Origin of the sequence: Paenibacillus sp. SSG-1 (assembly GCF_002224835.1) — a bacterium.
Lineage (GTDB): Bacteria > Bacillota > Bacilli > Paenibacillales > Paenibacillaceae > Paenibacillus_AQ > Paenibacillus_AQ favisporus.
The window spans coordinates 2,150,926-2,266,268 of the sequence record NZ_MBRK01000001.1 but is presented as its reverse complement, the minus strand read 5'-3'; the positions used below and the strand labels follow the sequence as shown (position 1 = coordinate 2,266,268).

Genomic DNA, 115,343 nt, shown 5'->3' with positions numbered 1-115,343 from the left:
TACCCGTATGGCCGTTTTCCGGCAAAATGACCGTTGATCCATACCTCGCTGTTATGATGAACCCCATCAAACTGAATATAGACGCGCTCATTGTCGGATGACGACTTGATATGGAAGTGCTTTCTGTACCATCCCACGTTCCATCGCGGCAGGTAAGCCTGCATGCCGCCGAATGCCATGGCGGGATCCACCCGCTGCTCTATGCTCCAGTCATGCGGAACCTGCAGCTTACGCCACTCCTGATCTTTAAAATCCGGCTGTTGGGTGCCTGCGTAATTTCCCAGGGCGAACAACCAGCCCGCATTAAACGAGCTCATCTTCCTGCTGCGTGTTCCCGCTTCCATTGTCAGTTCTGCCATGAGCCTACCTCCTGCTCTCCTCGTAAGAGATATGATAGTTGAATGACTAATAGATGGTTCGGCCGGCTGCATCCGGAATACCGGATTTTCTGTAAAAGTACGTATTTATGACATCCCGCCATTCTTTGGCATGCTCCAATTGAATATGCAGCCGCTCCCAGACATTCCGGTAGCGCCATTCATCGATATGATCTTCCAGCTTGCTCCAACGCCCGATCAGCTGCTCCACACCCTCCACACCGTCGAAATGGGTGTCATAAATATGCTGGATCACCGTCTTGCCGGAATGAAGCACATGGCTGTACGGAACGTGATGGAAGAACAGCAGCAGCTCATCCGGGCAAGATTCCAGCGATTCATACTTTTGTGCATTTTCGGGGAAATACTGGGAGACATAGCCGGTTCCGTCCTTGACCGTCCGGTTTACTCCAATGCCGTGACAATCGGCAAAATGATACGTTCCCCACACCGAATACTCGTACCCGTCGACATTCGGTCCATAGTGATGCCCCGGGTTGACCATCCAGCCGACGCCAAGCGGTGAGGTGTAGCTCTCGTAAACATGCCAGGAATCTGCAAGTATAGGTTCAATTTCTGCGGAAACCAAAGAATCGCCGCCGAATGTAAGATGAATCCATTCGCCCGTGATATCCTTTTCGGTCAGATCCGGATTCCAGGCGAGGCGGCCGTACCCGTAAAGGTTGGCCTGCGCCAGCGTATGCCCGGTCCAATTGTGGTCGTCTCCCACGTTGATGACGGCGGCGATCCCGCAGGCTCGATAAGGATAGATCCCCCCGGAGACCACTTTCTTGACCTCGGTGCCCTGGCCTTGGGCGAACGTATCAAAATCCAGAATTTCTTTCCACTGGGGAACCAGATAGCACAGATGCTTCTGCTGTCCCGTATACTCCTGCGTGATTTGAAACTCCAGCATCTGATTCGTGCCCGGCATGGCTCCAAGGAGCGGGGATACCGCTTCACGGACCTGAAAGTCCATCGGACCGTTTTTGATTTGGAGAATGACGTTAGGTTTGAACTGCCCATCGAGCGGCTTAAAATGGTCGTAAGCTGCGCGTGCCCGGTCCGTTGACCGGTCTCTCCAATCCTGAAGGCAGTTGTACACGAAGCATCTCCAGATGACGAGCCCGCCGAACGGCTCCAGCGCTTCCGCCAGCATGTTCGAACCGTCCGCATGCGTACGGTCATATGTAAACGGGCCCGGACGATGCTCCGAATCCGCTTTTACGACAAATCCGCCGAAATCGGGAATATATTCGTATATTTCCTTTGCTTTTTCCTTCCACCAATCGCCCACCAGGGAATCCAGCGGATCGGCCGTGTCCAGTCCGCCAAGCTCCATCGGGCTTGCATAGTTGACACTGAGAAACAATCGGATGCCGTAACGGCGGAAGATCCCGGCCACATTCGCCACGTCCGGCAGAAACTGCCGTGTAATCAGCTGCGTTTCCGTCCGGTGGACATTGACGTTGTTTATCGCGATGCCGTTGATGCCGATGGATGCCATCAGCCTGGCATAGTCCCGGATACGGGCGTCATCCTCAACAAACCGGTTCTCTTGAAAAAAGATCGATCTGCCGGCATACCCCCGCTCAATGGAACCGTCCATATTGTCCCAATGGTTCATCATGCGCAGCGGATTCCGCGGTCTGTCCGTCACATCCAGTTGCTCCAGTTCCTGTCCGGTCCGCAGAATCCGCAGCAGATGAAATGTGCCGTACAAGAGGCCCCTGTCCGTATTCGCCATCACATACAGCGAACCGCCGCCGTTCTCGGGATGACGCCGGATGGCATACCCTTCTTCCCCCAGATCCTTGATTCGTGCTGCATCCATCCATTCTTCCGGTACACCGATCTTCTCAAGTAAAGCAAGCCGGATCAGGTTCGGCACCTGCCGATCCGGGTCTGACACGATGGCAGGAAGGGTGCCTGTCATTTCACGAATGCCGTGCGTAAGTTCGGCGAGCGCGGAATCGATTACATCCGAATTGCCATATACCGCGATTTGGGTCAGTTCCTTCATCCCGGCGAGTGATTCATTATTCGTATAGCTGAGCCAGCCCTGATCGGCTGACGAGTATGGAAGCCTTGCCTCTTGCGCCATGAGCTTCTCGTCCCTCCCGATGATCTTTATATAAAATAATGCGGATATTTCTCTTTTAAAAAGTCCTGCTCCACGACGACAAGGCGGAGATGCTGCTCCATCACCTTCATCGCGTGTTCTTTATCCTGCTGAATGATCAGCTGGTAGATTTCCTTATGTTGACGAATAATATTTTCCCAGTTGGAGTCTTTGGAGAGCCGGAGCAGCCGCAGCCTGTTAAAATGAATGTTCAGCTGCTGCAGCATTTTCCACGTCCGCTGTTTGCCGGTAGCGTCAAACAGGATTTGATGGTACTCTTCATCCAGCTCAAACAGCCTGTAGAAATTGTTCTGCCCGGCACAAACATCCTGCATGGCAATGTTCGCTTCAATCTTGAACCGGGCGTCTTTATCCAATTGGTCGCAGGCAAGCGCTACGATTTCTTTTTCCAGCTTCTCGCGGATAAACCGGCCTTCCTCGACATGCTTCAGGTTAATGCGGGACACAATGGTGCCGCTCTGCGGGATGATGTCCAGCAGTTCTTCTTCCGCCAGCTTCATAAAAGCTTCCCTGACGGGCGTTCTGCTGACGTTCAGCTCGTCCGCGATTTCCTTCTCCGAAATTTTGGTGCCGGGTTCGAGCTCCAAATGAAGAATTCTTTCCCTTAGCAGGTTATAGGAATAAGCCCTGGTGGAACCCTTGATTTTCTGCTCTGTCGACATTACGGTTACCTCTTTCTCCTTGCTTTCATTTCACAACACGCGAAGGTCGAAATGACTGCCAAACATTCATTTTTTTGTAAATAATTTAGTCGGACAACGCTGCGGACACTTACAGGATTTCAATCATCGAACCGGTTGGAATAAAGTGGACCGGAAGTCCGGGAAATCTGCCGGCAAGCCGTTCGCTGATCAGCTTCATCCCCGGTTCCTCGCTGGCTGCATGACCCAGCATCAGCAGCGCTTTGGCTCGTCCCTGCGCTGATGCATCCCGGACATATTCGTGCGTTTCCCATTCCGGCCCTTCGCCGATGATCATCAAATCCAGACGTTCTTGCTCGAATAACGGGATCGCGTGCTGTCCACCTCCCCTGTACCCGACAGCAACTCCGATTAGCCCGCAGACCGTCTCGGGATCGCCGACGGCACGCAGGTAGGGCAGATTCAGCTTCTGTTTGACATGCTCGGCGATGTCGGATAACCTACGGCTCTGCGGCAGCCGCACAACGGAAGCCGTTCCGAGATCCCGGTGCTCATCATCCTCCCATCCCAATGCTTCGATCAGTCCCGCCGTGATGATATCCGGCCGATAACTGTGCGGGTGATCGTGAAACCGGTAAATGATCATATCATCCGATTCGATCAGCTTCCGCTTTGCCGCATGAACGGGATCCTCCGGAGCGAAGCCCTGCTCTTCCTGATGACTGTAAAAAGCCCCTTCGTGCGTAACCAGCAGGTTCACCCCAAGCCGGATGGCCTCAAGGACAACATCATGGGAAGCGATGAAAGCGACCCCGATTCCGCGGACCTCCGCTTCGGGAGTTCCGGCGATGATCCGGTCGATCCGGGATTCCAAATCCCCGGCGGGTTCCGTTAAATACGTTACAACCTCCTGAGCAGTAACACGCAAAACATTCACTCCTTCGGACCATGGCAGGCATGGATGTTCATGGTGGATGTCATGCTAATACGGCATAACGCCCGTGAGTTGAAAACAGGCTGCCATTTCGCTGGCGAAACGGCAACCCGATTCGTGTAACTTCCGATAAGTTCGTGTTTATGACGACTTATCGAATTACTTCTTCTCTTTATAAGCTTTATACGTCTTGTTGGCAAGCTTAACATAATTATCCAGACCCTGTCCCTTGAGCTCGTTCACGAATGCGTCGAACTGGGACAACGGTCGCTCGCCGAGGATAAATTTAAGCGTGTTTTGATCCGAGTAGTCTTTCAGCGGCGTGCTCAGCAGGGTAGCCTGCTCGCGGTCTTCTACGGAATACGGGATCGGTGGCTCGGCCGGTACGACGGTTTTCGTCTTTTTCATATCTTCCTGGAACTTTTTCTCTTCGTCGCTGAACATCGATTGCAGCAGCTCTGTTGTACCGCCGTAGGCGAACACCCCTCCAGAGAAGCCATAATCGATACGCAGGTCCTTCGTTCCTTTCGGGTTCAGTCCGTTATAGTTGATATCGTCGACCAGCTTCCGGACGCCGTTCTCTTTGGTATACGTTACCCCTTCAACACCCCACTTGGCAAACTCTTCGCCTTCGTCACTGTAGTAGAGCCAGTCAATGAACTGAAGAATCGCCTTAAAGTTTGGGTTTTCCTTGGCTTTGGCCAGAATCATCACGCCATTCTCCAGACGGGAGCCAGACATCAGCTGACCTGCAGGTCCTCCTGGCACCGTAATTTTGGCGATGGAGAATTTGCCCTCTCCGAGCGATTTGTTCATGTCCGTGCGATGCAGCACGACAGTCTGGGAGTTGCCGTTGATCACAAACGATTTACCGGATACGAACTTCTGAGTCGCCTGATCGTCTGTTTGCGTAAAGCTTTCTTTGTCCAGCAGGCCTTCGGATACAAGCTTGTTAAAGTACGTCAGCATATTTTTGTATTCCGGCGTCGTGGACGTGTACACGAACTCGTCCTTGTCCGCTTTGTAAGTGAGTCCGTTGCCGAATCCCCAGCCGGCCTTCGTTCCGAATCCGGTCGCCGCGATGTTCAGCGTACTGTTGAACTGGAACCGGTCGGAGAACGGAATCGAGTCCGGATAAATTTCCTTCAGCTTCTTGAGAGCGGTATACAGCTCATCCCAGGTCGCAGGAATCGGAATGTTGTTCTTCTCAAAAATGTCGGTCCGCACGAGCAGCGTATAATCCGGCCATACCTCTTCATGCAGGCCAGGGAGCACATAGTATTTACCGTCCTCCTGCCGGAGTCCGTCCAGCTCCTTTTCCATGCCCCATTTTTCGACTTTATCCTTAAAATTCGGCATCATATCAATGTAATCGCTTACCGGCAGAATCGCACCGGATGACACAAAGGAAGCCTCTTCCCCGGGATACGTTTTCGGAATGACCAGCGGAGCGTCTCCCGAGCTGATCAGCAGCGAGCGCTTCTGGCTGTAATCGCTCATCGGAACGATCGTTGGCTGAAGCGTGACGCCCGTTCTTTTCGTGATTTCCTGGAACAGCATCCAGTCCTTCTTGTAAGGGTAGGCCGGCTGGTCGCTGAAAAGAATCGGCAGGGAAAACGGCTCGGTTGCCTTGAAAGAAACGTTAACTCCGTAATTTTCCATCGCGCCTTTGGATTGGTCCTTGGCTTCTCCGCCTCCGCCGCTGCTGCCAAGATTGTTGCTGCAGGCAGCCACGGACAGGCTCATTACTGCGGCCATCAGCGTCATTCCCCATTTTTTACGAGAACGCTTGAACATTTGTTTACTCCCCCCATGAATGAATGTCGGAACTGCAAAGAAATGTAAAGCTATGAAATGAATGCGGCGATCCGGACCGGATTTATCCTTTCACGGAACCCAGCATAACACCCGATACAAAGTACTTCTGGACAAAAGGGTAAATCAGCAGAATTGGCAGAATCGTCAGAACCATCGTGACCGATTTGATGTTCGCAGAGATTTGGGTCAGGTTATCCGCTGACGTCGCCCCCGCAGAAGCGCCACCTGTTGCCCCGGCAATGAGGTTCCGCAAGTATACGGTGACCGGGAACAGTTCCTTCTGGTCCATGTACAGGAAAGCGGAAAACCATGAGTTCCAATGTCCCACCGCATAGAACAGCATCATCGTGGCCATGATCGCCTTACTGAGCGGAAGAATAATGCGGAACAGAATCCCGTACGTATTCAAACCGTCGATCGAAGCCGCTTCTTCCAGCTCCTCCGGCATATTCTCGAAAAATGATTTCATGATCAGCATGTTGTAGATGCTGATGGCACCCGGAACGACGATCGCCCAGATCGAATTGGCAAAGCCAAGGCTGTTAATGAGCACATAGTTCGGGATCAGCCCACCGTTAAAGAACATGGTGAACACCGCAAACATCGTCAAAAATTTGCGTCCCATCAGCCTTTTCTTGGACAAGGCGTAGGCAAAGATCGTCGTCATAAACATCGAAATGGCCGTTCCGACCACCGTATACACGACGGTGTTTTTGTAGTTCGTCCAGAACATCGCATCCTTGGCCACCGTCCGGTACGTGTCGATATTGAAGCCTCTCGGAATCAGGTTGACCTTCCCCGCATTGATATAAGCCTCGCTGCTGAAGGACTGGGCGAGCACGTTAATGAAAGGAAATACCGTAATGAAGACAATCAGCAGCAAAATGATCGTGTTGACGACTTTGAACACTTTATAAGAAGCGGAATCTTTCACTTGAGGACCTCCTTACCATAGGCTTCTTTCCGTTACTTTTCTGGAAATCGCATTGACTGAGAACACCAGAATGAGCCCGATGATCGATTCGAACAATCCGATGGCTGTGGCGTAGCTGAAGCTGCTGGATTGAAGACCGACCCGGAACAAATATGTAGAAATGACGTCGGAAGTTTCGTAGATGACCGGATTGTACAGCAGCAGTATTTTTTCAAAACCGATCGCCAGGAAGCTGCCCATGTTCAGGATCAACAGGGTTACGATGGTCGGCAGAATGCCGGGAATCGTTACATGCAGCGTCTGCTTCCAGCGGTTGGCGCCGTCAATTTTGGCTGCTTCGTACAGCGACTCGTCGATCGTCGTCAGTGCGGCCAGATACAGAATCGCTCCCCAACCCATGCCCTGCCACACTTCGGAGGTGACGTATATCGCCCGGAACCACTCGGCCCGCTGCATGAAGTTAATGCCGTCCCCGCCGAAGAAACGAATGAGTGCATTGATGGAGCCGCTCGCCGAAGTCATCTGCAGAATCATGCCGGCCACGATGACAATGGACAGAAAGTGTGGCATGTACGAGGCGGTTTGGACGAATTTCTTGAACTTCTTGTTCTTCACTTCATTAAGCAGTAACGCAAAGATAATCGGAATCGGGAACGTGAACAGCAGGGTCAACGCGCCGAGAATCAGCGTGTTCGTAAATACCTTCCAAAAGGTGGGATCCTGGATAAACATCCGGAAGTAGTGAAGCCCTACCCATTTCTCTCCATAAATGCTCCCGCCGGGAACAAAACGACGGAAAGCGATGACGTTGCCGATCATCGGCCCGTATTTGAAAATGAGCAGGTAAATGACCGGTAATACCAAGAGCGAATACAACTGCCAGTCTTTGCGAAAAAGCCTTCCTACAGAACGTTGCTTCTGTTTTTTGACGGCTCTCTCCTGGGGCAAGACGGGGCTTGCGGCCTTCGTTTCCATTCTTCAGATCACTCCAATCCGCGCAGAACATGTCGCTGTTATTTTTGCACTTCTCGTACCAATCCGTCTGATGTCTCGCGCAACCATTTCACATATGAGCATTCATCCCGGTCCGGGCAAACGGATAAACCGCTTACAATTCGTGTGGCTAAAGTGCGGTCGTCGAACCCTGAAAAAGACCTCCCCTTTCTTAAAGCGCTTACAAATAACCTTCAAAAAATTCACTACATCTGTTCTCCAAAGCTTTTTTGAACCTAGAAAAACAACAGACCGGAATAAAAATGGTGAGGCAGTTCAGAAGAAAATTGGAATACTAGTATAACTAGTATGGTAGTTGAGCTGTTTTTATTGTAATGGACCTTTGCCTGGATTTCAATATTTTTCTTTCGAGAACTTTAAAAAAGTTACGCCCTCCGCGAACAAGCGGAATACGAAAACAGTCATCCCAACCGCAAAAAAGCGCCAGCCGTGACCTATCACAGCTGACGCTTCATATGAAACATTCGCATATCCCTGCTTCACTTCGGCATGATTGCTTGATCGCAAACATGGAATTCCATTCCATATGGAGACTATGGATTTGTTTTCAAATGTCCATAGATTTAAATTTCCAGCACCTCGGCACGCTTTTCTAAATCGATTTGACCAGAATTCAACTCGGCATACATATACTCAGTCAGCAAAAAAGAAATCGTGGATTCCGCCCCCTTGTTCCGGTTCGGCCCGTTCGGCGTCAGTCCGTCGCAGCAGCTGCCGTCTGAAGGATCGGCGAGCGGCCGGCGGCAGTCATTTTCACCGTGGAACCACTCCCGGCAGCGACGGATAAGCTCCTTATATTCCTGACTGCCTTCCACGCGATATGCCTCCCTGGCGGCCAAAGCCAGCTTCATTACTTCGAGCGGCTGCTGATCCCACCGGCTGCGGTGGCCGCGGTCGGCCCAGCCCCGGTTGCCGATCGGCCGGATCCAGCCTTCCTTTGCCGTCATTTGTTCGGCCAGAAAATCCAGGGATTCCTTGGCCACCCGCCGGACGGTTTCGCGTCCCGTGGCTTGATAGGAGGAATAGAGTGCCCATGGAAGTACGCCGTTTCCGTAGGTCATCTGCGGCTCGAACCAGTGCCAGCCCGGCTCAGCCGACGTGGAGTAGAGGTCCATCAATTTTCCCTCTAAACGTTCGATCAGCGTCCACGCCTGAAGCTTCTCGAGCAGCTCCGGCCTTGTCATTTGGAGCGGATAGCATTCCTCCACTGTCCAGAGCCGGGAGTAGGCCGCAAGCGTATACGCCCATCCCCGCGGGAACTGCAGCTGCTGCGCGGCAGCGGCCGACCGGAGCAGGATCGTTTCGGCAGCCCACCTGCTTCCCTCATCCGGCAGCTCTGCCCATGCATTCACCGCAGCCCATACGGCGCGGCCGTGGCAGTCATCCGATGCCGTTTCCGGTTCTGGAGATCGGTCATAAGCAACATTGTTATGGAACGTTCCGTCCTCTTTTTGAAGCCACAGCAGAAATGCCAGGTAGATGTCTGCCAGCTTCAGCCAGCGTTCGCTGGCATCCGGCTCCATGCGCTGAATAACCGAACAAGCCCAAAGGGCACGGGCATTGTCGTCTGTTGTATATCCTTCCTGTCTCCGGGGAACCGAACCTAAGGCATGCTCGAGCAAACCTGTATCATCAGTCATCCTTTCCAAATGTCTAGGACAGATGCGGTAACTGTTCAAGGGTCCCCCTCCCTCAGTTCGCTTTCATGATTTCCGGAAAGGAAGCGGCCAATCCGTTGAACAGCTCCAGATGGAGCTGACCGACCTTGGACCAATGCATGTCCGCTCCAATCCGCCCCATTTCCCGTTCCCATCTTTTCGCCGTTTCCTCTTCGGAAAGAATAGCTCCCATTTGCTCCGACCATCCCTGCGTATCATCAAAAGGAATCAGCAGCTCCGGATAATCCCCCAGCAAGTCCTTGGCATAGGCATACGGCGTCGTCAGAACCGGCCGGCCCAAACCGACCGCATAAGCGAGCGTTCCGCTCGTAATTTGCTGCATGCCCGGATAAGGCGTAACGTACAAGTCGGCGGCTGATAACAGCCCGGCCAGTTCGTTCTCTTCCACGAACCTGTCGATCATGACGACATGGCCATCCACCCCCAGCTCACGGGCGAGTAATTCGAGCTCCTGACGGTACGCTTCGCCTTCCCATTTGCGCACTTCAGGATGCGTCTGCCCCACGATGGCATACAAGGCGTTCGGAACTTTTCGAACGACATCCGGAAGAGCACGAAGGATCAACTCCAATCCTTTCCCCCGGCTGAGAAGGCCAAAGGACATCATGACCTTACGTCCGTCCCAGCCCATGGATTGCCGCGTCCGTTCGCGTAAACCGGCTGCAGGCTCCGGTGTTCCATGAGGCACGCAGCGGATTTTATCCATCGGCACACCCATCGATCGGTGGAGGTAGCCGGCAGCCAGCCGGTTCATAACCAATATCAAATCGCTCCGCTGGGCAATCCGCTTCTGAATGCTTAAATACGGCTCTTCCGGATGTTCAAATACGGTATGAAAGGTAACGGCAAGCGGCTTATCGAGATGATCGACCAAATCAAGCACATACTCGCCGGCCTCCCCGCCGAAAATTCCGAATTCGTGCTGAAGCGAAACGACGGAGACGTCGCTCCGGTTCAACCGCTCGGCAAGCTTTCGGTATGCTTTGCGGTCCTCCTTCTCGACTTCATGGATCATCGGATCCGTGTCTCCCAACAAACTGAACGCCGGCTTGACGGCGTAAACCTCATCTTGGCCCTTCCAGCCTCTGGCTCCGTTCACGCTTTGCCGCAAGTGATGCGTATAGGTGGCAATCCCGCATTTTTGAGGCACATAAGTGCCTATATAAGCGATCCGATTCATACGGTAATCTCCTCCTCCTCTTTGATGCGGTGTGCAAAAGCTTCGTAAAGGATGTGCCGGGATCCGATTTCCGAGCCGAATCCGAATACGCATTGGTACAGCTGTGCACCTTCCCTTACGTGACAGCCGTCCCACAGAATCGTCTCTGATAATCGGGTGTTATTGGCAATCCGGCAGTCGTCCCCGATGACCGTATACGGTCCGATGATGGCTTTATCGCCGATTTGCACGCGGTTCCCGATCACGACCGGCGGGATCAAAAGGGCACCGTCGCCGATCCGGCAGCTGTTCCCTGTCCAGATTCCCGAAGTCTTCTCTTTACCCGGCAGAGGCAGCTTCAATTTGCGATCCAGAAGGTCCCAATCCCCCTGCCGATAACGTTCCCGGGTGCCCATATCGAGCCAATATCCGGTCATCGTGAAGCCATACACGCCTTCCCCTGCTTCAATGAGTAGAGGGAAGGTTTCCCTTTCGATCGATACCTCGCGGCCTGCCGGTATGTAGCTCAAGGCTTCTTTGTTCATGACATAGATTCCGGCATTGATCAGTTTCGAAGGTGCTTCCCCCGATTTCGGTTTTTCCACAAACCGGGCTATGCGGCCTGTTTCCGAGATGTCTACAACGCCAAAAGAACTGGGATCCTCTACCTCGGTCAGCCCGATGGTAACGGTCGCCTGCCGTTCCTGATGATATTGAATGAGCGGTTTAATATTCATATGCTGTACGATATCGGCGTTAAACACCAGGAAGCAGTCGCCAAGCAGCGATTCCGCGTTTTTAATGGCGCCGGCAGTACCCAGCGTCTCGTCCTCTATAACATACTCGATAGAGATCCCCCATTTTTTGCCGTCTCCCAAATGGTTTCGAATCAGGTCCGGGTAATGCTTGAGCGCCAGGACAAATTCCCTCACCCCTTGATCTCTAAGCTGCCTTACCAAGTGTTCGATCCAGGGACGATTTCCTACCGGCGCCATCGGTTTCGGCATTTGTTCAGTTAACGGCCGCAGGCGTGTGCCCAGTCCCCCGGCCAACAGCAACGCTTTCATCGGTTGATCACCCTCCAGTTCGGTTTTCGGTCATAAAAAAAGAAGCCGGCGCATGGCGAACCTTTTCTCGATCATGGCACCATGAGCGTAAAAAATTCATTCATCAACGACTTCTGTTTTGGAGTTGTCTGGTCTTCAGCCCCTATTCGCTAAAGCCCGTCCACTATGACCTTTTGCCCCTCGGCGGGATCAAGTGCCGCATCATCGAACAGAATGGTCATATAAATATAACCCCCTCCCGTTTCTGATTATTAGCACTCACCTAAATAGGCTGCTATTAATACTAATAACGAATTCCTCCCTGGCTTTCAATAGCGATTACACGCGGAAGTGAATGAATATCCGCCATGAAAGCCAATACACGGGATACTTTCGCCAGTTTTTTCAAATTTCCTCATTCATACGCCAGAAATTGTAAACTCGATAGGGAACGAGCATTATGATTCTACGATGGCCCTATTTTTTACGCTCATTGTGTCCTCAAGCCTGCTGAGGACGCTGTCCGTAACCGGAAGTCCCAGCTTCTCCATGGCATACAAGAACGAGCCTACAACGGGAGGAAAATGCGGCTCCATCAAACCGAATGGCCTTCCCGGATCATCTGTGGAGATACGCTTAAGTTTTCCTTGAAAATAAGTGCTGTTCGCCACGCTCCCGATGCACGCAACCCGCAGCGTTTCGGCCTGAAAATGCCGTCCGAGCAAGCGGATGCCGACCACGATCTGGTGAATGGACCGGTCGCAAACCGCTTGGGCTAATGAACTGCCTGCCGCTGCCGCCTCCGTAACAAAAGGAGCAAAGGCTCCAAATACCCGGTCCCTTTCGCGGCGGTCATCATGGAAACCATTCCTGCCCAGGAGTGCAATTTCCCCAAGGTCGGCTGCATTCCAATGCGAGAGCATATCATGAACCAGACGCCCGTCAGTATCGTCCGTATGTCCGGCAATTGCTTCATAAACGGCGTCATAGGCCAGAAACCTGGCTGCGCTTGCGGCATAGTGATGATAGTCGTAATTACGTAAGTATTGCCCTTCTTCATTGATACCGAAAATAATTGAGCCTGTACCGGAAATCACCACGATGCCTGGCTTTGCCATCAACGCACCATAATGGGCGGCGACCGCATCGTTTACGTGCCACTTGGGGCATGTCATTTCCGGTAAATGAGTCAGTTCCTTCACCCATTCAAAATCCTGATCCCGGTCGTAACCGGCGATGCCTGCGGCCATGCCGCAAATTTCCCCGGGAGAACACCCCGCAACGGAAAGAGCTTTGCGGATCGCCGTCTTGACATTATCCGTAGCCTGGTTATCCCGATGCTGCGATGCCGCTTTCTGATCCTCGATGTACGCGGCGATGTTTCCTTCCGGACTTGCGATGATCACTCTGGTATTGGAGCCCCCTCCGTCGATACCCATAATCAGTTTCCTTCCAGCCATATCATCCCCTGCCCCCTTATTTCTACCATCCAATCGCTGACCCAGGAAGAATTCCTGCCTTCATGGAAGTTATTTACTAGTTAGGTGTAATTCGACAAGGTTCTCTACATATCCTCCTCCAAAAACCCCCTCAGAACGACCCAGGATTCCGGAACATTCGGGGGTCCTTGGCCGCTTCCTCCAAAGCATCTTGGTTTGCAGCTGCCTGTTATCCTTCGGAGTGAATGGGAATACTTTGATTCGTACCCCTGTTTATCCAGATCCTTCTCATGTCCATGCCGGGTACGATCAATCGAGTACAGTTCGGGTAAGTATATATGATGCGGTTTATTAGTAAAAGGAGGTTGCACTCATGTTGGAAGAAAACAGACCGATGCCGGCAGAAGAAGGCTTGGATCATAGTTTAGCTTTTCTTAAAGAAGGCTATTTGTACATCACAAACCGAACCCTCGGATTTCAATCGGATGTATTCGAGACGCGTTTGCTTGGCGAACGGGCCATTTGCATGCGCGGGGAAGAAGCCGCCAGGCTGTTTTATGACGAGAACAAATTTATCCGGTTCGGTGCAGCACCCAAACGCGTGATCAAAACGCTGTTCGGTGAAAACGGGGTTCAAACGCTGGACGGCGAAGCCCATCGCCACCGGAAAGCGATGTTCATGTCTCTCATGTCCGACGAAGCGATGCAGCGAATGCGGGGGCTGACCCGAAAATATTGGGAGATTGCAGCGAAAAACTTTGAAACGCGGAAAGAAGTCGAGATTTACGAGGAAGCCAAAGAATTGTTATGCCGGGTTGCCTGCGAATGGGCTGGAGTTCCGCTTGAACCGGAAGAGGTACGAGAGAAGACGAGCTGGATCGGCGCGTTGTTCGAATCTCCCGCCTCCATTGGAATCACTTATATGAAAGGCCGGAACGCCAGAACCAAGGCGGAGTCCTGGATCAGCGGCCTGATTGAGGACGTGCGCGCCAACCGTTTCACAGCGCCGGAACATTCGGCACTGGCCGTCATCTCTTTTCACCGGGATCTGAATGGCCAGCTGCTTGACTTAAAAATTGCCGCCGTGGAAATGCTGAACATTATTCGTCCGATCGTCGCCGTTTCCATTTACATCGCCTTTACCGCACTGGCCGTCATTCAGCAGCCTGAAGAGCGGGAAAAGCTGGCCGGATCGGATGAAGTGCGGCTTGGCCACTTTATCCAGGAGGTCCGCCGCTTCTATCCTTTCTTCCCCGTGACGGCAGCACGGGTGGCAGAGGATTTTGTCTGGAACGGTTATCGGTTTGAGCAAGGGACGTTAACCATGCTGGACCTGTACGGCACCAATCACCACCCGGACTTGTGGGACAAGCCGGAGAAGTTTATGCCGGATCGATTTCAACATTGGAGAGGATCCCCTTTCAGGTTTATTCCTCAAGGCGGAGGAGATCATGATACAGGGCACCGGTGCGCCGGTGAATGGCTAACCCTGGAAATCATGAAGGAGAGCCTCGACTTCTTGGCCAACCGGATGAGCTATGACGTGCCACAGCAGGATTTAAGCTACAGCTTCAGCGATATTCCGTCGCTGCCCCACAGCAACATTGTCATTCAGAACGTCCGAAGTGTTTAGATGAATTTACTTCTGTGACACAGCCCATGCTTTCCCTGAACAGAGAAAAAGCCGCAGCATTGCGGCTTTTTAACTTGCGTCAGAATGATCATTATCGGGGTCCATCGCCCAAGGACCTGGATTCACATGGCAGCCAGACCTCTTTTTTGCGTAATGACTTAGCGCTGTTTCCAATCGATTTTGCCCAGAATGCGCAGCACGCTGCGGACAAGCATTTGGCAGCTGCCCATGATGAACAGCCACACGCCTGCCGTTTGCGTCGACTCCTGAAAAAACAGCATGCTGCCGCTGATGTAGCACAGCGAAATGATGATGTCGCTCGCGATCCGCAGAACCTTGCCGGGTTCATGGACCACAAGCCGGTGGTGCCGGAACTTGACCACCCAATGCCAATGATGTTCATCCGTCTTAAGCTGCTCAAACTCCATGAGATGATGCCGGATAATAAATCAGCTCCTTTCGTAACACAAAGAGGACTGCCTGCACAGGAGCCCGCATCTTTTTATAAGAAAGTGCGTTTTATTTCATTACCCGCCCCATCCTTCATGAATCAATCCCATAAGCCGTTAATAAAACGTACCCACACCGCAGTAATTTTTAGATATAGGCAAATTTTACTCCTAAATGGAAATCTGTTCGGATATGATGAAAGTAATTCTTATGGAAAGGGTGTTTTCTATGAAAAAAATCGCCGTCTTACCTACAAACGGGAGGGCGACTATACTTTAACCCTCCTGCATTACGGGAGGAATCCAATTGAATTCCAGAATCAAAAAATTCATTTCCTACTATAGACCCTACAAGGGACTGTTTGCCGCCGATATGGCATGCGCTTTTATTTTGTCGGCGATTACGCTTGTTCTTCCGCTCGGCGTCCGCTACATTACCTCCGAGCTGCTTGACGCTGCCCATTCTGACTCGCTGTCCCAAATCTATGAGGTCGGTGCAGGGATGCTCGCATTGGTCATTCTCCATATTGCCTGCGAGGTGTTCGTGGATTACAAAGGCCACATGATGGGCGCGATGATGGAAGGCGACATGAGAAGCGAACTGTTCGAGCATCTGCAGAAGCTTTCGTTCCGTTTTTACGACGAACAAAAAACCGGCCAGCTGATGACCCGGACCACAAACGATATTTTATCCCTTGCCGAGCTGTACCATCACGGACCGGAGGACCTGCTCATCTCGATCTTGAAATTTACCGGTGCGTTTATCATTTTGATCGCAATCGACGTTAAGCTGACCTTAATTGTCTTTCTATTTTTGCCGGTGATGGCTGCGTACGCGTTTTATTTTAACCGGGAAATGAATGCGGCCCTGCGAATCAGCCGGGACCGGATCGGGGACATCAACGAGCAGGTGGAAGACTCCCTCGCCGGTATCCGTGTGGTCAAATCGTTTACGAACGAGCACGTGGAGATCCGCAAATTTGCCCGGGCCAATGCCCGCTTTCTCCAGAGCCGGAGCGACGGGTACAAGAGCGAAGCCATTTTCTCCGGCGGAATGATCGGCTTTACACAGCTGATTAACGTGGCCGTTATCGTCTTCGGCGGTGCCGCTATCCTCCACTCGTCGATGCAGCTTCCGGACTTGCTGACCTTCTTTTTATGCATCGGCATTCTGATCGAGCCCATTCAGCGGATGGTGAATTTCGCAAGGCTGTATCAGGAAGGTATGACGGGGTTTGACCGGTTCATGGAGATTATGGAGGTAGAGCCGGATATCTGCGACGCGCCAGGGGCGGCAGAACTCGGCCATGCCGAAGGCAAGGTGGAATTCCGGCAGGTCTCCTTCAAGTATAAAGATGATCACCGGGAAGTGCTGACCGACCTGTCTCTTACCATCGAAGCCGGCGAATACGTAGCCATCGTCGGTCCGTCCGGCGTCGGGAAAACGACGCTGTGCTCCTTGATCCCCCGGTTTTATGAAGTCAGCGGAGGAACCATTCTTTTGGATGGCAAAGACATCCGCGGATTAACTTTGCGGTCCCTCCGGCGGAACATTGGCATCGTCCAGCAGGATATCTATTTATTTGCTGGCACAGTTATGGATAATATCCGTTACGGCAACGTGGAGGCGACCCGCGAGGAAGTTATCGAGGCGGCGAAAAAGGCCCATGCCCATGATTTCATTATGGGGCTGCCGGACGGCTATGATACCGACATCGGCCAGCGCGGAATCAAGTTATCCGGCGGTCAGAAGCAGCGGCTCAGCATTGCACGCGTGTTTCTCAAAAATCCGCCCGTGATCATCTTTGATGAGGCCACCAGTTCGCTTGACAACGACAGCGAGCAGGCGGTACAGTCGTCGCTGGAGAGGCTGTCCGACAACCGTACGACGTTGGTGATCGCCCACCGGCTGTCTACGGTCCGGAATGCACAGCGGATCATCGTGCTGACCGATGACGGAATTGCGGAACAGGGAACGCATGAAGAGCTTTTGGCACTGGGCGGCACCTATGCGCATTTATATAACATGCAGCTTAAGTTGTGACCGGCTGCTCCCCTACAAAAAAACCATCCAGTCCAACAGGGATTTCTCCCTGAGGCTTTGGATGGTTTTTGCTGCTTCAGACTATTCTTCGTAAATTTTGGTGAGCATTTGGCCCAGCTCCTGCAGCGCCTGCTCTTCCTGCTCACCGTCGGCTTCCAGCCGGATTTCATCGCCGGCGGCAATGCCCAGGGTCAACAGCCCGAGGGAGCTTTTGCCGTTGGCTTTTTTCTCGCCTTTGAACAGCGTAACTTTACAAGGAAACGTATTTGCCTTCTCTACGAACAGTTTCGAAGGGCGGGCATGAAAACCTTGCGGGTGGATGACGGTAAAAGTTTGGGATACCATAGCTTATGCTTCACTCCTTAGTTGTTGGTTGACAAAATCAAGCACCTCTTGCTGGGTGCTCATGCCGATCGCCTGCTCGGCCAAACCTGCCCATTCCTCTCTGGACAAGCGGGAAATCAGTTCTCTGGCCGGGAGTACGGACGAGGCGCTCATGCTGAATTCATACAGTCCGAGGCCGAGAAGAAGCGGAATCGCTGCCGAATCTCCGGCCATTTCGCCGCACATGCCGGCCCATTTGCCGTGGCGGTTAGCTGCCTGGATCACAAGCTGCACCAGACGGAGAATCGACGGATGATGAGGCTGATACAGATAAGCGACCGATTCGTTCATCCGGTCCGCCGCCATCGTGTACTGAATCAGGTCGTTCGTGCCTATGCTGAAAAAGTCCACTTCCTTCGCCAACACATCGGCGGCGATCGCTGCAGCGGGAATTTCGATCATAATGCCGACTTCAAGCGTATCGGACACCTTCGTGCCCTCCTGCTCGAGCTTGGCACGTTCTTCCGCCAGAATCCGCTTCGCCTCACGAAGCTCACCCAGGACGGCGATCATCGGGAACATAATGGCTAGCTTGCCGTGCATGCTGGCCCGGAGCAGCGCCCGAAGCTGGGTGCGGAACAAATCCTCCTTATCCAGGCATAAACGGATGGCCCGCTGGCCCAGAAACGGATTCATCTCTTTCGGCAGCTGCAGGTAAGGCAGCTCTTTATCGCCGCCGATATCCAGTGTACGGATGACGACGCGCTTGCCGTTCATTTTCTCCAATACATGCTTGTAGACGGAATACTGCTCTTCTTCGGAAGGGAACGAGCTGCGTCCCATATACAGAAATTCGGTACGGAACAAGCCAATGCCGTCCGCCCCGTTCGCCAGTACCTTCTCCAGATCGTCAATGCCGCCGATATTGCTGGCCAGCTCCACCTGAACGCCGTCAGCGGTGACCGACGGCCGGTCCACATAGCTGCGCATGCGGGTCTTATACTCTTCATATTCTGCCTTACGAGCGGAATATTCGCGGAGCTGCTCCTCCGACGGATTGACGATGACCTGCCCGGCCGTAGCGTCAAGAATGATCATATCCCCCGTCCGAATCGCAGAAGCATCCGCACCGGTCCCGACGACGGCAGCCAGCTCCAGGGAGCGGGCCATGATGGCGGAATGCGACGTCCGGCTTCCGATCTCCGTGACGAAGCCCCGGACGAATTCCAGATTTAACTGGGCCGTATCCGACGGGGTCAAGTCTTTGGCAATCAGAATCGTTTCGGCGCTCAGCTCGGACAGCGCGCTGTGCTCCCGTCCCTCCAGCTTGCTGATGACCCGTCCCGTGATATCCTTAACGTCTGCCGCGCGTTCCCGCAGCATCTCGTTATCCATGGACTGCAGCGCTTCGATGATGCTGGAAGCCACTTCGTACAGGGCATATTCCGCATTGACGCCGTCGCTCTCAATCTGGTCCAGTGTCGTGTCGATCAGGTCCGGGTCGTCCAATAGAAACAGGTGAGCTTCAAAAATCTCGGCCTTCTGCGGTCCAAGCCGCTCCAGCGTCGTTTCCCGGATCCGGTCGATATCAGCCTTGGCCGCATCCACGGCGCTGCGAAGACGCTGTTGCTCAGCAGCAGGATCGTCGACCTTTCTCTGCTGCGGGATGGACTCCTCCGCTTCCAGCCGGTACGCTTTGGCAATGGCGATGCCCGGTGATGCGGGCACGCCGGTCAGCAGTTGGCTCATGGGCCATACCTCCTTATTTTACGTTGGAATTCATCTATCGTGAACATGCTAGTTTCGATCGATTATTGATGATTGTAGGCCTTCAACACTTTCTCGGTCAGCGTATGGTCTGGATCCAGACCGCTTACTTCGGCAAAAGCCTGGCGGACGCCTTGATCCGCGATCATGCCCTGCAGCTTGACAGCCTCCGGATCTTCCGCGAAGTCGAATTTAAGAGCCAGCGCCATAACCTCGGTCAAATGCTCGAAAGCACCGCCCTGCTCCCAGGCACGAAGCGCCGGCCGGACCAAGCGGTCATCCGGGGACAGCTTACGGATCGGCGACCGGCCGACCCGGACAACCTCGTCGCTCAAATACGGATTACGGAAGCGGTCCATGATCGTGCGGATATAGTTCTCATGCTCCGCAGGATCAAAGCCGTAAGCACGCACGAGCATGCTTCCCGTTTCCTGAAGGGCACCGGTAACCAGCCCGGCGACTTCCTCGTCCTTCATCGCTTCCTGGATGGTCGAATACCCTTTCCGGTATCCGGCATAAGCCGCGCTGCAGTGACCGGTATTTACTGTGAAAAGCTTGCGCTCAATATACGGAATCAAGTCGTCAACGTAATGAACGCCTTGGATTTCCTGGGAGCCGGAGAACATTTGGGATCGATTGATCACCCATTCGTAGAACGGCTCCACCGTGACAGCTAGCGGATCCTCATGATGCTGCAGCGGCACGATACGGTCTACCGCAGAATCCGGGAAGGCTGCAAAAGAAGCCGCTTTTTGCTGCTCTTCGAGCGACAAATGGCCCATGACATGTTCTCTCAGCTGGGTGCTGGCGCCGATGGCGTTCTCGCAGGCAATGACATGCAGCGGAGCTGCTCCGCGTTCCATCCGAAGCTTCAAACCAGCTGCAATCCCCGGGGCGATATGTTTCAGAATGTTCACTCCTACAGCCGTCGTAACCATATCGGCGGAAGTCACTGCTTCTGCCACCGCTGCGGGATCCCGGCCGTCAATGGCGTTCACGCCCTCTACCGGGATTTGCTTCCCGCTCTCGTCGGCAATGGTAACCGTGTAAGAACCGCGCTGCTGGATCGTTTGCACCAACGACTCGTTCACATCGGAAAATACGACCTCGTAACCCGACTGCGACAGCAGCAAGCCGATAAATCCCCTTCCGATATTGCCTGCGCCGAAATGTAGGGCCTTCATTCTTCCATCCCTCTTTCAAAGATGCTCAAAATTTCCTCGGCGGTCTTCGCCGTACGGATGCCTTCCATGCTGTCCTCATCCGAGCAAACCATGGCGACGCTGGTCAAAATGTCCATATGCTCACCGTTCTGGGCGGCAATCCCGACGACGAGTACCGCCGGCTCATCCCCGCCAAAATCGACCCCATCCGGAATTTGCAGCACGGCCAATCCGGTCGACTTGATCATTCCTTTGGCTTCGTTGGTCCCATGGGGAATGGCCAGGCCTGCGCCCATATAAGTGGACAAGGCATTTTCGCGTTCAATCATCTTATCGACATATTCCTGTTCCACATGTCCGGCATCAACCAGCATTTGTCCGGCAATGCGAATGGCCTCATACTTGTCGGACACTTTAACGTTCACTCGAATTTGATCTGCGGATAAAATACTCATGATGATCACTCTCTTTCCAATTTGTTTTTTAAGTATGCGCGGAGATGGGCGGACATTAGTTCCCTGATGCGCCCTTCATCCCCCTCCGCAAGGGCTTCAATCATATCCGTGTCCAGCAGTGTTGCGCTGATTTCGCTCAGCACCTCCAGGGTTTCCCGCTCGAGCTGCCGCGGAGCCAGCATCAGTAAAAAGCGCGACAGCTCAACGTCACCTGAGTCATCCAGCCTGAGCCGCTGATCCAGTTCAAAGAGCATCAATGCCGGCCGTTTCACCGCATCGCTGCGCGTATGAAACAGCGCCAGCTCCGTGCCGGGAATCAGCTGGGTCCCGTGCTGTTCCCGCTGCAGCAGCAGAGCTGCGACCGCTTCCGGGTCCAGAATCACGTCCCTGAGCATCGGCGCTGAGCAGGCGATAAGCAGCCATTGATCAAGGCTCGGCTGCCCTTCGATCCGCAGCGGCAGCACGCGAAAAGCTTCCAGGAGCTCAATGCTTTGCTGGAGGGTTTGGTGCAATGAACGCAAGCCGTCAATATCGGCTGTGCCGGCCGCTTCTCGGCGTCCGGCAGGCCAATCTCTCAGCTCAGGTGCCAAATCCTCCAGTAATCCCGGCAGCGGCTCGGCATCCGCTGATAACGCGTCCGGCAGGGGCTTCACGCCGCGGTGCCGGATATAATCCCGGAGCTTCTCCGCTTCAGACGGGGTAAGCAGCGGGCTCAGCTTCAAATATTGTTCCTCCGGCAGCGGCAAATCGACGGTACTGATGATCAAATCATAGTCCGTTCTCGGTATCCTTGCGGCCTCATACCATGAAGCCTGTTCGACGATTTGGAGCTGCGGAAATTCTTTACGCAGCCGAACTGCCAGCATTTTCGAAGAACCGATCCCGCTCGTGCATACGATCACCGCTCGCATATGCTGAGGGATCTGGCCGATCCGCTCCCGCGCGGCTCCAAAATGCATCACCAGAAAAGCGATCTCCTCGTCCGGGATGCGGACAGAAGGAAAAACGGCGTCAGCTGCCTGCCGGACCCGGCCGAACAGCTCGGCATAGTCCTTGCGGATCGTATCCAGCAGAGGATTCCGGATCCGCTGCCCTGCTGTGATTCGTTCCATCGCCGCTTTCAGATGCATGAACAAACCGTCCCGAAGGGAGCGGTCAGCGGTGTAGTCGTTCGCATCCAGTTCCCTCATTTTACGGATGAGCGACCGGACGGTCCCGGCAAGCTCCAAATCGTCCGCCGGCAGCATTCCTGTCGAATGAGCCAGAGCTCTTTCAAGAAGTTCTGCGGTATACCTCACTTCAGCAAGCGGATATTCCATTTTCAGAACTTGACCCAGCTCATCGCATAAAAGTTTGGCAGACTTTAATTTATGGTCTTGAGCCGGCATAGCGGATGGCCGGTCAAACCGCCGCAGATTGATGAGGCGGTCGGCTTCCGCTTCAGTGACCGTGATGCCCTTGCGAATGCGGGCTGCCGCGATGGACAACCGGATCAGCAGATCGGTATAGGCTTCCTCACTGAAGGATTCTTCCTGATGCCGCTCCTCCCACTTCCATAAGGTTTCTTCGATCACCGAAATGCGGTCCGCCCCGGCCATTGAGACGATTCGGGCATCCACAGGATGATGCGGATTCTGCTCCGAGTACCCGATAAGCGACAAGTCATCCAGCCGGAAGCGGACGAGCGTACGAATCGCCTCGCGGATCAGAGGCTCCGAGCCGGTAATTTCCACTCCATAGCCTCGCCGGCGGATCAGCAGCAAGCCTTGTTTGCCGATCCAGTCGGTCAAATCGTCCAGATCTGCTCCTACAGTCGGTACCGTGACCTTCATCTCGTGGGCAAGCGTAAACAGCTTCACCGGTTCCCGCGAACCAAGCAGCCGGGCAAGGAGGTATACCTGCCGCTCATCCGCCGAATATTCGATCTCGGCGGGCATGAGCAGCTCCGAGCGGACTTGTTCCATCTGAGAAGGGTCACCTTCTACACTGAGGCCGGAACCGGCTTTCCGGTGAAGCGTAATCCCGTGCCGATGCAGATAGCTCTCGACCGTGTCCAGCTCCCTGTGCACCGTCCGCGGGCTGACCCGAATGCTGCTGGCGATTTCGGCAACCGTACTCTCCGAAGGGCTGCGCAGCAGCAAATCCAAGATCTGTCTTACACGGTGTGACAATTCCATGCCCCTTAGCCTCCATAACGACCGCAAAAGGCGCTTGGATGCCGGCCCATATGCCCGCATCCATTCGCCTCAAGCGTTTTTATAGTTATTTCAAGCGTTCGACAAGCTCGTCATATTCCGGACTCTTCAGGAAGTTGTCGATGGAAATATGCTCTGCTTGCGGCGCTACGCCGCGAGCACGGTCTGTCAACGTTTTATGCGTGACAACGATATCCGCGTCGGACGGAATGTCGCTGATCGCCGTGTTCGTGACCTCGATCGGCGATCCGGCGGCTTTCATCTTCTTGCGAAGGATGGAAGCGCCCATGGCGCTGGAGCCCATGCCGGCGTCGCAGGCGAAGACGATTTTGTGAACCTCGTCTTTGCTCTTCTGCCCTTCAGCCGTGCTTGCCGCCGAAGGAGCCGTTGCTTCTTTCGCCCCTTCTGCCGCAGCGGCCGCCGCAGCAGCCGGAGTTCCTGCAGCTTTCATGTCTTTCATACGTTTCGTTGCTTCTTCAAGATCGTCCTGGTCTTCTTCCGTCTTCTTGCTGGTTTTCAGCAGAAGCGCAGCCACGACGAAGGATACGATCGCAGCGGTGATGACCCCGCTCAGTACGGGTAGGATTTCTCCCCGCGGCGCCATGGCCAGGTAAGCGATGATGCTGCCCGGAGATGGCGGGCCAACGAGTCCCGCGTTCAGCAGCGAGAACGTAAATGTGCCTGTCACGCCGCCGGCCATTGCCGCCAGAATGAGGCGTGGGTTCATCAGAATGTACGGGAAGTAAATTTCATGAATCCCGCCAAAGAAGTGAATGATCGCCGCACCCGGTGCGGATTGACGGGCGGATCCCCGGCCTACGATCATGTAAGCAAGCAGGATGCCGAGTCCGGGACCCGGGTTCGATTCAAGCATGAACAGGATGGATTTGCCGGCAGTCTGCGCTTGTTCAATCGCGATCGGGCTCAACACCCCGTGATTGATAGCGTTGTTCAGGAACAGCACCTTCGCCGGCTCGATCAAAATGTTGACGAGCGGAATGAGGTGGTGGTGAACCAGAAACTCAACGCCGGAGGAAAGCACGTTGGTGACGGCTTCGATGATGCGTCCCACGATCGAATATGCGATCAGGACGAGTACGCCGCCGATAATGCCGAGCGAGAAGTTGTTGACCAGCATTTCGAAGCCGGACTTGATTTTGCCTTCGACGGCTCTGTCAAACTGTTTGAGCACCCAGGCAGCTCCTGGACCGACGGCCATCGCGCCGAGGAACATCGGAATGTCGGTTCCGATAATGACGCCCATCGTGACCAGGGCGCCGATCACGCCGCCGCGCTGCTTGTGCACCATCGTACCGCCGGTGTATCCGATCAGCAGCGGGAGCAGGTACTTGATCATCGGGTCGACCAGCTTCGCGAGATACTCGTTTGGAATCCAGCCGGTCGGTATGAACAGTGCCGTGATCAAGCCCCACGCGATGAACGCTCCGATGTTCGGCATGACCATGCCGCTCAGGAAGCGCCCGAATTTTTGAACTCCGACCCGGGCGGCACCGGATGCGGAGGAAGATGTGGATTGCGCCATGAGGATAACCTCCTTGTAAACTTTTGTCGAACGGTATTTTGCAATACGTCGTTCGTCCTATATCCATCCTAGCCGACATCAACCTGACACTCAATAAAATGAAAACGCTATATTGTCAGGAGCCCTGATGACAAAACTTTATGAATCCCGCCTAAACCCTTGATGTATCAGGCTTTTGCAGACCCGGTGAGGATGGCGTGCTGGGGAAACATACGGGCTAAGTTCACTCCGTTCAGCTGTGACTGCATTCGTTTAATCTGTAATTTTCCCAGATTAAGTTTTCCTTTCTGGAACCTGATCATGGGTAGCTTTTCCCATTAAGTGGACCTGATTCAGAAATTACCGATTTTTCACAAAATAAGAAAAACGTCTATCGACGTACCTTCACAGAAGACAGACCGCGTCTAAAGGAAGTTTTTCTTGCAATATCAGGAAGCCATGGCTCTGGAGTTTATACATTCTGATATTATAAGAAAAACGTCTATCGACGTACCTTCACAGACGACAGACCGCGTCTAAAGGAAGTTTTTCTTGCAATATCAGGAAGCCATGGCTCTGGAGTTTATACTTTCTGATATTATAAAAAAAACGTCTATCGACATACCTTCACAGAAGACAGACCGCGTCTAAAGGAAGTTTTTCTTGCAATATCAGGGAGCCATGGCTCTGGAGTTTATACTTTCTGATATTATAAAAAAAACGTCTATCGACGTACCTTCACAGAAGACAGACCGCCTCTAAAGGAAGTTTTTCTTGCAATATCGAAACCATGGCTCTGGAGTTTATACTTTCTGATATTAAAAAAAGCGCCCTGGTATAGGGCGCTAGCGTGCGTATGTGTTGGCCATATCCGGCATGAAAGATGTCATCTCCCAAAAAGCCATCCGCCATTGACGTTCAGAATTTCTCCAGTGACATAAGATGCATCCGGCGAAATCAAGTATAAGACCGCGGCAGCTACCTCGTCCGGCGTCCCCGGACGCCCGGCGGGAATATTCGGGATCAGCTGCTGCAGTTTATCCTCACGGTGGCCAAAACCGGTATCCGTAATCAAGCCTGGAGCCACGGCATTCACCGTTATCCCTTTGACGCTCAGCTCTCGGGCTGCAGCGTACGTAAGGCCATGGAGCCCGGATTTCGAGGCGGCGTATGCCAGGGACCCGGGGCCGCTTCCACCTGTAAACGCCCCGATCGAGCTGATATTGACGATCCTGCCGCCCGGACTTGCCAAATATGGCGCTGCGGCAGCCGTCATCAAAAATGCCCCCTTCAAGTTCACGCCAATAATGTCATCCCAGAACCGTTCGGAATCTTCAAGAGGCACTCCGGTAGAAACGGCCTCACCCATGAACCCCGCATTGTTAATCACGATATCTAAACGTCCGTTTTGGTGGACTACCTCCTCGACGGCCCGCTGTACATCTTCACGGCGGCGTACATCCGCTTGTACCCATGAAGCGCCTTCGCCAAGCCGCTTACAAGCTTCCCTCAGGGAAGCTTGGTGTCTCCCAAGGATCATGACACCGATTTCTTCTTGTATGAGTCGTTGAGCAATCGAGAATCCGATTCCACTGCTTCCGCCAGTTACGATCGCTGTACGTTTCATTGGAGTCATCTTGATCACCTTTCCCTTCGCCATGTGTGTGACATTGGATGAATTCTATTGTAATATCAATCCGATCATAAGCGAAATATCGGTTTTATATTTCTGTAATAAGTTTTACTTATTAAAAAAGAGACTTGGAGGATCGTTATGGAACTGCGGCAGCTCAAATATTTCGTCACTTTGGCCGAGGAACTGCACTTCGGACGTGCAGCCGATCGGGTGGGAATCGCCCAGCCTGCACTTAGTCAGCAGATTCGCCAGCTCGAACAGGAGCTAGGCGGGGCCTTGTTTATCCGTACCAAACGAAGTGTTTCGCTGACAGCGGCCGGAAGTTTATTTTATGAGGAAGCCAGAAACTTGCTCCACCACGCGGATCGTGCCGTGGATAAGGTTAGCCGCGCATTTTCGGGGATGATCGGAGAACTTAGGATCGGATTCGTGGAATCCGCAACTTGGGACATTCTTCCTCAGGTCATTTCGGCGTACCGTCAAAAATATCCCGAAGTCCAAATCACACCATGCCATTTACATTCATCTTCCCAAATCGAAGCTCTGTTGGATGGCACGCTTAGCATCGGTATTACAGGCATTCCCGTGAACGAGCCGCTTCTTATGTCCTACTCCATCCGGAGCGAGCCTTTCTGGGTCGCACTCCCTCCCGAACATCCTTTGGGTAACCGCCATACTGTGCATATCGGCGAATTAAGCAGGGAATCGTTTATTACTACCAACCGGGAAGTAGGAAAGGTTTATTACGATACCATGATTCAAGTATGCATGGAGGCAGGGTTCAGTCCAGCCATTGTTCAAACGGCCGACGAAATGCATACGTTGTTGTCGCTCGTTTCATCGGGTCTCGGCATTGCCCTGATTCATGAATCTGCCCGGCATTTGCGCACCGATCTCACATATAAGCCTGTACTTGGAGTTAGCCAATCCGCATACAGGATGTCTTTTGTATGGAAAAAGGACCCCCTCTCTCCTCTTCTCCGAGGCTTCCTGGATACCATGCAAAAGCTCTACCCGCAGCAGGATCACTAATTTGGAAAAAAATAGTTTGCAGCGCTTTACATCGATAACTGTTTTTGTTACAGTTTATTTGAAGATATACAACTAATTCGGGAAAGGAAGTCGGAATAAATGAAAATTGCGATTATCGGTGCTGGAAATATCGGCGGAAATCTCGCCCGCCGCCTGACCAAACTCGGACATGAGGTGTCCATCGCCAATTCGAGAGGCCCACAAACCTTGGCTGCACTTGCCGAAGAAACGGGAGCAGCACCCAAGGAAGTCACGGAAGTGGCGCAGGGCGCAGAAGTGGTCATTGTGACGATTCCACAGAAAAACATTCCTGACCTTCCTGCCGGAATCCTCGACCATACCGCACCGAATGCCGCGATTATCGATACGGGGAACTATTACCCTCGCCAGCGCGACGGTCTCATTGCAGAAATTGAAGCAGGCCTGCCGGAGAGCCGCTGGGTGGAACAGCATCTGAAGCGCCCGGTGAACAAAGCTTTTAACGGCATATCCGCCCAAAATCTGCTGGAACGCGGCCTGCCGAAGGGCAGCCCTGGACGTTTGGCGCTGCCGGTGGCTGGAGACGATCCCGCCTCTAAGCAGGTCGTGCTTGACCTGATTGAAGAACTTGGCTTTGACGCCATCGACGCCGGGGGACTGGATGAGTCCTGGCGCCAGCAGCCGGGTACGCCAAGCTACCGCGAGCACGACGCCGACAGCCTTCGCCAAGCGCTCGCGGAAGCCAGCCCCGAGCGCCCGGCGGAGTTTAGAGCTTGATCGGCATATAAACAGAACAAAAATCCCCTTAGTCTCCACCTAACGGAGACAAGGGGATTTTTTCTTTTATGCTGGTATCGGATTACCTTGCCGAAGACTATACAAACACTTTTTCAAAAGCCGGAAAGCCCGCTTCCCGTCCCGGATAGTTCACTTCGCCCCGCTGATCGTAGCCGAGGCCCCGGTACAGCTTGAGGGCCGGCGCGTTTTTGGCGTATGTATCAAGCCGGATGCTCTTGTATCCATTCTCTTGGGCAAAGTGTTCCGCAAAAGCAACCAGCTTACGAGCGATTCCTTGTCCCTGGGCCATTGGATCCACAGCGATCCGGTGCATCATCAGATGCGGCCCTTCCGTCTCCGTCCAAGGTATCTTGTCATACTGCTCATCTTGATGTTGATCCAGCACCATGATACCAAGAATCCGTCCGTCGCCTTCCGCTGCGAACAGCGTCCCCCGGCTCAGATCTTCCCCGATGACATCCCGGTTCGGATACTCGTCGTCCCATTGGTCGCTGCCGCCTTCTTGCATGACCTGAACGCATCTGGAGATCAATTGCATGATCTCTTCCATCTCATCTCTCCGGCCTGTTCGAATTTGAATATTCAAAGCTTGCACCATCCTCGTCCTTTCGAAAATCTAACCTCAATGCTCATATCCGGCATAATCGATTTCGAGGAACTGGCTCACTTCCTGATCCCAACGGTCCCTCACAAAAGCCACGTGCTGCGGATGAGCGTTATAGGCTTCATAATCTGCCCGGCTGTCAAACTTCATGGAAAAACCAAAGTCATAAGTATTCTTGGGGCTGATTTCCCGGAATACTTGAAATTCCTTTACCGTAGGAATCGAGCTGAGCGCAGCCCTGCCGTCCTCCAGAAATCGCTGTTCAGCGGACGAACCCTTCTCATGCTTGAGCGAAAAGATGACCGAATGGATGATTGCGTCGTCTTTCACGTTAACACTCCTTTTTTCATCGAAATGACAAACGAGTCTTTTACTATTATAAAGGCTAACCAAAGAGATGGACAGCTTCAAAGCATCCCGGTTCATGGGGATTCACAATCTTCACAGAGGTCTGCAGCTGTCGCGCACCGCTAACCGATGACCCAAAATGATATCTTCCGCTGTTCGCTTTTCTCCTGCAATGAACTGAAGCAGCGTTTCGACCGTCACCTCGCCCATTCGCTGAATGGGCTGCTCCATAGACGTGATCCGCGGCCGGACGAGCTCCGTCATCTGGCTTCCGTCAAAGCCGATCACCGAAATATCCTCAGGAACCTTCAGGCCGTGATCGATGATGCAGTTGACCGCCCCGATCGCCATATCGTCGCTGACGGCAAAGACCGCCGTCGGTTTAGTTTTGTAACGAAGGAACTCACCCATCAGTGCATAGCCGCTGTTCACCTTGTAATCGCCGAAACGGACCAGTTCATGGACAAATCTAATTCCATGGTCCGCCAAAGCATTCCGGTACCCGCTGTACCGGTTTTGGCCGGAGGTCATATCCCGCATGTCCCCGCCGATAAAAGCAATCTGCTTATGCCCGAGTCCGATTAAATATGTCGTTGCGTCATAAGCTGCGGCATAATCGTCCACGATGACCGATACGAAGGATTGGTCCATCGGCTTCACGCTGGAGAAGATGACGGGAATTTTTAATTTCTCGATAAAATTCCGGATATCCTCATTGATCTTCTCGTGCATGATAATGATGCCTTCCACGCGCATTTCCTTGAAAATGTTCAGGTATTTGAACTCCTTGTCAATGTCCTCGCTGATATTGCAGACGAGCAGATTATAATGATTGGAAGCAGCGGTCTGCTCGATGGAGCTCAGAATGGTCGAATAAAAGCTGGAGGTCAGATCCGGCACGATGACCCCCAGCAGATTGGTTTTGTTCCTGACCAGGCTTCTGGCAATATGGCTTGGCGCATAACCCAGGTCTTCAATGGCCTGGTTGACGCGGTCCTTCAGTTCTTCCCTGACGTATTTTTCCCCGTTTAAAACACGGGAAACCGTTGTCGTAGAGACACCGGCCCGTTTGGCAACATCCTTGATTTTAACGCTCATACCCATCTCATCCCTAACGCTGATTAATGAACAAGGGTTGAGAGAACGCCGCATAGCCTCCTTCAATATAGGCGCTGACGCGGACATACCCTTCGTCTCCCATACACGAATAAGTCACTTCCGTAATCCGTCCCGTTTCCTCATGCAGCACCCTGCCGTCTTTCCCAAACAAGGTCACGTATTTATACATCCGATCCAGCAGTTTGTTCGACTTCAGGCGGATGCAGATCTGACGATCTTCGGTCTGAATCGATTCAAAACCAAAACCAGTGGAGACATAAAAACTGCCGCTTCGGATCGCGCTGAGAATGGACTGCTGCGAATTTTCTTCGGCAAGCACGATGTTCCAGGCCTGCTTCTCTTGTCCGTACACATGGGAATCGTCGTTTCCGAAGCCCCATACCCGCCGTCCAGCCGAAAGCATCGCATCCCATTTATCAAACGCGATATCGTATTCGATGTTCCCGTCCCCGTTGTAAACCTCGATTCCGGTCACCCGCTCCATTTGCAGCATGTCCTCCAGGTTCCAGTAATTCGAAAAATACCGGTTCGGATGCACGAGAACGCAGATTCCGCCATTATCCAAGGTTACATCAGCAAGCCTTTGGTAATTTCCTATCGAAAACTCACTGCTGTAGCCCTCCATTATGGAACGTGGAGGTGCAACGAGAAGCATGTGAGGCTGGCGGCTGCTGACCTCGATCGCTTCAAAAACCGTGGGGATGCCGCATTCTCCAGCCAAATCAGTCATTTTGTCATGATCCGAAATCGCGATAAAATCATAATCGGCGTACATCCGATATACCGTTTCCAGTGGAAACCAGCCGTCGCTGTTGTTGGTATGATTATGAAAACTCCCGCGAAGCCACGTTCCTCTTTTATCATAAGGGTTTTCGATGCGCATGCCAAATCCTCCCTGGTTAATCATCGTTCTGCAATTATTCCTTAATCGAACCGATCATGACGCCTTGGGCAAAATACTTTTGAATAAACGGATAGATGATGATGATCGGCGCTACGACAATGATAATCGTGGCCATCTTCATGGAATCGCCCGTTACCTGCATTTTCTCCAGCGCGTCATATTGGTTCATGCCTGCGGCGGATTCCAGCTTGCTGCGCATCGCTTCCGCCCGCGTGAGCATCTCTTGCAGCAGTGTCGATAGCGGCCGCAATTTTGCCGAACGGACATAAAAAGCGCCCGTAAACCAGTCGTTCCAGTGACCGACGGCGTTGAACAACGCGATGACAGCGATCACCGGCTTGCTGAGCGGCAGTATGATCCGCATAAAGATGGCGAAGTCATTGTAACCGTCCATCCGCGCAGACTCTTCCAGGCTGGGATGAATTTGCTGAAAGAACGTTCGCATGATGATCAGGTTCCAGGCGCTGTACAAGCTCGGGATAATATATACCCAGATCGTATTGGTCAAATGCAGCGATTTCAGCAGCATATAATACGGGATCATTCCCCCGCTGAACAGCATCGTAAAGAAGATCAGCAGCGTGAAGAAGCGTACTCCGGGCATCGTTCTGCTCTTCAGCGCATAGGCGCCCATCGCGGTCAGAAATACGCTCGCGACCGTGCCGACCACGGTTCGAAACAGCGAGATGCCGAAAGCCGTTACGATATTCGAGGAGGCGAACACCTCCTTGAAATTTTGGATCGACCATACCCGGGGCCAGAAGTAAATCCCGCCGCGCTCCGCATCCTTCCCTGCGTTGAAGGAGAGCGCCAATATGTTCAAAAACGGCAGGACGATGGACAGGCACAGCAGCGTGATCAGCAGGTAGATTACGAAGATATATACTCTTTCACCCAGCGGCGTCCGGTAAAATGGCTTCATCCGCATGATCCTCCCATTTAGAATTTCAAATGCGTTTTAGCGTCGGCATTTTTCTGTTTCAACAGATCAAGGAACGCCTGCAGTCCGGAGGCATCCAGCTGCTTGGAAGCGGAGTCCAGGATCTTCTTCGCCTCATCCAGGTTTTTCGCATAATACGCCCGAATCAGACTGTCGTCATAATTTTCGAACGCCGCCTTCAGCTCGGTTCCCTGATCAAATTCTCCGATGAAAGATAAAGGTGTGTAGCCGTCCACAACATTCGCTTGTTTGCGTTTGTCATCCCAGCCCCAGTAATCGGCGATTTTCAGCGCCCCCGCATTCACTTCCGGAGCAACCGCGTCGCCGTACTCCATTTCCCCGAAGTCGGCCATCCGGTCAATATCCGTCGATCCCAGCAGCTCACCCCAATAGTTGCCGACACCCGCAAAGCCAAGCTTCTTCGCTTCCTCGGGATTGTTTTGCTTCAAATCCAAAATATCTTTGTTGGCCAGAGGGTTCCCCTTGGCATCCAGGGTGTAATCCCTTCCTTCAATCCCGTACTGCCACAGCAGCTTACCTTCCCGGCTTGCCAGGAAGTCCGCCAGCTTCATGATGTCTTCCGGATCTTTGGTCGTTGCCGGAATCGCCCAGGCCGAGTATCCGGATTTATAATCGACCTGCATTTGATACGGACGGTCAACGTAATTGATCGGTCCCAGCGGCAGGTAATGCATATCGCGGTTAAATTCCTGATAATTGTGCATATCTCCGATAATTCCCCACGTTCCATTCAGGGCGCCTTCCGTCGCCCGGCTTTCGTCCATCGTGAAAAATTCGGGATGCAGCAGTTTCTCGCTCAGGAGCTTTTGCACATACTCAACTTTTTTTAATGCATATTCGGTCTGACTTTCATGCAAAATGTTACCTCCTGCATCCTTATTGATCCGCTGGTCGGCGCTGCCCCACTCCAGGTCGTTAAACAAAGCGCCGACCTCCTTGCCTCCCCAGTAAGAAGGACCGATCGGAACGACGTCCTTGCCGTTCTTGTCCTTGAACCCGCCTGCCCTGATCTTTTGCGCCAGCTCATACAGCTTCTGGGTCGTATCAATCGTGCGCGGATCCACGTGCAGAGCGTCGGCAATATCCTTGCGGATATAAGGACCACCGGCATATTTACGCGTCGAGTACCCGCCTTGTCTGGCGATGTTCATATGGACGAAATAGGACGATCCGCCGAACTCCGGCCGGAACATGACCCCATACTTCGTATCAAGCGGTAGGTAGTCGTCCTGCAGATATTTGCTGTAGATCTTCGTGTCCTTCATCAGCGGCGTGAGGTCCGTAAACATTTGCTCTCTGGCCGCTTTCAGCACGACCTGCATTTCGGGCCGGCCGCTGTTGTTAAGATAGAACGTTATAAAATCGGGCAGGTCGTTCGACGCCAGCCCTGCAATGAGTCCGTCGATGGAATGGTCCGCCACCATGATTTCGATTTCCAGGTCAATACCTGTCATCTCTTTCAGCTTGGCCTTGATTTCCGCATTCATATCCTCCGTGTAGTCATCCGTCCCCATAAAGACCAGCCCTTTTACTTTGCGGTCCGCAATCCAGGTCGCAGGGTGATTACCCGTACCCGCATCCTGATTAGCCGCCGTCGGTTCGCTGTTTGGACCGCCTGAATCATTTCCGCTGCACCCAACTAGAAGCATGGAGGCGATCAGCGGCATGGACAACATTTTGAACCACGTTTTCCCTTTCAGCATTTCGGCATCCCTCTTTTCAAATCATTGGTTAATGGCCTTTCCCTGTCTTTACATGGATGCAATCATGGATGTAATCATAGTTGGCAATCATAGATGGCAATCATGGATGTAATCATAGTTGGCAATCATGGATGGCAATCATAGATGGCAATCATAGATGCAAGAATGCTGTTGCAAAGCATATGGTATCGCTACCATACTGACGTGTCAGAAACTCTTCTTGAGATACGGTTGGCAGTAACGACAAGGATCAATCCGATCAAGCCCTGCATTAATCCTACGGCCGTTGCATATCCGTATTGGCCGCCCTGAAGACCGATGCGAATGACATAAGTATCCAAAATTTCAGAGAGCTGCATGTTTCCCGGGGTTCTCAGGAGGTACAGCTGATCGAATCCGGCGGACAAAATATTACCCAGTGATAGAATGAACAAAATGAGAATCGTTGGACGGATGGAAGGGAGTGTGATGTACCAATGCTCCTTCCACTTGTTCGCCCCGTCGATTTTGGCCGCCTCGTACATATCCGGGTTGACGCCGGCGATCGCCGCCAGATAGATAATGGAGTCCCATCCGATGGTCTTCCATAAATGGCTGCCGAACATAATGGAATAGAAATAATTCGGTTCCATCATATAAAAGGTGCTTCCGTCCCCGCCGAAATAAGACACGATCTGGTTGAGCAATCCGTTATCCGGAGCTAGCAGGCGTTGAGCAAGCCCCACGACCACGACCCAGGACAAAAAATGCGGGAGATAGGCGATACTCTGGGCAATGCTGCGAAAATAACGGTTGCGGATCTCGTTGAACATCAAGGCCAGAAGGATCGGAAAAGGCAGGCCGATAAACAGCTTCATGCAGGAGATGATCAAGGTGTTCTTGATGAGCATTGCGCTCTGATAATCATTGAAAAAACGCTCAAAGTACTTCAGACCGACCCACGGGCTTCCGAGGATTCCCGTATTGAACTTGTATTCCTTGAAGGCTAAGATCAGGCCGACCATCGGTATGTAGGAAAATATGATAAAAAAAGCGAGGCAAGGAAGCAGCATGATGTAGAGGTATTTATGCAGAAGAATGTTTTTCCATCGTTTGCCGGGTGTCTTTCCAGGTACAGCTGCTGTTTTCACCTGGGTTTGCATGGACTGGGATCACCTTCTTTTTTGTGGATGATTGCTGATGAACCGAAGCGGTGTCTTGGATGCCGCCCATCACTCTTAACCGATGTCATGATCACTGCATATCTGTTATCCTAAGGCTCAATCCCCCCTTTTTACTATAAGAATGGCTTTTCATCTCGGCTTTAATTGGAATATAGTCTCTCAAGATGAGGAGTAAATCAAAAACGGTTGCACTTTTTGTAAAATATTACATTTCTTCGGCTAAAACCAAGAGCAAATCCAATCACGATACGATTGTTGGCATCGATATCTAAATCGTTATTCAGTGTGTATGGTATCGATACCATATTGAGACTCTTCACTCCTTCTTAAAGCCAAGTAACATAAGCTTGAAGCGAAACGGGCTTTGGACTCTCCCCCTAGGAACAGTGTCGTAACCTGGGACTGGAAATGTGAGGTAAGCGCTTTACCTTGAGGAAATTATAATCTACTCCGGCATGAAAGCGCAATCATTATTTTTGTAATAAAATGTCTATGTTTGTAAAATGGTTGGAACTGCCTCCTTAGTCGGGGAAATGCGATGGGATCATCGCGAGCACAAAGGGGATTCAACAACAAAAAAAGCGCCGTTACACGGCGCTGGTTGTTCCACGGACCACGAGTTCCGGCAGCAGAACCAGGCGCTGCTTGGAGGGCTTGCTTCCGTCGATTTCTCCAGTGATCAGCTGGACGATTTCTTTTCCCATTTGCTGAACGGGCTGGGCCACCGAAGTGAGCGGCGGATCGATAATCGTCGCCAGCACTGTGTTGTCAAAGCCAACGACCGAAACATCCTCAGGTACGCGCAAGCCAAGCTCCCGGGCAGCCTGCACGACTCCGATTGCCAGCAAATCGTTGCATCCGAAGATGGCGCTTGGCGGGTTGGCCCCGCTGAGCAGCTCCTTGGCTGTCGCCTTCCCTCCCTCTACATTGAACGGACTGACCGCCACCAAATTCTCGTCGTAAGGGATTCCTGCTTCTTCAAGCGCTTTCCGGTAACCACGAACCCGTTCCTTCGAGCTCATCACAGCCAAGTCCTCCGCAATCACGGCAATGTTCCGGTGTCCGAGCCCAGTCAAGTGAGACGCAGCCAGATAGCCGCCTAAGTAATCGTCCACGAGCACTGTATCCACTGCAAGCAGCGGCATCTCCCGCGCGATGACGGCAACCGGAAGCTTGTATTTCATCAGCTGCTTCATCATGGCGTCGTTGCGGGCGCCAGTGGCGATGATGATCCCGTCGGCGCTCTTTTGCCGGAGAACGTTGATGTACCTTTCTTCCCGGGTCAAGTCGTTGTCGGTGCTGCAAATGACCAGGCTGTATCCAAGCTCGTGGGCATGATCTTCAATGCTGCGGGCCAGCTCGGCAAAAAACGGGTTCGCGATATCCGGGATCAGGAGCCCGAGCGAATACGTCCTTTTCTTGGTCAATGCGGAGGCGACGACGCTCGGCTGGTAGTCAATCCGTTTCATCACGTCCTGCACATGCTTTCTTGTCTTGTCGCTGATCCGGCCGGTCTGGTTGATGACCTTGGATACCGTGGCAATGGACACGCCGGCTTCCCGGGCGATATCGTATATCGTCGCCACCCTCGTCCCCCCTTCCTTAACGCTGCTCTGTACTCTAAGTATAGGGAAAGTTCCAGTCTGTGGCAATTTGCTCCATGATCAATAGCGGGCCACAACCATTTTCTTTCGGGTGTAGAATTCCACCCCGTCTTTGCCGTTGGCGTGAAGGTCTCCGTAAAAGGATTTTTTGTAGCCGGAGAACGGAAAAAATGCCATGGGTGCCGGTACGCCTACATTGACCCCGAGCATGCCGGCGTCGATCGATTCCCTAAACTCTCGAATCGCTTTGGCGCTGTCCGTGTAGATACAGGCCCCATTGGCAAACTCGGACTTGTTGGCAATCGCTACGGCTTCCTGAAGGCTGTTTACCCGAACGACCTGAAGTACAGGCGCAAAGATTTCGTCCGTCCAAATGTTCATACCGGGAGCGGCGTGGTCAAAGATGGTCGGGCCAAGAAAATAACCTTCTGCGTTGGCCAAGGCATGATCCCTTCCGTCCAATACAAGTTGCGCCCCCTCCTGTACTCCCTTCTCAATATATCCAATGGTCCGGTTCTTATGGGCGTCCCGGATCACGGGTCCCAGAAAGGCATCCGGTTCCATACCGTCGCCTACGGGGAGATTCTTGGCGGCTTCGGCAAGTCCGCTCACCAGCTCATCGGCGATATCGCCGACGGCCACGACGACCGAGCAGGCCATGCAGCGTTCGCCTGCGGAGCCGAAAGCCGCGCTTGTGATCTCTTTGACCGCCAGCTTGAGATCGGCATCCGGCATGACGATGGAATGATTTTTTGCTCCGCCGAGCGCTTGTACCCGTTTACCGTGAGCTGCTGCCGTCTTGTACACGTACTCGGCCACAGGCTGGGATCCGACAAACGAAATCGCCTTGACGTCTTTGTGCTCAAGCAGGCCGTTAACGACGTCGTGCGCACCGTGAACGATGTTGAACACACCATCCGGGAGCCCGGCTTCCTGGAGCAGCTCCGCCAGCCGGTTCGCGAGCAGCGGCGTCCGTTCGGACGGCTTCAGCACGAAGGTGTTGCCGCATACGATCGCTAGCGGGAACATCCAGCTCGGCACCATCATCGGAAAGTTAAACGGCGTGATGCCACCGACGACGCCGATCGGATAACGGTACATGGCCGACTCCAGTCCAGAGGCAATATCAGGCAGGTTGCTGCCCATCAGCAGCGTCGGAGCGCCGGCGGCGAACTCTACACATTCGATACCGCGCAGCACCTCGCCGTATGCTTCCTGGTAGCTCTTGCCGTTTTCCAGCGTAATCATCCGGGCAAGCTCTTCCCAGTGTTCCGTCAAGAGCTGCTGGAACTTGAACATGATCCGTGCCCGGCGCGGCACCGGGGTGCCGCTCCAGGACGGAAACGCCTCCGCCGCCGAGGAAACGGCGCGGTTCAGATCGTCCAGGGTGGATAAGGGAACGCGGGCGATCTCTTCCCCGGTGGCCGGATTATAGACCGGCTCCGATCTTCCTCCGTTCGAAGGAACCCACCGGCCCCCGACGTAGTTGTGAAGCTGCTGCACTTGATCTTGCACTTGATCCGTCATGTAGATACCTCCATCGTTTGGTCAGATTCCTTGCTGCACAAAGCGGTCGATCCGCTCCTGGATTTGCGAGGCTGTCGGCATCGCATCGGAGCAGCTGTGGCTGGAGACCACGATCGATGCTGAGGCACTGCCGAACCGCTGGCACCGGTCGATACTCCATCCCTGCATCAGGCCGTAAATAAAGGCACCAGCAAAGGAGTCCCCTGCGCCAAAGGTTTTCACTACCTGTGCCGGAAAAACGGCACCTATGTGCTTCTGTCCGTCCGCCGAAAATGCCGTCGACCCATCGCCGCCCCGTTTGACGACCACCAGCTTGGCCCGGTGCTTGAACCACTGCTTCGCGGTGGCTTCATCGTCCTGCATAAGCGGGCCGTCCAGCGCTTCGATCAGGTCGAACTCTTCGCGTCCGCCCATAATAATATCCGATTTCTCGGCGGCCAGACGGTAATACGTGCCGATCTCATCGGCCGAGGTCCATGTATACGGACGGTAATCGATATCAAAAACAATGACGACTCCGTGTCTTATGGCCAGTTCCATCGCTTTAAAAGCCGCTTCTCTGGACGGGCTCTTTGCAAGGGCTGTACCTGAAATGAGCAGCGCTCTGGCACTTTGGATATAATCCTCGCTTACGTCGCCAGGCTCCAGTTTGAGGTCCGCTACGTTATCCCGGTACATCAGGATGCTGCAGTCCGTCGGCGACTTGATTTCCGTAAACGTGAGTCCCGTGACGCTGCCCGACCGGTCGACGATAACGTGTGTGGTGTCGATGCCTGCGTCCTGCAGGTACCGGGTGATGAAACGGCCGTGGGCGTCGTCGGACACCCTGCCGATGAAACCGGTACGCAGCCCCAGCTTCGCCATGGCTATCGTAATGTTGGCCGGGGAGCCGCCGACATATTTGGTAAAGGTGACCGTGTCCTCCATCGGGCGATGGATTTCGTTGGCGTTCAGATCGATGCACAGCCGGCCCAGCCCGATAAAGTCCAGGGAACGATGGTCTGGAAATGAAATCGTGGTCAACGCTTTGGCACCTCCTGTCCAGGGGTCATCAGCCATTCATGCTGAGGGTCGTTATGGAACTTCCAGGTGCGCACCGGCCCGGCCATGACGTTGAGGTAATACACGTCGTACCCGGGAGGCGCCGATACCGGATGGTAACCGCGGGGAACGAGGACGGCGTCCCCGCTCTTCACGGCCAGCGTTTCATTCAGCGACAGGTCGTCGGTATATACGCGCTGCAGGGCAAAACCCTGACCCGGGGACACCTTGTGATAATAGGTTTCTTCCAGCAGAGACTCATGCGGGAGATCGAGTTGGTCATGCTTATGCGGCGGATAGCTGGACCAGTGCCCGGCCGGCGTAAAGACTTCCACGACGAGCAGACTTTCCGCTTCCTCCTGCTCCGGCAAAATATTGCGGACGGTCCGCTCCGTATAACCGGAGCCCCGCTGCTCCACCCCGATCTTCTCCGGCGGGATGAGCCTTGCTTCGAGCCGCCCTTGGCCAGGAGCGCTGCACACGGCCACCTCCGTTAAGGTAACGGCTTCCAGCCGGAAACGGTCATGCGCAGGAACGTATACCGCATAAGGGGCAAGCGGCTCAAACACGCTCATCCGGCGGCCGATCCGCTCATAGCTTTGTCCGCCTGCTTCCACATTCGCCAGCCCGCTGAGCAGCACGAGGCAGACTTCACGGTCTCCCGTCTCCTGCTCGATCGTTTGACCGGGTTCCAGCCGGTACGCTTCAAAGCCTACGTACTCCCACCCCGCCGATTCGGGCGTGATGCTGAGCAATCTGCCGTTCTCGTCCGGCTGTCCGCCGGGAACGATAAGCTTGGACATATTCCTTCCTCCTTTCAAGCGTTCAATTCCTGAACAATTTGAGCGAGATATTGCTTGGACTTGCTGGCATATTCGTAAGGATTCGCTTGGCCGGGATCCTGCTCCGCCTCCAGAATCATCCAGTCGTCATAACCATGCCGTACGAAGCTGCGGAAAATCGGCGCAAAGTCGATGCATCCGTCGCCAGGTACGGTAAACACGCCCTGGATTACCGCTTGCTGAAAAGGGATCCCCTCCCTTTTCACCCGCTCCAGCACATCGTTTCGGACATCCTTCAGATGAACGTAGGCAACGCGATCCGCATAGTGTTCATACAGCTCCAGCGGGTCGGATCCGCCGTAATAGGCATGCCCCGTATCCAGCAGCAAATGAACCAGCTCGGGATCCGTCGTCTCCATCAGCCTTTGAATTTCATCCGGCCGTTCGACCACCGTTCCAATGTGATAGTGGTAGACGAGCTTCATCCCGTTTCGTTTGCAGATTTCACCGGCTTGATGCAGCCCCTCGACCATGTAGTTCCATTCCTCGTCCGTCAGGGGATGCACGTCCTGGACGCCTTTCGGTCTTCTCGGGTCGCCGATGATCGAACCCCCAAGCTCGCAGGTGACGACATGGCGGCTGCCCATCGACTTTAAAAATTCAACATGCTGCCGGTACGATTCCAGCTCGGACGCCCTGCGGCGCGGCTCGGAGAACAAGACGCCCTTCCACTGTGAAGCCATCTGGAGTCCATGCTCAGCCAAAGCCTTCTTGAGAACGGCGGCGTCCTTCGGGAATTTTCGGCTGTTTTCCGTTCCGGTGAACCCCAGCTGCGTGAAATCCCGCATCAAGTCGTCGAACGTATAATGGTCGCCCAGTTCAAGCACATCTTCATTAACCCAATTGATTGGTGAAATGCCCAATTTAATCGATCGGATATCCGTCATCTACGTCGTTACCTCCCTTTGGACTTAGATTTTCAGCGCCTGCTGTACATGTTCGTTCATCGTTTCCCTCGCAGCCCGCACCTTATCGCTCGTCGACACTTCCGGAACATCCACCCTCCACCAGGATTCGTATCCGCCCGACTGGGTGCCCGGCAGCACCTTGATTTCGATCAGGGTAGAGCCCTTCTCCTCCCCGGCCTGCCGGAGGGCTTCCTTCAGCTCATCCACACGGGTGGCGGAAAATGCCTTGATTCCCATGCTTCGCGCATGGGCCGCATAGTCGACAGGTACGTAGTCCCCCGTCAGGCGCCCCGTTTCCGGGCTGCGCAGACGGAATTCGTTGCCGAAGCCGTCGCTCCCGTTTTCACGCTGCAGGCTGTGTATGCACTGGTACCCGTGATTGTCCAGCAGGATCACGTTCACCTTTGCGCCTTCCTGAATGCTGGTTAAAATCTCCGAATGAAGCATGAGGTAGCTTCCGTCGCCGACGAGCGCATAAACTTCCTTGTCCGGCTCGGCGAGCTTCACGCCGAAGGCCCCGGCAATTTCGTACCCCATGCAGGAAAAGCCGTATTCCATATGATAGGATTTGGGCGTTTCCGATCTCCACAGCCGGTGTAAATCGCCGGGAAGACTCCCGGACGCCGCAACGATCACTTCGTTTGCCGTGGAACGGTTCAGCTCACCGAGCACGCGGGTTTGCGTCAAGCCTTCTTCCGACTCCAAGCCGTACAGCCTGTCGACCTCCCGGGTCCATTCGGCTTTCAGTTTGGCAAGCTCTGGTTCGTTATGAGCAGACTTGTAGCTCCTTGCCTGAAGTGCGGAAGTCAATTCTTTTAACCCCGCTCCAGCATCTGCCACCACCTGGCACGCATTCAGCTTCGACGCGTCAAAACCGCTCACATTGATATGAATAAATTCTGCTTCAGGACTCGTAAAAGCGGTTTTGGATGCGGTCGGAAAATCACCCAGCCGGGTACCCACGCAAATGACGGCATCCGCTTCTCTGGCAAGCCGGTTCGCGGCAAGGGATCCGGTCGCGCCGATCGCTCCCATATTCAGCGGATGGTCCCATGGGATTGCGCTCTTCCCTGCCTGGGTCTCGGCCACAGGAATGCCGAACGCTTCCGCGAACTGCCGCAGCTCTTCATAGGCCAAGGAATAATGAACGCCGCCGCCGGCGATCAGGATCGGCTTTTGCTTGCGCGAAATCAGCTCCGCAGCCCGCTCGATCGCTGCCTGGCTTGCCGGCTTGCGGTCAAGGTAATGCACTCTTTTGCGGAAAAAATCCTCAGGATAATCGTACGCCTCTGTCTGCACGTCCTGCGGCAGGCAGATGGTGACCGCGCCGGTTTCGGCAGGGTCAGTCAGTACGCGCATCGCCTGGATCATCGAGCTCATCAGCTGTTCGGGACGCGTAATCCGGTCCCAGTACCGGCTGACCGGCTTGAAGGCATCGTTGACGGACACGGTATAATCCATCGGATGCTCCAGCTGCTGCAGGACCGGGTCCGGCTGCCGGCAGGCGAAAATATCGCCTGGAAGCAGCAGCACGGGTATCCGGTTGACCGTCGCCGTCGCGGCGGCCGTGACCATATTCAGCGCCCCCGGGCCAATGGAGGAAGTACAGGCGAAGATTTCCAGCCGGTTCTTCTGCTTCGCGTACGCAACGGCGGCATGCGTCATGCCCTGCTCATTTTTTCCCTGGATGAATCTGAGGCTGCCCGGCTCCCGCTCCAATGCTTCGCCGATGCCCAGTACGTTGCCGTGACCGAAAATACCCATGACTCCCTTAACGAACTTGTGCTCCTTTCCGTCCAGCTGCACATACTGCTGGTCCAGGAAGCGGAGCAAGGCCTGAGCCATCGTTAATCGAAGTACGCCCATTCATAACCATCCCTTCACAGAATATTTCATTAGGTTAATCGCTTACCCTAAAGACAAACAAAAACCTCATGATGTAGACATGGAATACTCGGACAAGCTGACAGGTCTCTTCTCCAGCCATGACTTCCTGGCTGCATCCGCCAGCAGTTCCGCCTCATACCCGTCCTCTCCGCTGACAGGTACGTCCTCATTGTTCAAGATCGCATTGATAAAGCTCTCGATTTCAAGCCGATACGCCGCTTCATAACGCTCCAGGAAAAAATGCTTCGGCTTATCCCGGAACACGCCGCCGGCCGTGCTGATTTCCGCCGAGTTCGGAAAATCGTTCTGCACATTGACCTGGCCCAGCGAGCCGAACACTTCAACGCGCTGATCGTACCCGTAAGCAGCCTGCCTCGAGTTGTCGATGACACCGATCGCGCCGTTCCGGAATCTCAGCATGATGACCGCCGTGTCCACGTCTCCGAGCTCTCCGATGACCGGATCCACCAGGACTGCCCCTTGGACATACACCTCATCCACTTCGCTGCCGCTCAAAAACCGGGCCATGTCAAAATCGTGAATCGCCATGTCCATAAACAGCCCGCCGGATACCTTGATATAGTCATGCGGAGGGGGGCTGGGGTCGCGGGAAGTGATCTTGATCAGATGGGGATCTCCAATCTGGCCGGAGGCGACGATCTCCCTGACTCTGCGGAAATTCGGGTCAAATCTGCGGTTGAAGCCAAGCTGAAATTTGACGCCGCTGTCGGAAGCGGCTTGCAGCGCAAGGCGGGTTCCCCGGACATCGAAGGAAATCGGCTTTTCGCAGAAAATGTGTTTGCCCGCCTTGGCGGAACGCTCGATCATGTCAATATGGGTATTGGTCGACGTACAAATAAAAACGGCATCGATGCCCGGATCACTGATGATCTGTTCCGCATCCTGGGTCAACAAAGGGATCCTCAGCCCATTGGCCCATGCCCTGGCATGATCGATTTGAAGATCTGCAATCGCTTTCACATTAACCTGAGGATGCTTGAGCAGATTTTCGGTATGCAGCCTGCCGATCCTCCCTGCTCCGATCACGCCGATATTCAGTTGTTTACTCATGGACATTCCACCTTGTTCTCACGATATCATTTCAATGAATCATTTAGGGTAACCGCTTTCCTTGATCGGATTATAACACCGCACCGGACCTTTGCAAACCCTTTTTTGTTATTTAATCCCACATTTTTTTGCCGGTCACTATAAGATTGGCTCTCCACCCTGCGTACTGTCAGGTCATCAGAATCACGGTTTCCATGACATATATATGAGTTTCCGCAAGTCAACATTCTATTTCCAGCGAATTGGAAAAGCAAAAAAAGCGGCCTGCCGCAGACGGCCAGACCGCAAAATATCGTTCATTACCGCATCCCGTACGGCATGGACATCAGCTGTTATTGAATGACCCCGGTATCGATAATGGACACCTGAACCTGGGTATGAAACTGCACGTTACGGTACTCCTTGTTCCAATCGATCCGCTTCCACAGTTTGGGATGATAGGCCATCAGCTGCCGGCCTACCCCAAAAATGTCGCAGTTCGCCTTTTGCAGCTCCCGCACGACTCCCTTGGCTTCCTCGGTCATGATGGACGATAGCTCCCTGTTCACTCGCGTCACGGCTTTATCATCCAGCAGCTGCGGTCCGGTGAATTCCTCGATAACCGCTTGAAGCTTTAGGCTCAGTGTCACGTGAACATCACCGTTCCGGGCGACGCTTACGTGAAACTCACGCTTCCTTTTCTTACTGCCGACGTTGTAGCTGATCGATCCGCGAATCGGCTTGGTTGTATCCAGATTCACGGTTTTGGTAAATCGTGCATTTCCTCCCGACTTTCCTTTCATCAGAACCAGCAGGATCGACTGATCCTTGCCTAACGATCCGCTATAGCTCTGATCGTGGAACAAGGCGACGCCTTTGGCAACGATCTCGGAGCCTTGTACCCCGATGTAAGGCAGCGCGAAATCCTGGCCTGGATCCGTCAAGGAACGGAAAACCGTATTCACGGTCTCCGGCGGGTAGAACAGGCTCATTTTCTCCAAGCTGCTGATTTTCTGCGACAGAAATTCGCCGATTTGCAGCTCTCCTACTTTTTTCATACCGATAATGTCTGCGGCGTCATTCTCCGTCACGATCAAGCGGACGTCGGAAGAAGGGTTCTTAGGGTCCCTGAAATTGACGTCCATGGGTGCCTTAATCCCTTCTTCAGCCAAGGATCTGCCGATCAGCTGCACGCTGTTCTTGATCACCCTCATATTCCCTCTTACGCGAGCCCGGAGGATGTTGCTCGCCCCGCGTGTTGACAAGCCCACAGCCGAATGGATTTCATTTCTCGTGGCGCTCTGTTCGGTTTTAGGGGGAATGATCAGCTCAACGGTTTCCTTGATTTTATGATCCTTGGTCAGATCAAAACCTGCGCTGTAGGCCAAATTCAAGTCTTTCAAATATTCACGGTCCCAGCATCCGGTCAGCAGCGCCGTGCTCAGACCCAGCATAACCAAGAAAAGTGCCCCGCGGCATCGTTTCATACAGCTCCACCCGCTTTCTTTTTGACAAATAAAGAGAACAGCATTAGCAGGAAGGGAACGCCCGCAATGAACACGTACGCGGCATATTCGGAAATCTTGTTGATCCGGTCGATCGCCATCGGCGTGGTCGGCAAAAGAGCAATTAAAAAAAAGGCTACACTAACAAAGGGGTCAAACATTTGATGGTTCTTTTTTCTAAACAGGACCGCAAGCCCATCGGCAGCCGCATAAAAGTAGCTGGCGATGGAACATACCAAGGTAATCGACCAAATCGACAAGAATAGAATGTCCGCCCGGTCGATGATATAAAAATTCAGCGATTTGACCAGGTAAATGACAGGTTCCGGGATCATCGCCAGCTGCGTCTGGTTAAACACCATGAGACAGGTACACACGACAAACACGTAGAACAGCGTAACGAACAGATTCGACAAGCTGATCATTTTCAATTTCTTGGCGTCAGATGCATTAATGAACGGAAAGATGATCATGAACATTTCGAACCCGTACATCGAGATGGTCGTATCCTTGGTTCCTTTCAGGATGTTGATCAGGCCTGCTTCGGTTAACGGGAGCATATATTCAATCCTTGCCTGCGTTAAGCCATAGCTGACAAAAATGATCAACGGAATGAACAGCATGGACGAAAGACTGTAAAACCGGGCCAATACGGTCAGCTTTTCTTTAGCCAGATAATAAGTCATGATACAGAAAAGGAGCAGTACCACCCACTTGGGGGTGGATTGCAGAATCCAGCGCTGGAGTACCATGTAGGCATTGAGCAAAACATTGCTGCCCAGCAAAATAAAATATCCGACGTAGCATGCGATCAGCAGCCTGCCTATAACCGGTCCGCCAAACCGGATACAGATTTGAAAAAGGTTCATCCCGGGAAACTTGCGCAGAAGAGTCCACATCATCAAAATGATGATTTGGGTAATCGCTCCGGCGATCACAACCGATATGCCCCCGCCGCCTTTTGCCGTCTTACTAAGGTCATAGGGAATCGAAAGCACGCCGACTCCGATTTGGGCTTGGATAATGAACAAAAACAGCTGTTTCGGGGACATCTTTTTCTCAGCCTGTTCCACCTTGGCCACCCCTCCCGGATCCGTGTCAACTGATGTTAGTTGTGCTTTTTCTCGCCATGCCTGCCGCGGATCGTCCAGATCGGAAACCGAAGAAACGCATCCTTGAAGCCCTTTATTTTCAATGGGGCCAGCGGCGACAGGTAAGGCTTCCCGAACGACTCCAGCTTGCACAGATGAATGAACAGGATCGTTAGTCCGAAAGCAATACCGATTAAACCGAAAATGGATGCGCATATCATCAGGGGAAATCGCAATATCCGGATCGCCGAGCTCATCTCATTGGACGGTATTAAAAACGACGAAATCGCGGTTAAAGCCACAACGATAATCATCGTGTACGACACGAAACCCGCCTTGACGATCGCATCCCCGATGACCAGACCCCCGACAATGCCGATCGTCTGCCCTACTCGGCTTGGCAGCCGGAGCCCTGCCTCCCTCAGCAATTCAAAGATCAGCTCGAGCAGCATCGCTTCAACGAGCGGGGGATACGGTACGCGGGTCAATGAACCCTGCACAGTAAAGAATAGCTGAATGGGCAAAATATTCGAATGAAACGCTACGATGGCGATATAGAATGCCGGCAGCTGAAAGGCGGTAATGAAGCTGAGCAGCCGGATAAACCGCACAAACGATGCGATCATCCAACGGTTGCTGTAATCGTCAGGGGTTTGATAAAAGCAGAAAAAGCTCACCGGGACGATCAAGGCCGTCGGATCCCCTTCGAGCATAATGACCACATGCCCGTCGAGCAAATACGCGCCCGTATGGTCCGGCCGTTCCGTATTCAAAAACTGGGGAAAGATCGAAAACGGCTGATCCTCCATGAATTCTTGGATAAAGCCGGTCGAAATGACGGAATCGATCGTGATGCCCTTCAGCCTGCCTTCCACTTTTTTGATTACGGTTGGGTCCGCCAGGTTATTCATGTACATGACCGCCACTTTGCGGGGAGCTGTACTGCCTATATTGTGATAATGCACCTTCAGGTCCGTCGAGCTGATCTGCTGGCGGATCTGATACAAATTGACCGTTAAATCCTCGATAAAACCGTTGTGTGCCCCGCGGATAATGCCTTCGTTTTCCGGCTCCGTAATGCTGCGTTCGTATTTGGCCGGCGTGGTCAAAACGTAGAACTGCTTCATGTCATCCTTGGTGAAAAACAAGCAATTGCCCGACAAAAGGGATTGTGTGCCCTGATCCAGCTTGTGTTCGGTTTCCAGCCGGAGCGTCAGGAACAGCTGGGACAAGTCCTCGTCTCCTCCCTGCCGCAGCGGACGGATGACGTTACGCTCGATCAGGGTTGGGTCCACCGTAGATTCCAGATATATCAGCGCCGATGATTGTCCACGGTAGGTTAGGTGCCTGACCTTCAGATCGTCGGTGTGACACAGCTTGTCCCGGATGTATGATATGTTTCCGTCAAGTGAAGGATAGATCGTTTGCTCGGATGAGGTCACAGCCTGCCCTCCTGCCATAACTAGTTAGACTGCGGTTAATATCCCCCGTCTCATGTAAAATTATTCCCAACCGATCCTGAACCTTCCAATCTAAAAAAACCGCTTGCCTTCAAGGCAGCGGTTCGTCGAATTCAAGGTTTATTGTGATTGGCGGGCTGAGTCATTTGGGAGGATCCTGGTCCCGCCAAATGGTTCTTCCGTCACGAGTTACATACGACATCCGCCGGTCAACTTGGACTTCAATTAGGCCGTCTCCCTTCAAAGTCAGGCTGCCGCTGCCTTCCACCTTTGGATATCCGGGCGCGGCTGCACCGCTACAATCGATTAAGAAGGTGTTCTGCCCATCCGTGACCGATGCCAGACCATCTTGATAGGCCGACACGCGGGTATACGCAAAGTCTGTCAGCAGCCTGCCCTCCCAATCCGCAATCGCATAGTTCAAGTCGATGGACGGCTGCTCCGGATTCACGGCGTGTGCGAGTCCCAGCCTTTCCTCACCGAGATCACGAATCTCGTCATATACAGGTGGAACGACGAATTGACCTGATTCATCGATGACGCCGTATCTCTTCGTGCCGCCCTCCCCCATGTTCACGATCGCCCGCTGACGGCGGAAGGGGGATGCCGAGGTAAAAGCGGGCTGTATACGGACTTGGCCGCGCAGATCGATATAGCCGTATTTTCCGCCGGCCTGCTGCTGACAAACGAGCAATCCGCCGCCGGGAGGACCGGCATACTCAAACTCATATTCGTATAGATTGCGGCCGTCCAGCCCGATTAGTGCGTACGCACCGTCCTTCATTTTGACCCAGGCTCTTCCACCGCCAAAATCGCCGGCTTCCTCATATCTTGCCGGGATGATCTCGTATCCCTGGGAATCCAGATAGCCGGAACGGCCGATATGTACCGTTTCACCCTGATTGCCCTCTACACGAAATACGGATCTGCCTTCCCGCATATCGGCGATATACGAGTACCCGCATTTCGTTACCACCTTACCTTGTTCATCGATCAGCTTGCAGTCGCCGCCGCCCGTGACGACGGCCCGGTGTTCCGAAAACGGTGAAATCGAATCATACACCGGGGGAACGACCCACATCCCGGCTTGATCGATCAATCCGTATTTTCCTCGTTCCCGGACAATGGCAAGGCCGTTCTTCTGAAATTCCGCCGCCTCTTCGTATCTGGCCGGAAGTACCATCGAACCGCTCGAGTTGATATACCCCCACCGAATCCCTTCGGCGGTTCGGTCCGAAAACCGCAGCAACTCCGCCACGCGGGGCAGCTGCAGGATCTTCCTCTCCAGCGTCAAAAGGGTTTCCCGGGAAGGATACGGCTGGGCAAATCCTAATGCTCTTCGTACCGAATGCAGTGCCGCCTGCGGGACCCCGGCCCGATATTGCGCCTCGGCCAGGTAGTACCAGTAAAACGGATAATCCGGATAGGATTCGGTCATCCGTTCATAGTAGCGGGCTACTTCAGGGTAATAGGCGGGGTAAACATCTTCTGCCGGGTGAAAACTCCCGTCCCGCCAGCGCAGCACCTCCGTCCGGTAGGCTTCGCCCGTATCGTGGATCCAGAGTGCGAGCTCGGATCTGCCGTCTGGACCTCCAGGCCCGGGCCAATCCGCCACGTCAATATAGCTGTAGCTCATTTCTGCAGGCGCCACATCCGTCAAACCATACTCCGTCCACTCATACACGGACAGCTTCGACCAAATGGAACCGATCTGCCAGCCTACGAGCAGGTTGTTCCGCCCAGGCTTGGTTACCGGTGCAGCGGTCAAGAGCGTGACTCCATAGCCTGGGCCTTGGATCCTGGCCATCGTTCTCCATGCCCCTTCGCTAAACTGAAGCACAAGTAAGTACAACGCATCATTCAACCGATAGACGGCGGAAATCTCCGGGACCCGATCCCCAGTTAAATCCTCGGCAATCACGGCAGGTTGTCCGGCTGGAGTATTCATCGTAACCAGCTCAGCCCCTTCCGGCAGATGCGTGCTGACCAGCTGTACCGTACTTTGCGGTTCAATTACGTTCATCCGTATCCTCCCTCTCTCTTTGCTTTTGCCTAATGGTATGCCGAGAGTGGGAAGATATGCCAGGACTGAGACAGAAAGCCGGCGAACTTGTTCTTTATCATATCCCCGGCATGGATGATATACAAAGAAAGCATAGCCCATACCGGGTTAGGCTTTTTATTTTGGCTCTGTTCTCTTCGAAAAATCAATTTATTGATGCAGCAGTGTGCGCGAATAACGCTGCGTCTAAGGCGCCGTCCTAACCGGTTCTAGGCAGTTCTTGCGACCTGCCATGCCAGAATCCGATCCATCCGGAAGGTTCTTGGGGCACCTGTCTTCAGGCATACTGCCCTGACGGTGTTCCCGCGCATCTCTTTCACTTCGATTTTACGCTGTGTAATGTTACCGGCCTGGTCTAAATAAACGATCTCCACGGTTTGCCCAACATATTTTTCTGACATGACAGCCCCTCCTAACCGAACGTATGTTTTTATTATATGCGAACACCCGTTCTTTATACCATGTAAATTTTACCCAATTATATCGAATTTCGCTGTCCAGGCCGGAAGGGTTTTATGAACCTAAAAAAAATTTCATCATCGGGTAACATTTCGATAATATGTCAGCTTCACGGAAGGGATTTGAGGGGAATTTAGCGAAAAATGTAGTATCATTCTTTTTCAAAAAACATGTGCTGGATCGAAAAATGTGTTGACGCATCTGTCGTTGCGGCATGCTGCGAGCGCAAAGAGGATGCAAAATTTCTAAGGAGCTGTTCAACCATGGATAAGATTATTCGTAAAATTGAAGAGCTTCGGTTGGAATTGAATAAACTGTCCGTATGCAGATGTCTCACCGATCCGGAGCTGATCAAGGCCAGTCAGAAATTAGACCGGGCATTAAACGACTACGACAAATTTTTAAAAGAAAACATGTAACCCAAAGAGGACCTGCTGATCCTGTCAGCAGGTCCTCTTCCTGTTCTGCATCCTGTGCAAGATGTTATGTACCTGACCGGAAGCCAGCATACATCCGGGCTGCCGTCTCTCTTGCCTGTATCGCCGACAGATGCAGCCTCTCTTCCGTACCGCCATAACCAATCTCCTCTTTACCGGTTTGCAGATCCCTGAATACCGAGTCAGCAAACTCGTCAAGAGGCGCGCCGAACGTGTGAAGTCCCGCCCCGCCAAGATCGGTGTTGACCGCAGGCGGCAGCACTTCGATCACCTTGGCGTTCGATTGAGCCAGCTGAATCCGGAGACTAACGGTAAAGGAATGGAGCGCGGCCTTGGTAGAGCTGTAAATCGGAACCCAGGCTCCCGGCGTAATGGACAACCCCGAGGTGACATTGATGATGACCGGATCCGGTTGTTTTAACAAGTGAGGCATAAACAACAGCGTTAAATGAATCGGCGCATCTACATTAATTGAAATTTCCTGACGGTAATACTCCCACTCTTTCTCCGCTTCGAGCAAATGAACCCGCTGCTGAATGCCTGCATTATTGATGAGAACGTTCAAACCCGGAAACTCGGACGTCACCTTTCGGAACAATTCGAGCCGGTGAGACTCCACAGAAAGGTCACAAGCCACCGTATGGATATCCGGGTAACGTTCCTTCAGCTCCTGAAGCTTGTCTGCGCGGCGCCCACAAATGATCACGGTGTTACCCGCCTGAACGAACCGCTCCGCCAAGGCCAGCCCGATTCCGGATCCGCCGCCGGTAATGAGTATCGTATTTCCGCTAATCTTCATTTCTCCATCACTCCCGCTGGATAAATTAGTTCACGATGATAAGTTGTCCAATCTCCGCTCGATTCCATGTATCAATAAATCTGGCGAAAGCTTCAGGCTGATAAGCATCACGTCATCGATAAATGCTTCAATTTATTGTAAGATAACGATAGGTAAAAAGAAAACCGGACTGATTTTACATGAAGGAGATATCAACATTGAGTGCATCAAACCCTTATCATTTTGAAGACTTAGAAGACTTTGGACGAGCTGCCCTGAAGGCAGACTGCGAGAAATGCTTCGGCCTGTGCTGCGTTTCCCTCCCTTTTGCCGCCTCATCCGACTTTGCCATGGACAAGCAGGCGGGAGAGCCCTGCCGCCATCTGCAATCCGATTTCCGCTGCGGTATTCATAACAGCCTGCGCCAAAAGGGATTTCGCGGATGTACCGTTTATGACTGTTTCGGAGCCGGACAAAAAGTTTCCCAGTTTACTTATAGCGGCATAGACTGGCGCCAAGCGCCGGAGACGGCGAAGCAAATGTTCGAAGTGTTTCCCGTCATGCGTCAGCTGCACGAGCTTCTGGCCTATTTAAGCGAAGCGCTAAGCCATGCAGACGCCCACCTGATCCACGAGGAGCTTCGAACGCAGCTGCATGAAACGCAGCGTCTCACCGAACTTCCGCCAAAAGAAATATTGAAGCTGGATATTCCCGCTCACCGGGCCGAAGTAAACCTCCTGCTCCTTAAGACCAGTGAACTCGTTCGGGAGGAGGCACGCCGACGTTACAAGGGACCGTCTTCTCGTAAGAACCTGAAGGGACGCGGGGCGGATCTGATCGGCGCCAAGCTGAAAGGCGCCGATCTCAAATTCCAGAGCTTTAGAGGCGCATATTTGATCGCGGCGGACCTTCGGGACGCAGACCTCCGGATCACGGATCTCATCGGCGCCGACTTCCGGGACGCAGACATCCGCGGCGCGGACTTGAGCGGAAGCCTTTTTCTGACTCAGTTCCAGATCAATGCCGCCAAAGGGAACGCAGCTACCAAAATTCCGGCAGCTTTGGAGCGACCTTTTCACTGGACCTAGAGCCTGCCAAGAGTGCACAAAATAAAACAACCGCTGGAACCTCGTTGTCCCAGCGGTTAATTATTAATGGATATTAGGCGCGTTCTCCACGCAAATCGGGGAGGGACGGCTCAAAGGAACTGATAAATACGTCCTTCTGCTTCTTCTTGTTGTTCTTCTTCATGACACCAAACAGCGTAATGACAGCATACATCGGCACCACGTAGTAGAAAATCAGAATCAGATAGAACAAGCCGCCAGAGCTCAAATGCATTCCGGACGCAATCGCAAGACCCGTGAGCAGCAATGTATTCATGACGTTGGCAATCAACACCTCGTGCTTCTTCCCGAAGAACAACACACCGATCAACGCAGCGGTAAACACACTCAGCAGTAAAAAGGTCATGATGAATTCCTCCTTAAAAACATTGGATGCTATATCATACGCTATGGATCAGCGATGATTCACAATTTCGACAAATTGCTTTCACAATTTAGACACAATTAGATTACCTCAAAGATAACATATTTAAACACTGTTGAAAAGGCTTTCACAAAAATATTTGGAAAAAGAAGCAAAAAAGACGCCGGAACCCTTGTTCCAGCGCCTTTTTTAGATTTATATATTTCATAACGAAATCCTTATTTCCTTAACGTGTCGGATCTGAATCGGACAGCTGATCGTGGATGGCCGACTGCTCCTCATGCCACCACAGCGCTTCCTCCGGCTCTTGAAGCACCTCATGAACTTCGTGCGGCTTCTCCACCGCGGGCGCAGAACCGCGCAGTGACCGGCCCGAGGTCTCGGTGAACCACATGGTCACGATGACGAAGCCGATAAGCGACACCGCGATCAAATAATACGCCGGAACCAGAGGTTCCCCGGTCAGATTGATCAGCCAAGCCATGACAAGCGGAGTGGTCCCGCCGAACAGGGATGCTGAAATATTATAAGTAATCGCCAGGGCCCCATATCGGACCTTGGTAAAAAACAAAGCCGGAAGCACGGACGGCATGGTGCCTTCAAAGCAGGTCAGCAGCACGGCGAGGCACAGCAGACCGAGAAAGACCATCCCTCCCTTACCGCTGCCGATCCACCAAAACGCCGGCAGCGAGAGCACGATCAGCCCCAGCAGACCGCCTTGGATGATGCGCTTGTTCCCGATCCGGTCGCTGAAGTAACCCATGAACAGCACAATCGGGATCATGATAAACATGACAATAAGGATGAGCAGCAGCCCTTCCGTTTCCCCGTAACCGAGCACCGCGGTAAGATGCGATGGCATGTAAGACAATACCATATAGTCAACGACATTAAAGGAACACACCATGACGATGCAGAGCAGGACGACTCTCCACTGAACCTTTAACAGTTCCCGGAATGGCACTTTCTGCCTCCCTTCATCTTGGGCTGCTTTCTCCATCGCCTCAAAGGCGGGAGTTTCTTCGAGATGATTCCGCAGGTACAGGCCGACCAAGCCGATCGGAGCCGCGATAAAAAAAGGAATCCTCCAGCCCCAAGCCAGCATCCGGTCGGGTCCGAGCAGGTAGCTAAGCAGCGTCACCAACCCGGATCCGGCAATGTACCCCACCAGGGTGCCCACTTCCAGACCGCTCGCCATAAATCCGCGGCGTTTATCGGGCGTGGATTCGGCAATGAAGGTCATGGCGCCCGAATACTCTCCCCCGGTGGAGAAGCCCTGGACCAGGCGGGCCAGCAGCAGCAGCACCGAAGCGGTAATGCCGATCGATGCGTAGCTCGGGATGAGGCCGATGCACAGCGTAGACACCGCCATCATGACCAACGTGATGGTGAGCACTTTTTTCCGGCCAAGCCTGTCCCCCAGCCTCCCAAAAAACAAACCGCCGAACGGCCTGACGAGAAAGGCGATGGAAAACGTGGCAAAGGTATAAATCAGCTGGATGGAACCCGTCATCTCCGGGAAAAACACCTTGCCCATAATGACGGCCAAATAAGAGTAGATCCCGATGTCGAACCATTCCATGGCATTTCCCAATGCGGTGGCGACGACGGCCTTCTTGGCGTTGCCGGTGTCCACGACCGTGATATCGTCCTTATGAAGCCGGGGTCCGGATTTTTTTCGGAAAGGCAGCGCCCATTTACTTTTCTCGTGATTGTTGCTGTCCATAATCGAAGACTCCTCTGCAAGCGAAAATACCTTGACCAAACTAGTATTCGCCCGAAGCCTTGCACCAATTCATCGATGAGTCGGCCAGCCCCCTTCGTGAACGTAGTCAGTCTTCTTGGCCTCAATACAGGCTACTCACGAGACCGGCTGATAATGAACCGTCATTCCTTCCATTCAATATGGAACAGCTCACGCAGCACCTGCCCTATCTGTTCCGGCTCGACGTCCTCTTTAGATTTCATCTCTCCGTTTACCCGGGTTAAAGAGTTTCCGCTCAGCGTAACGCGTCCCTGCTCCGTCTGAATCATTGCCACCCGTATTTTATTGAATTTCGATTCGTGCCCGTACTGCGTCATATCGAACACCGCTTTGAAATCTTCCAGCAGTCGCGGCTCCCTGTCCAACTGGTACAGCATCTCCCACTCCTCTGGGGTTTCCTTCTCCAAAACCAATCGGTCCTGCTCTTCTGTATATGGACGTATGCGCCATTTTCCATCCCAGTCCTCAGTCCATTCGCCGTTCAGCGGAACCGGCACTCGGGGGCTTCGGCCGCCAAAACCAACATCCACGAGGTAATCTCCACCCGGAAGGTGAACGACATTTACGGCATGGGTTCCGTCGATAAACCAACCTTCCTCCTGCTTGACGGTACAGGCAGTCATCGATACGCTGAATCCAAGCGCTTTGAGAAGGTTGTGAAACAACCCGTTCAATTCGTAGCATACGCCTCCGCGGCGGCCTTCAATGATCTTGTTGAAGAGAATGTCCGGATTCATCGACAAAGGGACCCCATCCATGATATCTAGGTTTTCAAAAGGAATATGCATGACGTGCCGATATTGCAGTTCACGAAGGAGCTTCAGATCGGGCATAATGTCGATGTGATAGGTCATACCCAGTTTACTCATGTATTTTTGCAGGTTAAACATTCTTCTCTCCTCATTTCCGAATGTGAAATCTTGATTAGAAACGGGCTGATTTATGTGCGCTTACAAAAAATCCATTACTAATAAGGTACAGGGAGCGATCTCCCGGGACAATGCGAATTTATCACAGCTGTACCGGTACAAATTAGATTCAGGTATAATGGTAATGAATGGAAGACTATATTTTCCATAATTGATGAGGCTTTATGAAAGCCGCCAGAGTAGTATCACATGGCATCAGCCGCATTGAACAATTCCCGGCTTGCCTATCTGTCAACGCAATGAAGCCCAGCGAACCGCTGGACTAATTGGGAGATGAACCTTCATGCGCTATTTTTTCAAATTGAATGTGATGAGCTGTATTTACGCTTTCCTCTTTTTCCTCCATGCGGAAAGTCTGGGCAACGTGTACAGGCTGGAAAGAATCACGAATTGGACCGGCATCTATCATGCATTGAACTGGGCGAATCTGGCCCTGTTGGCCGTATCACTGATCCTCTGCTATTGGCTGAGCAAGCGTCTCGTTTCCGGCCGTAAATCCGCTTATGCCGCTGCCGTTCTGTGGATCCCGTATTTCATCCTGTGGATTTGGGGCTTCAGCATGCTGTTTCCGCTGACGAATCCGGGAGATGATCCCGCTCCGGTCACCGGCTTGATATTCATGTTCGAAATGATTGTGTTTCCGTTCTATATTGCCTTTAACACGTTCTTGTCAGCGCAGTTGCCGGCTATCAGGAAAGGCATAAAATCGTAGGTTTCGGGACAGCCCGTTCCACGATCAACCGGTAGTGTTCCCGCCTGTTTTGGATACGGATGCGCGATAACGGTCCAGCGCCTGCTGCTCAATACCGATGGCACGCTGGATATCCATCAGCCGGATTTTTTTTACGTATTCATCAAAAGCGGATACCGGCTCCATGCCCATAATGATCTTCAACGACATTTCGGTTACGGCCTTGTTGACTTCCTGCATGATCACCGCCAGCTCGGTGCTCTCCTTCTCCGTGGTCGGAAGCGCAGGCAGCGTATGAAGCGCCGCATCCGTGTCGGACCACACCCGGACCGCCTCCTTCTGCTCCGGAAGGGAATAATACTGTTCCATGTAACGGATATCCTGGACGAAAGGTCCGAAATAACTTGCCCTGGTGTACATCGCCAGCGCCTGTGACGGCGCCAGCTTATCCGGGTTGTGCAAAATAACGTCCGTATACACCGGATACCCGTCCTTCATTTCGTAGCTGACCCCTTCGATGCCGAAATTAAAGAGCAGATGTCCTTCCGGTCCGTACCCGTAGTCCAGCATCTTGACCGCTTCTTCGACATGCTTGCTCTTCGCGGAAATCGCCACCCCGCTGGATCCGACAGCCGGGGCCAGCTGCCCGAATTCGGGCCGGTCCCCGCGTTGAAGCACCGGATAGGGCGCCGGGACGAGCTCCACCGACGAATCCTGCGCTTTCATAACAGGCAGCCACGTGCCGATGCCGGCGCCCGCATTCCAAATGCCAGCACCGCTCCGGCTCAGGATCATGCTCGTGTCCTGCGTTTCAGAGTCCACGGCAGCAAAGTTCGGGTCGATCAGCCCTTCCGCGTACCACTGCCGGAACAGTGACAGAAATTGTTTATACCCCGGCTCAACCGGGCCGAACTTGACTTTTCCCTCCTCTTGGTAAAAGCCTTTCTTAATTCCGAATGCGCCGATAAACCCTCCGCCCTCGATGCCAAAGAGCGGATTCGGTACGCCAAGGAAGGTAAGCGGCGCTTCGGCGCCTTTCTTTTCCTTGAACGCCTTGAGCACTGTATGCCAATCGTCGATCGTCACAGGCACGTCCAGGCCCAGCTCATCCAGCCAATCCTTGCGGATAATCGGCCCCTGGTAAGTCCGCAGCTTGTCGTCTCCCTGGATAAACGGGAATGCGTAGTAGCTGCCTCCGGCTGTACGGATTTGCATATCGATATCGGGATGCGCCTTCAGGTACCGCTTCAAGTTCGGGGCGTACTGATCGATGGCTTCGTTCAGGCGTAGAATATAGCCGTCGTTGATCGCCTTCTCCGGTCCCCCCGGATAATTGATCCATTCATACTCCATCATATCCGGCAGATCGCCTGATGCAAGCAGCACGCTGATCGCTTCCTTCGCCTGGTTGGCCGGAGGCTGGATGAACGTCAGCTGGACGCCGGTTCTCCGCTGCCATTCCTGAAAGAACGGCACCTGGTTAAAGGTGGACTTGATCCCCGCCGCGTTGCCGTTCAGTTCAGCCCAATAGGTCAGCTTGGCATCCGAGGCGGACGAACCTTTGCCTCCTCCCGCCATCAGCGTTGTTTCGGCAGTCGGCAGTGAACTTGCCGTCTGCGTCATCCGCTCACGATCGCAAGCCGGCAGTACCGCCATCAGCAGGACCATGAAAGCCAGCCATCCCCACACCGCCGCTCTCCTTTTACCTTTCCACTTCATAGGTACCTCCCGAAAATAAAACATCAAATAATTTCTTTGTACTTGCCTGGCGTAATGCCTTCGTATTTTTTGAACACCCGGATGAAGGTCGCGGGGTCGTTGTACCCGATCTGCCTGGATATCTCGCTGACCGACTCGGGCTTGGTCCGCATTAGCCGTTTCGCCTGCTCGATCCGGTATTTATGAATGCTGTCCAGTATGCCTTCGCCCGTCTGGGTCTTATACAGCTTCGACAGATAGCTCCCCTTCAACTGAAAATGCTCGCCGATCGCGTTGACGTTTAAGTTCATGTCCATGTAATTCGCTTGGATATACTGGTGGACTTCCTCAATCAGGTTCCGCAGGGAATCCTCCCGCTCCCTGGATACGTGGGACGAACGTTTAGCTGATGCGTAGGCACACACTTCCTGAAGGAGGGACTGCAGCTTCTCCTGCATTTCCCGAAGAGTGCCGCATGCCATAATATCGTCGATCCAGCGCGGGTTGTCAGCAAGCGTGATGCCGCCGCTCCCTTCGCCCAGCTCGTTGATTGCCTTGATCATCGTCCCGACGAGATTGAACATCAGGCATCTTGCCAGTGTGAGCGGCATGACAGGCTTGTCCAGATTTTTCTCAATGATCTCGTTCATACACGATGCGGCCTCATCCAGGTCCCCCGCCTTGATCACATTAATTAGCTGCTGCTCGATTTGAAGCGGATAATAATAGCCGTAACCGATGTCTGCTGTGCTGTCGGCACGGATGTCCTCGTATGCGATGATCCCTTTTTTGCCGAGGACCATTTTGTATTCCATCGCGTCGACCGCCTCCCGGTATGCCTCGGAGATGCCGATCCAGGAAGCATGGCGTCCGCTCAGTGAGATGGTCAGTTCCATATCATACCGCTCCAGAAAGCGCTGCGCCTCGGCCGCGATCTCATGAAGATCGTGCTCCCAACCGGAAGTATCCGCTTTCAAATTGACAAGGCAGGCCATCATGTCATCCGTTTCGACCACATACCCGGCATGTCCCTGCTTTTGCGCCAGCTCTTCCACGACATTGGATATGATCAGATGGATCAGCTTACTCCGTTCATTCATGTCGATGCCCGGCAAAAATTCGTACAGCTTGTCTTCGTTCTCGATCACGAACAGAATGACGGCAAATTCCGTGGATACCTGCTTCATCTGAAATGAGCGAAATGCCTCCTCATAGGGTACCAGCGTATCCGGTTTGCCTTTCAGCAGCCGGTTGAGCATGTTAGACCTCAGTACCTGCTGGTGCTTCTGCAGCTGCATGGAAATCTCGTCATTTTCAGTGCGGGTGCGGGTGACGACTTTCTGGATGAACCGGAACTCGTTCGCATCGGCATAACCACGGTCGGTGTTCTCATCCTTGAGGGACTCGACCAGCTGCTGTACAGGCGAATAGTTGCGGCGCATAAAAAACCAGGTCAGAACGCCGGCACCCGCCAGGCTTACGAGTATGCTGACATACGTAAAATTACGGACATATTCCGCCTTTTCCCAATAGATTCCGCTCGGGATGATCAGGGCGTACTTCAGGTCCGAGACAGAGGAGTTGATTGAGAACAGTTCCGACGTTCCAGCCTGCGCGGAATCCGTTTGAATCCGCTTACCATTCAGAAATGGCGACAGCCCCTCCGAATCCGGATGGTTGGACATCAGAATCTCGTTGTTATGGTTTAAAATGAGCAGCGTCGCTCCGCTGAAACCCGAAATGCCCTCCACCGCTTCCTGGAACCGGCGGGTATCGGACATGACCACTACGCTGCCTGTGCTCCGTCCGTTCATGTCTTTCGGCAGCTGCGTAATATAGGCGATTGCCGTATGTTCATCAGCCGCATTGGCATGGGGAAGCACGATGAAGGAATTGCTCGTCCCATTCAATACTTCGCTCTTCCATTGCTCGAATGTGAGCGCACCGGTTTGGTGAATTGTATAGAAAGCGGATTTCAAGTCGCGGATATTGCCGGACCTGTACACCGAGCCGTCCCGTCTGGAAACAACGTAAAACTCGTCAATGGAAGCATACGACGTTTTAAACAGCCTGAACTCATTCACCAGCTGGTATGCCGTGTAGGGCACTTCCTGAGCCGGCATGCTGGAATACATCAGATGCTGCAAATTCGGGCTCCATGTCATTTCCATATTCAACCGCTTCATCAGATCGATCTGATTATCGATTGTGTACCTCATCTGCTTCAGGAGCGAATCGTTGGCCCGGTGGATTTCGCTCTTCAGCGCATGGCTGGCCTGGGCGTAGATCACCAGGCTGATGACGATCGGAACAAACAGCACCGCGCTGTATGATACGAGCCAGGTGACAATGATGCTCTCCCGTTTCCGCCATAGGTTTTGAATGTTCAGCAAAAGACCATCACCCATACTTCAATAGTTTGTCTCGATTGATTAGACACCCATTATATCGAATATCGCCTGGGATGCGTATAGATAAAAAGTGCAATCCGGTTGATAAAAAGCGTAATATCCCTGGCTGGATGCGGAATTAACGCGAAAAAGCCTCGGGAGACCTCACGGTCTACCCAGGCTCATGTGGATGAATGGACAGGCGGTCATGCACCCGGCATCAACTCGCTATACGTATCTTTTTAAAAGATCCGGTGCTTCCATCCGTTCAGTTTGGCGGCCGCCTCAATAAAAAAGTAGTCGCCGTAAATAAGAGATACATCAACGTTTTGTGATACCGGCTTATGGCCGGTTCCGTGCAGCAGGACGGCCTCATGATCCGGATCATTCCATGTTCCGTACGCCGTGTACAGGGAATGCAGAATCCGCTGCGCGGCATCAAGATATCCCCTTCCCCGGATATCGCCAAGCACCTCCGCGAGCTCCAGCAATCCGGACGCCGCGATGGCGCCGGCCGAGCTGTCTCGCACGATGCCGCCCTCGGCCTCCACGGCTTCCGCACGAAAATCCCAGTACGGCACGGCATCCTCGGGCAGATGCGCGATAAAAAAGTTCGCCACCCGCTGGGCTGCCGCAAGGTAATCCGGACGGTCCGTATAACGATACGCATTCGTTAGACCGTATAGTGCCCAGGCCGCCCCCCTGCTCCAGGCCGAATCCGGCGCAAAGCCCTGTCCGCCGATCGCTTCCGCGGCTTCGCCGGTTTCGGCATCAAACCGGATGATATGATGCACGGACCCGTCCGCTCGGACGAAATGGCGGACGACCGTATCCGCATGCTGCCCTGCGATATGTGCATACCGCGGGTCTCCGCTCTCTTCCGATGCCCAGAACAACAGCGACAGATTCATCATCGTATCGATGATCGACCAGCCGGTCTTGTCGCCGTTCCAAGCGCGGATGAACCGGCCGGCAGGGTTGAAGCGCCCTGCCAGGAAGCCGGCTGCAAGGAGCGCGCGTCTTGCCGCGTCTTCATCTCCGGTCAGCTTATGCTTGATGACCGCGGTCGGCAAAAACTGAAAACCGACGTCATGATCATAATGATTAGGGGCGAGCCACAGCTCCGACAACCGTTCATCCCAGTTCCAGGCAGCCTCCCGGTATTTATCCTCACCGGTCATGTCGTACATCAGCCACAGCATCCCCGGCCAAAAGCCCGAAGTCCACCAATCGATCCGCATATCATCGTATTTTCCGTCTTGGCCTGCGGCATGCGGCGATTTGTCTCCGATTCGTTCCAGCATTTGTCCCGCCTTGCGGACGATCTGCCGCCACATCTCCTGCTTAACTGTTTCACAGTCCTTCATGCGAAGACCTCCTTGATCTGAACAACATCTGTTTCGCAGTTACATGCATCAGCCCTTCAGCGAGCCGACCATGACTCCTTTCACGAAAAACCGCTGCAGGAACGGATACACGCACAGAATAGGCACGGTCGCCACCATAATCGTTGCGTATTTGATCGTTTCCCCGATTTGGAACCGGTCTCCCGCCGAAGCGCCCGATGACATGCTGTCGGTCGAGTTGGAGATCAGAATTTCACGCAGCACCAGCTGCAGGGGAAACAGGTTTCTGTCTTTGATAAACACCGACGCGTAGAACCATCCGTTCCACTTGTCCACCGCATAATAGAGAATCATGACAGCGATGACCGGCATGGACAACGGGATGATAATCCGGAACAAAATGGTGAAATGATTCGCGCCGTCGATTTTGGCCGATTCCTCCAGGCTGTCCGGAATGCCCATGAAGGCCGTGCGCATGATGATCAGGTTAAACGTGCTGACGGCGAACGGAACGATCGTGGACCACAGCGTGTCCAGCAGTCCCACGCCTTTGACGACGAGATACAGCGGGATCAGACCGCCGCTGAAGAACATGGTGAACACGATAATGAACATGAACACCTTGTTCCACATCACGTTTTTGCGCGAAAGGACATAAGCGCCCATCGAGGTGAGCAGCAGATTTACCGCTACCCCGAATACCAGAATGAACAGTGTATTGCGAAAACCGATGCCGATGCCCGGGTTGTCCAGCACGCTCTTATAGGCGTCGAGGCTGAAGCCGAGCGGACGCCACAGAAAGCCCTTGTGGCCGAGCAGCCGGGCCGAATCGCTGAACGAAGCGAACAATACATACACCAGCGGATACAAGGTCACGACGACCAGAAAAATCATCAGGGCATAATTGATGACATTGAATATGCGGTCACCCCAACCGCTCTCTGTTTTCAAGCTTACCACCTCACCATAGGCTGTTTTGGCTCACCCTCCGGCTGATGGCGTTGGCCGTAATCAGGAGGACGAGATTGATGACCGAGTTGAACAAACCGACGGCGGAACTGTAGCTCCAGCCGAACTCCAGCAGGCCCTTGCGGTATACGAAGGAGGAGATGACGTCCGCCGTTTCGTACGTAACCGGGTTATATAGAAGAATGATCTTTTCAAACCCGACGTTGAGCAGGTTCCCCATCCGGAGAATGAACATGATCATAATGGTCGGCAGCAGCCCGGGCAGCGTAATGTACAGCATCTGCTTCAAACGGCTGGCCCCGTCGATCCGGGCTGCTTCGTACTGCTCCAGATCAATGCTCATGAGCGCAGCGATATAAATGATCGATTCCCAGCCGATCCGCTGCCAGATTTCGGACAGCACGTAGATGGGCCGGAACAGATCGGGCTTTTGCAGCATGGCCTGGCCATCATAGCCCAGGAACATGAACAGGCGGTTGATGAGCCCATCCGCGTTCGTAAAATCGGTGATGATGCCGCAAATGACGACGAGCGAAATAAAATACGGCATATACGTGATCGTCTGGACGACGCGTTTGAATTTCTTCTTGCGTACTTCGTTGATCAGGAGTGCCAGTATGATCGGCGCCGGGAACTCAAAAACCAGCGTATAGAGGCTGATCAAGATCGTATTTTTTAAAATTCTCCAAAAATAGTAGCTGCCGAAAAAGTCATGAAAATGCTTCAATCCGACCCAGTCGCTGCCCAGAATGCCCTTCATGGGCGAATAATCTTTGAACGCGATCAGCGCCCCGTACATGGGTGCATAATGAAAGACCAAATAATAGGCGATCACCGGCAGCATCATGATGTATAAATACTTGTTGAGCACAAAATCACGAACGAGCCGGCTTCGAAACGATTGCCGATTTGCCATGCCTGAAGTTCACCTCGATTATATTAGGGGGAGAGCAAGCCCTCCCCTTCCCTTGTGCTTACCGGCTGTTGTAACGCTGCAGCGCCGCCGTTTGAATTTCGATCGCCCGGTCCAATCCCAGCGACTTCATCTTAGCGACATAACTGTCATATTGATCGACCGGCTCGGAGCCGAGAATGATCTTGATCGTCATTTCATCCACCAGCGTGTTGATATCATTCATGATGGTGGCATACTCGGAGCTTTCATCCGGCGTCGGCGTAATGGATGGCAGGTTGTACTTCGCCGCATCGGTGTTTTTCCAAACCTCCACCGCATCCCGCTGCGTCTGGAGCGCAAAGAACTGCTCCGCGTAACGCTTATCCTGCACGAACGGCCCGTTATAGCTGCTGCGAGCATACAGGGATATCGCCTGGGCGGGAGCGAGCTTGTCCGGATTTTTCATCAAGAGATCGGTAAATTTCGGATAGCCGTTCTCCATGTTGTAGCTGACGCCTTCCTCACCGAAGTTGAAGAACATATGTCCTTCCTCGCTGTACCCGTAATCGAGCATACGCACCGCGAGCGTGGGATCTTTCGCTGCGGTCGTGACCGCTACCGTTCCTTCGGACGCGTAGGCCTGGTTCAGCTGTCCGAATTTGGGCTTGTCCCCTTTGTTCAGCACCGGATAAGGCGCCGCAACAAGCACGGCTTTCGGATCGTTTGCCTCAACGAGCGGCTGCCATTTGCCGATGCCTCCTCCGGCGTTGCCGATCGTGGCCCCGGTAGCGCCGGATGCCATGTTGCCGTCGACTGCCTTCGTGTCCGCCGTCGCGATGTTTTTGTCGATCAAGCCTTCTTTATACCAGTCATGGAACAGTTTCAAATACTCTTTAAAGCCGGGCTCAGCGGGGCCGAATTTGACCTTCCCGTCTTCCTGATAGAACCCGCGGTTCACACCGAAGGCACCAATAAATGCGCCGTTGCCGGATTCATTGAAAAAGCGCGGCTTGCTCACTACCGAAAACGGTGCGGCCGCCCCTTTTTTCTCTTTGAAGGCTCTCAGCGTCGCCGTCCATTCATCGATCGTTTCCGGCACCGGCAGACCCAGCTCATCCAGCCAGTCCTTCCGGATAATCGGTCCCTGGAATACGCGCAGGTATTCGTCGCCCCGGATGAACGGGAAAGCGTAATAGCTGCCGCTGTCCGTTTTGACCATTTTGTCGATGTCGGGATGCTCCTGAAGGTACTTTTTCAGGTTTGGAGCATACTTGTCGATCAGATCGTTCAGCTTCAAAATGTAACCGTCCTTGATCGCCTTTTCCGGTCCGCCGGGAAAATCGCCGATAAAGTTGTATTCGATCATATCCGGCAAATCCCCCGAGGCCAGCATGACGTTGAAGGCTTCCTTAACTTGGCCGGTCGGCGGCGCGGTGAACTCGAGCGGTACCCCGGTTTTTTCCTGCCATTTCTGAAAGAAAGGAATTTCGTCATGCGTCGCCTTGATTCCGACCAGGTTGCCGTTGATCTCACCCCAGTAGGACAGCTTCTCATCGGTTTTTAATGGGTAGGTCGCCGATTCGGCCGCTCCTCCCGGACTTGCCCCCTTTGCCGCATCTTCGCCGCTCTTGCCGCCGGATGAACAGCCCGCCAGCACACTGCCCAGCATCGCGATGATCAGACCCGCAGCTGCGATTTTTCTCATGCCTACAACCTCCATTTGATATGTGGTGAATCTTGCCCTTTCAGACTATCGAAGCAGCGTTCCACCGGATATGAGCAGAAAATACAAAACGATGTTCTTTTTTCATGCGGCTGATGACGATTTCTCCAATCGAATGAACAAAAACGGGAAACATTGTCGAAAAACTACCGTTTTGATGTTGTTATCCGAAGAAATACAGGAAGGGCTGCATAGGTTGATATAGAGGCTAAAACGCGATTTTGGATATCGTTCCCATATTCTTTTATAATGAAAGGGCAATCTATCATTTTTTCGAGAGGAGTCCATTGTCTATGCATGCAAGCGAAACTCCGAAAAATGCGTTGTTTACAAGCGACTTTACCCGCAATCCTTACCCCGTGTACGAGAAACTGCGTCAAAGCGATCCCGTTGTGAAAGTCATGCTTCCGAACGGGCAAACCGGCTGGCTCATCAGCACCTACGAGGATGCGGCGGCCGTGCTGAAAGATCCGAGGTTCATCAAGGACATGACCAAATTCGTCGGGCAGGAGCATCCAAGCGTGTTCTCCAAAAACATGCTGTTCTCCGACCCGCCGGATCACAAACGTCTTCGCGGTCTGGTGCAAAAGGGCTTCACGCCTCAGCGAATCGAAAGCATGCGGGATCATATCCAGGAAATTGCGGACAGGCTTCTGGATGCGGTCTCCGGCAAGGATCGTCTGAACCTCATTGACGATTACGCTTTTCCGCTGCCGATCATCGTCATCAGTGAAATTTTGGGCGTGCCCACGGAGGATCAGGACAAGTTTCGGGTGTGGTCGAACTCTATTATTGAAGCCTCGAATCAGAAAATGGGCGAGGATGTCACCCGTCACATGAACGAATTTATCGCATATCTAAAAGATTGGTTCGCGAAGGTCCGCGAGCAGCCAGGTGACGACATGATCAGCGAGCTGGTGATCGCGGAAAACCAAGGGGACCGGTTAACGGAGGAAGAGCTGTACGGGGTGGTCACGCTAATGATCATCGCCGGTCATGAGACGACGGTCAATTTGATCGGCAACGGCGTGCTGGCCCTGCTCGAATATCCGGAGCAGCGCAAGCTCCTTCAGGACCGGCCGGAACTCATCCAGGGAGCCGTTGAGGAAATGCTCCGGTACAACGGCCCCGTGGAATTCAGCACCTCCCGCTGGGCGTCCGAGGATCTGGAATTCAGGGGCCAGCTATTCCAGCGGGGCGACCTCGTGATCGTCGCGCTCGATGCAGCCAACCGGGATCCGGCCCAGTTTGAGGACCCGGACCTGTTTGACATTACCCGCGGCAAGAGCCCGCATCTGGCGTTCGGCAAAGGAATACACCTGTGCCTTGGCGCCCCGCTCGCCCGCCTGGAGGGAGAGATTGCGGTCAATACGCTGCTGCGGCGTTTTCCCGACTTTGCGCTTGAAGGAGAGATCGGGGATCTGGAATGGAGACCCGGCATGATCGTGCGCGGGGTGAAAGAAATCCCGCTTCGCCTGAGCTAAAATTAGTCAATTGTTCCCTGTTGGTCCATCCGGGCTCGAAGGTATGCTTTTTAAATAGTCCCCAAGATCAAGGAGGAGATCACTCATGAGAACAATCGGCATTATCGGAAGCGGAACGGCCGGGCTGCAGCTGGCCTATGCGCTGAAGGACGATTTTGACGTCACGGTGCTTCATCATGAAGAACCTGATGAGGTCCGCAGCGGAAGAGTCCGTTCGACCCAGGTTCATTTCCAGCCGACACTTGCGCGCGAGCGGCGTGTGCACATGCCCGCGAACAGCGATGCGCCGCAGATCCGGACCATTCACTTTCAGCTCGGCGGACAAAAGCTGTTTACCGGGCAGTTAACGGGCATCGCCACTTCGACCGATCAGCGCATCCGGTTTGCGGACGCCATGGAGGATTTGGCCAAGGATGGCGTTCGGTTCCGGCATGGACGCATTGCGGCTGATGATCTGGATGCGCTCGCCGCCTCATTCGACCTGATCATCGACGCAGCCGGCAAATCGGGACCGGTCGCCTCTTTTCCCGTCGATGAGAGCCTGACGCCCTTCCGGACGCCACAGCGGAAATGCATTGTCGGTTATTTTTCCGGTATACGGCCGGTCGAGCCCGAAGGCATTTCCATTACGGTGATGCCCGGCACCGGTGAAATGTTCGAGATTCCTGCCGTTACGTCAAACGGACGGGCCACAATACTGTTTATTGAAGCGGTTCCGGGCGGAGCAATGGATGCTTTTGTCGGCGTGAAGGGACCGGATGCTTTTGCCGAGCGGATGCTTGGCGTGGTGGAGGAACACTTCCCGGAGATTGCCGGGCGGATCGATCCGGCCAAATTCGCGCTGATTGACGACAACGCCTATCTGCTCACGGCCGTCACCCCTGCGGTTCACCGCCCGTATGTCATGCATAATGGCACGCTCATCCTTGGATGCGGCGACAGCGTCTTCCTGGCCGACCCGATCACCGGGCAGGGCTGCAATACGGCTTCGTACGCTGCCGAGCAGCTGTATGAGACGCTGCTGGCCCATGCGGATGCTGATTGGGACGAGTCGGTCGGCAGCGAATATTGGAACCGAACGCAGCCTTATATTAAGGCCGTGACCGAATGGACCAACGCCATGACCCAGCCGCTGCCGGGACATATTGCCGAGCTTCTGATGCAAGCGGCGGCAGACCAGAATACGGCGGACCGCATAGCCCATTGGTTTGAAGATCCGACGCAAGCGTACCGCAGCTTCTTTGAACAACACAACAGCCAGCCTTTTCCCCGCTAGGGGAAGGCTGGCTGTTTATTTTACCATACCGCTGCGAAGCGCAATGACCACGACCTGCGTCCGGTCTTGGCAGCCGAATTTTTGCAGGATCCGGTGAACATGTGATTTGACCGTGCCTTCGGAAATGACCAATTTACGGGCAATCTCATCATTCCGTAGACCATACGCCATCTCCTGTAATATCTCGCGCTCCCGTTCAGTGAGTGGCTCCGCCAGATTCATGCCCGCTTCATTGGGCTGCGAGTACTGCTCGGGGGATGCAACGCGCAGCATGGCGCTCGAAGCCCACGCCGTTCTGTACACCGCTTCCCCCCGATGCGCAGACCGGACGGCCCCCAGCATGTCTTCCACTTCCGCATCCTTCAGCAAGTAGCCGACCGCCCCGGCTCGAATTCCCTGGTAGATGTACTCTTGGTCATCAAACGTCGTCAGGATAACGATCTTCATCTTTGGCAGACGTCTCATAATTTCCCTAGTCGCTTCAATTCCCGACATGACAGGCATTTGAACATCCATTAAAATGACGTCCGGACCAAGCCGAGTGGCCATTTCAACGGCTTCACCCCCGTCCGACGCCTCACCAACCAGCGTCATATCGGGCTGCAGCCCGATCAAATACCCGAATCCCTGGCGGATCATCGTCTGATCATCGGCCAGCAAAACCTTAATGTTTTCGTTCATCCTTATCCCTTCTTTCTGCCTCAGGCCGTGGCCGGTCTTCAGCCGGCAGAGCCGCAACGATTTCAAATCCGCCGCTTTCCGGAATGCGGTACTGTAAGCTACCGCCTTTCTCCTTCAGCCGATCCCTCATGACTTTCAGGCCAAAGCCCTCGTTGATGCCGTGTTCCCCATTCAGCGTGCCATTGTCTCGAATGATCATCGTGATTTGATGGTTTTCCCTTGAAAGATTCACTTCCACCTGCGTCGCATTCGAATGACGAATAACGTTCGTGACGGATTCCTGCAGCACGCGGAACAACGTTTCATACGTCTCCGCAGGCAGATCTTCATCATTGATATCCGCTTGAAAGTTATAACTAATGGATGCTGTTGCTTCCATCCGGATAAGCAATGATTTCAGTGCTGTCATGCCGGAAAAAGATAGATCCCCTGCCAAAGCGTGGACAGACTCGCGGATATTTTGCAGCCCTTGGCGGGCCACAGACAGCATCTCTTCCAGTGTCTCCCCTGCATGGACCGGATCCTGCTTAATCATATAACGCAGTGCCTGCATCTGCACGATAAGCGACGTCAGACTGTGACCTACCGCATCATGGATGTCGCGGGCGATCCGGGCCCTCTCCTCCAGCACAGCGTACTGCATTGCCGTTGCAGAGGCGTCCTGAAGTTGTTCATAAGCTTCTTGAAGCTCCTTCAAGTGGCGCTCATTCAATTCGTGGATGCGCCTTCTTTCCATACGACTGCGAATAAAGAAGTAGAGGACAAGTCCAAGCAGTACAAAGGAGAGAAAGTCAAACACATCCTTTTCACCAAAACGGATGTACAATCCGGCTGATACGACCATGGCGATAATCAAGGGGACATAAGCTTTGGAAGCCGTCAACCGCATCACCCAGGCGAACAGCAGAATCACCAGAAAATACAGCATCTTGATTTCATGAAACCATAAGATCCCGATCAAACACTCCACGGAAATCAAAGAAGCGGCTAGGACTGCCCGTGTTACCGTCCACCATGATCTCCTGATGAGAAGAATACTCGAAAAGGTTATCCAAATCATCAGATGCAGCATTATTTTCTCCGGAGGATCGCTAAACAGCTGCTGCCGGTCAAGCAGAAAGAGCAGGACAGCCGCAATAGACAGGATTCTGCCATAAAAGTTGCTTTTCACCGACCGTCTTCCTCCTTTAGCGTCTGCGTAATTTCTAACATTGTAGCTCGGTCCGTGGACAAAATCCAACATTTAAGCCGGATGGCAGCAAATCTCTATCTGCAGATATAGGCGAGCGATCATGAAGATCCATCCCCGGGTAGTCGAATCATCGGGCGAAAACGGGATATGATGATGACAGGCTAAATGATGAAGGAGGCAATCGAAGATGAGTGTTCAAATGCTCATTTGGATCGTACTAGGTTTATTTGTTATATACCGCATATATTTACGTGTCCGCCGCACATTCGGATGGCAGGAGCTGAGACATCGCCGGGTCCGGACGATGACCATCATACTAAGTTTGGTCGGACTGATCTTTTTTGCTGAGGGAGCCATGCATCCCGTCAGTCTTGTTTCCGATGTCGCCGGGATTGTACTTGGTACCGCCCTGGCATGGTACAGCTCTACGGTGACCGCGTTTGAGCATCGCAACGGCAAGGTGCTGTACCGCTCCAGCGCCTGGATCGCCGGTACCGTAACCCTGCTGTTTTTTGTCCGGCTGATCTACAGAATTATCGATATGGTCCAATCGGGTTATTTTCAGCAAGGAGCACAGATGTCCGACCAGCTGGCCGTGATGGGCAGCAGTTGGTCTGCGGGCTTGATGCTGATCATGTTCGCCTACTACGTAACTTACAATGTAATCCTGCTGAACAAGCAGAAAGGTTTGCAGCGATCCTAGCTGCAGGAATGTCCCCCGTAAATAAGCTTGAAACGCAGAAGAACCCCCCGAAAAATCGGGCGGGTTCTTTCCGCTTCTCTATTTACTCTCGTTTCATCTGCTAACCGCAGAATCCGCATCTTGATGCTCCCGTTTCATATATACTCCTTTTTTGTACACCGACTTGATGACGAAATATCCTTGCAGTTTCTTGTTCGTCCGGTAAATCAGTGAATTGACCTCGTCAATGCCAACCAGCTCAGTATCATCGATACAGCGCTCGGGCCATACATATCTCATAATTTCGTCCCGGGTCACAAAATGGTCCAGCCGGCTGTGCATCAGCTTAAACAGCTGGTATTCCTTCTTAGACAGCGGGACCGTCTCCTCATCAATCTGAACGCTCTGCATATCGTCATTCAAGCGCACATCGTCTTCAGGCCACCCCGAAAAAACATACTCCCTCGTTTCCTCCAGGTCCATGACCGTCTCCAGCTCCAAAGCAACCAGTCCGTTCACCAAAGTTAGGCGGTCACCCGGAGACACTTCAGCGGGTTCATGGGGGTTCAAGCGGTGGCCGTTCAGCTCGGTCCCGTTCTTGCTCCCCAAATCCTCGACTAGGAGCCCCTCTTCGGTCCACGCGATCCGGCAGTGCTGTTTAGATACCAGCAGGTTGTATATCTCGAGCATCCCTTGTTCCGAGCCGGTATGTCTACCAACCGTCACGGTTTCTCCTTCTTCCAAATAAATAAACGATCCATGGCCTTTCTGGCCGGCGGTATCAATCATGATTTTGATTTTGTCCGGCATATCTACCTCTCACTTTCCTTTGTCTCTTTCTCCCGTCAATGATAAATTCGTCAGATTTGTTCCATTGTTTGCCTACCCGGCTGATTTTATAGTTAGCCTATACCCGTTTCCATGTTTACTTGTGAATTATATTTCAAAAGCGAGGTTTATAGCAATGAAGCGATTGAAGCGAAAACAATTTTTTACATACGTGCTGTTAGCTTTTCTGGTTGCCAGTGGCATGGCGATATACGTGTTTATCCAGGGGCGGGATGAACCCGGTCCCGAACAGACGCTGCAGTCTTACTTCAACAATCTGAAAGAAATGAAATTTGACAGGCTCTACGACCTCATGACGCCTGAATCCCTTGAGCAATCGGGAATGAGCCGCGAGCAGTTCGTCGATAAATACCAATCGATCTTCAGCGGAATGGGCGTTACCGGCGTTAAAGTGACGCAGGGGCCTGCCTTCCAGTCCGAAGAGGATCATCATTATTCCATGGACTATACCGCCACCTGGCATACCCCAATCGGTGATGTTGATGGGGATTACCATATGAAGCTGGTTCAGGTTGAACAAGACCACGAGAAGGTCTGGGCCATCGAGTGGCATCCTTCTCTGATTCTACCAGAGATGTCCGCCGGCGACAAAGTAAGGGTCCGCGTATTGACGCCTCAGCGTGGTGAAATCACGGACCGGGACGGGAACCCGCTGGCCACCCGCGGCACCGCATACGAATGGGGGATTACCCCTTCCGAGCTCGGCGACCATCCGGATCAGACGATCTCCAGCATCGCCGCCTACTTCAAACTTCCGGTGGAATACATCCAAAAAAAGCTGGCGCAGAAATGGGTCAAACCGGATTATTTTGTTCCGATGGCCAACGTTCCCAATACCGATCTGTCCCAGAAACTGCCGGGCGTCTCGGTCAGACCGAAGGAAGTGAGGTACTATCCGCTGGGCCAAGCCGCCGCCCACCTCACCGGTTATGTCCGTCAGGTGACGCAGGAAGATTTGCAGAACGATAAAGACGGCTATTATGCTGCTGGGGACTGGATTGGCAAGGCCGGACTGGAGCAATCGCTGGAAAAGCAGCTGCGGGGACGGAAAGGGGGATTGATCGAAATTACCGACGCGAAGGGGAACCGTAAACGCATCGTTGCCCAGAAGCCAGCGGTGAACGGCGAGAACATCCGCCTTACGGTCGCCTCCGCTCTTCAGCAGGACCTGTACCGTACGCTGTCCGGCGATACCGGCGCGGCAGTGTTGATGAACCCGAAGCATGGAGATCTGCTGGCCCTGGTCAGCACCCCTTCGTATGACCCGAACCAAATGGTCACCGGCCTGTCACAGCAGGAATGGGACGCTTATTCCAAGGATCCGGAGCTTCCTTTCTTTAACCGGTTCGCGGCCCGATATGCGCCGGGTTCGGTGTTTAAAGCGGTGACGGCCGCAGCCGGCCTGACCGAAGGCATAACCAAAGCGGATAAAACCCGCCGCATTGACGGGCTGCATTGGAAAAAAGACGCGGGCTGGGGCGGGTACTATGTCACGCGGGTGAAGGACGTCAGCTCCGTGAATATGGTGGATGCCCTCGTGTATTCTGACAACATTTATTTTGCACAAGAAGCGCTGGAAATGGGCAGCGGCAAATTTATCGAAGGCATATCCAAATTCGGCTTCGGCGAGAATTGGGGGCTGGACATGATCAACCTGAAGCCAAGCCAGTATGCCAACGCCTCCCACCGGGACCTGGCTTCGGAAGTTCTGCTCGCGGATACGTCCTATGGACAAGGAGAAATGCTGTTGTCCCCGATCCATGTGGCGGTCGCATTTACACCCTTCGCCCAGCAAGGCAAACTTGTCCCCCCTATCCTCTTTCAACGGCAGGAAGATCAAAAATCTCCTCAAGCGATCCAAATCATTACTCCACAGGTTGCCGGAACGGTCAAAGATGCACTGACGCAGGTCGTCAGCCGAAGCGGCGGCACCGCTCACGCGCTGTCTTCTGCAGAGCTGAAGCTGGCGGCAAAAACCGGTACAGCCGAGCTGAAAGCCAAAAAAGGCGAACAGGGCGAGGAGAATGGATTTGTAGTCGCCTTCGACGCGGAGCAATCTTCTTTCCTGATATCCGCACTGATCGAAAATGTACATGCACGCGGCGGCAGCCACTACGTCGTGAACAAGCTGAAGCCTTTTCTAAATACACTGAATTTACAAACAAAATAACGGTCAAGAAATCCGTCAACTTGCGTTGCAGCCATCGCTGCAGATTGAGACCCTCATGTGATACGATGAGGACAAGAATCAGCGAATCCTACGCAAAGGCGGTATCCCATGTTTGACCTTCTGCTACCCGAGCATTCCGGCTCTCCGTTATATCTTCAACTTTATCAATTGATCCGCGAGCAAATCCGCTTAGGGAAAGTGGCGGCTGGGACCCGGCTGCCGTCCGTACGGGCGCTTCAGCAGCAGCTCGATATCAGCAAGACGCCTGTCGAAACCGCATATCACATGCTGGTGGTCGAAGGCTATGTCGTCAACAAACCTAAGTCGGGCTTTTACGTGGTGGACGACCCTGAATTTATACAAAATGTCGTGACAACGTCTCCGGCTCGGCGTATGCAGCTTAAGCATACCGTGCCAGGATTTCACGAGTGTTTACGCGAAGAAGGCATGGACTGGATCGATTTTAACCCTACCCATATGGATGGAGATTCGTTTCCACTCAGGACATGGAACAAAATGCTAAAAGAAGCCATACAGCCATTGGCCGCACAGCTGGGTCGATATGGGGATTCCCGCGGCGAACCGGGACTGCGGGCTGCCATCTCGGAGTATCTGGCTCATTCCAGAGGCGTCCTCTGTTCACCGGAGCAAGTCATCATTGGCAGCGGCATGTCGTACAGCATCGGAATTCTGGTTAAACTTCTGGACGGGATACGGCGGGTGGCATTTGAAGAGCCTGGCTTCGATCTCGTAAGGAACTTATTGAACGGATACGGCTGGGAGGCGGTTCCGGTCCCGGTTAGCGGCCAAGGGATGCATGTGGATGAGCTGGCAAAATTTCCTTTTCAGGCCGTATATGTCACACCTTCGCATCAGTTCCCGACAGGAAGCATCATGCCGTATTCGCAGCGGGTGCGTCTGCTCGCATGGGCTGAAACGGCGGGCGCTTATATTATCGAGGATGACTATGACGGAGAATTCCGGTATCAGGGAAAGCCGATCCCTTCCCTTCAAGGGCTTGATAACAAAGGCAGGGTTATCTATATCGGTACCTTCTCGAAGACATTGTCGCCTGCGCTCCGCATCAATTATATGGTCGTTCCTCCCGCACTCTTGCTCAACTTATCCAACCTCCACCCTGATCTGCTGCATGCACCTTCGCGCCTGGAACAGTGGGCGCTGGAGCGGTTCATGCGGGATGGTCACTGGTACAGACATTTGCGGAAGACACGCAGCTTGTACCGCAAGAAGCATCATCATTTGATAGACCTGATACGCATTCACTTGGGTGAGCAAGTCCATATTACCGGTCAGCATGCGGGGCTTCACCTTCAGCTGAGCGTCCGCCGCCATGGTACCGCTCAAGAGCTGATCCAGCGGGCTGAACAGCAGCGGGTCAGGGTGTATGATTTCCGCACTATGTGGGCTGACCCGCCCGATGCCTCTCTTCCTGTCGTTTATTTGGGCTTTGCCGGCCTTCCGCTTCCGGTTATGGAAGAAGGTATCCTTCGTTTAAAAAAGGCTTGGTTCGGCACCTAATTTCTTTCTATCTCTAAAGTGTTTGAACAAAACGACGAAACAGCACGTCCAGCTCTTGCAAAATGACATCCTGGTACCGGTCGCCTTCAAGGTAAAGAGCTCCGATGTCCCGGTAAACTTGGTTCAGCTGTTCTTGATAGGAAGGGGACTGCCGGTCCGGTAGGCTGGCTTTAAAGTCGTCCATCACTTGCTGAATGTAGGCTGGGCGCGCCCCCCACCTGCCGAGCACGTTGCCGCCCCAGTCAACAAATATCGCCACAGGCTGGGCTCTTCCGCCGTCCGTCAGAAATAAATCCATCGTATCCAGATGTTCTTCCATGATCAGCGCTTCAACCGGGATGCCGGACTGCTCCATGATCCGAAACAGCACGGGGACGTTCCACATGACATCCGGACACCAGTCCGTGCATAAGATCAGGCAGCGAATGCCTAATCGCTCACCTGAAGATGCAAACAAACTCCGCCTGGCCGAATCGAGCGTACGGAATCCATGATATTTGTCATAAAACCTTTCAACGGTATTCGGTATCCCGCTGTTAACCATTTCTCTGACCTGCATACGTTCCATAAATTGCTGCGGAGTAATCCCTTGTCCGACTTTATGCATTAGATTGACCGCTTCTGTCATCGCCGCTTCCAACCTTTCTTATTCGTATATCTACCAACATAAAACAAAACTGACCCTATAGAAATGGTCAGTTTCCTTTTTTTAAAAAAGTCAATTTTACGAAACGGCCGGGGACGAAGCGGTCTTGTGCCTTTTGCCAGGCCGTGCCGACTTGTACCACTGCAGACAAAACAGAAAGATGAGGATCAGGTCGACGGCATCCCCCCCGTAATACATGAGCTGTGCTCCCGATTCAGCCTGGGCTATGGGGACGCCTCCCGGCGGATATGCATATAGAACCTTGGCCAAGATTCCATGTCCGGCCAGTGATAACACGAGGATGCCTGCACGAAATCCGTATCCTGTCCGGTGAGGACTAGGATCCATGCAGAGCAGCGCCGCGGTGTATATGTACCCTGCGACAAACATATGTACATGTACCAAAACATGAAGAACCGGATGGTGCTGCATCGCCGAGTACAATCCAGTATAATACAGCACCCACAGTCCTCCGACGTTCAGAAGAGATGCCGTAACTGGATGGCTCAGCAGGCGAACTGGCCGGGTTTTCAGCCAGGCTGATAAACGGCGCGCCCGTGAAATCGTTAAGCTGCGCAACAATAGGGTCACGGGAGCAGAGCATGCGATCAATAAAGGGGAGAGCATGCCAAGCGACAGATGCCCCAGCATATGATAGAAAAAATCGTCATGTGCCCTTGCCGCCAGTGGTCCCGTTAACGCTGCTGCCGCAGCAGTGACACCAAGGATCCAGCAGATCGTGCGCATGGCGGGCCATCTGTCAAAGCGGCGATTCGCAGCTTTCACTGCCACGGCGTAGAGGCCGATAAGCACGAGAAATAAGAGGATGAAGAGCGCATCATGGAGACTCCCGGCATTATGGTGACCTCCGGCAGGATGACCTGCGTGATGTCCTGTCATGTTCATTTAACCGTCCCTCTCCGTTTCCCGCTTCGCTAATCTGCCCGTTTGAACGATCAGCATGATGCCGATGATCAGAATGACGGCAGCGCTGACATTCCAAACGACGTCGTATACGAAGACGTTATCAACGTACCGGATCTGATGAATCCTCATCCACTTGTGCTGGATCGTCCCGTCATACAGCTGAAATCCGCCGACGCCGAGGAGCATGCCGCCCCACCAGCGTTTCGGCCACATGGCGTTTCTCCGCCGGAGATCCGATACCAAAAACATGCCGGCGATCGTCGCGAACCAATTGAGCGCATGAAACAGGCCATCCGACACAAGCCCCACGGCCGACGTGGATTTGTCATAAAAATGATGCCAATGCAGCAGCTGATGAAACACGACCTCATCCACAAAAGCGATAAATCCGATGCCGGCCAGAAATCCCGACCAGAGGTTGCGGCTGGCATACGTGATCCGGGCTGAAAGATTGGAAGACTCCGTTGCGTTAGAACTCATGGTTTTTCCACCTTTTGTAAGACTTGTTTCTTCTCAATATACCCAGTCGATGCCGGGTTATAACATGACCTGAATCCAACTTTCCCCCGTTTCATTTCACAGCACGCAAATAAGCCGCTTTGCTGCTTGCAAAGCGGCTTTTTAACCAACCGATTACCAATCCCGAGGAATTGCAGTAACCTCTTATGGTCGAACCTGCACTTTCATTTCTAGCTCTTTCACATACGTTTTCACCATATTGCCGTTAACGTCCAACTTGAACAGCCCCGTTTGTGCCTTTTCGTCTGCAAAGGCAGGGAAATACGGCTTGATGGTAAATGAACGGACTTCCGGGTTTAACGGATCAACGAGATAATCGGAATACAAGTCGTCGTCCCCACTATTTCCCCTCCGTCTGGCATTTCCGACCAGCAAATTCAGCTCATGGCCTTGATCATCGATTATGTCGTACTGCAGTTGGTTGGCATTTGCCGAAATTCCCTTGGTCATCAAATGCAGCCGCGTGGATAGCGTGGTGAATTCGACTTTCTCCAGGCTTAACTGAATACCCCTTGCCTGCTTGACCAGCTTCGGTTCGATCACGAGCGGCTTCTCCCCATTCTTCTGGATCGGCACCGTTAACCGGAAAGGAGCGTCTATGCCTTTCAGCGTAATCAAGGCCGTCAAATTTATCATATCCGGCAAGGCCAGCTGCGTATCTCCTTGATTAGCCCCATCGACCAACGTAAAGATGATTTTGTCGGGGTCCTGGGTTGGTTTAGACATGATGTACGGCCCCTTCCCCCATTGTTCCTTACTGAATATCGACTGGCCGTTGATCAGAAGATCTATGTCACTTATACTGGCTTTCTCCTGCGCAGGGCCCGTCGTCCCGCTGTCGATCGATCCGTTTAGAGGAGCGGAATACCCCGTGCGGCTGCGTTCAAGAGCAAATGACAACCGCGTTTCGTCAAAAGCCGCCGCCGGAATGCTGAGCGTGATCCCATCGTGGGTATCAAATACGTTCACAGGTGAAACTATTCCCCGTTCCTCCGCGTTTTGGAGACCCCGATCTCCCGCAAGCTTAAACACGTTGCCCACAACCGGCAGGTTTTTGAGCGCATCGGCCATGGCGGGGGATATTAAACCGCTTGCTGCAGTGCCGATGATCACAATAGCCGATAACGCGGCAGCTGACTGCCGGATCATCCTGTGATGCTTGATTGCAGCAGTATGTTTCTGAACGGACGTCGCCTGCTGTATCCGGCGGATCGTTTGATAAGCCTGGTCCTGACGCAAGCGAACGACGTCGGGAATTTGAACCGGAACGGATTTTTTTAACCGGCGCAGCTGTTTTTCCAGATCAAATGGATTCATAGTTTAACTCCCCCTCGTTGGCTGCCAAGTAACCTCTCATCAGATTTTCCCTAGCCCGGTGCAAGCGTGTCCTTACAGCCCCTTCCGTTAGTTCCAAAGCAACTGCGATTTGCTTGATAGACATATCCCGAAAATAAAAAAGCTCTATGACAATCCGCAGGTTATCGTCCAATTGTTCTACCCGTTCGCGCAGCTCCACAAGCCGGGAATCCTCGAACCTCTCTGTAGGATTCTTTTCAGGCACTTCAGCCATCGAAATGGTCCGTTTCCGATTACGAAGCAGTTGATTGCACTCATTAATCAATATCCTGATGACCCAGGTTTTGAAAAATCTAGGTTTTCTTAAGCCTGGCAGAGCATTAAATACCTTGATAGTCGTTTCCTGCATCGCGTCCGCACAGTCCGCATCTTCCTTGAGAATGCTTTTGGCCACACCATACATCTCAGGTTCAAGCTTTTGAATTAGCCGAATGAACGCTTCGCGGTCACCCTCCTGCGCTCTTTGTATATCGCTGATACGAATCACTTTCGTGTCACTCCTTCTAAGGGCCCTCATCCAATTAGATGGACAAGTTGGCCTAAAGGTTACAAAGTATATGAAACTTTCCCTAACTACAAAAACAAGCACCAAATAGAACCGTGTAAATGGGGCCGTTTTCGTGAGCATCAACTTGACCCGGAAGACACGCCCAATTTATAGTTGGATCAGAATGAAATAAGAGGAAAGGTGAATAGCCCAACAAAGGAGTGCATCGGTTATGAAACAAAACAAGTATGACGATTCCGCTTTTTTCTCGGCGTATAAAGAAATGCCCCGGTCCATCGGCGGGCTTGGGGCTGCAGGGGAATGGCATGAATTTAAAGTACTGCTTCCGGATCTGCAGGGCAAATCGGTTCTCGACCTCGGCTGCGGCTTTGGCTGGCACTGCCGATATGCACGGGAACAGCATGCAGCTGAAGTGGTCGGCGTAGACATTTCGGCTAAAATGCTGGAATCTGCACGTGAACAAACGGATGATCCGGCAATCACCTATCTGCAGGCACCGATCGAAGATATCGACTTTCCCGACGGCCATTTCGACGTCGTCCTCAGCTCGCTCGCTTTCCATTACGTGCAGTCGTTTGATGCCGTATGCCAAAAAGTACACAGCTGCTTAAAGCAGGGCGGCACCTTCGTCTTCTCAGTGGAACATCCTATTTTTACGTCCCGGCCCGAGCAGGAATGGATTCTGGACGACCAGGGCAGCCCGCTGTACTGGCCGGTGGATCACTATCAGGATGAAGGTGTTCGCAACACCGCGTTTTTAACGGACCATGTCATTAAATATCACCGTACCCTTTCCACTTACATCAACGATTTAATTCGCACCGGGTTTGCCATCACGGCGGTTCGCGAGCCGCTTCCCGACCCGAAATTGATGCACCACCCCGGCATGAAGGACGAACCCCGCCGGCCGATGTTCCTCATTCTGTCTGCCGAGAAAAAATAAAACCAACAAGGACAGGCTTCCCGCCTGTCCTTGTTGGTTCGATGCCGGTGCTCACTGCAAGGCACCCATCGCTACATTGCCGCCCCTTGAACCAATGCCTCCTGCACCGGAAGCTCATGAATCGTCCGCAGGTAGCTGATCGTCTTGTTGGCCGAATGCATGACGACCGAATAGGTTTCGGCTTTGTCTTCCTGCAGGTACCGCACGCCGTTCAAGAATGATCCGGAAGTGACGCCCGTGGCAACGAACAGCACTTCTTTTGTACCTACGAGATCGTCCATCGTCAGCAGCTTGTGCGGATCCGGAATCCCCATCCGCAGGCAGCGCTCGAAATCCGAAGGGCCGGCCGGAAGCAGTCTTCCCTGCATCTCCCCGCCAAGGCAGCGGAGGGCGGCGGCGGCCAGTACACCCTCAGGCGCACCGCCTGAGCCGACATACAGATCCACTTCGCTCTCCATCGCCGCCTCAATCGCTCCCATGACGTCGCCGTGACTGAGCAGCTTGATGCGCGCCCCCATCGTCCGGAGCTTGGCAATGATGTCCTGATGGCGTTCCCGGTCCAGAATCGATACCGTTATATCCGATACCGGCTTGTTCAGTATGGCCGATGCTTTGGAAAGCGTCGTTTCGATCGGATCATCGAGGGACAGCCGGCCGGCCAGCTTCGGACCTGCCGCCAGCTTGGCCATGTACATATCCGGCGCATGCAGAAGCTGGCCTGCCGGAGCGGCGGCGATAACCGATATGGCATTGTTCAAACCGCTGGCTACCGTTTCGGTCCCCTCAAGCGGATCCACCGCGATGTCGACCTTCGGACCGCGGCGGTCCCCCACTTGTTCTCCGATATAGAGCATGGGAGCTTCGTCCATTTCCCCCTCGCCAATCACGACCGTTCCATCAATGGGCATCGAATGGAATTGCTTCCTGATCGCTGTCGTTGCTGCCTGATCTGCGCTGTTTTTGTCTCCTCTTCCCGTCCAGCGTCCGGCGGCAAGCGCCGCCGCCTCTGTCACTCTTACCATATCCATAGCAATATGACGTTCCATTTCTTTACCTCTCCTCCTATTCCATGCCCCGTTAATCCGGTAATTCTGCCGTATGCTGCTGAGTGAAAACCCAACCCTCCTCCCGCTTCGTTTTATTGTGTTTTATATATTACGTCATAATAATCCACTTATCAATATTTATGACATCATTAATTTTTAACACAGCTATAGACGGGATGAATATCGTATCTAAGTCCTATAAATAATCTAAAAAAGCGTACTCACCTCCATTATTGCAAGAGGTAAGTACGCCATTATTACGTCATATATACTATTGTAAAAGCTCGCGTGCCAGCAGCTTATATACCTGCAGCCGCTTTTCCTGGGAATGCGGGATGCTGCAAATCATGGCCTCATCAAATCCATACAGCTCCTGCTCTTCCTTCAGGCGGTCGGCAATTTCCTTAACCGGGCCAACCAAATGCAGCCTCCGGTTGTCCTGGATCAGCATCCGGTCCATTTCGGTTAACGGGTAATTATGCGCTTCTTCCGGAGTGAGCAGCTGCGTGATCTGCCGCCCCTTAGCCATCATAAGCCGAAACAGATCCTGCGGCAGCGCTTCATATTCGGCCTCTTCCCTAGTCTCAGCGGCGGTCACCAAATAGGTCACGCTGATCTGCGGTTTCTCCATAAAAGCCGAAGGCTTGAACTGGTCTTTATAGATATCCAGAATTTCGCGGCTCATCGCTCCATTGAAAAATTGCGCAAACGAATAGCCAACCCCCATCTCGCCGGCCTTAAGCGCACTGTCGCCGCTTGATCCGAGCAGCCATGCCTCAGGCAGGGTGACGTGAGCCGGGGATGCGGCGTTTTTGGCGTACAGGCTATCTTCCGGAACCTCATCATTCATCAGCTGCAGCGTCGTCTTCAGTTTCTCATACATATTGTGCAGCATCAGCTGCCGCCCTTCCGACAAGGCATACATGGAGCTTGTATCTCCGCCGGGTGCCCGGCCGACGCCGAAGTCGATCCGGCCAGGCGTGAATGCGCTCAGCGTCTTGAACACCTCGGCCAGCTTCAAAGGGGAATAATGCATCATCATGACACCACCGGTGCCGATCCGAATGGACTGCGTTTTGGCCGCAAGTCGGGCAGCGGTCACTTCAGGCGCCGAACTCGCAAACGTGCGCGCCCCATGGTGTTCGGCCATCCACATGCGGGTGTATCCCAGCTCGTCGGCCAGAACGGCCAATTCTTCCGCCTTGTGAAGCGCTCCTTCCGCCGTATTTCCTATCGTAACGGGTGCTTGATCCAATACACTTAATTTCATGAGGTTACCTTCCCTTCCAGGTTAAACATCATCCTGAACGCTATCTCCTTATCCTGCATCAAAGAGGATAAACATTATCCACGTTATCGTAATATATCCTGGTCGAAAAGTAAAGACTGGCATCCAATCAATTCGCAGATACTCTGACCCGCTGTCAGCATGACAAAATCCGGTGACAGAGCGTTTTTCGTTCCTGGCCAGAGCGCCAAACTTCAGCGTTATTCAAGCTTTTATTCAGCAGTATGCTCCAACCACGGGCGGAGAAAGCTCTCAATATCCTGCCTGGTTTCATGAAAATAGGTATTGTTATGCCGGCCGTAATTAAAAAAGCCATGCTCCATGCCATCATAAGTTTTAAACGTAATCGGGTTACCGGCATCCTGCATCTCTTGAACAAAGCCGCGGTTCTGGTCATACAAATCGTCCCCGGTTCCGCATATCCAGAGCGTCTGCGGCAGGCAGCGCCGCACATGATGTATAGGCGAGATCTCCTGGGCTATAGGCAGCAGCTCGGGGTATCGGCGGGACATAATATCCACCCCGTCCATCCCGGCCGCAAAGATGACAAGCTTATCGGGAACGGCATTCACGCTCACATCGTCCACATCGTCGTTCAAGCGGTCGAACATGATGGAGGATACGGAAATATACCCGCCCGCCGAAGCTCCGCACATGGCCAGCTTCTCCGGATCGACACCGAGCTCCTCTGCATGCTGCCGCACCCACCGCACGGCCGATTTAACATCCATAATCGCCAGCAGCGGGGTAAATCCAGCATCACGCCCTGTCCTGTAGTCCACGCAGATCGAAACGACGCCTAAAGATGCCAAAGCATGGGCCTGGTGCTGAAATTGGGCCGGCGAGAACTTCGGATTGGGTTGAAAGCTCCCCCCTTGGAAAAACAAAATTACCGGCCTGTTTGCCGCTGCAAGGTCCGGTTCGGACACATACAAACGCAGCTTCCGGTCTTTTACCTTTTTGTAGATGATTTCGCGGACAGGATAATCAAAAGGAAATCGCATAGCACTCATCCTTTCTTCAAATGGTGTAGACCTAACATTTCCAAAATTATACACCACCCGGACAAGGTTGTCGTTTCCCTTTTTCCAAATACGGCGTGTTACCTTCAACCGTTCAAGCAGCCACTGCAAGCGGATAAAAGATCTAAAGAACAAAAAAAGACCGGCCGTAATATAGGCCAGTCTCTCTCCATTTCATCGTTACCCAATTGTGATAACGCTCAAAGCTGTCACTTTTTCATGCCGGTGACTTCGGCCACGATTTCGTACGAACGCAGGCGGGCCGCCGGGTCGTAGACCATCGAGTTGACGATCATTTCGTCCGCCTGGGTCTCATTCAGGAAGGCCTGCAGCTGCTGCTTGACTTCTTCCGGATTGCCGATGACCGATGAACGGATCTGTTTCATCACATGCGCCTTCTCGAACTCGTTCCAGTTGCCTTCCAGCGATTTAACCGGCGGGGCGAGTTGGCCGGGCGTATTCCGGATCAGGCTGAGAAACTGCTGCTGATGCGATGTGGCGATAAACTCCGCCTCTTCCGTTGTATCGGCCGCGTACACGTTTACTCCAACCATGGCGTAAGGTTTGTCCAGCACCGCAGACGGCTGAAACTGTCTCCGGTAAATAGCCAGCGCCTGCAGCGTATGATCTGGCGAAAAATGACTGGCGAAGGAGAACGGCAGGCCCATCTTAGCAGCCAAAGCAGCGCTGAAATCGCTGGAGCCGAGCAGCCAGATCGGAACTTGCTGTCCTTCCCCCGGAATGGCCCGGACGCGGTTATATTTGGACTTCTCGTCGAAATAGCCCATCAATTCCTGAACATGCTGCGGAAAATAATGCCCGTTGCTCGGGTCGCGGCGCAGCGCTTCCGCGGTCAGTTGGTCGGAACCCGGAGCGCGTCCGAGTCCAAGGTCAATCCGCCCCGGATACATGGCTTCCAGCGTACCGAACTGTTCCGCTATGACCAGCGGCGCATGGTTAGGCAGCATGATGCCTCCGGAACCGACGCGGATCGATTGGGTCCCTCCGGCTACATATCCGATGACGACGGATGTCGCCGAACTGGCGATGCCCGGCATGTTGTGATGCTCAGCCAGCCAATAACGGTTATAACCCCAGCGTTCGGCGTGCTGCGCCAGGTTCAATGTATTTTTAAATGATTCGGCCGCGGTTCCACCCCTGACGATGGGTGCCAAATCAAGAACGGAAAACTTGATCTGATCCAGCGTTTTCGTATCATGGTTGCTCATAGGTATCAGCTTCTTTCCTGCAAATTTATATGAATGTCGGTAGGACAATGGAATCGTAAGTTGTCATGCAAATGAATGATATTGATCGATAAAAGTGCAGATGCGTAAGGCTCTGTCGCCGGCCGTTAATCCAAATAGCGGCGAATCCGGTTTACAACGCCGGGGGCTTCCTCTTCCGTCTCCTCCTGCTCGGCCTTCACTTTGCGGACCTTCTCGGGCGTAACGTCATTGCCCAGCGGGTCAACCACCGTCAAGCGGGAGAACGTGCCCAGCACCTGCCCGCGGATTTCGCGGAGATAATCCTCGCGCAGCGATTGCTGTTCCACGCGCTCAGCGTTGGTGAGCCCTTCTTCTTTTTCCTTTTTGGCAAGCTCATTGATTCGGCTTAAAATCGAAATCATGCTTTTCCCTCTTTTCTCGTTTGTATGTTAGTTATACGACCATTTTTTCGTGAACCCAATCCTTTAGCGATTCAATCTTCTGTCTGTAACGCTCCCGATGTGCATCGTCATAAATGGATGCTACCGTCTCCCGCTGAAGTACGGTCTTCCAGGCGGATTCTGCTTCTTCCATCAAATTGGCCAGAAGGCAGCACGGATCGGGATCGTCCCGCAGCTCCAGCATATCCCGGAAAATGCCGCTGGAGGAATAAAGGGACTGCTGCCCCTCAATGGCGATGTAAATATCGTAGATACGGATATCTTCTGTTTTTTTCTTCAATTTAAACCCGCCTTTTACCCCGGGCACGGAGGTGATCAGATCCGCGCTGACCAGCTTACGCAAAAGCTTCTGGAAATACGTCGGGGAAGTGCCGAGCTGCTGGCTGATTGCCTCGCCGGGCAGAACCGCCTTGTCCGGAAGCATGCTCAGCAGAAAAATCGCATAAACGCACTGCTCCACGCCGGTCTTCATATGCATAGCTCATCACCTCCAATATTAATGTGGTCTCCATCAATCCCATTTGAGCAGAACAAATTGGTTTTACCGACTAAAGCGGATAATCATTGTCCGTATTAGATTATATGAAATCGGACCAAATGTAAACCATTAGTTTTACATTGAAAAATTTGCTGCAACTTTCAGTAGCACAACAAAAACGGATACCCGACAGGAATGCGTATTCCTGTGAATATCCGTTACTTATTACGGCACACTTAATCAGATCCATTGACGCTCGTGCAGATGGTCAAAAATTCGCTGGCATACCGGCGATACGCGGCTGCGATCCGCATAGGTCAGCCAGGCAAACTCCTCGATTTCCGCCGATGGACGGAGCTCGCCAGAATATGCCCCGGTGTAGCAGCTCATTTGAACCGTCACATTTTCCGCTTTGCCATGGGCCTGAGCTTCAAACGTTCCCACGAATGCAAGGGTCTCCGGATCGATCGCAACCGTAAGCTCTTCCCTGATTTCACGGATCAGCGTCTGCTCATCGGTTTCACCGGGCTCCCTCTTTCCCCCAGGCAAATAATATGTGTCCTTTCCTTTGGAACGTGCGGAGAGTACCCGTCCGTCCTGAATCTGAATCCAGGCAACCTTATCAATCATGGTCGTCATATTCAACTTCACTCCTTATCCATTTCCTTGCTCGAACGCAGCAGTCTCTTTTTGAACCGCAGCAGATTTTCCCGCTGGTAGCCGCCCTTCGCCGATTTTGAAAACAACGATTCCCGCCACGATAACGAGCACGCCGATCACTTTGTTCGGAGTCAGCGGAACTTTCTCCAGTCCCATCCAGCCAAGCGAGTCCCAAATCAGCGCAAACCCAAGCTGGGCCGTCATGACTACGGCGATGGCAAAAGTGGGCGCAAGCAGCTTCATGCTCTGCATCAGACAGAACACAACCCCTACCCCGATCATGCCGCTGAACCAGTACCAGGGCTGCATATGCTGGAGTGTCAGCATGCCCTTGCCTTCGACCGCCAAGCCGATGCCGAACGATGCGACAAACCCGAGGAACAGCACCCACGTAGTTGTGGCCCAGGAGCCGATCCGCTGATTCATTTTACTGTTAAAAATGTTCTGCAGGCTCACCAGGGAGCCGGCGATCAGCGATAACACAAGACCAAGCATCATTGGTTTGCTCCTCCTTTCGTTACGACTTCATAAATATTTTGTCCAGCCAGATCGCTAAGCCCTTTTCTGTCTATTACGCGGATATATCCTTTATCCCGCTCCACGAGTCCGTCTTTGCAGAACTTCTGGATCACCCGGTTGACGTGGCGATAGCTGGTTCCGATTAAGTTGGCCGCATCCAGCAGGTTAATCGCTGTCCGCTGTTCCTTCCCGGAAGTGTCCGCATCGTCGAAAGAGATCGACAGCAAGTAGCTGGCCAGCCGGACTTCAACCGGATACATCAGATTAAGGCTTAGGAAATTGGATTTTATATAAAACTTATTGGTGATCATATCCAGCAGAAACTGTAGCATAGGAGCGTAATCCTGTCCAAATTTCCGCAGCCAGCGATGGTGGATGCCGATCATATGCACGGTCGTGACCGCTTCAACGGTATTGACCGTATCCGTTTCCTTGAGATATTCGATATCCCCGATAATCTCCAGCGGCTTCATAAAGTTAAGGATCAGCGTTTTCCCTTCGGGTGAGGTGGTATAGATTTTAATTTTCCCGCTGACGAGCACATATAAATATTCCGCAGGTGCTCCCTGCGAGCAGATGAATTCTCCCTGGTCAAAGCAATACAGCGATAAATGCGGTCTAAACGGTTCGTAAAATATCGTCTCCAGCTCATATTGACGCAAGTAATCCGCCAGCAGCCCGCGGTCCTGAATCTCTCTCATCTTGAACGTCCCCCTCTAACTTAGGCCCATCATAATGGCGTACGGCAACGATGTCAAAATTTAAGAATGACGACGCCCGAAATCATCATCCCGATCCCAATAAACTGTGCGGGGCTGATCTTCCGTTTTTTCATGCCGAACCAGCCATTCAGATCGACAATAAATGTCAGGCAGAGCTGGGCAATTAATAATGCGGAAATCGTAAAGGTCACTCCGATCGTCTGAATCGACGTCACTTCGCTGAAAATGATGACTGCTCCCAAGGCCCCGCCGATGCGGTACAGCGGCTTGACGCTTGTAAAGCCCTCCCGGCTGCCGTCCCGTGCAAACAGCAGGATGATCAAAGCGAGGATACAGCCGGTCAGTTGGGTTACCGCCGCGGCCTGCCACGTCCCGATATCCCCGCTGATCCGCGAGTTGGCGACACCCTGCAGCGTAATGCAGGCGCCCCCCAGCAGTGCAAATATAATGCCTTTCATAAGTCCTCTCCCTCTGTATCGTTCTGTCATTATTAAAAGGCAATCGCGGCGGTATAGGATAGGACATATGTCCTCAGCTTGAGTGGAGAGGCCCCCAGTCCATGATAAGTCAGTGTTCAAAGTGTCTATACATTCTTGGCATGCACGAAAAAACCGCCCTTTCCGGCGGCTTTCGTGATTTATTCATTAATCTGCGCAAGTGTTAGCTGGATATTCCCGTCTGAACCAAAACGGGTGACGATGCATAAAATTCAGCTATTTCTGCTTTTTGTGCATCAGTCAACTGCTGCAGCGGCTGACGTACCGCAGGACAGCGAATGACACCTTGAAGATATAAAATGTGCTTTTCATAAGGTATCACATCGAAGCGTAGCATATGGGCAATGACGAAATTGGCCTGTTCCTGCAGCGCTTTAACGTTCATCCAATCGTTGGCAGACCGGGCTTGATACATACGGGTGAATATTTTCGGCATCATATTAAATGTACTGCCTATGGCACCATCGCTGCCCATGAGAAAACCTGCAGCACAGACCTCATCATGGCCGTTCCAAATGATCCAATCTACCCCGCATTGGCTGCGAATTTGCTGCATTTCGAACAGGTTCATGGATGTAAATTTTACGCCAATACATTGGGCACTGCGGGCCATGTCCCCGTAAAAATCCAAAGACAGCTGCACCCCGGTTGCTCCCGGATAGTGGTACATAATCATCGGAAGGCTGACCGACGACATGATGGACCGATAGTGATCCCTGATTTCCTGTGGTCCCGCCTTATAATAAAAGGGTACGACAGCGGAAACTGCATCTGCGCCTGCTGATTCCGCATGCCGGGCCAGCTTGATGCTCTCAAGCGTGCTGATACAGCCAACATGCGCCAGAACCGTCACCCGCCCTTTAGCCGCATGAATGACGGTTTCCAGCACCTTCATCCGCTCCTCAGAGGTCAGAATAAATCCTTCGGCCGTGCTTCCGCCCACATAGAATCCCCGAATTCCCTGCGCGATTTGGTGTTCCACCAGTCGTTCCAGTGATTCGGTATCCACTTCAAGACGCTCATCCATCGGTGTTACGAGTGCGGTAAAGATCCCATGAAACTTGTTATGGTCCATCGGTACCCCTCTCCCGTCGTCGAATAGTGGTTCACTAATTTTTGCTGCCTTCCAATGTTTCGCGGTCCATCCGGCATATCCTGCAATCTGTACAAATAAGAACCTTTAATCTGGAAATAAGTCAATTTGTGTTAAAAGTTAGTGATTAATCAATAACAAACACTTAAACAATTCTAGAGTTAGCCGTCTGTGATGCCTGGACCGGTGCTGCGCTGTTAGCCTGCTGCAGTGCCTTGACCGTCGCGGTGATGCCTTCCTCGAACGGTGTTGCGATAATTGGCCCGATCCACTTTTCGTATTTGGCTCCGCTCAGCGTCAGCGGTTCCTCGGTCAGGTATAGCATCTCGACGACCTCTTTCATCACGGGCACGCCTAATCCGAGCAGAGATAACCCTATTTTTTTCAGCGGAATGACCGGTTTGCTGCTTCCACAGGCCCCTCTCGCGATCCGGACGATCTCCCGTCCCGATATCAGCCCGCCTCCTGGAATGTTCCAGTTCTGACCGTAAGCTTCGTCATGACCCGCCACTTCGGCAATCATGGCTGCGGCGTCAGGCAAATAGACATATTCGCGGGGAACGGTCATATTGCCGATGAAAAAGGCCATTTTGCCCGCCGCAATCGCTTCGAGCGTTGAACCCAGATAGGAAGCTTCATTGGCAGTCGGCCCGTAATAGTCCGGCAGACGGACGATCATAACCCTTGCTTTTTTCCAGCGCTTGCCAAGCAGCATGCGTTCAAAGTCCAAACGAACCTTCCCTTTCTTCGTATGCGGCTGTTTCGGATGTTCTTCGGTGACCGGGTTGGACTGCCTTCTTCCATAAGGATAGATCCCATCAATCGCAACCACTTTGATAGCGAGCTGTTCCGCCGCCTCCATTACGGATTCACCAAGCGGGATCAGCTTGCTGGCCATCTCATGGTACGGTACGTTCGCACAATGAAACATGACGTCTGCATTCCCAGCTTGCGCGATGATCTCCGCAGGCCGCATGGCATCTCCCATGGCTAGCTTCAAATGCACCGGGTTTCCCAATCTGCCGGCGAGCTGCTCCAGCTTTTGGCGTGATCTTCCGAACGCAATCGTAGGGATTCCCCGTTTTACCAATTCCTCTGTAATGGCTGCACCCGTTCCACCTGTGGCTCCAACGACCATCGCTTTGTTTATCGTCATATGAAATCGTCCTCTCTGTTTTGTTTTGTGATTGATCAATCACTAACTTGGATTCATCATAACACTCAGTTAGTGATTGGTCAATAACTAATCATGAAAAAAATTCATTTCGATAAGGAGACCTCTCTCGCGTCCCCTTATCTTTCCTTTAATTCGGGCAGACTGATCGCATCCGCTACGTTGCACAGCATCCCTCTGGCCAAAAAGAGCATCGTTCTTTCTTCGGGATGTGGAATCCCTGCCTCGCGAAATGCCTGCAGTACGATTTGACGAACCTCCCGGAATCCGTTTCTCATCGCTTCCTGGATCGCTTCTTCCTGAATCGTTTGGGACTGCATCTGCAGCAGAATCTCGTTCCGGTGGTTCTCCATGATCTTCTCGTATTCCGTAATCAGCTCCGCTTCAAGCCGATCCGGCGACGCCGACTTCACGACTTGCTGAAACGACTCGATCATCCGGGACCAGGAAACTTCCAGAGCCGCAAGCAGCAGCGCTTCCTTCGTTGAGAAAAAACGAAAGACATAAGGCTGCGAAATGTGGGCCCGCTGTGCAACCTGTGCCGTGGTGGCCCGGTAATAGCCGGTTTCGGCAAAAACCTCGATGGCGGCCGATATAATATCTGTTCTTCGGTTGACCGAAGTAGACGCATCTCTTGCCATGGCGCATAACTCCTTTTCATAACGCAGATTAGTAAGTAATTGATCACTATCTAAGAAGTATAGGGGATAATGAAGCGGAATGCAATTCTCTTCCCCAAGCTGAGCGGTGATAAACCAAAGAGACGGACCGCCGCTGCGGTTCGCCTCGTATTACGATGATATTTAAAATCTTTGTCCTATGACTACTCTGTCCAGTCTTCTACCGCTTCAAAGACGTCGTACTTACCACACCGTATCTCGCTAGCAGTCTGCGTCCGAGCAGTCCAACTGCCCGATCCGTCAGGAAGCCCATGAGCCCTAAGCAAATCAGACCTACGAAAATCCAATCCGTCCGGAAAAACAGGCGGGAGTTCCAGATCAGATACCCGACTCCCTCATTGGAGGCGATCATTTCGGCTCCGATGATGGCCATAAAGGATGTGCCCATGGCCAGCCGGATGCCGGTAAAGATGTACGGAACCGTTGCCGGGATGATGACATGAACGACAATCTGCCATTCGGAGGCTCCCATGCTGCGGGCCGAACGAATTTTATCCTCCTCGACGGAGAGAACGCCGGTGAACGTATTCAGAATGACGATAAAAAATGTGGCGTACATGATCAGCATCACTTTAGACGTCTCGCCGATGCCGAACCAGACCAGGAACAGCGTGATGAATGCGATCGGTGGAATAAACCGGATAAAGTTCAAAAACGGCTCGGCGAAGGTACGGATGAATCCGACCTTACCGATGATAATCCCGATAGGCACCGCCACCAAACTGCCGAGCGTCCATCCGAGAAGGACACGATAGGCGCTGATGCCGATATACTGCAGAAGTGTGCCGTCCATCAGCAGCTCGTATCCGCCTTTCGCCGTGTAAATCGGCCCCGGCAGAATCTCCGGCCCGTATACGAGCGAGACCAGCTGCCAGATGACGATCAAAGCAATCCAGAACAGCACTTGAAGCGGTCCTTTCTTTATTTTCTTGCTCATGGTGATTCCTCCGATCGGATTCTATTCGTCAAAATGGGCCTGAATGCGGTTGTACAGGTCATGGAATTCCGGCGCGGCCAAATCTCTCGGGTACGCCAGCGGCACCTCGTAAATATCGGTAATCCGTGAAGAGGGTCCGGCGGACATAATACCGATCCTACCGCCAAGTAGGAGCGCTTCCTGTATGTCGTGGGTGACGAAGATCACCGTCTTGTCGGTTTCCTGCCAGATCTTTACCAGTTCGCGCTGCATCGTTCGTCGGGTCATCGCATCCAGCGCGCCGAACGGCTCATCCATCAGCAGAATGCCGGGATCGTTGGACAGCACCCGCGCCAATTGCACCCGCTGCTTCATCCCGCCAGAGAGCTCACGGGGAAATTTATTCTCATGCCCTTTGAGCCCAACCATGCCGATAAAACGATCGGAGATTTCCTTGCGCCGGGCGGCGGGAATGCGCTTCATCCGCAGGCCGAACTCCACGTTCTCTCTGACGGTCAGCCAAGGGAAGAGCGAGGAATCGGCCTGCTGGAAGACGACAGCCCGATCCTGTCCAGGCCGATCCACCTCTTTCTCGCCCACCCGCAAATGCCCCGAGGTTTTCGACACGAACCCGGCGATCAGGCTGAGCAGCGTCGACTTGCCGCAGCCGCTAGGGCCGAGGAGAACGAAAAATTCTCCTCCCTTCACGACCAGGTCGACATCCTGGATAATATAATGCAGATCGCCTGCCGTCTGCTGTTGACTATAGCTTTTATTCAAGCGCTCAATATAAATCTCGTTTGGTCTGGTTACTGCCCCCATCATCCCAGCCTCCTTATTTCAACTCAATCACGCGGTCCGGGAACGCTTTGCGCACCAGGTCCAAATTCAGCTTGTCGTTCAGGTTAAAATCCTTTTCAATAATGCCGGTATCCACCATATATTTTTTCTGGCCGGCCAGCCCGTCGTAAGCCTGCTGGGTGAAGCCGATCTTCCACGGATTTTTCGGAAGATCCTTAAGCGTGGCCTCTTTCGGCTGCTTCACTTCGTCATACATAATGTCAGCCGTTTCGTCAGGATGTGCCTGGACGTAGTCGGATGTTTCGTCAAGCGCTTTCAGCAGTTCGACCAGTTCGTCCGGGTGATCCTGGATCAGTTTGGTGCCGGCGATCAGACCTGTGCCGAGCCGGACCGGCGTCTGGGACATATCCGACAGCTCATGCGCTTCGGTCAGCGCGGCGAACTTGTCGTTCAGCACCGAGCCGTACACCCAGGCCGCGTCGATCTCGCCCTTTTTCAGCGCCACATACGTTTCGTCAAATCCTCCCTGCCCGACCAGCGTGACGTCTTTCAAGGCTATGCCGTTTTGCTGCAAATAAACGTCCCACAAATAAGGAATGAACGTTCCGCGCGAGTAGCTCAGTTTCTTGCCCTTCAGGTCGGCGGGGCCGGCAATCTCTTTACGGGCGAACATCTTCCATTCGCTTGCGCTCAGGTCCGTTGCCGTTCCGGAGGAAGCGAAGATCGCATAGTCGCCTTTGCTGACGGCATTTAACAGCGGGAAGTCTGCGCCAAAGGCAATATCCACCTGCTTGATAAACAGGGCGTTGACCCCTTCGGCCGGCGTGGCGAAGTTGACCAGCTCCGCATCAATGCCGTGTTTTTCGAAAAATCCTTTTTTCGCGGCGACCCGGAAAATCGGGTTGGTGGAAATATCAGCGATTTTCACCTTAAGCTGGTGCCCGCTGTCTTTTCCCGAGGCGGTTCCGCATGCAGTGAGCAGCACAGAAACCAGCAGGACGGCTGCGGTCATTACGCTGATGCGTCGAAACACATGCCTACTCATCTTGATCCCGTTCCTTCCTGACGACTTCGTCCGTAGTCGCTACGCAGAAGGCTCCATCGCCATAGGATACGGTACCCTCCACTTCGACTGCGGTCACGGCTCCACGCGGTGCCGCGCCCGGCAGCCGGTAATCGGCTACATCAAGCGGAGCGATTTCCGTCTCCACCGGCTTCTCCAGCTGCGGAATCCATTCATACGGTACGCGGTAAGCTCGGTATACCATATTCGCGTTTCTAGAGTTTTTATAAGGAGAGATATATTCCCACACCAGTTCATGCTCCCGCGTGACTTCGAAAATTCTTCCGTCCGCTCCTTCGGTAATCAGCGTATTACCGTTAGGCAGCCGCTGCGCCGAGCTGATATAAGGGCTATAAAAGCGGTAAGAGTCCAATGGCGCCTGAAATCCGGCTTCGGTCGGCGTGTACTGCCATTCGATCTCCAGCGTTATCGGATGAATCTCCAGAATTCGGGAATGGTCGCGGCGCGCCACCTTCACGCCATCCGGCGATTCGGGGTTCGGACTGCCATAGCCGCCCCAGCCTCCGTTATCGAATACCAGAATATTGCCCTCTCCCGGCAGTCCCTTCGGAATCAGATGCGCATGGTGCTGACCGATAATCCAGCCGATATGTTTGGTGTCTTCACCGGAATAGTCCGGGCCGAGCTTCCATACGATGTTCCCGGTCCGTTTATCGATGATCGCGATAATGTTGGATTCCCGCGCGTCCCATATCAGATTGTCCGGATGAAAGCGCTCGTCGCCTGCATCATAGTGCTTATTCGGACCCAGCACCGATACAGAGTTGATATGCATCCAGTCTCCGGAATGGGTGCCGAACGCCCGGGTATTCGGGTCCCGGTACAGCGCCTCCTTCGCCGCTTCGTCAAATCCAAGCTCTTCAAAGTGATCGCTGACGGCCCATTCCCAGACGACATTGCCCTCCCAATCCACTTCGATGATCGTGTCGTCCAGCAGCTCGACGTCCGAAATTTCGGGACGGCTGACGTTTTTATGCGCGAGAATGATCGTATTGCCTGAACCGACTTTCGGATCGGCTCCAGGCACATAATATCCGACCGGATTGCCTTCCCGCTGGTAATCATGATGCTGGCGTGCCATCCACTGCGCGGGATGACCCGGATCCTCGATCCATTCGTACCTGTCGAATTTCCAGACGACATTGCCGTCCCAATCGACCTGTACCAGATTGGCTTCGTCCTGAAAACCATATTTGGGATCCCGCTCGGCAGTGCTGCCCAGCACATAGCCTCCAGGGAATATTTTGTTCGGGAAACCGCGCAGCCCCTTCCACAAATGCACCTCTCTGCCGTTCATGTCGATCAGCAGTGCCCCGGTATCAGCTGCCTGGTAGATGGTATAACCGCTCCATGCCTTTCCTGGTTGGTAAACGGTCGTTCCTGTCGGATAAATGGTTGGATGTCCCATATGATCTGTCTCCCTTCCCTGCTCACAATGATTTTAATATGAAATAAATCGGTTCGGTCTTTGCGCTGCCTTCCGGTGGCCGGGAGGCGGCTCCTCGGCGTTCTCCAGCGGATGCGCCTGCTTCAGCACGGCGTCGGCAAAGCCTTCCAAATGCTCGTAGAGTCTTTTGAAATTCACGATTTGTTCCTCTAGTTCCTTGGCAGCAAAGCCTCCAAAGATGCGTTCAATCATGTATGTACCTGCGTCCCGGTTGCGTTCAAGCATGTCCCTGCCCTTATCCGTAATGTCCAGGACAACCGATCTGCGGTCGGTCTCCAGGCGCTTTCGCTGCGCGAAGCCGAGCGACTCCAGCTTGTCGCAAACAGCGGTCACAGCGCCTGTGGTGAAGTCCAGCCGTTCGGCCAGATCCCCGAGTTTCTGCTCGCCTTCATGCAGAATCGCGTTCAGCACGAGCATCCCGGGAAGGGACACGCCTTCAATCGATACTTTGTCACGTTCCTTAACGAATCTCCGAACCAGCCTGCGAAAATGCCAATCGGCTTCCTCCATCAGAAGCCACTGCTTCTCTTCCATATCTCTCCTTTCACCGTTCATCAACCACCACCATTGCTCTCCCCATGGAGTAGCGGTCATCCGCATCAACGTGCCTGTTGATATACAAAAAGGCCCCCGAATGCCATTGCCGCAAGAAGCGGTATGGATTACAGGAGCCTTTGGTGGACCAATCGGCTGATATTTAGTTTAATGTTAAAATAATGACCACTCATTAAATGAATATTAATCGATTTCCTTGACGTAAGATTAAACCAATTATTCTCACCTGTCAAGTAGGATTTAAAATCAATTTTTGTTTTTCATCAATAAACAAATACACCCTGCTCACAAGAGCAGGGTTGTTCTGTCATGGCCGGTATGCCACATGCTATTTCGTGTTTCCATGCATCGTAATAAATTGTCCGATCCGGGCGGCCGCTTCACGCAGACGCGCTTCCTCCTGAACAAGGGCGATCCGCACATAACCCTCCCCTTCCGAACCAAAACCGTCCCCGGGGATCACGGCCACCCCTGTGGCGATCAGCAGCTCCCGGGCAAACTGCCGGGAACTCCAAGGCTCAGCGCCTTCCAGGAAAGCTGCCGGCAGCTTCGCCCAGGCAAACATCGTCGCCTTCGGCTTGGGTACGACCCAGCCCTCCCGCGCGAGCGCATCGATGAGTGCGTCCCGGCGGCGTTCGTACAAACCGGCCACCCCGGCAGTGGACTGAGAGGGGTCCATCGCCTGCTCCAGCGCGGCGATCGCCGCCGTCTGGATCGGTCTGAAGACGCCGTAATCGATGTTGTTCTTCAGCTCCAGCAGTGAAGCGAGAACATCGCGGTTCCCGGCCAGAAAGCCGATCCGGCAGCCCGCCATATTAAAGCTCTTGGAGAACGAATGGAACTCGACGGCCGTTTCGATTGCACCTGGAGTTTCCAGAATGCTTGGCGGCCGGTAACCGTCAAAGCCCATTTCCGAATAGGCCAGGTCATGAACGATCAGCACGTTCCATTTTCGAGCCAAAGCGACAAGCCGTTCAAAGTATGGCCGGTCCGCCGTTGCCGCAATCGGATTACCTGGGAAGTTCAATAGGATAAATACCGCCTGCTCCCAAATTTCGTCCGGGATGCTCTCCAAATCAGGCAGGAAATCGAGCTCCTCCCGAAGCGGCATTTCATAAGGCTTCACGCCTGCAATGGCCAGCGAACCGGCATAAATCGGATATCCCGGATTCGGGACGATTGCCAGGTCGCCGGGATTGCAGATCGCCTGGGCCAAATGCGCCAGCCCGTCCTGCGAACCCATGAGGGACAGCACTTCCGCCTTCGGATCCAGGCGCACATCGAAGCGATGTTCCATCCATGCAGCACATTTCTCCCGGAACGCATCGCTTCCCGCCGAGCCGGGATACGTATAGTTTTTTTCGTCAAGCACAGCTTCGCTTAGGACCCGGCGCACCGCCTCCGTAGGTCCGAGATCCGGGCTGCCGATGCTTAGGTCGATCAGGTCACGACCGGCCATTTCGGCTTCTTTCTTCCAAGCGGCCACCTCCGCAAAAATAGAGGAACCTAAACGCGACAGCTTATCGGCGCGCCAGGGTCTGGTTGCATGATTCGTCAAATCCGTCCACCTGCTTTTTCCTTTCATTATAGCATGCTTTTAAGCGAGGCTCCTTCAGCCTATCGCACCATTCGACAATTTTTTTATTGACTTGAAAAGCCTTTCATCCTGTAAGATCAAAGAAAAAAACAGACATCCAGGAGAAGAGAGAACCATGACAACTAAAAAAGAAACCATTCTGATCTTTGCCTTCACCTTTGCGGCGTTCGTACTGGGGACGACCGAATACGTTATCGTCGGTCTGCTGAAGGATATCAGCGTCAGTTTGGGCGTATCCCTGGCGGCCGCCGGCATCCTCGTATCCAGCTTCGCTATCGCTTATGCGGTCGGCACGCCGTTTGCCGTCAGCCTCTTGGGACGCATCCCCCGGCATGTGACCATTTTGTCGGGCTATGCGGCCCTGCTGGTGCTGAACGCCCTGACGATTTTCGCCAGCAATTTTGCCCTGATGTTTGTGATCCGGGTTATCACAGCCATTTTGTGCGGGTTGACCTTGTCACTGTCCATTGCCGCGGCAAGCGAACACATCCAGGCATCCCGCCGAGCCGGCGCCGTCGCATGGATCATCGGCGGCTTCTCGATCGCCAACGTCCTGGGCGTGCCGGTCGGCACCTATATCGGCCAGCTGCTCGGATGGCGGGCGGCATTCATCGTCACCTCCGCGGTGGGCATCCTTCCGCTGTTCATCATCGCTTCGGTTCTGCCGAAAAGCGATACCGTCAGCGTCAGCTCCATGAAACAGCAGTTCGCCTTGTTCGCAAACCGCCGCATCCGGATGGCTTTCTTGATTCCGGTGCTCGGCGTGGGCTCGGTCTTTATCGTCTATACTTATATCACACCGATTCTTGAGAACGTGCTCGGCATTCCAAAGCAGTGGACAAGCGCTGTGCTGCTCGGTTATGGCGGCCTGACGATCCTGAGCAATTGGATCGGGGCCAAGGTAGCCGAAGGGGATTCGAGATCCAAGCTCAAAATTGTATTTATCGTTCAGAGCCTGATGATGCTGGCCCTTGCCCTGACCCTGAGCTTCACCTGGGCAGCTGTTCTCTGCCTGATGCTCATTGCCTTGTTCTCCTACGCCCTGAGCGCCGCCGTTCAGCTGTATCTAATCGATCTCGCCGACGCATCGGCCGGCGGGTCCAAGGACTTCGCTTCGACCCTGATGCCGGTGGCCTCCAACCTTGGCATCGCCTGTGGCTCCCTGCTTGGCAGCCTGGTCGTCGACAGTATCGGTTTGGCTTATTTACCGTGGGCGGCACTGGCTTTTTCGATCGGAGCTTTTGCCGTAACGGCCCGCTGCCATCAGCTGGATCAAGAGCATTTGAGCATCGGATCTGCCGCCCGGATTCACACCATGTAGCCAACTTAAAAACGCCGCAGCCGGTCGTCCGGCTACGGCGTTTTTTGTGCGTCCAGATCCAGCTTCTCCTCAGTTCCGGTTCCGGCCAGCGGAGAATAGACGCAGCAGTGCAGGTCTTCATTGCCATTAATATGGGCAAACGTGTTGATTTCAAAGGATAACGGCCCAAGGTCCGGATGGTTCAGCACAAATGGCTGCACCTGCTTCTCCCGAACATCGTGTGAATCCCAGAGCGCCGCAAATTCCGCGCTTTCTTCGGACAACTTCTGGGCAAACGCCTCGTACCACGGGTCCCCCTTTGATTGACCATGGTAGGCGCGGAGGATGGCGGCGCTGTATGCGGCAAACTCCTCCCAGTTCAGGACGCGTTCTTGTAAATACCGATTCATAAAGATGGACCAGACCATGTTGCGGCCCATGACCGGATCTTCAAGAAAGTCATACAACAGCCGGGGAGCCTGGCGGTTCCAAGCCATAATTTCGGTCCGGCGGTTGACAAAGATGGCGGGATAGTGCAGCTGATCAATGATTTTCTGCAGTCCCGGCTCCAGCGGCGCTACTGCAGCCGGCTCGGACCAGTCCGGAAGATCGCCAAATCCCGCCAGCCGCATGACATGCAGCTTCTCGTCAGGAGACAGGAGCAGCGCCTTGGCGATGTTCTCCATGACTTCCCTGGAAGCAGCCACGTCTCTCCCCTGCTCCAACCAGGTGTACCAGGTAGTGCTGACATTAGCGATTTCCGCCACCTCTTCACGGCGAAGTCCGGGAGTTCTTCTCCTGCCGTATCCCCCGCTAATTCCGACGTCCGCCGGCTGAAGCTTTTCCCTGCGCGATTTCAAAAATTCCCCGAGCAGATTCCGGGTTTGAATCATATTAGCAGCACCTCCAAGTTGTACAACGTTCCATAAACTCCGCGATTCAAATAATACCATCCCTCCCGCCGTAAAAGAAAGCCTCCGCTCCGCGTTCAAGCGGGCAAGAGGCTCATATAAAAAGCTGGGGCTCATCCCATCTGCAGCACCAGTTTGCCCGTCGTTTGGCCGCTTTCGAGCAGACGATGCGCCTCGGAGGCGCCCTCCATCGGGTAAATGCCGTGCACCTCCGATCGGACCTCTATGCTGGCGAGCAGCTGCAGCGCTTCCCTGGCCGCCTGCCCCACGCCAACCGGATCATACATGGCATACGCCCCCAGGTTAAAGCCGGCGATGCTCTGGTTGCCGAGCCAAATCTCGTTGCTCTGATGCGCCAGCTCGCCGCCGCTGGCGTTGCCCAGAGCGACGATTTGCCCCAGCGGTCTCAGGAGCTCCAGGCTGCGTGCCCGCGTCTCGCCGCCAACCGGGTCAAATACGGCGTCGACCCCCTGTACTCCCGCGATCTCCTTCACTTCGTTCACAAAATCGGAGCGCAGCAGCAGTTCGTCGTATCCGAGTGATGCGGCCAGCTTGATTTTATCCGGCGAACCCACCGTCCCCAACACCTTCCCAGCGCCAAACCGCTTGGCGATTTGCCCCAGAAAGCTGCCGAGTCCGCCTGCGGCGGCGTGAACCAGCACCGTGTCCCCCTGCCTCATCCGGTTCACCTGCTTGACCGCGAAATAGGCAGTCGTCAAGTTGACGATGGAGGCTGCCGCCTCGGCCATATCGAGGTCTCCTCCAAGCGAATCGAGCGGAACCGTAAGCTGCGGCGTCACTCTGGCCTGTGTAGCGTATCCGCCAAGCTCAAGCAGCTTCATGGAAGCGACCGGCTGGCCGATCCGGAACCCTTCAACGCCGTCCCCGATTGAGCGGACGTATCCGGACACCTCAAGCCCCGGAATCACCGGAAACGGAAACAGCTCCGTAAACCCGCCTTTGCGGATCAAAATATCCACGAGCCCTACGCCTGCATACGCCACGTCCACAATCATTTCCCCGTATCTTGGCGCAAGATCCGGCATTTCCCTGACCTTAAGCACTTCAGTTCCGCCTGCTCTTTCAATGACGATGGATTTCATATAAAGAACCTCCCTGGTAGATGGTTTATGCCGTTATCTTACCAAGGAGGGTCTGAGGCAGACAGGTTCAGATTATACGGGTATAAAAAATAACAGGCTACACGCGCGGTTGGATGCGGCTTTTAATGTTCTCGGACAACCGGCTTACGATTTGATGAATCTCCTGGTCTTCACGAATAACCGAGGCGATTTTTTCATGGGCGTGGATGACGGTCGTGTGGTCCCTGCCGCCAAAAGCTTCCCCGATTTTGGGCAGCGAGTAATCGGTCAGCTCCCTGGACAGATACATGGCGATTTGACGGGGAAAGGCTACTGCTCTTGTCCGTTTCCGTGCTTTAAAATCCTCGATGCGCAGACCATAATAATCTCCCACCCGCTCCTGGATGTCCTGGATCGAGATCATTTGGGGACGCGACTGCGAGATCATATTTTTTAGTGCTTCGGCTGTCATATGCACGGTGATGTCCTGATTCACGAGCGAGGAATAAGCGATGACGCGGATGAGAGCCCCTTCGAGCTCACGGACGTTCGTATGAATATGGCTGGCGATGTATACCATCGCTTCGTTCGGAATGTCGAGATGCTCCGCCTTCGCCTTCTTGCGCAGAATAGCGATCCGGGTCTCCAGATCCGGGGGCTGAATATCCGTGATGAGTCCCCATTCAAAGCGGGAACGCAGCCGTTCCTCCAGGGTGGGGATTTCCTTGGGCGGACGGTCGCTGGAAATGATGATCGCCTTCCCCATTTCTTTCAGGGCGTTGAAGGTATGAAAAAATTCTTCCTGTGTCTGCTCCTTGCCGGCGATAAACTGGATGTCGTCGATCAGAAGCACGTCGATGTTGCGGTACTTATTACGGAAAGCTTCGCCGCGGTTGTTCATGATGGCATTGATAAACTGGTTGGTGAACTTTTCGGAGGATAAATAGAGCACCTTCGCCTGCGGATTGTGCTCCAGCACATAGTGGCCGATCGCCTGCATCAAGTGGGTTTTACCCAGGCCGACGCCGCCGTACAAAAACAGCGGGTTATACGCCTTGCCCGGCGCCTCCGCTACAGCCAGTGCAGCTGCATGGGCAAAACGGTTGCCGAGTCCGACGACGAACGTGTCGAAGGTGTATTTTGGGTTCAGCATGGCGGCAAAAGCCGGATCGTTCAGGATATTATCCTCTATGAGGGCAGCCGGTTCGGCTGATGCGGATCTTCTCTCGGTCTCCAGCTCATCCTGGGTAATGATATGAAGCTCCGGCTGAGCATCCATGCATTCGCGAACCGCTGTCAAAATGAGCTTGGTATACCGATTCTCCAGCCATTCCTGCGTAAACGTGTTGGGCGTGCTGATCGTCAGGACGTTATCCTGCAGACTGACGGCCTTCGTCGATTTCAGCCACGTATCATAGCTGGGCTTGCTGATCTTCTTTTGAATCATGGACAGGACCTGGTGCCACAATTCTTCGACTTGCCTTTCCACGGGCGCTCAACTCCTTATACTTCGGTAAAACGAAATGATCATCCCGGCGGGCTTACGCAAAAAGGCATCCGTTCTTCCCTGCAAATGCTGTTCCTGGAACCATCGCAGTAAAGGGATGCCTTAGATCATCATGCTTATGTACAAGCTGCTATTTTCTATTCTAGCATATCCGGGAGCCTCCAAGAAATATGGACAGCTCCCGAAAATGGGAATCCGTCAGTTCCCTATGCCGGTTATGCTCTCTGAAACAATGCAGGAGCACTCCTAAGGATACCTGACTTTATCTGCGGCTCATCTCAATCGGATAATTTTTGACGCCGAAGACAAAGGAGCTTTGAATCGGCTGGAGCTCAGCGTCCGCCGCTCTGCGTAGATCCTTGAACCTGTCGAGGAGCGCCTGAAACGCAATTTTCCCTTCCAGCCTGGCCAGTGGAGCCCCAAGACAGAAGTGGATACCGAAGCCGAACGTCATATGCGGGTTCGGTTTGCGGTCCAGACGGAAGCCGTCCGGGTCGTCGAACCGGGACTCGTCGCGGTTGGCGGCCCCAACCCAGGAAATGACCTGTGCTCCCTGTTCCATCGTATGCTCTCCGATTTGTACCGTCTCCGCAGCTTTGCGACCGATCGCGATGATCGGCGGGTAATAGCGAAGTACTTCTTCAATAAAGGAAGGTATGAGGTCCGGCGCTTGATACAGCTGCTCCTGCAGCTCTGGTCTTTCGGTCAGCACGCGCACGCCATTCGTGATCAGGTTCGTCGTCGTCTCGTTTCCTGCAGCCAGCAGCAGCACGCAGAAGCTGATGATATCCCTTTCCGACAGCTTCTCTTCTTCGATTTCAGCGTTCAGCAGTGCAGTTACGAGATCCTCCTGCGGCTCCGCAGCCCGCTGCGCCATAATTCCCTTAAAATACTCGGACAGCTCTCCCATCGCTTTCATCCGCTTGTCGGTAATCCGCTGGAATGCTTCATCCGTGAGGTCGTCGGCACTTTCCACCAGAATATCGGACCAGTGCTTGAACTTGTTCCGGTCTTCTTTCGGAGCACCCAGCAGCTCGGCAATGACGATGACCGGCAGCGGAGTGGCGAATTCGCTGGAAATATCCATAGATCCATCCGTTACCGAATCTAGCAGCTGCTCGGCGATGGACTGGATGCGGGGGGTCAGCTCTTGGATCGCCTTGGGCGTAAACGCTTTGCTGACCAGGTCGCGCATTTGCTTATGCTTGGGCGGATCCATAAACAGAATGGAGCCGCCTGCGCCTGCTCCACGCTCGGAGGAGAATGTTTTCGGATCCTTCAAAATGCGCTGCACATCTTCATAGCGGAAGACGTCCCAGCAGTTTCGGCTGCTGTCGTAGCGCACCGGCGTTTCTAGTCTAAGCTGGCGGAGGGTATCAAAGGGATATAACATTCGGTCCGGGGTCGAAACCTCGGCCATGTTCAGCATGTTGGCGTATTTTTCCTGGATCATCGAGTTCAAATCCTTTCCTCAAGTATCGTGCATTCGTGTGCAAATTCTGCTGCATATACTTATGCAGGTTCTTCTGAAGGCCGTCGTTCACGATGTTTCGCAGTTTACAAACAACGGTCTAAAAAAATGATAGCACGATTCAAATGGGAGTCTCGACTTACCCAGGATGTATTTTTGGGAGGTACTAAAGCATTACATGCAGCTCTATTCGTACGGATGATCCGGATGCAGACACGGCCAAAAGGGCCAAATCGTTTGTGTTACCCAAAAAAACAGAGTCCGGAAGAATCAATTTCCCCCGCGAAGCCCTATTGGCCGGCATCCAGGGGACCGATGTCATCGATCCCTACGTCTTGTTCAGACGCGTTGCCGAAAACGCCTTACGGTACTCCGTCGGAGTAACGCCGGACAGACGCTTGAACCATTTAATAAACTGCTTGTCGTCTTCGATGCCGACCCTGTCCGCAATTTCCTTGATATGCAGCTTGCTCGACACAAGCAGCTCCCTTGCCGCTTCCAGCCGGATCCGGTGAATATAATCCCTGAGCCCCGTACCGAATCTCTGCTTGAACATCCGCGACAAATAGTTGCGGTTATACCCCATGTGCATCGCGACCCGGTCGACGGACATATGCCTCTCGAGGGCATGAAGCCGGGTCCATTCCAGCAGCTCCGACAGCCGGGGGTCCATCGCTTCGGATGCGCCCGCATCCTGCAGCTGCTCCGCCAATTCAATCAGCAGCGACGTCAGAAAATAGTCCCCCGCCTGCTTCAGCCGGTATCCCCCGCTCGCCGCGTGCAGAAGCTGCCTGGCCAAAATGTGAACGCGGCTCGGTTCCGGGCAGTGTGCATAATGAGGTATGGCCCCGTCCGGCTCTCCGCCCGTCTCGGGAGGAAGCAAAAAATGAAACCAGTAAAATGAAACGCCGGGGGAAGACAGCCTGTATCCGCGATGCTTCTCCCCAGGGCGCAGCAGCAGCATGTCCCCTGCCTTTACTTCGTACAGCTGGCCGCCGGCTTCGAGAAAGACCACCCCCGCAACACCGATAATCAGCTCATAATCGGAAATGGTCCGTTCCATATGGGACCAATCCTCATCGCTGACAAATTGTCCACCCATCTGGAGCTTGTAAGGTTGTTGTAGATAAATAGGCAGCATGACAATCCTCCTGCTCGTCTGTAAAAATCAATTTAGTGGGCTAATGACACTTTTTATGCACGTTCCACTACCGACAATCCTTGGCTTGATTCGATATGATAAAGCTGCAGATGATGATGTTAGGAGTGAACGATAACTTGTCTACCAAAAATGCGCCAACCCATCCACAGCCGCTTGATTTGAAATCCGTCCGCATCACCGACTCCTATTGGTCCAATCATGTGGATCTTATCAAGCATACCGTGATTCCCTACCAGTGGGAAGCCCTGAATGACCGTGTTCCCGATGCTGAACCCAGCCATGCGATCCGCAACTTCCGGATTGCCGCAGGACTAGAGGAAGGAAGCTTTGCCGGATTCGTGTTTCAGGACACCGACCTGTATAAATGGCTGGAAGCGGTCGGGTATTCGCTCGCCCAATCCCCGGACTCCGATCTGGAAAAAGTCGCCGATGAAGCGATCGATCTGATCGGAGCCGCACAGCAGGAAGATGGTTACCTGAACACATACTTTACGATTGACAAGCTCGACCAGCGCTGGACCAATCTGATGGACTGCCACGAAATGTATACGGCCGGACACCTGATCGAAGCAGCGGTCGCCTATTTTTACGGAACAGGAAAAACCAAGCTTCTCGACATTGCGCGCAAGATTGCCGACCATATCGATGACCGTTTTGGGCCGGAAGAAGGCAAAATCCGGGGTTACGACGGTCACCAGGAAATTGAGCTTGCCCTGGTCAAGCTGTACCATGCTACAGGCGAAGTTAGATACCTGAATCTAGCCGGCTTTTTGATCGATGAGCGCGGGCAGGAGCCGAATTTCTTTGCGGAGGAATTTGAACGGCGGGGCCGGATTTCGCACTGGGCACCCGGTGTCGTTCAGAAGGGGCCTGTAAATCTTGCCTACCACCAGGCGCATAAGCCGGTGCGGGAACACGAGGTGGCGACAGGCCATGCGGTAAGAGCCGTCTATATGTATACGGCCATGGCCGACCTGGCTCTGCTTAAGGGAGACAACGCTTTGCTGGAAGCCTGCCGCCGCTTGTGGGACAACATTGTGCAGAAGCAAATGTATGTCACAGGCAGTATCGGATCCACGCATCACGGTGAGGCTTTTACGTTTGACTACGACCTGCCGAACGACACAAACTACAGTGAGACCTGCGCATCGATCGGCCTGATCTTTTTTGCCCAGCGGCTGCTTCAGAATGAAGTGAAGGGCGAATACGCCGATGTGATGGAGCGTGCGCTGTATAACACCGTAACCGCAGGAATTGCCGGCGACGGCAAGCATTATTTTTACGTGAACCCGATGGAAGTGTGGCCGGCGGCCAGCGAAGGCAATCCCGGCAAGCGTCATATCAAGCCGGTCCGGCAAAAATGGTACGGCTGCGCCTGCTGCCCGCCAAACGTGTCACGCCTCCTGTCTTCACTCGGTCAATACATTTATTCGGCGAGCGACGAGGCACTCTTTGTGCATCTGTATATTGGCAGCCAAATCAGCCACGAGGTGGCCGGCCGCAGCGTTCAGCTGGACATGGAAAGCCGTTTGCCTTGGGAAGGCCAGGTTCGCCTGAAAGTGCAGGAAGCGGACGGCGCGGGTGACTTCACGATTGCACTTCGTCTTCCCGGCTGGTCTGCTGAAAGCGCGGTCCGCGTGAATGGCCAGCCTGCCCAGTATGAGCTGCGTGACGGCTATGCCTATATTCGCCGGGACTGGCAGGCCGGTGACGTAGTTGAGCTTGAGCTTGATATGCAGCCGCGGCGAATCTACGCCCACCCGAACCTGCGCGCCAGCAGCGGAAAGGTTGCGCTGCAGCGCGGCCCGCTCGTTTACTGCCTGGAGGAGACCGACAATGGAGCCCCGCTCGCTTCTCTAAGTCTGCCGGCAGATGCCGAGCTGCAGGTCGTCACGGATGAATGGCGCGGCGGCGTCGCCGTAATCGAGGCGGATGGCCTTCGCACCGGCACGCCGGCGGAAGCGCCGAACGATCTCTACAGCACGGTGCGGCCGCAGCTGGAACAGCAGCGCCTTCGGGCCGTCCCATATACGCTATGGGGCAACCGGGAGCCGGGCGAAATGACGGTTTGGATTCGCGAAAGCTGATGTTCATCAACTTGCCGCAAGAAGGCAATGCAGCATAAAAAAACGCTCCAGATACGAATCTGGGGCGTTTTTTTCTTTTATATACCGTTTCCGGAATATGTGAAAAACATAGTTAAGCCAAACTTGCGGCAAGTTTGTCGAGAGACTGGTTCATGCCGGTAACCGCGTTATCGGCCATTGGACCCGGGCTCCAATTGGACTCTCTAATGATCAGCTCGGTTTGATCGCCCTTCGAGATGAAATCAATGACGAAATCGACCACAGCCGGGAAGTCCTCCGGCATGCCGACATCGGAAGGCTTAACTGCGTTTCCTTCCGCATCGGACAGAATCTGCGTAAATTCAAGGCGCTGCTGCGGAACGATTCGTTTGTACACACCTGCGGAGTAATAATCCTGTCCGCCGAAGGATTCCGGCGCCCGCATACAGAACAGGTAGCTTCCCCCTTCGCGAAGATCGATCTTGCACGATGGTGAGCTGAAATGGGCAGGCCCCCACCATTTCATGACCAGGCTCGGATCCGTCCAGGCATCCCAGACCAAATCGACCGGATAATCAAACACACGGGTAATGACGAGCTCCTGCTTGCTGGCATGATGATTCATTTATTCATTCTCCTTTATTTTCATGATTCGCCTGATTGGCTTTTCGTTTGGCCATCTCTTCAGCGAGCACGCGGTCCATGGCATTGAGCCTTCCATCCCACTGCTGCCGGATGGCTTGCGCCCAATGCTCGAGTTCTTTGACCGGATCGATGTTCAATGAGTAGATGCGCTGCTGCGCCCTTTTCTCAACCCGGACGAGCTGTGTTTCCCGAAGGATTTTCAGATGCTGCGAAATGGCCTGCGGGCTTACATCAAAACGTTCGTAGATCTGTGTGGCGGATAGTTCGGGATTCCCGGCCAGCAATTCGAGGATGCCGCGACGTGTAGGATCTGCCAGTGCGGAAAACGTATCATTTGCCATAAGATGAAGCTGTCTCCCCTCCCTCTTCTCGAATCCGCCCTGCGGCGGTCTGCCTCTGTGTTGAGCGAGGCTTAGTTTGTTCATGTAGTTATCTGGGCTGTTAAGTTGGTGAACCCAAGGATCATCAGGTAAAAGATGGTTCAGCTCTCTCTGTTGTTATAATAAACCATTTTCTTAATAAAGTAAATACTTAAATAAAAAATGACCCTTCGCTAATCCCAGTCTTATTTCCCTTGAAAATGGGTCATTTGATAAGAGAAAAAGCCTGGATATCCAGGCTTTCAATCTTCGTACCTTGTAGTTATTTTCTCAGAGTAGGTGCATTCTACAGTTCGCCTTGGCCACGAAAATACTCGATAATAAATGAGCGAAACAGGTCGGCGGAAGGAGGAAGCTTCCGGTCCTCGACCCAGGCCAGTCCAATTTCCCTCCGGCAGTAAGGCTCCGTCACGCGCAGCCGCTTAACCTTTCCATGTTCAATACCTGAAAAAGCCGGGATGATCGTAACTCCAAGTCCAGCGGAGACAAGCCCTGCGGCCGTCATAATATCATCGCCCTCGAACCGGATGTTCGGCTCAAAACCGGCTTCACCGCAAAACCGTTCCATCAGCGTCCGGACGCCATAACCCGGCTTAAACGATATAAACGGTTCGCCCGCTACCTCTTCCAGCCGGATGGATTCACGCTTTGCAAGCCGGTGATCCGCAGGCACGTAGACGTACATTTCTTCCTCAACGAGCTTGTGCCAGACAACACCGGGCTCTTCGCCGAACGGACCGATAATGCACAGGTCCACCTCGCTTCGCAGCAATTGCGGCAGAATAACCGTCGTCGGGTTTTGATACAGCGCGAATTCAACGTCCGGATATTTGCGGTTGAAGCTTGCGATGACATCCGGCAGCATGTGAACGCCGAACGACATCAAAAATGCAATCGAGACCTTGCCAGCAAACGGATCGTGGAACTGCCGGATCTCCTCGATCCCATCCTCAATCTCCTGCATTGCCCGCTCTACCCTAGCCAAAAACAGCTTTCCTGTTTCATTCAGCTGAACAGATCGGCCATGCCGGTCAAACAGCTGTACGCCAAGCTCTTTTTCCAGCTTCGTCATCGACCGGCTTAGCGCCGGCTGGGAGATAGCCAGCTGCTCTGCCGATTTAATGAAATGCTCCAGCCTGGCCACGACGCGGAAGTACTCCAGCTGCTGCCATTCCATGATTGCCAGCCCTCTTTCCAAACCCTCATAACTCAGAGGCATTAATTTGATAATTTTAATTCATTATACAACATAAGCGAACCAGGCGTATACTTAGGGGCGTCACCGAAAGAGTCGTTCACAGTACTTAACAAAGAGAGGCGTTTGCCGTGCAGTACATTCAAATCGGTACCCGTGCCTATTTCCGGGTACTGGTCAGCATGCTGTTGGGCAGTCTGGTCACCTTTGCGATCCTGTACAGCCCGCAGCCTTTGATCGGCACGTTTGCGAAGGAATTCCACGTATCCCCTTCCAGTGCCAGCTTCATCATTTCTTTCTCAACGATTACATTAGCGGTCACCATGCTGTTTGTCTCCCTGCTGTCCAATGCCTGGGGGCGCAGAGGCGTCATGAGCGTGTCGCTGTTCGTTACATCCGTGCTGGCTATGGCTTCTTCGTTCAGCACTAACTTTCATCTGCTGCTGGCTGCCAGGCTGCTCGAAGGCGTCAGCCTTGCGGGCTTTCCGGCCATCGCCATGACTTATCTCAACGAGGAGATCGAACCGCGCAGCATCGGGCAGGTCATGGGATTCTATGTGGCAGGCACTGCGGTAGGCGGTTTTGCCGGAAGGGTTATCATCAGTCTGATCACCGATTTTTTCAATTGGCATATTGCGATGTTTGTTCTAGGCTTGGTCAGCCTTCTATGCAGTGTGATGTTTTGGCTCTACCTGCCCAGATCAAACCACTTCAAACCGGTCAGCATTTCGCTGCACCACTGGGTCGACGGCTTCCGGAACGGATTTGCAAACACCCGGCTCCTGTGCCTGTACCTGATCGGTTTTCTGCTGCTTGGCGCGTACGTTACGCTGTTTAACTATATCGACTTTCCGCTGTCCCAGCCGCCTTATGAGCTGAGTCAAACGTTGATCGGATGCCTGTTCGTCTTCCAACTGATCGGCTCCTGGTCCTCCGTCTGGTTCGGTAAGCTGGCTGACCGTTATTCACGTGCCGGCTTGATTGCCAGCGGCCTGGGCATGCTTCTTGCCGGTGCCCTGCTCATGCTGGCGGGCAACGTGGTCTTTATGATCGCAGGCATGATTCTGTTCGCATGCGGCTTCTTTGCGGGACACACCGTTGCCAGCGGCTGGGTGGGCAAAGCGGCACCGATGCGCTATAAAGCTTACGCTTCATCCCTTTACCTGCTCTTCTACTACACAGGGTCCAGTCTGGTGGGCTGGTCCGGCGGATTCTTCCTGTCCGGCTTCGGCTGGAACGGGGTGATCGGGATGATCATCGCGTTAATTGTGGTCACCGCGCTGCTGCTTCTGTACGTAACTCGGTCTTCCCGGCAGGAGCGGCACGGCAGCGAAGCCAAACCAACTGCCCTGTAATCAAACCAACTGCCCTATCACGAAACCAACTGGTTTGTAATCAAACCCAACCGATTGTAATGAAAACGGCATGCCTCCCATGTAGACCATGGGAAAGCATGCCGTTATTTTTATGATAGGGCCGCGATCTTGCTTACGGATTCCAATTCATCCCCTGCACCGGCAACCCAATCCGCTTCAAAACATTAGATCCAACATAGAGCCGGTCACCGATCATCATGCTGTCAGCAGCCGTGACCGTCTCGGTTCCTCCCGGACCTTTTAGGGTAAAAGAACTGCTGTTTACCTTCCCAGCCACCTTCTGCTGTATCACTTCCAGGCCCGCCTGTTCCATCAGTTCCCGTGCCGGAATCATCGTGCGTCCGTTTTGAATAAAGGCAAAACTGAGATATACCACCTTACCGCCAATGGTGGCTCTGGCTGTGATCTGGTCATGAATTTGAATATGCGTCACCGGCAAGTTTTGTGGTTGTAAATCGGCAGGGGGCTTGGTCGATGCGTTTGGTATAGGTGCCTGGTAGCTCTTTTCTGCCAGGTTGGAAAATTCCTTGAAATCCTGTTCCGTTGCCTTGCGTGCTTTTCCATTGGACAGCGTTATGACTTCGCTCGGACGATTCGGCTGATTATATCTGACAAGTAGTCGTCCACCTTCGACATCATAAGAGTCGAGGCTCGCGTAGACAAGATGCTTCCTAATCCCCGTTGCCGGATTTATGATCAAAATTTCATTCATTTTGGCTGAGGAGCTATACTGAACGGCGAGCACACGTCCGTCCGGCATTGGGATAAATCCTGGACGTAATGGTGCACCATCCACTTCCTTAATCACCCCGTCTCCGGTGCGCAAAAATACACTAAAAAAAGAAGTGGAGTACCAATTCTGCTGTGCGTCCTGACCTATCTCATAATTTTTGATATAATGCAGACCGCTCCGGTTATCCTTACCGCCAATAAAAAACACTCCGGTGGTTCCCGTCCCTTGGGCTGGATCAAATACAGTCGAAAACAGCCCATTCAAATAATCACCGAGACCTTTGCCAATCAAAATCGGCTTCTTCAAACCATAGCTCCAGGTTACGGATATTCCTTCTTCCAGTGCATTCCACTTTCCATTAGGATCGCGGAATACGGTGCGGTTATCATATTGCTCACCGTCATAAGCGGACGCATCGTAATAGGCACGCCCCGTGCCCTTATCATAAAATTCAGCCCTGAAATCCCATTTGAGTTCGGGTGTCTGAGTTGCTTGGGAATTGGAAACTCCTTTACTCTGTGCACGATCCGCCTGTACTGCAGCCGCAGATGCCTCCTCCGCCTGTACGCTGGGGCTTGGCACCACCGCCGTACCCGCCGCAGTCAGCAGCGCTGCAAACAACAACGTGACCTTCCGCTTGTGCTTCTTGTTCACCGTTGATTTTCTCCTTTCACTATGCAATTCCTAATTATTCGGATTGAGTAACCATTAGTTGGATCTATGATCATCCCTTGTTCCAAAGATGAGCCAATCTCCAAATCCGCCCTCATCTAATTACGGATTCCAATTCACCCCCTGCACCGGCAGACCAATCCGCTTCAAGATATCAGAGCCGATAAAGAGCTGGCCGCCGATCATCATAGGGTCAGTCGGCGTTAAACTTACGCTCCCTCCAGGTCCTTTCAAGGTAAAGGATGTGCCCCCCGCTTTTCTAGACAGCTTCGTTTGCTTAACCTCCAGGCCTGTCTGCTCCGCCAATTCGCGAACGGGGAACAGAGTCCGGCCGTTTTGGACAAAAGCAAAGGATAAATTCACCGCACGACCGCCAATCGCAGCTCGGACCAAGATTTGATCTTGAGATTGGACCGATGTCACCGGCAAATCCTGTGGCTGCAAATCAGCTGGAGGCGCAGTAGCAGGGTCCGGCCACGGAAGGTGGCGGCCTTCAGCCAAGCTAATGCTTCTAAGCTCTTTCCAATCCTGTTCAGTGGCCGGGCGCTGCTTACCGTCGGCTAGCGTATACACGATGCTTGGATTTCCCGTTTTATTGAGGGTGATGAGAAGCCGCGCCCCTTTTGCGTCATAGTATTCTGGTCGGCCATATGTCAGGTGCTTCTTCTTCCCCGTTTCGGTGTTGATGATCAGTATTTCATCCGGTTTATGTGGAACGCTGTACTGAACCGCAAGCGCATTTCCGTCCGGCATCGCCTTAAAACGCAGACGGTTAGGCACGCGCTCGATCTCGCGGATCACGCCGGAACGGGTTCGAAGGAGCAGGCTGAAATCGGAAGCAGTATACTCCTTTCCCTGCGCGTCCTGCCGCTTGTAATAGTTTTTTACGTAGCGCAATCCATGCTGGAGGTCCGAGCCGCCTGCAAAATATACCCCTCTCGTCGCAGTCTCCTTGGATGGGTCGTATACGGTCGAGTATAGCCCTTCCATAGGATCGCCGTATTTCGTCCTGTCCACGACCGGTGTTTCCAATGTGTAGTCCCGATGTATCGTTACTCCTTCTGCAAACGCATGCCACTCCCCCTCCGGATCAAGATAGATGGTGCGACTGCTCATTTGGTCGGCTGTAGCATAGTAGTAGGAATAACCGGTTGCCTGATCATAAAACGATGAGCTAAATTTCCATTTGATCGCCGACTTTTGGACGGGTACCTGCGCCGCCTGCCCAGTTGCGGATGGTTTCTGAATGCTTAGAGCCTGATCCTGAATTGCTAAATCCCCTGCCGCCACAAGCGGGCTGGGTATCACCGTGGCTCCCAAAATCGTCAGCATCACGGCAGACCGTGCAAAGGTGCCAAAGTGGCGCTTTTTGTCCATAACTATTTCATCTCCCTGCCCCTGGTATCAAATATGTAACGTCTTTGTCCGGTTTTCGATCCGGATCGAACTACATGTTTAACGCTTTTTCGTTAGTGAAAGTTGCCGATTTTTGCTAACACTGGTAACCTCGCAGGTTCTAAAGATTCAGATACGTTCAAAAAAGGAAAAGGAGCCTGCGTTTGCTCGCAGACTCCTCATTTGACGTCGCTTACCACGACTATTCTTTGCGAAATCCTTTTATTTCAGCGTTTTCACCCACTTCAGCAGCACCGCTGCCTGATCCGCCGTCAGCTTTTTGCCGCTTTGGGCGGTAACTTCCTGCTCGAACGCGGACAGCTGTCCCTGCACCGCTTGAGCCTGATCACGTCCGGCCGAAGCCTTGGCCGCCAGCAGCTTCGCGTTCAGCGACTCGGCAAAGTCGGCATCCGCAGGCAGGAACGAACGCACAAGCGTGCCCAGACTGTCGTACGTTGCCGTAACCCCGAATGAAAACTCCTTTGTGCTTTCATTGCCTGCGGCATCTTTAGCCGAAGCCGTGATTACATTGGTGCCAGGCTCCAGCTCATATGCGGGTCGGTCTGTCCCGATGCACGGTTCCGATGTGACACCAGATAAGCTGTCGGACGCCGCGCACTGAATGGACACCTTCTGATCCACCGTATAGGCTGCTTCTCCGGTAAACGTAATTTCAGGTGCCGTTTTATCGATCTTGACCGTAAGCTCCCGCGCATCCTCCTTGTTGCCGGCCTGGTCCTCCGCCGAATAGGTCACCGTGGTGACTCCTTCGGCAGTCACGTTGAAGGACGCGGTTGCTCCTTCTACTCGAACCAGTTCAAGCGCACCCGCTCCGCTGGCAGCATAGGTTATGGCAGCCACGCCGCTGCCCTCGTCCTCCGCCTGGATTTGCACGGATGCGTCACGGTTCAGCCAGCCGCTCTCTCCTGCAGCGGGCGATACCTCGGCCGCAGACACAGGCGCCGCCTGATCCACCGGTTCAGGCGTCCCTTCAACGGACAGGGAGAAGTCGTCATAATAGGCCGACGCCATGTTGTAGCGGCTGACCACTGCGATCAAGCGGGCGTAGGCCGCGTTGTCGGGAGCCGTACCGTTCAGCGTCACGGTCTGCCACTGGGCCAGCCGGCTCTCGTCCAGATGGATCTCCTGCGTAGCCAGCGTTTGATTGCTGCTGTCAAAGAAGCGCAGCATCGTTCCCGGCTGTCCCGACTCGATATACACCTGGACTTTGGACGTGTATTTCTTGCCTGGTTCGACGGTGATCTTATCGCTCTGCAAGGCGACGGATCCCGTACGGGTTTTATCCGTCAGCTTCAGGCTGGCATTGCCGGAGGAGTTCCGGTCCGTGCTGACCGCGTAGCTCAAATCGGGACCGGTGGCAAACAAAGACGTCCAACCTGGGATCGCAGTGCCATTCACGGCATCCTCAAATCCTGGATTTTTAACCGGAAGCGGAATGCCAGGTGGCTGCTCGACAATTTCCCCATCGACCTCAATCCGGTACATGATCGTATTCGTGGCATTGTCGGTAAAGTAGATGTTGCCGTCCTTGCCGAGCTCGAACCGGGCGGCATTGGTAATCGTGCGCGATTCCAGCGTTTGCGGATCAATGACCGTCAGTTTGTTGTTGAACAAAACGTACATCAGGCCGTCTTCCGACCAGCGGATCATGTGATGAGCCCACTGCGTATAGCTAACGCCAGACTGCACCTTTTTGCTCTTCACAACCTGATACGTATTTGGATCCAGCGCAAATACGTATTCATACGCCGCGCCCCAGATCAGTCCGTCCGGACCTACGCTCAAATCCCCGATAAAGACCGGTTTATCGAGTCCGGCGATCCGCAGCGGGAATTCTGTGATCTTCTGCTCGGTCTGGGTGTCCCATACGAATATT

General features: G+C 53.3%; 103 protein-coding genes (2 of these 103 only partly in view). 17 read left to right on the top strand and 86 right to left on the bottom strand.

Translation table 11 applies throughout. The features are described from left to right. From BCV73_RS10595 to BCV73_RS10565, 7 genes are all read right to left on the bottom strand, one after another. Positions 1 to 359, bottom strand: partial view of a glycoside hydrolase family 2 TIM barrel-domain containing protein gene (locus BCV73_RS10595; protein ID WP_089547065.1) — the 5' portion only. It extends 2,011 nt beyond the left edge of the window; 359 of the gene's 2,370 nt are visible here — the first part of the coding sequence; the start codon lies at positions 357 to 359; the stop codon falls past the left edge of the window. 46 nt (positions 360 to 405) lie between these two features. Further along, positions 406 to 2,481 carry an alpha-glucuronidase family glycosyl hydrolase gene (locus BCV73_RS10590; protein ID WP_089547064.1) on the bottom strand — a complete coding sequence of 692 codons (2,076 nt, stop codon included), beginning with the start codon at positions 2,479 to 2,481 and terminating at the stop codon, positions 406 to 408. A gap of 26 nt (positions 2,482 to 2,507) precedes the next feature. Then, complete coding sequence (locus BCV73_RS10585; RefSeq protein WP_076166482.1) at positions 2,508 to 3,182, bottom strand: GntR family transcriptional regulator; 675 nt, start codon at positions 3,180 to 3,182, stop codon at positions 2,508 to 2,510. Between the two features lie 109 nt (positions 3,183 to 3,291). Beyond that, positions 3,292 to 4,098, bottom strand: coding sequence for a Nif3-like dinuclear metal center hexameric protein (locus tag BCV73_RS10580; RefSeq protein ID WP_256992811.1), 807 nt, complete (start codon positions 4,096 to 4,098; stop codon positions 3,292 to 3,294). A gap of 156 nt (positions 4,099 to 4,254) precedes the next feature. After that, a complete protein-coding gene (locus BCV73_RS10575) occupies positions 4,255 to 5,892 on the bottom strand; it encodes an ABC transporter substrate-binding protein (protein ID WP_089547062.1) in 1,638 nt (545 codons plus the stop codon). An 82-nt stretch (positions 5,893 to 5,974) separates the two neighbouring features. Then, a complete protein-coding gene (locus BCV73_RS10570) occupies positions 5,975 to 6,847 on the bottom strand; it encodes a carbohydrate ABC transporter permease (RefSeq protein ID WP_089547061.1) in 873 nt (290 codons plus the stop codon). 12 nt (positions 6,848 to 6,859) lie between these two features. Continuing rightward, positions 6,860 to 7,795 carry an ABC transporter permease gene (locus BCV73_RS10565; protein WP_256993135.1) on the bottom strand — a complete coding sequence of 312 codons (936 nt, stop codon included), beginning with the start codon at positions 7,793 to 7,795 and terminating at the stop codon, positions 6,860 to 6,862. Between BCV73_RS10565 and BCV73_RS35745 the strand changes: the two genes are divergently transcribed. Further along, on the top strand, positions 7,695 to 8,144 hold the full coding sequence (locus BCV73_RS35745) for a hypothetical protein (RefSeq protein WP_256993198.1): 450 nt from the start codon (positions 7,695 to 7,697) through the stop codon (positions 8,142 to 8,144). The two genes, BCV73_RS10565 and BCV73_RS35745, sit on opposite strands and share 101 nt — an antisense overlap. Positions 8,145 to 8,424: 280 nt before the next feature. On the opposite strand, the gene BCV73_RS10560 is transcribed toward BCV73_RS35745, so the two are convergent. From BCV73_RS10560 to BCV73_RS10545, 4 genes are all read right to left on the bottom strand, one after another. Then, entirely contained in the window at positions 8,425 to 9,540 is a 1,116-nt protein-coding gene (locus BCV73_RS10560; protein ID WP_256992810.1) for a glycosyl transferase, read from the bottom strand. A 13-nt stretch (positions 9,541 to 9,553) separates the two neighbouring features. After that, positions 9,554 to 10,720, bottom strand: coding sequence for a glycosyltransferase family 4 protein (locus tag BCV73_RS10555; RefSeq protein ID WP_089547059.1), 1,167 nt, complete (start codon positions 10,718 to 10,720; stop codon positions 9,554 to 9,556). Continuing rightward, positions 10,717 to 11,766 carry a nucleotidyltransferase family protein gene (locus tag BCV73_RS10550; RefSeq protein ID WP_089547058.1) on the bottom strand — a complete coding sequence of 350 codons (1,050 nt, stop codon included), beginning with the start codon at positions 11,764 to 11,766 and terminating at the stop codon, positions 10,717 to 10,719. Before BCV73_RS10550 ends, BCV73_RS10555 begins: the two co-directional genes overlap by 4 nt. Positions 11,767 to 12,203: 437 nt before the next feature. Next, positions 12,204 to 13,205 (bottom strand): BadF/BadG/BcrA/BcrD ATPase family protein, encoded by a 1,002-nt coding sequence (locus BCV73_RS10545; RefSeq protein ID WP_089547057.1) that lies wholly within the window; start codon positions 13,203 to 13,205, stop codon positions 12,204 to 12,206. Positions 13,206 to 13,560: 355 nt separating this feature from the next. Between BCV73_RS10545 and cypC the strand changes: the two genes are divergently transcribed. Beyond that, a complete protein-coding gene (cypC, locus tag BCV73_RS10540) occupies positions 13,561 to 14,817 on the top strand; it encodes a CYP152 family fatty-acid peroxygenase CypC (protein ID WP_481855834.1) in 1,257 nt (418 codons plus the stop codon). Positions 14,818 to 14,975: 158 nt separating this feature from the next. Here cypC and BCV73_RS10535 read toward each other — a convergent pair whose 3' ends face one another. After that, the gene (locus tag BCV73_RS10535) at positions 14,976 to 15,245 is read right to left on the bottom strand and encodes a YrhK family protein (protein WP_076166513.1); all 270 of its coding nucleotides are present in this window, start codon (positions 15,243 to 15,245) and stop codon (positions 14,976 to 14,978) included. A gap of 328 nt (positions 15,246 to 15,573) precedes the next feature. Between BCV73_RS10535 and BCV73_RS10530 the strand changes: the two genes are divergently transcribed. Next, positions 15,574 to 17,310, top strand: coding sequence for an ABC transporter ATP-binding protein (locus tag BCV73_RS10530; protein ID WP_089547055.1), 1,737 nt, complete (start codon positions 15,574 to 15,576; stop codon positions 17,308 to 17,310). Between the two features lie 81 nt (positions 17,311 to 17,391). Here the strand turns inward: BCV73_RS10530 and BCV73_RS10525 are convergent, their stop codons facing one another. The 7 genes from BCV73_RS10525 to BCV73_RS10495 form a co-directional block, all read right to left on the bottom strand. Beyond that, positions 17,392 to 17,655 carry an HPr family phosphocarrier protein gene (locus tag BCV73_RS10525; RefSeq protein ID WP_076166519.1) on the bottom strand — a complete coding sequence of 88 codons (264 nt, stop codon included), beginning with the start codon at positions 17,653 to 17,655 and terminating at the stop codon, positions 17,392 to 17,394. Positions 17,656 to 17,658: 3 nt separating this feature from the next. Beyond that, positions 17,659 to 19,383, bottom strand: a complete 1,725-nt coding sequence (gene ptsP, locus BCV73_RS10520; RefSeq protein WP_089547054.1) for a phosphoenolpyruvate--protein phosphotransferase — start codon at positions 19,381 to 19,383, stop codon at positions 17,659 to 17,661. Between the two features lie 62 nt (positions 19,384 to 19,445). Then, positions 19,446 to 20,585, bottom strand: coding sequence for a mannitol-1-phosphate 5-dehydrogenase (locus tag BCV73_RS10515; protein WP_089547053.1), 1,140 nt, complete (start codon positions 20,583 to 20,585; stop codon positions 19,446 to 19,448). Further along, entirely contained in the window at positions 20,582 to 21,019 is a 438-nt protein-coding gene (locus BCV73_RS10510) for a PTS mannitol transporter subunit IIA (RefSeq protein ID WP_089547052.1), read from the bottom strand. Before BCV73_RS10510 ends, BCV73_RS10515 begins: the two co-directional genes overlap by 4 nt. A gap of 5 nt (positions 21,020 to 21,024) precedes the next feature. After that, positions 21,025 to 23,196, bottom strand: a complete 2,172-nt coding sequence (locus BCV73_RS10505) for a BglG family transcription antiterminator (RefSeq protein WP_179231950.1) — start codon at positions 23,194 to 23,196, stop codon at positions 21,025 to 21,027. A gap of 85 nt (positions 23,197 to 23,281) precedes the next feature. Then, positions 23,282 to 24,757, bottom strand: coding sequence for a PTS mannitol transporter subunit IIBC (locus tag BCV73_RS10500; protein ID WP_089547050.1), 1,476 nt, complete (start codon positions 24,755 to 24,757; stop codon positions 23,282 to 23,284). A gap of 865 nt (positions 24,758 to 25,622) precedes the next feature. Continuing rightward, positions 25,623 to 26,363, bottom strand: coding sequence for an SDR family NAD(P)-dependent oxidoreductase (locus BCV73_RS10495; protein WP_218828124.1), 741 nt, complete (start codon positions 26,361 to 26,363; stop codon positions 25,623 to 25,625). Positions 26,364 to 26,510: 147 nt separating this feature from the next. On the opposite strand from BCV73_RS10495, the gene BCV73_RS10490 reads away from it, so the two are divergent. Both BCV73_RS10490 and BCV73_RS10485 read left to right on the top strand, forming a co-directional pair. Next, on the top strand, positions 26,511 to 27,404 hold the full coding sequence (locus BCV73_RS10490) for a LysR family transcriptional regulator (protein ID WP_089547048.1): 894 nt from the start codon (positions 26,511 to 26,513) through the stop codon (positions 27,402 to 27,404). A 99-nt stretch (positions 27,405 to 27,503) separates the two neighbouring features. After that, positions 27,504 to 28,160: an NADPH-dependent F420 reductase gene (locus tag BCV73_RS10485; RefSeq protein WP_089547047.1), complete on the top strand. Its 657-nt coding sequence runs from the start codon at positions 27,504 to 27,506 to the stop codon at positions 28,158 to 28,160. Between the two features lie 97 nt (positions 28,161 to 28,257). Here the strand turns inward: BCV73_RS10485 and BCV73_RS10480 are convergent, their stop codons facing one another. The 19 genes from BCV73_RS10480 to BCV73_RS10390 form a co-directional block, all read right to left on the bottom strand. Next, a complete protein-coding gene (locus tag BCV73_RS10480) occupies positions 28,258 to 28,767 on the bottom strand; it encodes a GNAT family N-acetyltransferase (RefSeq protein ID WP_089547046.1) in 510 nt (169 codons plus the stop codon). 36 nt (positions 28,768 to 28,803) lie between these two features. Next, positions 28,804 to 29,115, bottom strand: a complete 312-nt coding sequence (locus BCV73_RS10475) for a Dabb family protein (protein WP_089547045.1) — start codon at positions 29,113 to 29,115, stop codon at positions 28,804 to 28,806. A gap of 111 nt (positions 29,116 to 29,226) precedes the next feature. Then, a complete protein-coding gene (locus BCV73_RS10470) occupies positions 29,227 to 30,231 on the bottom strand; it encodes a LacI family DNA-binding transcriptional regulator (RefSeq protein WP_089547044.1) in 1,005 nt (334 codons plus the stop codon). Positions 30,232 to 30,244: 13 nt separating this feature from the next. Continuing rightward, the gene (locus BCV73_RS10465; RefSeq protein WP_089547043.1) at positions 30,245 to 31,135 is read right to left on the bottom strand and encodes a CehA/McbA family metallohydrolase; all 891 of its coding nucleotides are present in this window, start codon (positions 31,133 to 31,135) and stop codon (positions 30,245 to 30,247) included. Positions 31,136 to 31,169: 34 nt separating this feature from the next. Further along, complete coding sequence (locus BCV73_RS10460; protein WP_089547042.1) at positions 31,170 to 32,078, bottom strand: carbohydrate ABC transporter permease; 909 nt, start codon at positions 32,076 to 32,078, stop codon at positions 31,170 to 31,172. Positions 32,079 to 32,095: 17 nt separating this feature from the next. Further along, positions 32,096 to 33,820: an extracellular solute-binding protein gene (locus tag BCV73_RS10455; protein ID WP_089547041.1), complete on the bottom strand. Its 1,725-nt coding sequence runs from the start codon at positions 33,818 to 33,820 to the stop codon at positions 32,096 to 32,098. Between the two features lie 191 nt (positions 33,821 to 34,011). Continuing rightward, positions 34,012 to 34,962, bottom strand: coding sequence for an ABC transporter permease (locus tag BCV73_RS10450; RefSeq protein ID WP_076166569.1), 951 nt, complete (start codon positions 34,960 to 34,962; stop codon positions 34,012 to 34,014). Positions 34,963 to 35,570: 608 nt separating this feature from the next. Beyond that, on the bottom strand, positions 35,571 to 36,569 hold the full coding sequence (locus BCV73_RS10445; RefSeq protein ID WP_089547040.1) for a LacI family DNA-binding transcriptional regulator: 999 nt from the start codon (positions 36,567 to 36,569) through the stop codon (positions 35,571 to 35,573). A 78-nt stretch (positions 36,570 to 36,647) separates the two neighbouring features. Beyond that, entirely contained in the window at positions 36,648 to 38,114 is a 1,467-nt protein-coding gene (locus BCV73_RS10440) for a CoA-acylating methylmalonate-semialdehyde dehydrogenase (RefSeq protein WP_089547039.1), read from the bottom strand. A 21-nt stretch (positions 38,115 to 38,135) separates the two neighbouring features. After that, positions 38,136 to 39,137 carry a 5-dehydro-2-deoxygluconokinase gene (iolC, locus tag BCV73_RS10435; protein ID WP_244879252.1) on the bottom strand — a complete coding sequence of 334 codons (1,002 nt, stop codon included), beginning with the start codon at positions 39,135 to 39,137 and terminating at the stop codon, positions 38,136 to 38,138. Beyond that, positions 39,134 to 39,958 (bottom strand): 5-deoxy-glucuronate isomerase, encoded by an 825-nt coding sequence (gene iolB, locus BCV73_RS10430; RefSeq protein ID WP_089547037.1) that lies wholly within the window; start codon positions 39,956 to 39,958, stop codon positions 39,134 to 39,136. The genes iolC and iolB overlap by 4 nt, the downstream gene beginning before the upstream one ends. A 14-nt stretch (positions 39,959 to 39,972) precedes the next feature. Next, positions 39,973 to 40,884, bottom strand: a complete 912-nt coding sequence (gene iolE, locus BCV73_RS10425; protein WP_089547036.1) for a myo-inosose-2 dehydratase — start codon at positions 40,882 to 40,884, stop codon at positions 39,973 to 39,975. A gap of 24 nt (positions 40,885 to 40,908) precedes the next feature. Beyond that, positions 40,909 to 42,771, bottom strand: a complete 1,863-nt coding sequence (gene iolD, locus BCV73_RS10420; protein WP_089547035.1) for a 3D-(3,5/4)-trihydroxycyclohexane-1,2-dione acylhydrolase (decyclizing) — start codon at positions 42,769 to 42,771, stop codon at positions 40,909 to 40,911. 66 nt (positions 42,772 to 42,837) lie between these two features. Next, positions 42,838 to 43,863, bottom strand: a complete 1,026-nt coding sequence (gene iolG, locus BCV73_RS10415; RefSeq protein ID WP_089547034.1) for an inositol 2-dehydrogenase — start codon at positions 43,861 to 43,863, stop codon at positions 42,838 to 42,840. 332 nt (positions 43,864 to 44,195) lie between these two features. Further along, positions 44,196 to 45,296, bottom strand: a complete 1,101-nt coding sequence (locus BCV73_RS10410) for a Ger(x)C family spore germination protein (protein ID WP_218828123.1) — start codon at positions 45,294 to 45,296, stop codon at positions 44,196 to 44,198. Between the two features lie 29 nt (positions 45,297 to 45,325). Next, positions 45,326 to 46,420, bottom strand: coding sequence for a GerAB/ArcD/ProY family transporter (locus BCV73_RS10405; RefSeq protein WP_089547032.1), 1,095 nt, complete (start codon positions 46,418 to 46,420; stop codon positions 45,326 to 45,328). A gap of 35 nt (positions 46,421 to 46,455) precedes the next feature. Beyond that, positions 46,456 to 47,880 carry a spore germination protein gene (locus BCV73_RS10400; protein WP_179231948.1) on the bottom strand — a complete coding sequence of 475 codons (1,425 nt, stop codon included), beginning with the start codon at positions 47,878 to 47,880 and terminating at the stop codon, positions 46,456 to 46,458. A gap of 160 nt (positions 47,881 to 48,040) precedes the next feature. Next, positions 48,041 to 49,921, bottom strand: a complete 1,881-nt coding sequence (locus BCV73_RS10395) for a WG repeat-containing protein (RefSeq protein ID WP_179231947.1) — start codon at positions 49,919 to 49,921, stop codon at positions 48,041 to 48,043. 248 nt (positions 49,922 to 50,169) lie between these two features. Further along, on the bottom strand, positions 50,170 to 50,361 hold the full coding sequence (locus BCV73_RS10390; RefSeq protein ID WP_089547029.1) for a hypothetical protein: 192 nt from the start codon (positions 50,359 to 50,361) through the stop codon (positions 50,170 to 50,172). 321 nt (positions 50,362 to 50,682) lie between these two features. On the opposite strand from BCV73_RS10390, the gene BCV73_RS34765 reads away from it, so the two are divergent. Then, positions 50,683 to 50,838 carry an aspartyl-phosphate phosphatase Spo0E family protein gene (locus BCV73_RS34765; protein WP_076166611.1) on the top strand — a complete coding sequence of 52 codons (156 nt, stop codon included), beginning with the start codon at positions 50,683 to 50,685 and terminating at the stop codon, positions 50,836 to 50,838. A 64-nt stretch (positions 50,839 to 50,902) separates the two neighbouring features. Here the strand turns inward: BCV73_RS34765 and BCV73_RS10380 are convergent, their stop codons facing one another. Further along, the gene (locus tag BCV73_RS10380) at positions 50,903 to 51,655 is read right to left on the bottom strand and encodes an SDR family oxidoreductase (protein ID WP_089547028.1); all 753 of its coding nucleotides are present in this window, start codon (positions 51,653 to 51,655) and stop codon (positions 50,903 to 50,905) included. A 197-nt stretch (positions 51,656 to 51,852) separates the two neighbouring features. On the opposite strand from BCV73_RS10380, the gene BCV73_RS10375 reads away from it, so the two are divergent. Then, entirely contained in the window at positions 51,853 to 52,722 is an 870-nt protein-coding gene (locus tag BCV73_RS10375) for a pentapeptide repeat-containing protein (protein ID WP_256992809.1), read from the top strand. Positions 52,723 to 52,795: 73 nt separating this feature from the next. Here the strand turns inward: BCV73_RS10375 and BCV73_RS10370 are convergent, their stop codons facing one another. The 3 genes from BCV73_RS10370 to BCV73_RS10360 form a co-directional block, all read right to left on the bottom strand. Beyond that, positions 52,796 to 53,107: a hypothetical protein gene (locus tag BCV73_RS10370; RefSeq protein ID WP_076166622.1), complete on the bottom strand. Its 312-nt coding sequence runs from the start codon at positions 53,105 to 53,107 to the stop codon at positions 52,796 to 52,798. Positions 53,108 to 53,351: 244 nt separating this feature from the next. Beyond that, the gene (gene proP, locus BCV73_RS10365; RefSeq protein WP_089547026.1) at positions 53,352 to 54,851 is read right to left on the bottom strand and encodes a glycine betaine/L-proline transporter ProP; all 1,500 of its coding nucleotides are present in this window, start codon (positions 54,849 to 54,851) and stop codon (positions 53,352 to 53,354) included. A gap of 161 nt (positions 54,852 to 55,012) precedes the next feature. After that, positions 55,013 to 55,759 (bottom strand): arylamine N-acetyltransferase family protein, encoded by a 747-nt coding sequence (locus BCV73_RS10360; RefSeq protein ID WP_218828122.1) that lies wholly within the window; start codon positions 55,757 to 55,759, stop codon positions 55,013 to 55,015. A gap of 343 nt (positions 55,760 to 56,102) precedes the next feature. On the opposite strand from BCV73_RS10360, the gene BCV73_RS10355 reads away from it, so the two are divergent. Beyond that, on the top strand, positions 56,103 to 56,531 hold the full coding sequence (locus BCV73_RS10355; protein WP_089547024.1) for a hypothetical protein: 429 nt from the start codon (positions 56,103 to 56,105) through the stop codon (positions 56,529 to 56,531). A 24-nt stretch (positions 56,532 to 56,555) separates the two neighbouring features. Here BCV73_RS10355 and BCV73_RS10350 read toward each other — a convergent pair whose 3' ends face one another. The 6 genes from BCV73_RS10350 to BCV73_RS10325 form a co-directional block, all read right to left on the bottom strand. Next, positions 56,556 to 58,229 carry an extracellular solute-binding protein gene (locus tag BCV73_RS10350; RefSeq protein ID WP_343219892.1) on the bottom strand — a complete coding sequence of 558 codons (1,674 nt, stop codon included), beginning with the start codon at positions 58,227 to 58,229 and terminating at the stop codon, positions 56,556 to 56,558. 23 nt (positions 58,230 to 58,252) lie between these two features. After that, positions 58,253 to 60,601, bottom strand: coding sequence for a helix-turn-helix domain-containing protein (locus BCV73_RS10345; RefSeq protein WP_256992808.1), 2,349 nt, complete (start codon positions 60,599 to 60,601; stop codon positions 58,253 to 58,255). Between the two features lie 239 nt (positions 60,602 to 60,840). After that, positions 60,841 to 61,965 (bottom strand): glycoside hydrolase family 88 protein, encoded by a 1,125-nt coding sequence (locus BCV73_RS10340; RefSeq protein WP_089547022.1) that lies wholly within the window; start codon positions 61,963 to 61,965, stop codon positions 60,841 to 60,843. A 48-nt stretch (positions 61,966 to 62,013) separates the two neighbouring features. Further along, positions 62,014 to 62,838: a carbohydrate ABC transporter permease gene (locus BCV73_RS10335; RefSeq protein ID WP_076169368.1), complete on the bottom strand. Its 825-nt coding sequence runs from the start codon at positions 62,836 to 62,838 to the stop codon at positions 62,014 to 62,016. Positions 62,839 to 62,905: 67 nt separating this feature from the next. Further along, positions 62,906 to 63,829 carry an ABC transporter permease gene (locus tag BCV73_RS10330; protein ID WP_076166645.1) on the bottom strand — a complete coding sequence of 308 codons (924 nt, stop codon included), beginning with the start codon at positions 63,827 to 63,829 and terminating at the stop codon, positions 62,906 to 62,908. 58 nt (positions 63,830 to 63,887) lie between these two features. Further along, entirely contained in the window at positions 63,888 to 65,513 is a 1,626-nt protein-coding gene (locus tag BCV73_RS10325) for an extracellular solute-binding protein (RefSeq protein WP_089547021.1), read from the bottom strand. A 311-nt stretch (positions 65,514 to 65,824) separates the two neighbouring features. Between BCV73_RS10325 and BCV73_RS10320 the strand changes: the two genes are divergently transcribed. Continuing rightward, positions 65,825 to 67,015 carry a cytochrome P450 family protein gene (locus BCV73_RS10320; protein ID WP_089547020.1) on the top strand — a complete coding sequence of 397 codons (1,191 nt, stop codon included), beginning with the start codon at positions 65,825 to 65,827 and terminating at the stop codon, positions 67,013 to 67,015. Positions 67,016 to 67,100: 85 nt separating this feature from the next. Then, entirely contained in the window at positions 67,101 to 68,291 is a 1,191-nt protein-coding gene (locus BCV73_RS10315; protein ID WP_089547019.1) for a styrene monooxygenase/indole monooxygenase family protein, read from the top strand. A gap of 15 nt (positions 68,292 to 68,306) precedes the next feature. On the opposite strand, the gene BCV73_RS10310 is transcribed toward BCV73_RS10315, so the two are convergent. Together BCV73_RS10310 and BCV73_RS10305 are read right to left on the bottom strand one after the other, a co-directional pair. Beyond that, the gene (locus tag BCV73_RS10310; RefSeq protein ID WP_089547018.1) at positions 68,307 to 68,972 is read right to left on the bottom strand and encodes a response regulator; all 666 of its coding nucleotides are present in this window, start codon (positions 68,970 to 68,972) and stop codon (positions 68,307 to 68,309) included. Continuing rightward, a complete protein-coding gene (locus BCV73_RS10305; protein WP_179231946.1) occupies positions 68,956 to 70,143 on the bottom strand; it encodes a sensor histidine kinase in 1,188 nt (395 codons plus the stop codon). The genes BCV73_RS10310 and BCV73_RS10305 overlap by 17 nt, the downstream gene beginning before the upstream one ends. 208 nt (positions 70,144 to 70,351) lie before the next feature. Between BCV73_RS10305 and BCV73_RS10300 the strand changes: the two genes are divergently transcribed. Next, on the top strand, positions 70,352 to 70,867 hold the full coding sequence (locus tag BCV73_RS10300; protein WP_089547016.1) for a CcdC protein domain-containing protein: 516 nt from the start codon (positions 70,352 to 70,354) through the stop codon (positions 70,865 to 70,867). Positions 70,868 to 70,960: 93 nt separating this feature from the next. Here the strand turns inward: BCV73_RS10300 and BCV73_RS10295 are convergent, their stop codons facing one another. Further along, entirely contained in the window at positions 70,961 to 71,656 is a 696-nt protein-coding gene (locus BCV73_RS10295; protein WP_089547015.1) for an FHA domain-containing protein, read from the bottom strand. A gap of 190 nt (positions 71,657 to 71,846) precedes the next feature. On the opposite strand from BCV73_RS10295, the gene pbp4 reads away from it, so the two are divergent. Both pbp4 and pdxR read left to right on the top strand, forming a co-directional pair. After that, entirely contained in the window at positions 71,847 to 73,865 is a 2,019-nt protein-coding gene (pbp4, locus tag BCV73_RS10290; protein WP_218828121.1) for a penicillin-binding protein PBP4(5), read from the top strand. 108 nt (positions 73,866 to 73,973) lie between these two features. Next, positions 73,974 to 75,404, top strand: coding sequence for a MocR-like pyridoxine biosynthesis transcription factor PdxR (gene pdxR / locus BCV73_RS10285; RefSeq protein ID WP_089547013.1), 1,431 nt, complete (start codon positions 73,974 to 73,976; stop codon positions 75,402 to 75,404). A gap of 13 nt (positions 75,405 to 75,417) precedes the next feature. Here the strand turns inward: pdxR and BCV73_RS10280 are convergent, their stop codons facing one another. From BCV73_RS10280 to BCV73_RS10260, 5 genes are all read right to left on the bottom strand, one after another. Continuing rightward, complete coding sequence (locus BCV73_RS10280; protein WP_256992807.1) at positions 75,418 to 76,011, bottom strand: thioredoxin family protein; 594 nt, start codon at positions 76,009 to 76,011, stop codon at positions 75,418 to 75,420. A 117-nt stretch (positions 76,012 to 76,128) separates the two neighbouring features. After that, positions 76,129 to 76,950, bottom strand: a complete 822-nt coding sequence (locus BCV73_RS10275) for a cytochrome c oxidase assembly protein (RefSeq protein ID WP_076169373.1) — start codon at positions 76,948 to 76,950, stop codon at positions 76,129 to 76,131. A gap of 6 nt (positions 76,951 to 76,956) precedes the next feature. After that, positions 76,957 to 77,457 (bottom strand): DUF2243 domain-containing protein, encoded by a 501-nt coding sequence (locus BCV73_RS10270; RefSeq protein ID WP_089547011.1) that lies wholly within the window; start codon positions 77,455 to 77,457, stop codon positions 76,957 to 76,959. A 183-nt stretch (positions 77,458 to 77,640) separates the two neighbouring features. After that, positions 77,641 to 78,813 carry a DUF4179 domain-containing protein gene (locus tag BCV73_RS10265; protein WP_076166683.1) on the bottom strand — a complete coding sequence of 391 codons (1,173 nt, stop codon included), beginning with the start codon at positions 78,811 to 78,813 and terminating at the stop codon, positions 77,641 to 77,643. After that, the gene (locus tag BCV73_RS10260; RefSeq protein ID WP_244169167.1) at positions 78,800 to 79,339 is read right to left on the bottom strand and encodes an RNA polymerase sigma factor; all 540 of its coding nucleotides are present in this window, start codon (positions 79,337 to 79,339) and stop codon (positions 78,800 to 78,802) included. Before BCV73_RS10260 ends, BCV73_RS10265 begins: the two co-directional genes overlap by 14 nt. A 232-nt stretch (positions 79,340 to 79,571) precedes the next feature. Here BCV73_RS10260 and BCV73_RS10255 point away from each other — a divergent pair, with 232 nt between their 5' ends. After that, positions 79,572 to 80,303 (top strand): class I SAM-dependent methyltransferase, encoded by a 732-nt coding sequence (locus BCV73_RS10255; RefSeq protein ID WP_089547010.1) that lies wholly within the window; start codon positions 79,572 to 79,574, stop codon positions 80,301 to 80,303. Positions 80,304 to 80,374: 71 nt separating this feature from the next. Here BCV73_RS10255 and glpX read toward each other — a convergent pair whose 3' ends face one another. The 19 genes from glpX to BCV73_RS10160 form a co-directional block, all read right to left on the bottom strand. Continuing rightward, complete coding sequence (glpX, locus tag BCV73_RS10250; RefSeq protein ID WP_089547009.1) at positions 80,375 to 81,349, bottom strand: class II fructose-bisphosphatase; 975 nt, start codon at positions 81,347 to 81,349, stop codon at positions 80,375 to 80,377. Between the two features lie 271 nt (positions 81,350 to 81,620). Continuing rightward, positions 81,621 to 82,619, bottom strand: a complete 999-nt coding sequence (locus tag BCV73_RS10245) for an LLM class flavin-dependent oxidoreductase (protein WP_089547008.1) — start codon at positions 82,617 to 82,619, stop codon at positions 81,621 to 81,623. A 230-nt stretch (positions 82,620 to 82,849) separates the two neighbouring features. Continuing rightward, positions 82,850 to 83,641 carry an alpha/beta hydrolase gene (locus BCV73_RS10240; protein WP_089547007.1) on the bottom strand — a complete coding sequence of 264 codons (792 nt, stop codon included), beginning with the start codon at positions 83,639 to 83,641 and terminating at the stop codon, positions 82,850 to 82,852. Positions 83,642 to 83,868: 227 nt separating this feature from the next. After that, the gene (locus BCV73_RS10235; RefSeq protein ID WP_089547006.1) at positions 83,869 to 84,888 is read right to left on the bottom strand and encodes an LLM class flavin-dependent oxidoreductase; all 1,020 of its coding nucleotides are present in this window, start codon (positions 84,886 to 84,888) and stop codon (positions 83,869 to 83,871) included. 125 nt (positions 84,889 to 85,013) lie between these two features. Next, positions 85,014 to 85,289 carry a DUF896 domain-containing protein gene (locus tag BCV73_RS10230; RefSeq protein WP_076166701.1) on the bottom strand — a complete coding sequence of 92 codons (276 nt, stop codon included), beginning with the start codon at positions 85,287 to 85,289 and terminating at the stop codon, positions 85,014 to 85,016. 31 nt (positions 85,290 to 85,320) lie between these two features. Next, positions 85,321 to 85,806 carry an RrF2 family transcriptional regulator gene (locus BCV73_RS10225; RefSeq protein ID WP_089547005.1) on the bottom strand — a complete coding sequence of 162 codons (486 nt, stop codon included), beginning with the start codon at positions 85,804 to 85,806 and terminating at the stop codon, positions 85,321 to 85,323. Positions 85,807 to 86,046: 240 nt separating this feature from the next. After that, positions 86,047 to 86,445 carry an NUDIX hydrolase gene (locus BCV73_RS10220; protein ID WP_076166708.1) on the bottom strand — a complete coding sequence of 133 codons (399 nt, stop codon included), beginning with the start codon at positions 86,443 to 86,445 and terminating at the stop codon, positions 86,047 to 86,049. 15 nt (positions 86,446 to 86,460) lie between these two features. Next, positions 86,461 to 86,964 carry a DMT family transporter gene (locus BCV73_RS10215; RefSeq protein WP_089547004.1) on the bottom strand — a complete coding sequence of 168 codons (504 nt, stop codon included), beginning with the start codon at positions 86,962 to 86,964 and terminating at the stop codon, positions 86,461 to 86,463. Next, positions 86,961 to 87,686: a Crp/Fnr family transcriptional regulator gene (locus tag BCV73_RS10210; protein WP_089547003.1), complete on the bottom strand. Its 726-nt coding sequence runs from the start codon at positions 87,684 to 87,686 to the stop codon at positions 86,961 to 86,963. Before BCV73_RS10210 ends, BCV73_RS10215 begins: the two co-directional genes overlap by 4 nt. 53 nt (positions 87,687 to 87,739) lie before the next feature. Next, positions 87,740 to 88,165 carry a DMT family transporter gene (locus tag BCV73_RS10205; protein WP_089547002.1) on the bottom strand — a complete coding sequence of 142 codons (426 nt, stop codon included), beginning with the start codon at positions 88,163 to 88,165 and terminating at the stop codon, positions 87,740 to 87,742. Positions 88,166 to 88,367: 202 nt separating this feature from the next. Further along, positions 88,368 to 89,279, bottom strand: a complete 912-nt coding sequence (locus BCV73_RS10200; RefSeq protein WP_089547001.1) for an N-acetylneuraminate lyase — start codon at positions 89,277 to 89,279, stop codon at positions 88,368 to 88,370. A 163-nt stretch (positions 89,280 to 89,442) separates the two neighbouring features. Next, on the bottom strand, positions 89,443 to 90,453 hold the full coding sequence (locus BCV73_RS10195; RefSeq protein WP_089547000.1) for an NAD-dependent epimerase/dehydratase family protein: 1,011 nt from the start codon (positions 90,451 to 90,453) through the stop codon (positions 89,443 to 89,445). 137 nt (positions 90,454 to 90,590) lie between these two features. Then, on the bottom strand, positions 90,591 to 91,112 hold the full coding sequence (locus BCV73_RS10190; protein ID WP_076166735.1) for a TetR/AcrR family transcriptional regulator: 522 nt from the start codon (positions 91,110 to 91,112) through the stop codon (positions 90,591 to 90,593). Between the two features lie 199 nt (positions 91,113 to 91,311). Next, entirely contained in the window at positions 91,312 to 92,088 is a 777-nt protein-coding gene (locus tag BCV73_RS10185) for an ABC transporter permease (protein ID WP_076166739.1), read from the bottom strand. A 21-nt stretch (positions 92,089 to 92,109) separates the two neighbouring features. After that, on the bottom strand, positions 92,110 to 92,889 hold the full coding sequence (locus tag BCV73_RS10180) for an ABC transporter ATP-binding protein (protein ID WP_076166742.1): 780 nt from the start codon (positions 92,887 to 92,889) through the stop codon (positions 92,110 to 92,112). A gap of 13 nt (positions 92,890 to 92,902) precedes the next feature. Next, positions 92,903 to 93,913, bottom strand: coding sequence for an ABC transporter substrate-binding protein (locus BCV73_RS10175; RefSeq protein ID WP_089546999.1), 1,011 nt, complete (start codon positions 93,911 to 93,913; stop codon positions 92,903 to 92,905). Beyond that, positions 93,906 to 95,360 carry an aryl-sulfate sulfotransferase gene (locus BCV73_RS10170; RefSeq protein WP_089546998.1) on the bottom strand — a complete coding sequence of 485 codons (1,455 nt, stop codon included), beginning with the start codon at positions 95,358 to 95,360 and terminating at the stop codon, positions 93,906 to 93,908. The genes BCV73_RS10175 and BCV73_RS10170 overlap by 8 nt, the downstream gene beginning before the upstream one ends. Positions 95,361 to 95,393: 33 nt before the next feature. Beyond that, a complete protein-coding gene (locus tag BCV73_RS10165) occupies positions 95,394 to 95,933 on the bottom strand; it encodes a MarR family winged helix-turn-helix transcriptional regulator (protein ID WP_089546997.1) in 540 nt (179 codons plus the stop codon). A 349-nt stretch (positions 95,934 to 96,282) separates the two neighbouring features. Next, a complete protein-coding gene (locus tag BCV73_RS10160) occupies positions 96,283 to 97,539 on the bottom strand; it encodes an aminotransferase class I/II-fold pyridoxal phosphate-dependent enzyme (RefSeq protein WP_089546996.1) in 1,257 nt (418 codons plus the stop codon). Positions 97,540 to 97,666: 127 nt separating this feature from the next. Between BCV73_RS10160 and BCV73_RS10155 the strand changes: the two genes are divergently transcribed. After that, entirely contained in the window at positions 97,667 to 98,872 is a 1,206-nt protein-coding gene (locus BCV73_RS10155) for an MFS transporter (protein WP_089546995.1), read from the top strand. Between the two features lie 32 nt (positions 98,873 to 98,904). Here BCV73_RS10155 and BCV73_RS10150 read toward each other — a convergent pair whose 3' ends face one another. From BCV73_RS10150 to BCV73_RS10130, 5 genes are all read right to left on the bottom strand, one after another. Next, positions 98,905 to 99,744 carry a helix-turn-helix transcriptional regulator gene (locus tag BCV73_RS10150; protein ID WP_089546994.1) on the bottom strand — a complete coding sequence of 280 codons (840 nt, stop codon included), beginning with the start codon at positions 99,742 to 99,744 and terminating at the stop codon, positions 98,905 to 98,907. A gap of 131 nt (positions 99,745 to 99,875) precedes the next feature. Next, entirely contained in the window at positions 99,876 to 100,865 is a 990-nt protein-coding gene (locus BCV73_RS10145) for a quinone oxidoreductase family protein (RefSeq protein ID WP_089546993.1), read from the bottom strand. Between the two features lie 97 nt (positions 100,866 to 100,962). Continuing rightward, positions 100,963 to 102,333, bottom strand: a complete 1,371-nt coding sequence (dnaA, locus tag BCV73_RS10140; RefSeq protein WP_089546992.1) for a chromosomal replication initiator protein DnaA — start codon at positions 102,331 to 102,333, stop codon at positions 100,963 to 100,965. Positions 102,334 to 102,613: 280 nt separating this feature from the next. After that, a complete protein-coding gene (locus tag BCV73_RS10135) occupies positions 102,614 to 103,804 on the bottom strand; it encodes a cytochrome P450 (protein ID WP_089546991.1) in 1,191 nt (396 codons plus the stop codon). Between the two features lie 346 nt (positions 103,805 to 104,150). Continuing rightward, positions 104,151 to 104,963 (bottom strand): helix-turn-helix domain-containing protein, encoded by an 813-nt coding sequence (locus BCV73_RS10130; protein ID WP_076166771.1) that lies wholly within the window; start codon positions 104,961 to 104,963, stop codon positions 104,151 to 104,153. A 116-nt stretch (positions 104,964 to 105,079) separates the two neighbouring features. Between BCV73_RS10130 and BCV73_RS10125 the strand changes: the two genes are divergently transcribed. Further along, on the top strand, positions 105,080 to 107,071 hold the full coding sequence (locus BCV73_RS10125; protein WP_089550190.1) for a beta-L-arabinofuranosidase domain-containing protein: 1,992 nt from the start codon (positions 105,080 to 105,082) through the stop codon (positions 107,069 to 107,071). A gap of 112 nt (positions 107,072 to 107,183) precedes the next feature. Here BCV73_RS10125 and BCV73_RS10120 read toward each other — a convergent pair whose 3' ends face one another. The 3 genes from BCV73_RS10120 to BCV73_RS10110 all read right to left on the bottom strand — a co-directional run bounded on the left by BCV73_RS10120 (position 107,184) and on the right by BCV73_RS10110 (position 109,252). Continuing rightward, positions 107,184 to 107,675, bottom strand: a complete 492-nt coding sequence (locus tag BCV73_RS10120) for an SRPBCC family protein (RefSeq protein ID WP_089546990.1) — start codon at positions 107,673 to 107,675, stop codon at positions 107,184 to 107,186. A gap of 4 nt (positions 107,676 to 107,679) precedes the next feature. Beyond that, entirely contained in the window at positions 107,680 to 108,036 is a 357-nt protein-coding gene (locus tag BCV73_RS10115) for an ArsR/SmtB family transcription factor (protein WP_076166780.1), read from the bottom strand. A 325-nt stretch (positions 108,037 to 108,361) separates the two neighbouring features. Beyond that, on the bottom strand, positions 108,362 to 109,252 hold the full coding sequence (locus BCV73_RS10110; protein ID WP_256992804.1) for a LysR substrate-binding domain-containing protein: 891 nt from the start codon (positions 109,250 to 109,252) through the stop codon (positions 108,362 to 108,364). Positions 109,253 to 109,401: 149 nt separating this feature from the next. Here BCV73_RS10110 and BCV73_RS10105 point away from each other — a divergent pair, with 149 nt between their 5' ends. Further along, on the top strand, positions 109,402 to 110,625 hold the full coding sequence (locus tag BCV73_RS10105; RefSeq protein ID WP_256992803.1) for an MFS transporter: 1,224 nt from the start codon (positions 109,402 to 109,404) through the stop codon (positions 110,623 to 110,625). A 133-nt stretch (positions 110,626 to 110,758) separates the two neighbouring features. Here the strand turns inward: BCV73_RS10105 and BCV73_RS10100 are convergent, their stop codons facing one another. The 3 genes from BCV73_RS10100 to BCV73_RS10090 form a co-directional block, all read right to left on the bottom strand. Then, positions 110,759 to 112,033, bottom strand: a complete 1,275-nt coding sequence (locus tag BCV73_RS10100) for a hypothetical protein (RefSeq protein WP_089546987.1) — start codon at positions 112,031 to 112,033, stop codon at positions 110,759 to 110,761. 120 nt (positions 112,034 to 112,153) lie between these two features. Then, a complete protein-coding gene (locus tag BCV73_RS10095; protein WP_089546986.1) occupies positions 112,154 to 113,428 on the bottom strand; it encodes a hypothetical protein in 1,275 nt (424 codons plus the stop codon). Between the two features lie 240 nt (positions 113,429 to 113,668). Next, positions 113,669 to 115,343 carry the 3' portion of an OmpL47-type beta-barrel domain-containing protein gene (locus tag BCV73_RS10090; protein ID WP_089546985.1) on the bottom strand. It continues 1,610 nt past the right edge of the window, so the window shows 1,675 of its 3,285 coding nt (coding positions 1,611–3,285); its start codon lies beyond the right edge, outside the window; its stop codon occupies positions 113,669 to 113,671.

What these genes read in the sequence shown, in the direction of transcription:
- BCV73_RS10200 (WP_089547001.1), bottom strand. Translation starts at nt 89,279, where the DNA reads ATGGACCATAACAAGTTTCATGGGATCTTTACCGCACTCGTAACACCG.
- BCV73_RS10330 (WP_076166645.1), bottom strand. Translation starts at nt 63,829, where the DNA reads ATGGCAAATCGGCAATCGTTTCGAAGCCGGCTCGTTCGTGATTTTGTG.
- BCV73_RS10500 (WP_089547050.1), bottom strand. Translation starts at nt 24,757, where the DNA reads ATGGCGCAATCCACATCTTCCTCCGCATCCGGTGCCGCCCGGGTCGGA.
- pdxR (WP_089547013.1), top strand. Translation starts at nt 73,974, where the DNA reads ATGTTTGACCTTCTGCTACCCGAGCATTCCGGCTCTCCGTTATATCTT.
- BCV73_RS10150 (WP_089546994.1), bottom strand. Translation starts at nt 99,744, where the DNA reads ATGATTCAAACCCGGAATCTGCTCGGGGAATTTTTGAAATCGCGCAGG.
- BCV73_RS10455 (WP_089547041.1), bottom strand. Translation starts at nt 33,820, where the DNA reads ATGCTGAAAGGGAAAACGTGGTTCAAAATGTTGTCCATGCCGCTGATC.
- ptsP (WP_089547054.1), bottom strand. Translation starts at nt 19,383, where the DNA reads ATGAGCCAACTGCTGACCGGCGTGCCCGCATCACCGGGCATCGCCATT.
- BCV73_RS10315 (WP_089547019.1), top strand. Translation starts at nt 67,101, where the DNA reads ATGAGAACAATCGGCATTATCGGAAGCGGAACGGCCGGGCTGCAGCTG.
- BCV73_RS10545 (WP_089547057.1), bottom strand. Translation starts at nt 13,205, where the DNA reads ATGGCTGGAAGGAAACTGATTATGGGTATCGACGGAGGGGGCTCCAAT.
- BCV73_RS10280 (WP_256992807.1), bottom strand. Translation starts at nt 76,011, where the DNA reads ATGCATAAAGTCGGACAAGGGATTACTCCGCAGCAATTTATGGAACGT.
- BCV73_RS10410 (WP_218828123.1), bottom strand. Translation starts at nt 45,296, where the DNA reads ATGCTGGGTCTGAGCACGGCGCTGCTGACCGGATGCTGGGACCGTGAA.
- BCV73_RS10175 (WP_089546999.1), bottom strand. Translation starts at nt 93,913, where the DNA reads ATGAGTAGGCATGTGTTTCGACGCATCAGCGTAATGACCGCAGCCGTC.
- BCV73_RS10180 (WP_076166742.1), bottom strand. Translation starts at nt 92,889, where the DNA reads ATGGGGGCAGTAACCAGACCAAACGAGATTTATATTGAGCGCTTGAAT.
- BCV73_RS10495 (WP_218828124.1), bottom strand. Translation starts at nt 26,363, where the DNA reads ATGAAACGTACAGCGATCGTAACTGGCGGAAGCAGTGGAATCGGATTC.
- BCV73_RS10575 (WP_089547062.1), bottom strand. Translation starts at nt 5,892, where the DNA reads ATGTTCAAGCGTTCTCGTAAAAAATGGGGAATGACGCTGATGGCCGCA.
- BCV73_RS10525 (WP_076166519.1), bottom strand. Translation starts at nt 17,655, where the DNA reads ATGGTATCCCAAACTTTTACCGTCATCCACCCGCAAGGTTTTCATGCC.
- BCV73_RS10380 (WP_089547028.1), bottom strand. Translation starts at nt 51,655, where the DNA reads ATGAAGATTAGCGGAAATACGATACTCATTACCGGCGGCGGATCCGGA.
- BCV73_RS10095 (WP_089546986.1), bottom strand. Translation starts at nt 113,428, where the DNA reads ATGGACAAAAAGCGCCACTTTGGCACCTTTGCACGGTCTGCCGTGATG.
- iolD (WP_089547035.1), bottom strand. Translation starts at nt 42,771, where the DNA reads ATGGGCGTACTTCGATTAACGATGGCTCAGGCCTTGCTCCGCTTCCTG.
- BCV73_RS35745 (WP_256993198.1), top strand. Translation starts at nt 7,695, where the DNA reads ATGACCGGTAATACCAAGAGCGAATACAACTGCCAGTCTTTGCGAAAA.
- BCV73_RS10170 (WP_089546998.1), bottom strand. Translation starts at nt 95,360, where the DNA reads ATGGGACATCCAACCATTTATCCGACAGGAACGACCGTTTACCAACCA.
- BCV73_RS10265 (WP_076166683.1), bottom strand. Translation starts at nt 78,813, where the DNA reads ATGAATCCATTTGATCTGGAAAAACAGCTGCGCCGGTTAAAAAAATCC.
- BCV73_RS10300 (WP_089547016.1), top strand. Translation starts at nt 70,352, where the DNA reads ATGAGTGTTCAAATGCTCATTTGGATCGTACTAGGTTTATTTGTTATA.
- BCV73_RS10255 (WP_089547010.1), top strand. Translation starts at nt 79,572, where the DNA reads ATGAAACAAAACAAGTATGACGATTCCGCTTTTTTCTCGGCGTATAAA.
- iolG (WP_089547034.1), bottom strand. Translation starts at nt 43,863, where the DNA reads ATGAGTAAACAACTGAATATCGGCGTGATCGGAGCAGGGAGGATCGGC.
- BCV73_RS10185 (WP_076166739.1), bottom strand. Translation starts at nt 92,088, where the DNA reads ATGAGCAAGAAAATAAAGAAAGGACCGCTTCAAGTGCTGTTCTGGATT.
- BCV73_RS34765 (WP_076166611.1), top strand. Translation starts at nt 50,683, where the DNA reads ATGGATAAGATTATTCGTAAAATTGAAGAGCTTCGGTTGGAATTGAAT.
- BCV73_RS10460 (WP_089547042.1), bottom strand. Translation starts at nt 32,078, where the DNA reads ATGAAGCCATTTTACCGGACGCCGCTGGGTGAAAGAGTATATATCTTC.
- BCV73_RS10550 (WP_089547058.1), bottom strand. Translation starts at nt 11,766, where the DNA reads ATGAAAGCGTTGCTGTTGGCCGGGGGACTGGGCACACGCCTGCGGCCG.
- BCV73_RS10215 (WP_089547004.1), bottom strand. Translation starts at nt 86,964, where the DNA reads ATGATGCTTGGTCTTGTGTTATCGCTGATCGCCGGCTCCCTGGTGAGC.
- BCV73_RS10535 (WP_076166513.1), bottom strand. Translation starts at nt 15,245, where the DNA reads ATGGAGTTTGAGCAGCTTAAGACGGATGAACATCATTGGCATTGGGTG.
- BCV73_RS10585 (WP_076166482.1), bottom strand. Translation starts at nt 3,182, where the DNA reads ATGTCGACAGAGCAGAAAATCAAGGGTTCCACCAGGGCTTATTCCTAT.
- BCV73_RS10240 (WP_089547007.1), bottom strand. Translation starts at nt 83,641, where the DNA reads ATGCGATTTCCTTTTGATTATCCTGTCCGCGAAATCATCTACAAAAAG.
- BCV73_RS10125 (WP_089550190.1), top strand. Translation starts at nt 105,080, where the DNA reads ATGTTAGGAGTGAACGATAACTTGTCTACCAAAAATGCGCCAACCCAT.
- BCV73_RS10470 (WP_089547044.1), bottom strand. Translation starts at nt 30,231, where the DNA reads ATGAGCGTTAAAATCAAGGATGTTGCCAAACGGGCCGGTGTCTCTACG.
- iolB (WP_089547037.1), bottom strand. Translation starts at nt 39,958, where the DNA reads ATGTCCAAGCTTATCGTTCCCGGCGGACAGCCGGACGAGAACGGCAGA.
- BCV73_RS10310 (WP_089547018.1), bottom strand. Translation starts at nt 68,972, where the DNA reads ATGAACGAAAACATTAAGGTTTTGCTGGCCGATGATCAGACGATGATC.
- BCV73_RS10295 (WP_089547015.1), bottom strand. Translation starts at nt 71,656, where the DNA reads ATGCCGGACAAAATCAAAATCATGATTGATACCGCCGGCCAGAAAGGC.
- BCV73_RS10515 (WP_089547053.1), bottom strand. Translation starts at nt 20,585, where the DNA reads ATGAAGGCCCTACATTTCGGCGCAGGCAATATCGGAAGGGGATTTATC.
- BCV73_RS10390 (WP_089547029.1), bottom strand. Translation starts at nt 50,361, where the DNA reads ATGTCAGAAAAATATGTTGGGCAAACCGTGGAGATCGTTTATTTAGAC.
- BCV73_RS10510 (WP_089547052.1), bottom strand. Translation starts at nt 21,019, where the DNA reads ATGAGTATTTTATCCGCAGATCAAATTCGAGTGAACGTTAAAGTGTCC.
- BCV73_RS10130 (WP_076166771.1), bottom strand. Translation starts at nt 104,963, where the DNA reads ATGCTGCCTATTTATCTACAACAACCTTACAAGCTCCAGATGGGTGGA.
- BCV73_RS10355 (WP_089547024.1), top strand. Translation starts at nt 56,103, where the DNA reads ATGCGCTATTTTTTCAAATTGAATGTGATGAGCTGTATTTACGCTTTC.
- BCV73_RS10205 (WP_089547002.1), bottom strand. Translation starts at nt 88,165, where the DNA reads ATGAAAGGCATTATATTTGCACTGCTGGGGGGCGCCTGCATTACGCTG.
- BCV73_RS10320 (WP_089547020.1), top strand. Translation starts at nt 65,825, where the DNA reads ATGCATGCAAGCGAAACTCCGAAAAATGCGTTGTTTACAAGCGACTTT.
- iolE (WP_089547036.1), bottom strand. Translation starts at nt 40,884, where the DNA reads ATGACGGATATCCGATCGATTAAATTGGGCATTTCACCAATCAATTGG.
- BCV73_RS10555 (WP_089547059.1), bottom strand. Translation starts at nt 10,720, where the DNA reads ATGAATCGGATCGCTTATATAGGCACTTATGTGCCTCAAAAATGCGGG.
- BCV73_RS10490 (WP_089547048.1), top strand. Translation starts at nt 26,511, where the DNA reads ATGGAACTGCGGCAGCTCAAATATTTCGTCACTTTGGCCGAGGAACTG.
- BCV73_RS10135 (WP_089546991.1), bottom strand. Translation starts at nt 103,804, where the DNA reads ATGATCCAGGAAAAATACGCCAACATGCTGAACATGGCCGAGGTTTCG.
- BCV73_RS10145 (WP_089546993.1), bottom strand. Translation starts at nt 100,865, where the DNA reads ATGAAATCCATCGTCATTGAAAGAGCAGGCGGAACTGAAGTGCTTAAG.
- BCV73_RS10505 (WP_179231950.1), bottom strand. Translation starts at nt 23,196, where the DNA reads ATGGAATTGTCACACCGTGTAAGACAGATCTTGGATTTGCTGCTGCGC.
- BCV73_RS10120 (WP_089546990.1), bottom strand. Translation starts at nt 107,675, where the DNA reads ATGAATCATCATGCCAGCAAGCAGGAGCTCGTCATTACCCGTGTGTTT.
- BCV73_RS10275 (WP_076169373.1), bottom strand. Translation starts at nt 76,950, where the DNA reads ATGACAGGACATCACGCAGGTCATCCTGCCGGAGGTCACCATAATGCC.
- BCV73_RS10160 (WP_089546996.1), bottom strand. Translation starts at nt 97,539, where the DNA reads ATGAAAGGAAAAAGCAGGTGGACGGATTTGACGAATCATGCAACCAGA.
- BCV73_RS10590 (WP_089547064.1), bottom strand. Translation starts at nt 2,481, where the DNA reads ATGGCGCAAGAGGCAAGGCTTCCATACTCGTCAGCCGATCAGGGCTGG.
- BCV73_RS10110 (WP_256992804.1), bottom strand. Translation starts at nt 109,252, where the DNA reads ATGGAATGGCAGCAGCTGGAGTACTTCCGCGTCGTGGCCAGGCTGGAG.
- BCV73_RS10155 (WP_089546995.1), top strand. Translation starts at nt 97,667, where the DNA reads ATGACAACTAAAAAAGAAACCATTCTGATCTTTGCCTTCACCTTTGCG.
- glpX (WP_089547009.1), bottom strand. Translation starts at nt 81,349, where the DNA reads ATGGAACGTCATATTGCTATGGATATGGTAAGAGTGACAGAGGCGGCG.
- BCV73_RS10370 (WP_076166622.1), bottom strand. Translation starts at nt 53,107, where the DNA reads ATGACCTTTTTACTGCTGAGTGTGTTTACCGCTGCGTTGATCGGTGTG.
- BCV73_RS10115 (WP_076166780.1), bottom strand. Translation starts at nt 108,036, where the DNA reads ATGGCAAATGATACGTTTTCCGCACTGGCAGATCCTACACGTCGCGGC.
- BCV73_RS10230 (WP_076166701.1), bottom strand. Translation starts at nt 85,289, where the DNA reads ATGATTTCGATTTTAAGCCGAATCAATGAGCTTGCCAAAAAGGAAAAA.
- BCV73_RS10440 (WP_089547039.1), bottom strand. Translation starts at nt 38,114, where the DNA reads ATGACGGATCAAGTGCAAGATCAAGTGCAGCAGCTTCACAACTACGTC.
- BCV73_RS10195 (WP_089547000.1), bottom strand. Translation starts at nt 90,453, where the DNA reads ATGACGATAAACAAAGCGATGGTCGTTGGAGCCACAGGTGGAACGGGT.
- BCV73_RS10190 (WP_076166735.1), bottom strand. Translation starts at nt 91,112, where the DNA reads ATGGCAAGAGATGCGTCTACTTCGGTCAACCGAAGAACAGATATTATA.
- BCV73_RS10465 (WP_089547043.1), bottom strand. Translation starts at nt 31,135, where the DNA reads ATGCGCATCGAAAACCCTTATGATAAAAGAGGAACGTGGCTTCGCGGG.
- BCV73_RS10165 (WP_089546997.1), bottom strand. Translation starts at nt 95,933, where the DNA reads ATGGAAGAGAAGCAGTGGCTTCTGATGGAGGAAGCCGATTGGCATTTT.
- BCV73_RS10220 (WP_076166708.1), bottom strand. Translation starts at nt 86,445, where the DNA reads ATGACGACCATGATTGATAAGGTTGCCTGGATTCAGATTCAGGACGGA.
- BCV73_RS10340 (WP_089547022.1), bottom strand. Translation starts at nt 61,965, where the DNA reads ATGAAGGACTGTGAAACAGTTAAGCAGGAGATGTGGCGGCAGATCGTC.
- BCV73_RS10245 (WP_089547008.1), bottom strand. Translation starts at nt 82,619, where the DNA reads ATGAAATTAAGTGTATTGGATCAAGCACCCGTTACGATAGGAAATACG.
- proP (WP_089547026.1), bottom strand. Translation starts at nt 54,851, where the DNA reads ATGGACAGCAACAATCACGAGAAAAGTAAATGGGCGCTGCCTTTCCGA.
- BCV73_RS10225 (WP_089547005.1), bottom strand. Translation starts at nt 85,806, where the DNA reads ATGCATATGAAGACCGGCGTGGAGCAGTGCGTTTATGCGATTTTTCTG.
- BCV73_RS10235 (WP_089547006.1), bottom strand. Translation starts at nt 84,888, where the DNA reads ATGAGCAACCATGATACGAAAACGCTGGATCAGATCAAGTTTTCCGTT.
- BCV73_RS10485 (WP_089547047.1), top strand. Translation starts at nt 27,504, where the DNA reads ATGAAAATTGCGATTATCGGTGCTGGAAATATCGGCGGAAATCTCGCC.
- BCV73_RS10360 (WP_218828122.1), bottom strand. Translation starts at nt 55,759, where the DNA reads ATGAGTAAACTGGGTATGACCTATCACATCGACATTATGCCCGATCTG.
- BCV73_RS10335 (WP_076169368.1), bottom strand. Translation starts at nt 62,838, where the DNA reads ATGATTTTTCTGGTCGTCGTGACCTTGTATCCGCTGGTGTATGTATTG.
- BCV73_RS10270 (WP_089547011.1), bottom strand. Translation starts at nt 77,457, where the DNA reads ATGAGTTCTAACGCAACGGAGTCTTCCAATCTTTCAGCCCGGATCACG.
- BCV73_RS10350 (WP_343219892.1), bottom strand. Translation starts at nt 58,229, where the DNA reads ATGAAGTGGAAAGGTAAAAGGAGAGCGGCGGTGTGGGGATGGCTGGCT.
- BCV73_RS10395 (WP_179231947.1), bottom strand. Translation starts at nt 49,921, where the DNA reads ATGAACGTAATTGAACCGCAAAGTACGGTACAGCTGGTCAGCACGCAT.
- BCV73_RS10210 (WP_089547003.1), bottom strand. Translation starts at nt 87,686, where the DNA reads ATGAGAGAGATTCAGGACCGCGGGCTGCTGGCGGATTACTTGCGTCAA.
- BCV73_RS10325 (WP_089547021.1), bottom strand. Translation starts at nt 65,513, where the DNA reads ATGAGAAAAATCGCAGCTGCGGGTCTGATCATCGCGATGCTGGGCAGT.
- BCV73_RS10450 (WP_076166569.1), bottom strand. Translation starts at nt 34,962, where the DNA reads ATGCAAACCCAGGTGAAAACAGCAGCTGTACCTGGAAAGACACCCGGC.